The sequence below is a fragment of the Sphingobacterium sp. 18053 genome, from assembly GCF_902706145.1.
Lineage (GTDB): Bacteria > Bacteroidota > Bacteroidia > Sphingobacteriales > Sphingobacteriaceae > Sphingobacterium > Sphingobacterium paramultivorum.
This window is the reverse complement of the sequence record NZ_CACSJW010000002.1, coordinates 346,029-461,371: the sequence shown is the minus strand read 5'-3', so window position 1 is coordinate 461,371 and position 115,343 is coordinate 346,029. Positions and strand designations below refer to the sequence as shown.

Below are 115,343 nucleotides of genomic sequence, written 5' to 3'. Positions count from 1 at the left end.
ATATAAAACCCGTTATTGAAGCCTGTAGAAGCATGTCGCGTACACGGACAGGCGCTTTATTGGTTTTTTCAAAATATTTTGATGAGGAGTATTACCAGAGTAGTGGTGAGTATATCGATGCTCATATTTCGAAGCGTTTGATTGAAAGTATCTTTCATAAAAATAGCCCTTTGCATGATGGTGCAGTCGTTATTGTTGATTTTAAGATTATGACAGCATCTTGTGTGCTACCATTGTCGGATAGTGAGGATTTGCCGCTGCAATTCGGACTACGGCATCGTGCCGCTATTGGGGTGACAGAAATCTCGGATGCGATTGCTGTTATTGTATCTGAAGAGACTGGTGAAATATCTTTTGCGAAAGACGGAAACGTCAATATGAACGTTTCCCCAGAAGAACTTGAGCAATTGCTAAAAGACGAGCTATAAAAACTAAAAGACGAGCTATAAAACTAAAAGCCGAGTTATAAAAAAGGCCTTAAATGCAATGCCCCAAAAAGTGAGATACTTTCTGGGGGCATTTTTTAGCTATAAATACCTATTTCTTTGCAGCGTTGATAACTTGTGTGTTCAATTTGATGTATTCACTATTTTTATCTGCTGTGGCAACTTCAAGACCTTTCGTTGCGGTTTCTATTGCACCTTTTTTATCGCCAGCTTTTAATTGAGCTTTTGCTTTCCAATAAAGGACGTGGGCAGCTTTAGGTTGAGCTTTGGCAGCTTCGTCAAACCAGTTTAGCGCTTTATTTAGATCTAAGTTATTACTGAAGTAATATTGGGCTGCGGCAAAATAAGGTTTTTTCTCGCCCTTCATAGCCTCGTCGATCGAAGCTAATATTTTAGCCTGTTGATTGACTTTGAGATCAACTTTTACTGACGTTTTTTCCCAAGCCAAACTCAATACAGCACCTGTAGGTGTAACATTGTCAAAAGAGATGGTAAATGTCTCCACTGGAGTTGCTAAGGTCTGAGGTTTAACATTGAAGCGTAAGGCATCTTCGGTTTGTTTATAGGTATAAGCGCCCCATTGTTTTGTGTTTTTACTGATGATGATGGTCCATTCCGATTTGTTCGGTATCGTGAAAAGAGCATAGGTTCCGGCGGAAAGCTTATGTCCATTCAACTCAACATCACCTTCAAAGGTTAATGTGGTATTTGTATTTGCACCTGTGCGCCATATTTCGTTGTAAGGAACAAGATCACCAAAAATCTTACGACCGTTCATACTAGGTCTGCTGTAATTAAGGGTTACGTTTTCAATACCTAGTCCTTGTGTAACTGTCTGTGAGCTACTTGCTGCAGGTAGCTTTAGCTGAGCAAAAGATTCGTTGGCCGTAAACATCATTGTTGCGGCAATGGCAATTGCAAAAAGATTCTTTTTCATCTGTATCATTGTTTGTTTTGTTGTGTGCTTGATCCGGTGGTTCAACGTGCTATTGACAGGCATTTCATTTGACCATACTTTCTATTTTTTCTATGAAAAAGAAACCCTTGTTATAGAGGATCTGTCATATGTATGGCTTTTAAAGCATCTATCTCCTAAAAATAGGAAGAATTTTAAGAAAAAATGGCATCTATTTTTAGATGCCATTTTTTCTTAAATATAAGATGGATTTACGTTAATTCGTTTTGCCAACCTTATGGCCTACTATAGAGAAAAACATAATGTATAGATAGCCCGGAATCATTGCATATAAGAATGCGTGTTGAAAATCAATATGTAAATGATCTTTTAACAATCCGTAGATCAAAGGCCATATAGCACCACCTGCAATACCCATAATCATGATGGCTGACCCTGTTTTCGTGAACTTTCCAAGGCCTTTAATTCCTAGCGGGAAGATAGCTGGCCACATGAGGGAGTTAGCGATTCCTAACAAGGCAACGAATATAAATGAAGTTGTACCGGTCGTAAAAACAGAAATAATGGTAAATGTGATGCCAATGATTGTGCAAATGCGTAAGGCCATTTGTTGTGATACAAATCTTGGAATAGAAATGATACCAATAATATAACCGATCAACATACAAGCGAGTGTAAATGCTGTTGCATAGGTTGTAAAGAAAGGATCAACTTTCAGTTCGCGTGCATAGACGCCAATGATATCGCCTGCCATAACTTCGACGGCCACACAGAAGAAAATTGCCAAAGCCCCCAAGAACAAATGTGGATATTGAAATATCGATGTTTTCTTTGCTGCCACAGTTCCGCTTTCTGCGCTGGTTTCTTCTTCTGCATCCATATCGACCTCAGGCAAGTGTGTGAACTTTAAGAAAATTGCGAAGGCAACGAAAATAATTGCAAGAGAGATATACGGTGTGTGTACGCGTTGAAGAAGATCATCTAAGATCGCATTCTTTTGGACAAGATCCGCTGTTGCTTCTAATTTTGCTGTTACTTTTTGAGCATCTTTTAAAAAGAGTGTTCCGAAAAGGATAGGTACAATAATACCGGCCGATTTATTGAAAAAACCAGCAATTGAGATGCGTTGTGCGGCACTATCAATGGGACCAATAATACTTAAGTAAGGGTTAACGGCTGTTTGTAACAATGCCATTCCTGAACCTTGGATGAAGATTCCTGTTAAAAATAGGCCATAGCTTCTATTATCTGCTGCAGGAATAAAGATCAGAGACCCTAAACCTAATATAATAAGACTGACAACTAAACCATTTTGGAAACCAATTTTTTTAATGATGACTGAGCTTGGAAGTGCTAGGAAAAAATAAGCAATGTAGGAAGCAAAGGTTACGAAGAAAGCTTGTAAATCTGTTTCGAGGTTACAAGCAATTTTTAAGAACGGAATTAAGGTTCCGTTTGCCCAGGTAATAAAACCGAGGATAAAAAATAAACCACAGCAGATGGCCATAGGGCGAAAGGCTGTTTTACCAACGTTAGGATTAGTGGTCATGTTTTGTTTTATTATATTTAGTTAAGTTATCGTTCGAGGATTGGTAAATCAGTAGGAATAAGGAATGAACAAACGATTGCGCTTCATAATTACTGATTTTTAAAGTATCCATCCTACAAGACTACTTAAATTTCTTGAATATTGGAAATAAATAAAGGCATATTTTTGGGGGATTTTGATAATTAATTGACAAAAAAAAGAAGGATAAATTGTGAAATTTATCCTTCTTTGCTTATAAATATTGTCGAATTGTAATTGGATCGAGGTGATAAATCGAGTTAGCAGGAGTCGTATAGTTATCGTTATTTTGGAACGATAGCTACTGTGAGTCTTGAGATACAATTTAATTTGTTGAAGCGATCGTACATCTTTATTTCCCAAATATGTGTGGACCGACCAATGTGTATTGGACTACATTTTGCTGTAATTACTCCACTACTTACCGGGCGTATATGATTAGCATTTACCTCAAGTCCAACTCCGCGGTATTTTTCTGGATCAACCACGAGGTTAGATGCGATACTTCCCAAAGACTCCGCCAGAACGACAGAAGCACCACCATGTAAAATACCATGTGGTTGTTTGACTTTATCTGTCACCGGCATGGTCGCTGTGATGGAGTTGTCATCAATTTCTGTCGCTTGAATCTCGAGCAGACCCGATAGGTATTTGTTGAAAAATACGTTTATTTCCTCAATGCTGTAATGCTGAAACCAAATTTTTGACATCGTCTGAGTTTAAATAGCGTTCTTGGATAATGATGCGATGATGATTGAGGTGGCCCGCAATGACATACAAGAGCGCTTTTACACTTGTTAGCCGTTCAGATGCCATCCCTTTACGTTCTAATTCAGCCTCATTAAAACTATTGAAAAGCATCATGTTCGCTTTGCGGAGAAAAGTAAATTCTTTGCTCAGGCTTTCTAAGGTGCGATCGTTGTAACGGGAATACTGAATGAGGTAGTCTTGGTCGTATCCGGCTAGCTCTTTAAGGTCGTTACGTGAAAAACGCAATGCTCGGTAAGCCATGATACGCTCATTATCGATGACGTGGCCAACAACTTCTTTGATTGTCCACTTATCTTCGGCGTATTTAAAATTACCTCTTTCCTCTGGTATCGTGTCCAGAAATGCTGGAAAGGAGAGCGTTTGTTCTTCTAGTGCATCAAACACGTTATCGACGACAGTCTCAATATAAGGCGCGTAGACTGCTGGATATTCGTCAGATTTGAGTGGCTTCATATTTTAAATTGCTTTTTAAGATTATTCGAAATGTTGTTCCTTTACCTACTTCAGATTCTTTTACAAAAATTTGCCCTTGGTGGTACCGCACCATTCTTTTTGTCAGACTAAGGCCAAGCCCCCAACCTCTTTTCCGAGTTGTGAACCCTGGCTGGAAAACAGATTCAAAATTTGATCTCGGAATTCCTTTGCCCGTATCACTAATGTCTATAAAAATTTCTTCTTTCGCAATATTTTCTGAAATATTAACAGTTATCTTTCCTTCTGTGCCAATGGCGTTTACTCCGTTTTTCAATAAATTTTCGATAATCCAATCAAAGAGTGGAATATTAAGCTGTGCTTCAAGATGTGTGTCGCCTTTTAATTCGAAAGCAATTTTATTACTGGTTCGTACGCGAAAATAATCCATGTAATTTTTGATGACATCATACAGGTTATGGTTAGTCAGCACGGGAGTAGATCCTATTTTCGAAAAGCGATCAGCGACGATTTCAAGTCGCTTAATGTCATTTTCCATTTCATTTAGGGTATCATCTTCTTCGGCATCGAATTTTATGCGAATCAATTCTAACCAACCCATCAACGACGAAATAGGGGTGCCTAACTGATGTGCGGCTTCTTTCGTGAGCCCTACCCAAACGAGATTTTGTTCGGATTTCCGGATAGAATTGAAAACGGTATAAGCAATAATGAGAAAGAGTGCAATCAGCGATAGTTGCACATAAGGAAACACCCTTAACTGTTGTAAAAACCATGAATCTTTATAATAAACACGCCATTTTTGTCCATTTTCCAATTCCAACGTAATGGGCGGATGGCTTTTCTTCATAAATGCAAGCTGTTTTTGGAAATAGGCCGGGTCATAATCGAGATGCTTTGTAACACTGTCGTTGTGTCCGGGTTTAATATTTGTCTTTGTGGAATCGAGGTTGCGCCAGAAAATAATGTCTTCCTTGTCGTCAGTAATAATTGCGGGTAAATTTAGACTATCTCTTACGGCGTAAATAAATGTAATGAATTCATCATCAACGTCGGGCATGGTCATGATATTTTTGGTACTCATGGCCCATACCTCAGCCTTCGAACGTTCGGCATGTGCAAGATTTCGAACGAGGTAATTGGTATAAACCAGCGAGGCGACAGCAATGACTGCGGCAAAGATAAGCAAGATAAATTTCCAGCGTTGCTGGGTAATCTGAGAGGGTTTCATGATTCCGTATTCGTGTCCTTAATTTGCAAATTACTGAATAAATGTCTGTTTTCTGCACTTTTATTTCATTGAAGAAGTTATGGTGCCGCCCAAATCAAAAATTTTGTGGTAATTTTGCGACATGAGTTCAGAAAGAAAAGTAAGAGTGCGTTTTGCACCAAGCCCGACAGGTGGTCTTCACCTTGGTGGGGTACGTACAGCTTTGTTTAATTTTCTCTATGCGCGTCAGCATCAGGGAGATTTTATTTTACGTGTCGAGGATACGGACCAAACTCGTTTTGTCCCAGGTGCTGAGGAATATATCAACGAATGCTTAGCATGGTGTGGTTTGACTCCAGATGAAAGCCCATTAAAAGGAGGCGAGTACGGACCTTACCGTCAAAGTGAGCGAAAACCATCTTACCGGAAATATGCTGAACAGCTGATCGAGAATGGTTATGCTTATTATGCTTTTGACACAGCAGAGGAGCTGGATGAGCAGCGTAAGTTGCAGCCTAATTTTCGCTATAGCCACGAGAACAGACTTCAATTACGTAATTCATTGAGTTTGTCTGAGGCTGAAACTCAACAATTATTGGATGCGGGCACTCCGCACACCATCCGTATAAAGATTCCAACAGATGAAACGGTATCATTCACTGATATGATCCGTGGAAAGGTTGCTTTTGATACAAATCTTGTCGATGATAAGGTATTGCTTAAGGCAGATGGCATGCCGACTTATCACCTCGCTGTTGTTGTAGATGATAAGGCCATGGAAATATCGCATGTATTCCGTGGTGAAGAGTGGTTGCCTTCGGCACCTATCCACATCTTATTGTGGGAATACCTCGGTTGGGGAGATAGCATGCCAGGCTGGGCGCACCTTCCGTTGATTCTTAAACCAGATGGAAACGGTAAACTAAGCAAGCGTGACGGCGATCGTTTGGGTTTCCCTGTTTATGCTATGAACTGGACCGATGCTAAATCTGGCGATACAACAAAAGGATTCCGTGAGATGGGCTTCTTACCCGAGGCTTTTGTCAATATGCTCGGAGTGTTAGGTTGGAATGATGGCACTGAACAGGAGCTTTTCTCCTTAGATGAATTGATTCAAAAATTTGGTGTTGACCGTATCAGTAAAGCCGGTGCGAAATTTGATTTTGAAAAAGCAAAATGGTTCAACCATGAATGGATTAAACGCACGTCGACAGAATCCTTGTTGCCAAAGATCAAAACAGTATTGGAACATCATCAAGTAGATGCCGATGAAGCTTACGTGAGCAGGGTATTGGATGCTGTGAAAGAGCGTTTAACTTTTGTTGAGGACTTTTGGAGTCAGGCGTCTTTCTTCTTTTTGCAACCTGCGGAATATGATTTGAATGCTGTAAAGCCTAAGTGGTCGGCTGAAAAAACAGCATTTTTTGAGGGTATAAACCAATCATTCGAAGGATTTGATACGTGGAAAGCTGCTGAATTGGAACCTTTCTTCAAAGATGCGATTCAGGCATCGGGAATGAAAATGGGCGAACTGATGATGCCATTCCGGATTATGTTGGTAGGCGGTAAATTTGGACCAGATGTCTTTCAGATTGTTGAATTGCTCGGCAAAAACGAGGTAATATCACGTGTGAAAAAAGCACTTAAAGAATTTGATGCTTAAATAGATTAAGTACGAAATACCGAAAAGGGGTTGTCTGCATTGATTTGCAAACAGCCCCTTTTTTTGAAAGAACCTGTTTAGTTGATTCGTATTGTTTTTATTAAGGCATCAATGAGCTCGTGATACTCGGTTTATTAGGCAAAAGGAATCTCCGGTTCGCGTTCATTGCTGTTTGCGAAAGCATGAAAGTTGTATATAGGAGATTTAGCTGCCTCGTTTACAAGTATGGCATCCTTAGGCGCATGAAAAGTGTTTTGGCTGGGCCGAATAAAAATATTAGCCCTGTTATCAGCATTCCCAGGATTCCCAGATAAGTAAATATCTCCATGTTACTGATTAGTGACGCTTGCTGACTTAGGGTTCCCGAAATACTTTTGCTTGCAATACGGTTTGCTATCTGATCGCCATATATTCCGGTATATTTCTCGATTAATGTATTCCAATAGTTTATTGTCAGTGGGTTGCTTGTATTCAGTGTCTGTTCGAGTTGAATATAATGCTTTTGATTTAGTGTATAGCTGGCATTTTGAATAAGTGCAAATCCGACATTGGTACTCCAAAATCGAACGGTTGTGCCCATGAGGCCTGCATTGCCAATATGATGGGATTCTACACCTGTCAAAATATAAATAACCAGTGGTGTAAAAAGCCAGCCCTGTCCGATTCCTTGAATAAACAAAGGAAGACCGATTGCCCAGATTGTTGTATCAGGGTAAAATGTGGGTACAAATAGAAAACATGAAGTCGCCAATATCAAAAAGCCAAAACCAAAGATATATTTAGGCGATACATCGCGCAGGAGTAAGAAACCTGAACTGCCAACACCCAGTATTGTACCAAGCACATTGATGTACTGTACATCAACAATATAATGCCATGGCCACTTCCATACGGTAGCCATCACTGTGTATACATTATTGAGACAGCTGCGAATAATATAAAAGAGAAAAAAAAGTATAACACCAAAGATCACATTTTTGTATCTGAGGATCTCAAAATGAAAAAGCGGTCTTTTGACCATCCTCTGTTTAATGATGAAAAGTGCTCCGAAAATAAGGAAAAGTGCGAAGTTAATGGTGATCGTGGAGCATTCAAACCAATAGTATTTGCGACCATAAATTAAAACGTAGGCCCCGCAGCTCAATGATATCAATAAAAATAGACAGCTGGCCAGATCCAGTTGATAGAGTGGGAACTTTTTACCCAAACGATTATTGTTGAGTAACAGCAAGGCTATTGCAATCACTATCAAATGCCAATAGAGCACGACATGGATCATATCTTGCCATCCGTAGTCCATTATGCTTTCTTTGAGTAAGGATGTCGTCAAAGTTGATCCTGTAAGCATAAAGGTATATAGGAAAAAATAGGCGATCGTTCGGCTTTTGTTATGCTTAATCTGCATCATAAGCAGCGGAAGAAAGCATGCCCCTTCCAGTACACAGAAAATACCTTCGATCACGCGGAGAATACCAATAAGGAAAGGGTCTCTTGTAAGTGAAATACCGAGTAGAATCAGGATGGAGAGGCTACAGGTCAAGAGTATGTATGTCCTTACCCTAAAAAACGAAAATAGCCTTTGAAATATAAGTAAGGTAACGACAATGGCACCATACATCAAGGATAGATAATACTGAATATCTTCGGCTTCAATGTCCAGCACCGAAGCGGTAAATGCTGTATTGGAATGGAAAAGCGACATTAACATGAGGTGTGGAAACATCGCTACGATCATAAGCGGGAGTTTTATCCATTCGGGCACCCAGCTGTAGTATAAAGATTTGTTCGTACTCATGGGCGATTAGGATTGATGGGCAGCATGGATAACGACATTCATACCGGCACGTAATTTCTTCAGATCCTGTTTTGGATCAAATACAATTTTAATGGGAATTCGTTGCTCAATCTTTACGAAATTTCCGGTTGCATTGTCTTGTGGTATCAGGGCAAATTTGGAACCTGATGCCGGAGAAAATGAGTGAATTTTTCCTTTAAAACTGAGTTTGGGAAAAGCGTCTACCTGTATAGTAACTATAGTGCCTTCTGCAAGATTTTCGAGTTGAGTTTCCCTAAAGTTAGCGTTGATCCATTTCTCTTCACTAATGACATTGGCAAGTGTCTGACCTTCCTTTACATATTGTCCTGCTTGGATGGTTCGTTTTCCAACGAAGCCATCATAAGGTGCTGTAACTACGGTGTACGAAAGAAAAAGCTGTGCATTTGTTTTTGCAGCCTTTTTGATATTGATATTGGCTCTTGCCGGTAACTCGCTTGCTTTTTCTTTGTAGGTGTTTAGTTGAGCTGAATTATATTCTTCGGTTGTGGTGTGCAATTGTGCCAATGCTATATCATATGCTGCTTTGGCATTATCGTACTGTTGTTTGGTCGCAGCCTCTGCTTCAAATAAATTCTTGAATCGATTGTAATCCTGTTCGGTCTGCCATACACTTACTTTTGCAGCTTCTAATCTTGCCTTTTGAACGGAAATGCTATTGGCTGTGGCATTGGCTGTTTTGCTGATTACCTCAATATTGCTCTGGCTACTTTGGAGTTCGGCATTCGCCATATCAACCTTGGTTTGATACTCACTGGCATCTATAATTAATAAAGTGTCGCCCCGATGTACATATTGGTTTTCCTCAAATCGTACCTCCTTGATAAAACCAGAGACTCTACTGGCAATAGGTGTCAAGTATTGATCGATTTGTGCGTCATTTGTTGTTACATATTGATTGGTAAAAATGAGGTGTCTGACTAAGACGCCAATACCGGTCAATAATAATAGGCTGGCAAATATGACGAGCATTTTATTAAATCCTTTTGTTTTGTCTTTTTTATCTTCTTTATTCATTATTGTTTTGATTGCGCGATTTTAATAGCCTGCTTTATGTGCTTATAGTGTGTCAACACAGGCTAACTGTATAATTTTAGCATCAATTAAATTTGCAGTTGATTTTTTTTATTTAATCCTATGTTGTAGGGGACTTTTAAAAATTTAATTAAAGCCCGTTGTGCCAGTATTCAGTTTCGCTTATGATGTACTCGGAGTAGCAATTTTTCTGTTTTTGCATTTTACTTAAATTTGAATCCTTGGAATATCGATCAGCTCATCCGAATGCTTGAGAATATGGCCGTACAAAGATACTGTGGGATGGAAATGTTTTGTTTTGTATAGTCGGACGGATATTTGTTCGTTTGCGCCATATTGTAGAAAAAGTGTAATTTTAGATTATGGAAGAGGAAAAACTTGCAGCTATAGATGCTGACCGATATGACTTTTATGTAGACCACATGTATGTCGATCGTATCGATTCTCGCGAGTACAAACATAAAAAGGCGCGGCTGATCTATGCTGACGGTGGTATTATTCATGTGTTTACGACAACAAAGCACTGGTATTTGCCAGCAAGGTTTTATATGTGGATTCCGGCAAATACAACTTATCATCTGGAGAGCACAAGCTCTCGTATCCCGCTATATAGTTTTTATTTCAAGCAGCAGCAGCATATGCCGTCTGTACTTTCAACGCCGAATATATTTCTTAGTAATGATCTGGTACGTGAAATGTTTTTATTTGCTCAGGATTGGAGCGGAGGGGTTAGCAAAACGGCTGATTATTCAAAATACTGTCTCTTGCGTGCGATGATGGCGATTATTCCGGATACGAGTTCACCAATAGATGCTTTTCCGATGCAACATCCCTATCCTAAAAGTGAAAAGCTCAGGAGTGTGGCTAGATATCTGAACAGTAACATTGATCAGGCCTATACCATTGAACAGATTGCGGCGCAATTCGGTATGAGCAGCCGCTCATTGTCACGTTTGTTTAAAGAAGATATGGGGATTAGTTATATCCGGTTTTTAAGAGCCATACGAATTGCGAAAGCTCTGGAACTGATGTCCGAGAATAGCTACTCCATTCTAGAAATAGCTATGCGAGTGGGATACAACGAGCTGTCTTCTTTTAGCAATATTTTTACGCGTGTAACGGGTATCCGTCCATCGATATATATGGCGAAGATTAATGGATATAAAGAGTAATGTTTTTATTTAGGCCAAAAGTTCATGCAGATCTTCCTGAGATAGTGACTTGATAAAGCTTTCTTCTGTCGTGATCAGGCTTTGTGCAATCGATTTCTTTTTATTCTGTAAAGCTAATATCTTTTCTTCGACGGTATCTTTACTGATAAATTTATAGATAAACACGTTGCGCGTTTGACCGATGCGGTGTGAACGGTCTACAGCCTGTTGTTCCACAGCTGGGTTCCACCACGGATCCAGAATAAAAACATAGTCAGCTTCAATCAGATTGAGTCCCACCCCACCTGCTTTTATCGATATAAGGAATAACTTGGTATCGTTGTTTTTACGAAATTGGCTTACGGCTTCATCCCGATTCTTTGTGCCGCCATCCAGGTAGGCATAATTTGTACCTTTATTATCGAAATACTGACGGAAGATATTGAGCTGCTTTACGAACTGGGAGAAAATCAGTACTTTGTTGCCTCTTTGCATGACCATCTCAAGTGTTTCAATTACAGCTTCGAACTTGCCGGAATCACCCGAGAATTTCTCATCCACCATTCTGGGATGATTGGCTAATTGTCGGAGCTTTGTCAAGCCTTGCAACAGCGCAATTTGCGTAGATTTAGGCTTGCTGTCCAATTGTCCGTCAAGAATTGCATTGCGATATTCAGATTTGACTTTTTCGTACAACTCGGATTGTTTTTCCGTCATTTCACAATAAAGGACCTGTTCAGTTTTTGGCGGTAATTCTGTTGCCACCTGATCTTTTGTACGTCTTAATATAAATGGTTTGACAATCGCTTGAAGACGCTGTGCTTTTTCTTCATCTTTTTTCTTTTCTATGGGCTGTACAAATTCCTTTTGAAAATAGGTATAACTGCCTAGAAGTCCTGGATTGGTGAAGTGCATCTGTGCCCAAAGATCCGAAACGGAATTTTCTACAGGAGTTCCACTCAAAGCCAATTTGTTTTTGCTTTTTAGGCTTTTGATGGCTTTAAAAGATTTGGAAGTTGGGTTTTTGATATTCTGGCTCTCATCGAGGATAATGTAATTAAAATAAAAGCCACTCAAGGTTTCTTCATCAATACGGGCAATCCCGTAGGTGGTAATTACCAGATCATATTTGGCGAAAAGTGAGGCATTTTTAATGCGGTTGTTTCCGGTATGAAGGTGAATATTAAGCTGTGGAGCAAATTGCTGTGCTTCTTTTTGCCAGTTGTATACCAATGATGTTGGCAAAACCAAAAGTGAGGTACGGATATCCTGTTCGTCTTGGAGTTGTTCTTTTTGCTGTTGCAATAGGGCTAAAGTCTGTATGGTTTTACCCAAACCCATATCATCCGCAAGACAGCCACCAAATTTATACTGCTTCAAAAAATTAAACCAATTGTATCCTGCTTTTTGGTATGGGCGAAGATTTCCCTTGAAATGTTTTGGTTCGGGAATATCAGCAATTTCTTCAAAGTTGGCTAGCTTCTGTAATTTTCGCGTAAATACCAGCTGTGTATGCTCACTAATTTCAAAGAGTAGACCAATATGTACCTTATTTAGTTTGAGCTCATGCCGATCTGCAGAAAATTGGAAGAGATGATTGTATTTTGCAAACCATTCTTCCGGAATCATGGCAATTTCTCCATTCGGTAAGGTAAATTCCTTAATGTTATTAAGAATATGGTTGCGCAGCTGGATAAATGGAATCTCATAGGGTCCAAATTTTGCGATAGCACTTATATCAAACCAATCATTGTCTTCATCAATGGAGATATCTAAGGAGGTATGACCTATGAAGAAGCGTTTTTCTTCACTATTTTGTATAATGTGGAATCCAAGTTTCTCAAGTTGTTCTTGATGGTTGTTCATCCAGTCAAATACTGAAAGCCGTTTTCCAGTATGGGTAGTTGGCGTTAATAAACCGAGTTGGAGGTCAACATCCTGTAGGCCCAATTTTTTTAAGCTTTCATTTTGTTGTTCTTCCCATTGCAAAGAGCGTTTGACACGGTGGAATATATAATGGTCATCTTCCACATTATATTCCATACGAACAGTAACTTTATTCTCGGCTCCCGCGGTAAAGGTATGCGGTCCGTACTTGAATTGCAGTTGTAATTGCGACACTCCATCTTCGATATAAATCAAATGGAGGAGCGGAATTGCTTGGTGTTGGTGGGTTTGAATTTCAAATCCTTCGGCATAGACATGATAGCGTTCAATCAGTCCACATACAAAGGTCTCGAAATATTTTTTTTCAGTGCTTCTACCGACAGAAATGTAACGTTTATTTAGGAAAGGGCTAAGCTTCTTGCCCTCAAGAGCCTGATCGAAATAATATAGGGTATTGTTTAAAAGTAACCATGCTTGTACATTGGTCAAGACAATGGCATTTTTGAACATAAACTCCAGACGCTGATTTTCGTATTTGATTGTCGGGAAATAACGTGTTTCTTCTTCGTTTCGTCGAAAATGAAATAGAACCGATGCCGCAGAGGTTGCCAATTTAATTTCTTGATCTGCTGGATAACCATCTTTGCTCATCATGAAAAGCGGTTTGTCTCCAACAGCTTCAAAAAATTGAATCATTTTTTCATCAATTTTAGGACGAAGAAGCTCATATAGCTTTTTATCGAAAACTTTGGAAAAGAAATCGACAGGTCTAATTGCTTTTTTGTAGTATTTTTTGATGAGGTGAGTTTGTTCGATTTCATCGAGCAATCGAATTAGTTTGTAATCTAATTCATCCAATTCAGCGGCGTAAGCATCGACAGTATTGCTAAATATACGTTGATAGCGCAGTGAGTAAGTCCCATTGGGATTGAGTTTGACCATGTGTGGCTCAATAAGATAGCCAAGATAGGGGTGCTCACATATAGAATAAACGATTTTATATACTGGAAATGACTTTGACTGTTGCATTAAAAATAGCGGACCTTATAAATAAAGGTATCTAATATACAATAAAATATACCATTAATCGCAATTTGCGCGTTGAAATTTTAAAAATCGGTTACTGGTGATTGCTTAGCGTTTGGTTAAAATCTAATACCTAACTACATGAAGAGCGTTGTACTCAAATATACGTGAACACCAAGGGTAGCAGGCGATATTCCAATCTTGATTTTCTTGGATGGAAAATTTGGATTGCAATTAACCTTGATCGCTATAGGAGTAAAAATCTAATAGTTCCCTTCAAAGACAAACTGTGCCGGGCCTTTTAAGAACACCTCTGTGAAATGCTTGCCCTGCTTATGGAAGGAGATATAAAGCTGTCCTCCCAATACTCGGATAGGAATATTGATATCACCTTCTAAATTTTGCTGCAAGGCGACAGCCATGGCCGCAGCAGTTGCTCCAGTGCCGCAGGCATAGGTTTCATCTTCAACACCGCGCTCAAATGTACGGAGGAAATAACCATCTCCTTCAGCTTCAATGAAATTTACATTGATGCCTTCTTTTCCATAAGTAGCGTTATTGCGAATTGCGTAGCCATCTTGGAAGACATTCTTATGCTGCAGATTTTTTACAAACTCAACATAATGTGGAGAACCTGTTTGTAACAGATAGGCTTCTCCATCCAGGGCAAAATCTGTTACATCGATCATCTGGAGATTGACAAGGTCTGCTGATAAAGAGGCATGGTGTATGCCGTCTACTGCCAAAAAGACAGTTTTGTCAGTGATAATGCCTAAGTCGTGTGCAAAAGCGACGATACAACGGCCCCCATTACCACACATGCTGCCTTCTCTGCCGTCGGCATTATAATAAATCATCTCAAAATCGTAATTTTCTCTGGTTTGTAAGAGCATTAGACCATCGGCACCAATGCCAAACCTGCGGTTACAGAGCTTTTCTACCAATGCTTCATCTGCGCGGTCAAATGCATTGTCGCGATTGTCTACTAAAATGAAGTCATTGCCTGCTCCCTGATATTTTGAAAATCTTACTTTTGATGCCATTACGTTGATTTTTAGTAACAAAAGTACGTTTTTTTGTTACAAAAAAACGGAGAAAAGTTAAGATTTGTTAAAATGATTGCATTTGTCTAGTAATTAACATTTTTTAACGTGTCGGATTTTCCGAAGGCTTCGAAATGGTATTACATTTGAACATATCCGAATAAAATCGGTAATTTTAAGAGCAAAAATTATCAGCTTATATTAAGACATTTTAAAATAAAAATAAGTTTATGAATAAGGTCGGTTTAACGCTATTAACAGCTGTTTTCGGTGGAGCGGTAGCATTAGGAGGTTACAAGCTTATTGAGAATAAGAAGTTTGATGGTATGTCTTTCGAAGACAAACAAAAGGTTTATTTTGCAAACAATCCAACAGGGGTAATGTCCTCTACAGGTAATCCTGATTTTACCCAAGCTGCGGCGGCGGTATCACCGGGTGTCGTACATATTAAGACTACTTATAGCCGTAAGGGGTCGCAGCAATCGCAGGGTTCTCCGTTCGATATGTTTGAAGAGTTTTTTGGCATGCCACAAGGTGGTGGACGTCGTCAAATGCAGTCGCAACCCGTACAGGCATCTGGATCAGGTGTAATTATTTCCGATGATGGCTATATTGTAACGAACAATCACGTCGTGGAAGATGCAGATAAAATTGAAGTGGTACTAACAGACAAGCGTTCGTTTGAAGCTAAATTGATCGGACGTGATCCGAATACCGATTTGGCTTTGTTGAAAGTGTCAGGTAAGGGCCTTCCTGTTGTCAAATTGGGTAACTCAGACAATGTCAATGTCGGTGAATGGGTACTGGCTTTCGGATATCCGCTTGGACTTCAATCTACAGTGACCGCAGGTATCATTAGTGCTAAAGGTCGTCAGATTGGTATTTTGAATGAAGGTCAACAACAACGTGGTAATCCATTTGGTGGTGGACAGGATCAAATCCCAGTAAGTTCAGCGATCGAATCCTTTATTCAAACAGATGCGGTTATCAACAAAGGGAATAGTGGCGGAGCCTTGACTAACGCTTCTGGAGAATTGATTGGTATTAACTCCGCCATAGCCTCTCCAACAGGAACATATGCTGGTTATGGTTTTGCGATTCCGGTCAATTTGGTGAAAAAGATTGTTGATGACTTTGTCGAATACGGTAATGTAAAACGTGGTTATATTGGTGTGACTTATACTGAAATAACACCTGAATTGGCCAAGGAAAAAGGTTTTACAGATGTGGATGGCTTATATGTTCAAGATGTAGTTGGTGGCGGTGCTGCAGAGGCTGCAGGTGTCAAAAAAGGAGATATCTTGACCAAGATTAATGGAAAAGTGATTACAGGTTCACCTGTCTTAAGTGAAACTATAGGTCGTGCGCGTCCTGGAGATAAGGTCAATGTTACTTACAAACGTGATGGTAAGGAAAAACAAGTAACTATGACATTGAAAGGTGAAGAATCCTTGAAGACTGCAAGTACAGGAGGAAAAGCTTCTAAAAGTGCAACGGAGATTTACAATAAATTAGGGGCAAGCTTTATTCCTGCTTCAGCTCAGAAGAAAAAGGAACTGGGTGTAAACTCTGGAGTTGTTGTGACCCAAGTGAATCGTGGTGGCATCTTTGATTATTTCGGTGTAGAGCGTGGACTGGTCATTACAGAGGTGAATGGAAAAGCGGTCAATACAGTAGATGATGTTGAAACAGCGCTTGGTGCAACGCAACGTAATATTGTACGATTGAAAGGAGTATCTCCGCAAGGTGGTGCTGTTCAATTGAGCTTCCCTGTAGAATATTAAACATTGAATTAAGAATTGGTTGATTAATATAGTTTAGGTGGTTCTAACCGTAAGGTTAGGCCACCTTTTTTATGCTTTGTGTTATTGATCGTATTTTTTATGACGATATCATTCAGCTCGCTACGCTTGGTTTAATGAAAAGAGTTTAGTCTCATTGGCTTCATTGAACTTGGTTATTGGACAGCAAAGTTCTCCGGTCTGTTTTCATTGCTGTTGGTGGATACGGAGTCAGAAGGACTTTATGGGAAAGCTAGGACACTTGGTAAGAAGTAAGTCAATTTTAAGCCGGTTGTTTCCTTAATCATTTTAGTTTAGCTATTTTGCGGAATGAAGTGCCGAAACAGCTCCAGCACTTTTTATGCTGGGCCCTTCTGGCCTTGTGATTTATTACATATTTTGCTATTGACAAGCGCGAAAGCCTGATTATGTCGGCTAATGGCGTTCTTTGCACCGTTTAGTTGGATCATAGCGTGGTATGGCTACTCTTTGATAGCTTTTAAAAATTATAGAGATGAAGATTTTAATGGTTTGTTTGGGAAATATCTGTCGTTCTCCCCTTGCACATGGTATATTGAAACAAAAAGCAGCAGATAAGCAATTAAACTGGGTTGTTGAATCGGCGGGTACAGGCGACTGGCATATTGGTGAAGCCCCCGATCGTAGAGCTATAGCAATTGCAAAGAAATATGGTGTCGATATTTCCGGTCAGCGAGCTCGGCATTTCAAACCGCAATTTTTTTCCGAATACGATCTTATATTTGTAATGGATAGACAAAACTATGCGGATGTATGCGCTCAGGTGATTGATAAGGAAGATCTGCACAAAGTTAAATTGTTTTTGGGAGATGATGTTGTTCCTGATCCGTATTTTGATGATAATTTGTTCGATCCAGTGTTTCAGATGATTGATCAACGTTGTGCAGAGGTTATTGCCAAAGGGGGGAATCCAATAGTATAACTGTATTTATCTGTGCGTTAATTTGCTTGCAAATCATCGTAAATTTATCTTAGTTTGTTTAAAACAAAAAAATGAAGGCAGCAGAAGTAAACAAGAAGTGGAGCATCCTACAGGGTGAAATAGCTTCGCTATTCGATATGGAAAAGCCTGACATCAAGGTCTGTTTATTCCTTATTGGTGTTCAGGAATTGGGGAAAGGTGCCCAAAAATTCTCAAAACGAGAAAAAGAAGAATTGATGCACATTGCGACGTGTCGTCTTTTCAGTGCTATGGGATTTTATAATCTGAAAGGTCTGGATGAAGAAGGGTGGCCACATTGGGAATTGGTAAAACCTATTCCTAACTATACTCTTTTGGAACAGGAACTGATTATGAAGTCGTTGATCATAAATTATTTTGAGGAATTAAACGTTATCTAGAAGATAACACAATTGAAAAGACAGGAAGTTCTAAATGGGAACATATAATTATTAACAGATGAGATTTTTAAAGGCTAGTTTAATAGCAGTATTCTGCTTTTTACAGGTTTTGGCATTTGCGGCTAAACCCGAGTTTAAATATGTACAGATCGTTACTGACAAGGGGACCTGTGTGCTGCGGTTGTACAATGAGACACCAAAACATCGGGATAACTTCGTGAAATTAGCAAAAAGTAAATACTACGACGGAACCTTGTTCCATCGCGTCATCCAGAATTTTATGATTCAGGGGGGCGATCCTGACTCAAGAAATGCCGTTGGAGGAGCGCAGCTGGGTAATGGAGGGCCAGGGTATACCATTCCTGCGGAGATCGAAGATGGTCTATACCATAAAAAAGGTACTATTGGAGCAGCTAGAGATAACAATCCCGCAAAAGCTTCTTCGGGTTCTCAGTTTTATCTTGTTCAAGGAAAAGTATTCACCCCTGAAGATCTCAATCGTTTGGAGCAAACACGGATGAATGGTAAGAAATTTTCGGAAGCCCAACGCCAAGCGTACACGACTATTGGCGGTGCGCCACATTTAGACTGGAATTATACTGTATTTGGTGAGTTGGTCAAGGGAGTGGATGTTATTGATCAGATTGCAGCTGTGAAAACAGATAAGCACGATAGACCAGAAGTCGACCAAAAGATGAACATGCATGTGCTAACGAGGCGAGAAGCGTTAAATTTAGAGCGGGAATTAAAAGGTCTAAAACCTCAGACTGGTATCTTTTCTAAAATCGGTGATCTGTTCTCTTCTAAAGATTATTAATGTTTTTATGAAGTCGCAAATCAGGGATTGAAGCGCTTTTTTCCCTATTATTTAGAATCTCAATACTCAAAAAATGAAAATAGTAACCTATAATGTGAATGGTTTACGTGCAGCCTTGAAGAAAGATTGGTTAGGCTGGTTGAAAACTGTAAATGCGGATGTCATATGTCTTCAGGAAATTAAAGCTACACCGGATCAAATTCCCGAAATTGCTTTGTTGGAGCAGATGGGCTATGAGCATTACTGGTATCCAGCTCAAAAAAAGGGCTATAGCGGAGTTGCCTTGTTTACGCGGATCACACCTAAGCATATTGAGTATGGTTGCGGTCATGAAGATTATGATTTTGAAGGGCGTATTATCCGTGCTGATTTTGATCAGGTTTCAGTGATGAGTACCTACTTTCCATCAGGTACAACAGGAGATGTGAGACAGGATTTTAAATACCGTTTTCTGGAGGATTTTCAGTTATATAGCGATAAGCTTTTGATCGAAAAACCGAATTTGGTCGTTTGTGGTGATTATAATATTTGTCATCGTGCCATCGATATTCACAATCCAAAATCAAATGCAAATTCTTCGGGATTTCTTCCGGAAGAGCGCGAATGGATGGAGAATTTTATTAATTCGGGTTATATTGACTCTTTTCGCCATTTAAATCCTGATCCACACCACTATAGTTGGTGGAGCTATCGCGCAGGGGCTCGTGCAAAGAATTTGGGCTGGCGTATTGATTATAATATGGTTTCAAAACCTTTGGCGGAACAAATCAAATCTTCCAGCATAATGCCGGATGCAGTCCATTCCGACCATTGCCCGGTATTGCTGGAGCTTGCTATCTAATAATTAGATAACATTTCATAAAAAAAAGGCTTTCATACGTATGAAAGCCTTTTTTTATGGTGAAGCGCAAGAGCACATTATTAACGAACTATCTCCCCTGGCTATGGATAATGGAAAGTTGCTGGGCAACTTTCTCTGCGATCGTTAAAAATGATTTCGTTACAGGATCTTCGGTATCTATGGCAATAGGGAAACCATTATCTCCTGCATCAGAAATGCCTTTTAACAAAGGGATTTCACCTAGGAAAGGAACTTTATATTCTTCTGCAAGACGTTTTCCGCCATCTTTACCAAAAATATAATATTTATTCTCTGGCAGTTCAGCTGGTGTAAAATAGGCCATATTTTCCACGACACCCAATAATGGAATATTGATGCTATCCATTAAGAACATTCCAATTCCTTTTACAGCATCAGCCAGGGCAACGTGCTGCGGGGTTGTGACAATGACCGCTCCCGCGATAGGGAATGTCTGAGATACGGTGATATGGATGTCACCAGTACCTGGAGGCATATCAACAACCAGGTAATCCAGTTCACCCCAATGTGCATCGTTAAAAAGCTGCTTGATGGCCGAGGTTGTCATCGGGCCACGCCATGGAATAGGCTGGTTTGGATCAGTGAAAAATCCTATTGAAAGTAATTTCAGTCCAAATTTTTCAAGCGGTTCAATTTTAACCTGACCGTCTGGCATTTCAACTGAACCTGGTTTAGCGCCTTCAAGCCCAAACATAATCGGAAGCGATGGACCATAGATGTCGGCGTCTAAAAGTCCTGTTTTAGCACCTTTAGCATGGAGAGCAAGCGCAAGATTTGCGGCAACAGTAGATTTACCAACTCCACCTTTGCCTGAAGATACCAGGATGATGTTTTTAATACCTGAGACTTGCGCACCTTGTTTTCCGATCACATTGGAAGTCATATTGATATGAACTTCGAGGTTTTTGTCTATGAAATGGGCTATGGCGTTTCGACAGGCATGTTCAATATGGTCCTTAAGCGGGCAAGCTGGAGTAGTTAAAATGACATCGAAAGAAATTTTTTCACCTTCGATCTCGATATTTTGAATCATATTCAATGTTACAAGATCCTTTTTCAAATCAGGCTCTTCAACATAGGATAATGCATTTAATATTTGTTCTTTGGTAACCATCTATTATTCATTTGTAATCATGGATTACAAAACTACTCATTGCGGATCAATTTCATGTCATTTCTTTGTTTTTAATGGGATTAAGATTACTGTATCGTACTCCTAATCTTTAGGAAAGATCCGTTATCCAGTACGTTTTCGTTTTCGGGTAATCAAGGTGTTTTCTAAATAATTTTGTCGGACTGTAGAAAGGGATAAAGGCCATCCTGGTTTCAGTGAATTATAATTGTATATGCAGCCAAATTTATCTAAGTTTGACTGTTGATATGCACGAATTTGCATTAAGTAATAATTATGTCCAATCGATTTATAACATCTTTTAAGTCCCGCAAATGGCGATGGCTTTATATCGCTTTAGCTGCTATTTTGGTTTTGGCGATCGCAGTAGGCACGTATGCTTATCAGAAAAGAGATGCCATGCTCATGGGAGCAATCAACAAAGCGAAAGCGAAGTTGCTTGAAAAGTATGATATGGAATTGAAGATTCAATATTATGCTTTCCAGGGGATTAATGCCGTACAGTTTAAGAATATACAGCTATTGCCCAAAAATAGAGATCAATTAGCCCAAATCAATGATTTGACAGTATCTGTAAAATTATGGCCTTTGTTATTTGGGGATGTGAAGTTAGGGCAAGTTCTTTTAGATAATGGGAAGGTTTCTCTTGTTAAAAAGGATTCGATCAGTAACTACGATTTCCTGTTCAAAAAGCAGAAAAAGGATACTGTTGAAAATGATAACCCAAAGCAGAATCTGGCGGCCTTGGCAGATCGATTGTTGAAAAATGTATTTTTTAAGATTCCAAATGATCTCGATCTCAAAAACCTTGAACTTTCCTATCGTGACGACAGTACTTCACAACGCGTTGTTATTCCTTCTGCTGTGATAGACGGCGGAGATATGGAAACGAAGTTCTTGCTAAATGACCATGAGGCAGCTTGGAATCTGACCGGAACGATTGATTCAGATAATCAAGAGTGTGATCTTCGTCTTTTTTCCGATAAGAAGGAGGTAAATCTTCCACTATTACAGCGCAAATTTGGTCTTGCGGTAAGTTTTGATGAAATATCCTTCCGATTAGACAAGGCTCATAGAAGAAATAAGGAGTTACTGGAGTTGCATGGGCAATGGGGATTTAAAAATCTGAAAGTAAATCACTGGCGTATTTCTAGTAAAGATGTTATCTTTCCTGAGGCCAGAATGCAAGGTGCATTAAATATCGGAGCATCGTCGATTGAAGTAAGCAAAGAAAGTACCGTTCAGGTCAAAGATTTCGTGTTTTCTCCTTATATCAAATATGTGCACAAGCCGGAAAAAGAACTCTTCCTTGCTATTCATACCGATAGGATAGAGGCTCAGCACTTTTTTGATGCCATGCCAGTTGGATTATTTCCTGGCTTAGACGGTATTCAGGTGGAGGGGCATATTCAATACGATCTGAACTTTGCTCTCGAAATCAAAAAGCCCGAAAAGCTTCTTTTCTCTTCCAAAATGGATGATAGGGATTTAAAGGTAGTCAAATGGGGGGAGGCCGATATTGCGATGTTAAATACACCATTCACGTATACAGCCTATGAAGATGGTAAGCCGATGCGGGAAATTGTTGTCGGACCTCAAAATCCTAATTTTACACCTATAGATCAAATATCCCGTTATATGCAGATTAGTTTGATCAATACAGAAGATCCATTTTTCTTTAAGCACAAGGGCTTTGAGGAGAAGGCTTTTAAACTCTCTATTGCTACAAACATTAAGGAAAAAGGATTTAAGCGCGGGGCGAGTACGATATCAATGCAACTGGTGAAAAATGTTTTTCTAAATCGCAATAAGACGGTTGTACGGAAGCTGGAGGAAATTTTGCTGGTATGGCTGATGGAGCGCTCTCAGCAAGTGAGTAAAAAACGCATGTACGAGGTTTACCTGAATGTCATCGAATGGGGAAATAATGTATATGGAATTACCGAAGCCGCACGCTATTATTTTGGGAAAACACCGGCGCAATTAGGGCTTGGAGAAAGTATATTTTTGTCGAGCATTGTTCCGCGTCCTAAAAAGGGACTCAACTTTTTTGACTGGACAGGGCACCTGAAAGGGAATATGTTGCGCTATTTTAATACCTATGGTCATATTATGACCAAAACAGGGCAGATTAGTGTGGATTCAACAACTTCAAATTATGGTTTTTATGAAGTTGTTCTGCAGCCGCATCTGCGGGCAGCAAGACCAGCTGTGGTAGATTCTGTTGATGTATTTGATATGGGAGATGATCCATTATTGTTCGATCGTCTCGAAAGTAGTTCTCCTGCCGACAATCTTGAGCATGTATCTGTTCCAAAGAAGCTAAAACAAATGGATCTAACGGAAAAGAAAGATGAGGAGGCTAGTGAGCAGGAGAAACCAAAACGATCGCTATTTGATAAGATATTGGGGCGTAAAAAAGAGGAAAAAGAAAACGACACACACAAATAGTGCCTGTGACGAAAGAAGAATATTAGCATGAAAAAGATAGAAATTGACGGACTGCTTTTCGAACCTTTATTTGAAGAGGAGCAAATTCAGAAACGAGTGCGCTTGATGGGGATTGATATAAGCCTGCGTTATGAACACAAACAGCCTGTTTTTATAGGCGTCTTGAATGGATGTTTTATGTTTATGGCAGATTTGCTTAAACAAATTGATGTTCCTTGTGAGATGTCGTTTATTAAGTTGGCTTCTTATATTGGAACGGGGCAATCTGAATTAAACGAGCTTTTAGGACTTGGTATCGATCTTGAAGGCCGTGATGTGATTATTGTAGAAGATATTGTTGACTCCGGGCATTCCCTGAAGTATACCTTGGATGCCGTAAAAAAATTAAATCCAGCGAGTGTAATTGCCTGTGCACTTTTGGTGAAACCCGAGGCGCTGCAGTATCATTTCGAGGAATTGACCTATGTTGGTTTTGAAATAAGCAAGGAATTTGTAGTTGGGTATGGTATGGATTTTAATGGTCTTTGTCGGAATCTCCCTGATATTTATAAAAACGTAGCAGTCTAATGTACTAACAGGTGATCATTAGATTTTGACTATAGAATTTTGATCTATTCAGGTGTTTGATTGTTGTATAATTCTTTCAGATTTATGCGTAAAATTTCTAAATCAGATAACGGTAGTTTGGAGACAGTTTCAAATATTTCCTTTTCATCAAATTTAATGACTAAGACACCTTTGTTATCTTCTTCATAGCCCGATTTTTGTATTGTAAAGTCTATCTTTTCAAAATCAAATTCTTTTTGACCCCCTTTAAACCATTGGTAGTCGGCGGTGTAGTTGATTTTGTTTTTTTGAAATTCAATAATTTCAGCGCCATAAGTATTCCATAATGAAACACGGAGCATATAGTATGCTATTAATCCAAATAAGCCAAGCATGATAACACTCACAATTGTCAGCCCGCTATTGGATACATTGACAGTGACGCCACCAAGGGGTAGAATTATAGAAAATATGGTAAGTAAATAGATGAATAGTCTGGCAATTAGAGGCCCCCTTTTTTCTTTTAATACCAATTGGTTTTGGTTTAGGTCGATTTGATTCATATGTCGTATTTCTGTTCTTAACGGTCTGTTTTTTATGGTGTAGAGAACCTGTTTTGAGTCCTATAAATTGGTATTTGCGAAACCTATGCGCATTTTAATGGTTAGCTTATTTAAACGAACAGGTTTCGATATGGTCGTTCACCATTCCAACGGCCTGCATATAAGCATAACAGATGGTAGAACCGAAAAATTTAAATCCCCTTTTCTTCATGTCTTTTGCTATTTTATCAGAAATAGCTGTAGTTGCAGGTACCTGTTGCAAACTGGTCCAGTGGTTGACAATTGGTTTTTTTTCAGGCAAAAAAGTGTATAAATAGTCGTAGAAGCTACCATATTCTGCTTGGATTTTCTTGAAATGCTGCGCATTGGTAATGGTGGATTCAATTTTATTCCTGTGTTTGATAATTCCCGAATCGACCAAAAGTCTAGCAACATGTTCGTTGGTATAAGCAGCGACTTGATCAACATCAAAATTGGCAAAAGCTTCTTGGTATGCCTTTCTTCGCCGAAGAATAGTGATCCAGCTTAAGCCAGCTTGTGCAGACTCTAAGATCAAAAATTCAAATAAAGTTTTGTCATCGCGGACTTGTCGTCCCCATTCTTTATCGTGGTAGTCTACGTATTGTGGGTCAGATCCGCACCATTGACAACGGGTGATTTCTTTGTACATGTTCTCTGAAGATTTTTTGAATGCAATATAACTTTTTATCCTAACTTTACGACCACAATTAAAGAGTTTCGAATATAGACGGTTCATGAGCATTTCATTGCCGTTAAGAGACAATTCATTTTAATGAGCGTAACTATCTTCAAATATCATTTTCTATTTGTAGTATTCCTTCTATTTTCAATAACAGGATCGAATGCACAGCGACGGACTTTACGGGCAGTTGTTCAGGACAGCAGCATCGTTAGGACGGATAGTCTAAATGTTGTCAGGGATTCTGTCGAAACGCCTAACCAGAAAGTTTTGGCATCCTTGAATCCTGCGTTACAGAATCAATATCGGATCATAACAGTGAATGGGGAAGGTTTAAGGGTTCATAACATTTATAATTTTGATGTACAGCAGTATTTTCAGGGTGAACTGAGAAAAAGTAATTTGGATCGGCAATATGGGACGCTCAAGGCTCATCGTGAAAACTGGATTCTATTTACGGTTCTTGCATTGATCTTTGGTGTTGGGTTGATTCGGGTATTTTTCCCTTCTGATATTAAATTGGTTTTTCAGGGGTACTGGGATGATAGAGTATTATTGTCTGTAAGCAAAGAGGATACGATCCTGACGTCTTGGCCCTTTATTTTTCTATTTATATTATTTTCTGGGGCAATAGGCTTATTTGTAAGTCTATTTTATGCATATGAATTAAATAGATTCGATTTTATTACTTTTCCCAATTATATGAAGACTGCGGGAATGGTTGGTGCTTTGTTTGCGTTAAAAATCGGATTTATCCGATTCTTATCCTTTGTTTTTCAAATTAGAAAGTTGGTAAAGGAATATGTGACCGTGCTGTATCTGATTTATTTCAATACACTTTTTTTAATGCTTCCTGTACTATTAATTTTGAGTCTTGTGCCTTTGACATCAGTAGGTATTGTGCTGCATTTGGCCATCGTTGGAGCGGCCTTACTCTTTTTCTATCGATTTCTTAAGACCGCGGCTCATATTATGTCTATGTATAAATTTTCAATTTCCTATTTAATTTTGTACCTTTGTTGCCTAGAAATAGCACCAATATTAATACTGTTAAGATTATTGAGCTAAAACTGGTTAATATGCAAACTTCAGACGTAGAAAGAGCAAAGAAGGTAAAAAGTGTACTGGTGACTTTACCAAAACCTGAAAACGATAAGTCCCCTTATTATGATTTAGCAAAGAAATACGGGTTAAAATTAGACTTTCGAGGTTTTATACACGTAGAAGGAGTTCCTGCCAAAGATGTGCGTAGGGATAAGGTTAATTTAGCAGATTATTCTGCCGTAATATTTACGAGTAGAAATGCTGTAGATCATTATTTTAGAATTTGTGAAGAGATGCGATTTGAAGTGTCTGCAGAAATGAAATATTTCTGTATTTCAGAGACGATTGCCCTCTATCTTCAAAAGTATATTCAATATAGAAAAAGGAAGATTTTCTTTGGTAAACAGACCGCGAAAGACCTTGAAGAGGTATTGAAAAAACACAAAGGGGAGAATTTCTTGTTCCCTTGTTCGGATGTAGCTAATGAGGAAACAAGTAATTGGTTACAACAAAACGGCTATAAATTTACACCAGCTGTGCTTTTTAGAACTGTTGTAAGCGATTTGACTGATTTGAAAGATGTTTTCTACGATGTTATCGTGTTCTTTAGCCCTTCAAGTGTACAGTCCTTATATGATAACTTCCCTGACTTTAAGCAGAATAATACCAGGATTGCAGCATTTGGTGCTTCTACTCAACAGGCACTTTTAGATCACGGATTGATTTTAGATATCCCTGCTCCAACACCAAAAGCTCCTAGTATGACGATGGCTGTAGAAGAATATATCAAAAAGGTAAATAAGTAGTACCTTAAACTACATAAATAACAAAAAAAGGGTTCTTAAGACCCTTTTTTTGTTATTTATGTAGTTTAAGGTCCGCAAAGATCTGTAAAGACTTTTACGGGCGTTGTTGTTGAGTTTTATCATTCCGAATCGGGAATGGTACGATGACAATTTTACGAATTGGCCGGATGATCAATTTGTGAGGTATGTTCATATTGTATGAAAGATAAATGAATCGTATTTTTATCTGTAGGGGTATAGAAATGGTGGCGAGTCGAATCGATGATGTTAAAATGTAATAAAAGTGACGATGGTCATTGAGATTTTAAGTATATTTCTATTAAATTGCTTGGAATAATTTATTCCAATTAAAAATAAAGCATAGGCAGTATTTTTAAAATTTGATAGAAATATTTTTTTATGTTTGTAATTAAGCAAAATTAGTCAGTCGTGAAGTTAAAGCAAGTTGATAAAATTTCGGGCATTCAATCAGAGGACTTTTTAAAGAATTATCTGAAACCAGGTTTTCCTGTAATTATATCAGATTTTATAAGTGCAGAAAGTCCAGCGTGGAAGAAATGGAGTTATGATTACTTTAAGGAAATCGCAGGAGATATAAAGATAGATGTCTATGGAAAAGAGGAAGAATCAATGGACCGTGCTGCCAGTGCTCCTGTTGGCCATATGACATTTGCAGAATATTTGGATCTGATCACAAAAGAACCTACAGAGTTACGGTTATTTTTGTTCAATCTACTCAAAATACGTCCTGAACTGAAACACGATGTTATTTATAACGATGTCACAGGAGGTAAGGTATTGCAATGGTTGCCATTTATGTTCTTTGGTGGAGAGGGGTCAAGTACCCGTAACCATTTCGATATTGATATGTCACACGTATTTATTTCTCAATTTCAAGGATTAAAACGTATTTGGCTTTTTCCGAATGATCAATCTGATTTGATGTATAAACTGCCATACAATTTTCATAGTATTGCCAATCCAAAATATAGTAGTGAAGAGGAATATCCCGGGATTAAGTACTTAGATGGTTATGAAGCGGTTATTCATCCTGGAGAGACCTTATATATGCCGGCAGGTTGGTGGCATTATATTCAATATGAGACAGAAGGCTATTCGATTTCTGTTAGGGCTTTAGCAAATTCGATCAGCGAGAAATTGCAGGGGGCGCGTAATCTGTTTATCACAAGGCATTTTGACAATACGATGCGAAAGATCTTCAAAGACCATTGGTTCCATTATAAAATTAATACAGCAAAACGTCGAGCCAATAATGCAATTAAAAGAAATAAACGTTAATATAGAAAGGGGACAGTAAAATGTCCCCTTTTGTTTTTAAAATGTATTTTTTGTACAGCATTTCGTTTGACCTCTTCTTAAAGCCTTTGCTGTACTCATTCTTCTGCATCAACCCATTTGCTAGCTTCCCGATAGAATAATGTATAAGGGTCGCTTGGGTAAATCATTGAGTCCGGGTTATGCCGAAATGGGAGATCAGGGTTAAAGATTTCCTGAAGAATATCTCGCATAAATCTGACAAAATTTTCTTTCTGGAAAGCAAGGAATTCATCAGTCAATATTCCCTCTTTACCACTGAATAATGTCCCTTCTTCCCGCATTTTACGGGCGACATAGAGATGGGGCTCGAGTTGTTTTCTTCCTGTCTTTTGTTCAAATACATAGGCATAGAATAGCGTCTGCACCATTGCTTTATTTTCGGTATTTGGCGCAAACACCTGATCGATTCCTTTGAATATGATCGAGTCTCCACCGGTTTTGTAATCGACAATTCTACTGACGATACGGTCGTCGTGTGTTACGACTTCGTCTACACGGTCAATGATACCGTAAAGTGTGACCTGTTGTTCTTCTCCATTGATCTGAATAGGAAAGGGCAGTACATAATCGTTGTCATTCTCGAGTTCAATAATTCGAAACGCTTTGTAGTTGTTGATGTCATATTCAAGATACATCTTGACATACTCGCAGGCAATCTTCAACATGATCCGCTGCAGGCTGTTTAGATCATGTGTTGTCTTTAATTCGATCTGATATTGCAGGCCTATTTCACGAATCACCTGTGCTTCTATCTTGTCTATCTCGTGCCGTAAGACAGTTGTCGGTGTAAAGTCCTGTTGCCCCTTGAAAGGTAGGAATATTTTCTCCATGACATTATGGATGACAGTTCCCAGTTTATTCATCTCAAATTCCTGAGAGATTGAAGGCGGTTCTTTGATGCCGGCAATATGTTTTAAAAAAAACTGTAATGGGGATTGCAGGTAAGTTGTAAGTGCTGTGGCAGATATCCGTTTCTGGTTGACGATAAAGTCCTGATACATCTTTTCCCAGACTTCGCCACGTTTCTCGATGACAATCTCTTGCGCTTTATCTGCAAATTGGATGGTCTGTTGTTGAATTTTTCGGTCAAACTGAAATTTACTTTCAAACTCCAGCTGTTTGATAAAGCGACTTTCTTCGCCGGTAGAGCTTTCATCCACTAAGCCATTGTAGAAAATATGTATTCCTTCACTGTATTGAAAATGGCGATAGAATAAATAAGCTGACAGGGCATCCTGATTCTCCAATATGGGAAGGCCATAAGCACTTCTTAGACTATTGGGTATAAAGGTCGGTGAATTGGATGTCTTTGGTAGAATGCCTTCATTTGCTCCTAAAATATATACGTTGTCAAAATTTAAACAACGACTCTCCAAGAGTCCCATAATCTGAATTCCTTCTAGGGGATCTCCTTCTATCGCCGAATTTATTGGGGCGATTGCTTTTTTAATCAAGCCAATCTGGAAGCTGATGCTTAAGGGCGCAACTGTTTCAAAGCCCAGTAGCAGCTGATTTAACGTTTTCTTTGTTTCGATCAAGAGGTTGTTGTCAATTTGGCGGATGCGCTCCTGAGAAGAGATGCTATGCAATAGGTCATCGACGATCAGAATGAGCGCAGGGATCAAATGCGCAGAATTTTCGATTGGCACAAAAAATTGAGGCAGGGAGCTTTTGAGATGAAGTTCCTCCAATGCGATCTCAAAGAGCTGTTTGTCGGCAATCTCTTTTTGGATCTGAAGTTTATCTGCCAAAGAAACCATGCTGAGCGGATGGTTGATAAAGGTCTCTATGACCTGATAAGGAATCTTCCGTCTCTTGAACTGTGATATCTCCAAATGAACATCCATCCATAGGTCCAGGATGCCGAAAATGGGAGACTGCGTCAGTGGATATCCCGTTGTGATGTTGGGGTTGACATCGGGTAGACTCTGTAGCAAAGGAACCAGTAGGTTTTCATCTGCTAGAAGAATGGCAGAGGTCTGTTCCATGTTATGGTGCTGTTCGAGGATATCATAGAGCAATTTTGTTTGGCTGATTTTTCCGGTGCTGGCATATAGATTTACGGTTGAGGTTCTATTGCCTATAATGTTCGGGCTATCGCCAAGGGCATTGATCAAACCTGTTTGAAAAATATTTCGACGGATAAAAAGTCCCGCCTCCTGCATAGTGTCCTCCAGGTAATAGGCATCGGCATCAAAGTAGAATAGTGCGCTGCCTTTGTCCTGCCATTGTTTAAATAATTTTGCCTCGGCTTTATTTAAAGCATTGAAACCGACAAAAAGGATATGCTGAAAGGAAGATGCAAACTGCTGATTCGTAGCCTTGCCATCAACCAGATCACGGTAGATTGTTGGATAGTTGGTTTGTCCTTCTGTTTTGAGCTTTTCTTTGAACCGATCATATAATACGGGCAGTCTTTTCCAAAGTTGAAGAAAGCGCTCTTGTACTCCACTATGCCCCGCAATAGAAAAGGACTGCCAAAATTGACGGATAAACCCTTGCTGTTCTTGCGTGAGATGTTGAAAAGCAATGTCGATTTTGGTATTGTCATAAAGTTCTAGATAGATCTGCTCGATGGGAACGAGATCATAATCCAGTTGACCAAAGTCACTCAATATAATTTCGGCAATGGGATAGAACTCTTCCAGCGTTTCTGGTTGCTTGCCCTCAGCTACCAATAACTCATTATGAATATTAAACAGATGAAAAAATTGGGTTAAAGGACTGGCTTCGGTATCATCGGTCGAAAGTCTGAAAAATTCCTGAATCGTAAAAAACTGCGGCGACCAGATCGCCTGACCATACACTTCGGCAAGATGTTTTTTGAGGTAGGTAATCGGCCGTTTATTATTAAACACGATGGCAATTTCACTCAGATCGTTTCCAAAACGTTTTTGAATGTCTGCTGCTACTAATTTTAGAAAGGCTGTCTGCATCGTGCTATTATTTTACTTCAGTTAATTGATTTGATTTCGCATAATAGAGATAGGCTTTAACGTTGTTATAGCCAAGGTTCTCCAAATTCTTTTTATAGTTGTCGACTTGATACTTGTGCCCAATATAGTCTGTCTGTGTGAATTTAAAATCCAGAACGATTGTTTCTTCCACGGAGGTGAAAACTTTATCTGGACGAATGGTCTCACCCTTGGCGGTAATAATGCTTGCTTCATTCCAGATTTTATAGTTTCCGGTGAGCCATTTATTGATCATGGGGTGCTTCCAGATCTGATTGATCTCCTGCATGAGAAAAGGCTCTTCCTCTTTGGAAAGGATTCCTTCCTGGATCAGTTGGCGTACCAGTTTATGGATGTCTTCTTCCTTTGAAATTTGAGCCATAATATCGTGGGCCAATATACCGTACTGCGCGGCTTTCTCCAGCATCATAATATCATTGATGTTACGTGTACTCGATTTTTCTAAGGCCATTTCCAATTCTTTGGAAATGGGGTAATGGCGAAGGGAAATAATATTGTCTTTTTGAGCCTGATGTTTTTTTTGTTCGATCGTTTGATCGATGTGTATACCTTTTTCCTCCAGTGCAAACGGAGCTATCGGGCTATCCAAGACTTGATAGAGCACATCGCTGATATATTCGTCTTTAATATCATATCCTGTAATTTCACCCGTTTTTTTGTCAACAGATTCTTTAAAGGAAGGTGCCGTAATATAGAGGTGTTCAACAGCACGTGTTGTTGCTACATAAAATGTGTTGAGGGCATCCATGTAGTTGAACAGCATCTCTTCAAAATATTGCTTGAAAAATACAGATTTTCCGACTGTAGATGTATATTTTATTGGAATTTTTCCCAATTGGGAAAAAGGAGTATCCGAGGTCTCTATCCAAAAATCGCCATTGATCATGCCATCGAGATCCCAGGAACAGAATGGAATCATCACAACGTCATAGGCTAGACCTTTTGATTTGTGAATTGTTGTTACCTCGATCGCATCAATTTCTCCGTTGGAAGGGAGCACCGCCCGATTGCCATCTTCTTCCCAAAACTCCAGGAACTGTATAATGCCACGTTCGCCATTGGTGGAGAAAGCTGAGATCATATCTTTGAATGCGAGGAGGTAAGGGAGGTGGATATTGTCTGTGGTTGTGAAACCGTAGATTTCAATGAGTTTTTCAATTAAATGAACTAAAGGCTGTTTTTGTGCCATTTCCCAGGAGTCAATCAGCGCCTCAGGGAGATAATCTTTAAGTGCGCGGATGTCATTGCTCGCAAATTTTAACCATGCATTCTGATCGATTGTCTTATTTTGAATATGCTGGTAGAGATAGACCATCTTTGCTTTATGGATGGTATGTTTATCTGAATTATAGACTAAAGCCTTCAACGTCTCGATCAACAATAGTACAGCATCATTGCTCGCTAAGGATAAAGCATCACCAGATATCACTTCAAATGTAAGTTGCTGCTCTTTTTTGAAGTCCATGAGCTTTTGGATGACCAATTTAGCCTGCACATTACTCCGTACCAGGATGCCGATCTGCTGCGCCTGATATCGTCCGCTACCGATCCAGTCGCCTATTTTTTGACATAGTTGTAGTAACGATTCTTCAATAACCTGATTTCTTCTATAGCGTCCATCAGTGACAGGAATGTAGGAGATTTCGATAGATCCTAATTGGTCAAGTTTCCCTTTTTTATGTTCAGGTACTTCCTGTTGGCTGTTTTCATAAGCTTTGACCAGCATATTGTCGTTGCCAGCAGAAATCCACCATTGTTTACCTTCTTCATCAAGGCTTTCGAATACTTTTTCATTCAGTACCTGTTGCAGATGTTGGGGAATACTGCTAAAGAGGTAATTGTTTAAATGGATGATATTTGGAAGACTTCTAAAATTGGTGTCGAGGCTTCCGTTTTCGATAAAGGTGGTTTTGCTATCCTCGTCTAAGTGAAAGGTATGACCAACCTGTTGTTCTACCTGTTGCAGGAGTATACGCCAATCCCCATTCCGCCAGCGATAGATACTCTGTTTGACATCCCCAACGATCAGGTGTTCGCTGATTGTGCCTTTGGCATCTGCCAATGCATTGATCAATAGTGGACTATAGTTTTTCCACTGAATACGCGAAGTATCCTGAAATTCGTCAAACAAAAAGTAGTTAAAGCGATTGCCGATCTTCTCCCAGATAAATGTTGGATCGCTATTTTCATCAAGTCCGAGTTTGTTTAATAAAATCTGCGAGTCGGAGATTAATTGAGCACCATTGTCCCGCCGCCATTGCGTCAGTAAATCGCTCATTTCCTTGAGCAGGCGTAGGTAATAGAGATTACTTTGTACCGCTTGATAAGCAATGTAAGCCGATAGATTATCGTGTAGCTTTTGGAACGATGCCAGAATGGGCCCGAGTGCGGCGATAAGATCATGACGTATATTTTTGTCACTATCTGTAAAAGCATCTTCATTGTCGATCAACTGGATATATTTTTCCAGTACCTTGGCGATTTCGGAAGCGCTCAGCTTTTCCGTTTTTTTATTGGTTTTGCTAGCGGAGATTATTTTATTGCGCGATTTACCTTTCAGGTCACTTTCGGAGATATTAAAATTCTTAAATGTTTCACTAAAGGCTTCAATTGTCATGGAGAGCGCTTCCGTGAAGGAGTTTATCTTCTGTTCAACTTCTTGATTGAGAAGATTAAAAACTTCCTTTGGATTGGCAGAATTGATGTAACCATCAAATTCCTGAAAATTTTCAGAGAAAATAAGACTTGCCAAACCCATTAATTGTTGGCGGTAGTTCCAATTTTCATTTTTTGCTATTTTCTTTTCCGCATAAGCGATAATCCAATCCAGTAGATCGGGTCGTTCATCCAGCAATTGATTAAGCATGACTGTCAGGTCATTTTTCACTTTATTGACATTCATTTCAATCTTATAAGCAGCATCAAGATTGAGTTCATACGTAAATGCGCGAATGACTTTTTGGGAAAAACCATCAATTGTACTTATGGTAAAATGACTGTAGTCATGTAGTATACGTCGATAAACCCGAAAAGCTTTCTCTTGTACCAGATGCGGATTCCAATCTGGCTGCTGCTGGAGTAAAAGCTTTCTGAAATCTTCAATTTTAGGGGTACGATTGCCTGTTGCCAAGCCATGGAGCACCGAGAGGATGCGTTCCTTCATCTCGGCGGTTGCCTTATTGGTGAATGTCACCGCCAAAATCTCCTTATAGCTATTCTCGTTGGAGAGTAGGAGTGTGAGATAGTGTAAAGTCAAGCTAAAGGTTTTTCCCGAACCGGCTGAAGCTTTTAGTATTTTTAATGGCGCAACAGATTTCATAGAATGAAGGTAGAAAGTAAAAAGTGAATTGGCAAAAATGTCGATGACTATTTCGAAGGTACTGTACCCAAACGGTTCATCCTGTTTACATTTGGTAAAGATATCCTTTTGAATAAAGGAGCTGTTTTGTGCCTTGATTTTGAAAAGTTTGTTGTAGCTGCTGTATGGAAGCAAGAAAAGACGAAGGTCTAAGGGGTAGGTGTTACGGTTGAAAGAGCTTGTTGATAAGAGCTAACCCTGTCGTTTTCAGTGAAGTTTTATTAAATTATAATGATGATTAAAAAAAAATAACTATCTTTGCATCCCCTCTAGTATGAAGCTCGGGGGATATGTTGAATACATAAAATAAAATTAAAAAATGGCAACTAAAATCAGATTGCAAAGACACGGTAAAAAAGGACGTCCTTTTTACCACGTAGTCGTAGCGGATTCTCGCGCTCCACGTGACGGTAAATTCATCGAACGTATTGGTTCTTACAACCCAAACACAAATCCAGCAACTATCGTTTTGGATTTTGAAAAAGCTTTGGATTGGATGAATAAAGGTGCTCAACCAACTGACACTGCTCGCGCTATCCTTTCTTACAAAGGTGTTCTTTACAAAAAACACTTGCAAGGTGGTGTGAAAAAAGGTGCTTTTGATGAAGCTGCTGCTGAAGCTAAATTTACAGCTTGGACTGAAGCTAATGATGCAAGAATCACTGGTAAAAAAGATGGTTTAGCACAAACTAAAGCTGAAACTAGAAAAGCTGCTTTAGCTGCTGAAGCTAAGAAAAAAGAAGAAAAAGCTGCTGCTGTAGCTGCTAAAAATGCTCCTGTAGCGGAAGAAACTGCTGCTGAGGAGACTGAAGCTCCTGCATCAGAAGAAACTGAAGGTTAATTCTTTCATAAAGTATTCGAGAAAGCCGACTCAATCTTGAGCCGGCTTTTTTTGAAACAGCCAATAGGCTAATGGTTTGCCAAATCATGTCTCACAGCTAATCGCTAAATACGAAATATATGACTATTGATCAAAGCTTTTACATCGGTTACATCAGTAAAACAAGAGGTCTTAAAGGAGAAGTACAACTGTTTTTTGAATTCGAGGAATACGAGAGTTTGAATATCGATGTTGTCTTTGTGGAAGTGAACAAAAAGCTTGTTCCTTATTTTGTTGATACCATTAAATTTCAAAAAAATAGTACAGCGTATGTGACATTTGAGGATGTGGATCATATCGATAAGGCTCAAGTACTTGTCCGTAAAAAGCTATATCTTTCCAATGATAAGATGCCCGAGCGCGATCCAGATGATTTTAGATATACTGATTTAATCGGTTTTTTAGTGATTGATGAAAACCATGGTGAACTGGGGCAAATAACAGATGTCCAGGAATTTCCACAACAATTTGTCGCCTCGGTAAATATGGACGGTAAAGAACTGATGTTCCCGTTGTCTGATGATTTGATCTTAGGAATCGATGGCGAAGAGGAGATCATTGAAGTTGAATTGCCAGAAGGCTTGGTGGATCTTTATAAAGAATAAGCATATCCCCGAGCTTATTCAAATAAATAGCAGTATACGAACTATTGCAGTAATTTCTTATCTTGGTCTGTATATTATTACTGGCCATAATTATTGATTGATTTTGAAACCGTTATTACTGCTGCTATTCGTATTCTCGTTGTCTTCTTGTGCTTTCTTTGGGAAGAAAAAGGACTTTCCTGAAGGCAATTACCAAATGATATTGGGCTATTCAAATGAAGAGTATCATAAAGTAAAAAGAGAATCACCCCAAAATGTCGAGGCAGATACCTATGGTAATGATCCTACGATATATCGGTCCTTTCTCTCTCTCCATGATAAAGACAAGTTTGTCATGGCGATCGATGATATCTTACTCTTCGGTAAGTATAGATTCAACGGCGATCGATTAGAATTGACCGATGAGAAAAAAGGTAGCCTCGCATTAGATATTATTAAGGTAAAAAGCGATTTTGTTCAGCTGAGAGGTGATTTTTCACAGTTTAGCTCAGCACGTATACCCACTAGCGAAAGACTTTATATCAACTTTGCGTTAGATAAAACCCCTATCCGGGAGACCCCCAGCAAATTTGATAGCCAAGTGAATCTATGGCGAAATGCCCCTGTAAAATCAGAAAGTGAAAAGGAGATAAAAGCTAGGGCATTGAATTTTGTAGATTATTCTATCGCTTATTTCCAACACATATCAAGTTCTGGTACACATCACGATTATCGAATGGATGGTGTTGAATCACCCATTATTTATGCTGAGAATGGCATTGTGCTCAAGGCATGGGCAGATGTTCCCGATTCTTGGAAGGAATTATTTTACAACGAAAAAAATGCATTAGTCGCCTATCAATATTTATTTGATGGTTTTAAATTTGGATCGAAAGAGGAGTACCATGTTACAGGACTCTTATTGATCACATTTTATCTCAAAAATCTACGGAATTCCCTGGCAGCGAATCTTTAGCCAATCCTGTTGTGGCATAGTCAATCTCTTCGCTGTCGATGATCCTCGATCGTTAATTTTATCTGTTTTTTTAAGTCTTTTACTTTTGGTGGAGCGTAAATTCCTGTTGTTGACTGGGAATAAACCTGAAGCCGCATTTATTGCAGTCTTTTTGCCGCTATTTTTGCCTTTTCGAAAAAATATTTTTGTCTTTTGATTTTTTAAAACGATATTAGCAACGCTTATAGAGAAAGGCCGAGGGACTAGACCCGTTGAAGCCTTAGCAACCTGTATTGTTCAAGGTGCTAAATTCTACCCTACTCCATGTGGGAAAGATAAGTTACATGTAGATAAACGATTCCTCGACTTGTGCGTTTCGATGTAAGCCAACCAAACTAAAAACAGTTTTTTAATGAAGATTATCGATCATATCCAGAATGCCAAAGGAAAAACATTGTTTTCTTTTGAGCTATTGCCACCGGCGAAAGGGCAGGGCATCCAAAGTATTTTTAAAACCATGGATGAACTGATGGAGTTTAAACCTCCTTTTATCGACGTAACCTACCATCGGGAAGATTATATCTATAAAGAGCATGCGAGTGGATTACTGGAACGCGTTTCCTATCGTAAACGTCCTGGGACAGTGGCGATATGTGCTGCAATCATGAATAAATATAAAGTAGATGCGGTGCCCCATTTGATATGTGGTGGTTTTACAAAAGAGGAAACTGAAAATGCCCTGATCGATTTGAACTTCCTGGGGATAGATAACGTCTTGGTATTGCGGGGAGATGCACGTAAAGGCGATGCCGATTTCATACCGAGCGATGGTGGACATGCTTTTGCAACAGACCTATTGGAACAGGTAACTGATATGAATAAAGGAAAGTATCTGCATGAAGACATTATCACATCGGAAAAGACTGATTTTTGCATCGGAGTAGCGGGATATCCCGAAAAGCATTTTGAATCGCCAAATTTCAATACTGATTTTAAATATCTGAAACAAAAAGTCGATATGGGAGCAGAGTTTATTGTGACTCAGATGTTCTTTAATGTTGAGAAATACAAAGAGTTTGTAACAAAATGTAGAGACAATGGAATCCATGTGCCTATTATTCCAGGATTAAAACCATTGACAACGAAAAAGCAGTTGGTGACCTTACCAAGGATATTTCATTTAGATATTCCGGAGGAACTGAGCGATGCTGTTTCAGCATGTAAAACGAATGCCGACGTCAGACAAGTCGGTGAGGAGTGGTTGGTGCAACAATGTCAGGAGCTGATTAAATTTGGCGCTCCGGTATTACATTTCTATACGATGAGTAATCCTGGTCCAACAAAGAAAATTGTTGAAAAACTAGCCTAACTCATAAAAATAATACGAAAAGGGAGCCAATAAGCTTCCTTTTTTTATTGTAATATTGGTTGTGAAAGCCCGAAATAAGTCCATAATTTCGATAGTGTGGTTTAGGTCGGTCTCTATATTCAGGGTTGAGTAGCCTGTTTATAGTCAGATACTTGTGTTAAATAGTGTTAATTAACTTATTGGAGTCAGGATAACTTTTTAACTTAAAGTGCTAAAAAGGATTTTAACAATAGACCAAATTGACCTTATGAAGTACACTAGATTAAATTCTCTACTCGGCTTTGCTTGCGGACTAATTGCTACATGTGTATATATCGCCACCGTTGAAAAGACGGTAAGCTGGTGGGATTGTGGTGAATTTATTGCCTGTGCCTACAAGCTAGAAGTGGCACACCAACCGGGAGCACCATTATTTCTTCTTATTCAGAATATATTTTCCAACCTGGCTTTTGGTAATGCAGGTAAAATTGCCTATTGGATGAATATTGGATCCGCAATCTGCAGTGGGCTTACTGTTACATTTTTATTCTGGACGATAACAGCAATTGCCAAAAGGATACTCAACAGGCAAGAGAAAGTTCAATTATCGAATTATTTCCAAATTTTTGCTGCGGGTTTAGTTGGTGCAATGGCTTTCTGCTTCAGTGATTCATTCTGGTATTCGGCTGTTGAATCTGAGGTATATGCGATGTCTTCATTGTGTACAGCGATTGTTTTTTGGGCAATTTTAAAGTGGGAAGTGCGTGAAGATGAAGAAGGTAGCGATCGTTGGCTGGTTTTTATTGCTTTTGTTATGGGCCTTTCAATCGGAGTGCACCTATTAAATCTGTTGGCAATCCCGGCTATAGCGATGGTTGTCTATTTCAGGAGAGCAGGGCAGGTTAATGCGAAAGGTACAGTAAAAGCTTTCTTGGTAGGAGTGCTGATCTTGGGGGCCGTTTTGTGGGGAATTATTCAATGGTTGGTCGGTCTCGCAGCTAAGGTAGACCTCTTGTTTGTAAACTCGCTAGGTTTGGGCTTTGGCTCAGGCATCTTCTTCTTTTGTCTGCTGTTGGGGAGCTTCCTCATTTATGGGCTATATTATTCTTATAAAAAGCGGCAATACACACTGCATACCGGGTTGCTGGTTTTTTGTTTTATTCTATTTGGGTATAGCTCCTATACCATGGTTTTGATCCGTGGAAAAGCGAATCCCTCGTTAAACAATAATGCGCCGGACAATGTGTTTTCTTTTTTGGGTTATCTGAGCCGGGAGCAATATATCCGGGAGCCTTTACTCAAAGGACCCAACTATGATTCACAAGTCGTTGGTGTAGAGAGTAAAACCGGTTATCGCAAAGATGAATCAGGGTATATTCCTTTTAGTCAGGTCGATAAGTATACGTTTGATAAGGAAACCTTCTTTCCCCGCATATATAGTCAAGATGGAGCCCATCAGGCTTATTATAGGAGTTACCTCAATTTGAAGGAGGGGCAGCAGCCACAATTCTCGGATAATTTTAAGTTCTTTTTTAATTTTCAACTGGGCGATATGTACACCCGATATTTCTTGTGGAATTTTGTCGGTAGACAGAATGACAGGCAAGGGTATGGGACCTATAGTGACGGCAACTGGTTGTCGGGGATTAAACCATTGGATAATTGGCGTTTAGGAGGGCAAGATAAAATATCCCAATCACAGAAGCATGACCCGAGCCGGAATACCTATTTTTTCCTTCCATTGCTATTGGGAATAGCCGGAGCGATCTGGTTGTATCGAAACAATAAACCTTATACCTTGGTCTTGACCTTACTGTTTGTGTTTACGGGAATAGCGATCGTTGTTTATCTCAACCAAACTCCCATGCAACCTCGGGAACGAGATTATGCTTACGTAGGATCTTTTTATGCGTTTGCGATCTGGATCGGATTGGGAGCAATAGCATTTGTTCGGTTTCTCAATCGTTTTGTACAAACACGGTATGCGTTAGCGACAGGTATTTCTTTCGCTTTATTGGGCGGTCCCATTATTTTGGCCCATCAAAATTGGGATGATCATAATCGTTCTGAAAAATCGCTGGCAAGGGATATGGCACGTAATTATTTAGAATCCTGTGCTCCAAATGCTATTCTATTTACCTATGGAGATCATGATACATTTCCTGTTTGGTATTTGCAAGAAGTGGAAGGAGTACGTCCGGATGTTCGGGTTGTGGTATTAAGTTATCTGACTGGCGACTGGTATATGCAACAGGCCAAGCAGCCGACGTATCAAGCGGCAGGTCTTCCCGTGACGATCCCAGCTGAAAAGACAAAAAAAGGCGTTCGTGATTATATCCCTTTTGTGGATAGACAACTTGACAATGCGGTAGATATACAGCAACTATTACAGTTTGTCACATCGGATGATCCCGAGTATAAAGTTCAGTTGAATTCCGGTGATATGGAAAACTATTTCCCTTCCAAGAAGGTCCAATTGCGCATTGATAAAGAGGAGGTGGTTAAGAAAAAAGCGGTTCCGGCTTATTTTCAGAGTGCTATTGTTTCTGCAATGGAATGGGAAATTCCGAATGATCATCTGACCAGGGCGGATCTAACCTTGTTATCGGTGCTTGAAAATAACCATTGGGACAGACCAATATATTTTTCGAACATGCTGCCAAGTGACATTAAATTGGGCCTGGATAAATACCTGGTCAATGAAGGCTTTACTTCCCGATTGATGCCCGTCGCTGCTACAGATCAGTCGACAGGAAAACGAAATGAGCAGGCCGGGCTAGTTAACATGGAAGCATTATATAACAATATTATGCATACGTATCATTGGGGCAATGTTAAAAATGCACAGTATTTAGATACAGATTCGTTTCGCTTTACAAGTATGTACGCCCGTGATATATTTGGAAAAGCCGCCCGGATGCTCTTGGCCAATGGTCAGGTCAAACAAGCTGGGGAAGTAGCAAAAAAAGCATACGATCAATTACCAGATCGCGTATATGCGATGTCGGATGCCATCAATTATGCCGATATTATCGACAGTCTATATCGTTCGGGACAACCTCAGCTAGCCAACAGGATGATGGACCGAAACCTTGATTATGTGGCTGAAAATATGGAGTATCTACATCAGTTGGTGTCGGATAAGAAAAACCTGAGCTTCGAGTGGAATGATATTCAGACCGGTTTGGACTCTGTAGACCGGTATAAGGCTATTTTATTGGAAGCAAAAGATACCAAGCGATTGGCACGTGTTGAGCGCTTGAGACAGCAATATCAAAATTGGTACGGAGTAGAATAATTTTGATGACGCACTGAACCAAATTTACGCGGTCTGCCTAAACGGTAAATTGACTGCTATACTTGAGGTAAAAAAACCAGATGAGGCCTCTTCTAAAATATTGGAAGAGGCCTCGATACATATAGGATAGGGAATGAGCCAAATGATTAGAATTTCATGCCGACTCCAAAGCCGAGCAGGAAGGGATTGATGTCAACTTTTGCCGGTATGGATAAGTTAGGTGCAAGATTTGATGCATCAACATTGACATCTGTTTTTAAAAGAATATACTTCGCATCCAAATTCACGAAATATTTTTCAGATAGCTTAAAATCAATTCCCAGCTGAGTCGCAAAACCGAAAGCATTATCGTATTTTACATTTTTTACCGTTTGTCCCGCGTTGACGCTATAGAATATTGTATAATTTATTCCTGCACCTACATAAGGTTTAATGGCACCATCGGGGAAGAAATGATACTGAGCTGTCAGTGTAGGTGGAAGGAGCCATACACTGCCAAGATCGACATTGCTGGATGAACTGCCACCAATGGCAGTTAAATTTGAACCTGTTGTATTAACTTTATGTTTTGTAGTCCCAAGAATCAATTCCGCCGCAATGTTTTTTGTGAAGAAATAGGTGAAGTCCAGTTCAGGGATAAATTTTGTATTGATGTCGACGTCTCCGCCTATAGTATTAATATTGGCCGATTCGTTTGGCATGACTGTCACACCTCTGAGTCTCATTTGCCAGCGTTGATTGGGGATTGTTTGTGCCTGTAAACTTAGTGCGCCTAGGGTGAGTGTTAGTGCAATTAAAAGTAGCTTTTTCATATCATTAAGGGTATTTTGTTTGCTGTAAAACTATTGCTAAAATCACGGCAAAAGAGTGACGATAATCAGGTTGAAAAATGAATGATACGATGTTTTTCTTATTGCAGATGATGTACCTTTATAAATTACTGCTGTAAAAAAAAGAGAAGTACGGGAGGGCATAAATCGTCTCTTGTAGTTTTTCAGTTCGAAGAAAGTAAAAGAGCAGGCAGTTTTCAAGCAGTTATCTGGATTGAGAACGGGCTAATCTGATAAAAGGTGGTCATTTTCGAGCAGGAGTGGATTCTTTGCGAAGCTTTATGCTATGAGCGCTGATGTTTCAAGAGGTTGACAGAGGTGTAGTTTAGCAAGATTGATGGGGATATAAATCCGGCATGCTGGGGAATATTGGGGATAAGAATACACTATAAAAAGAAGAGGTTGGAATCACTTCCAACCTCTTCTTTTTATGGGTTACGGTTTTACGCGTTTTTCTTTACTTCCTTACCCCAAGAGTCTTTTAATGTAACCGTACGGTTAAAGACTAAATGAGCTGGAGTTGAATGTGTATCTAAGGTAAAATACCCCAATCGTATAAACTGATATCCTTTCCCCGGCGTTGCATTCGCAAGATCCGGTTCAATGTAAGCACGTTCAATAATATGTAGGCTTTCCGGATTGATCGATGCTTTAAAATCTTCTGCAGCAGCAGGATTTTCATCATTGAACAATCTGTCGTACAATCTCACTTCGGCTTCTTTTGCATGTGGAACCGAGATCCAGTGGATTGTTCCTTTTACTTTTAATCCCGAAGTGTCTTCTCCTGATTTTGAGTTTGGAACATACGTACAATGAACTTCCGTTACATTGCCGTTTTCATCTTTCACAAAATCATGACAGGTGACGATGTAAGCATGTTTCAAACGTACGGAAAGCCCAGGGCCTAAACGGAAGAATTTTTTTGGTGCATCTTCCATAAAATCATCGCGCTCTATCCAGAGCTCTTTTGAAAATGGAATGGAGCGTGAACCTTCACCACCTTCGACTTCTGGATTGTTCTCACCGACAAGATCCTCTACCTGACCATCAGGATAGTTTGTGATCACCAATTTGATTGGATCAAGAACAGCCATTCTGCGCCATGCCGTTTTGTTGAGATCCTCACGGATACAAAATTCCAAAAGACTGACATCGATCATGTTTTCACGTTTTTGAACACCGATTTTTTCACAGAAGTTGCGGATACTCGCAGGTGTGTACCCTCTTCTGCGTAATCCTGAGATCGTAGGCATACGCGGGTCGTCCCAGCTTTCAACAAACTTCTCATTGACTAACTGCAGCAATTTACGTTTACTCATGACGGTATAAGTCATATTCAAACGTGCAAATTCGTATTGTTTAGAAGGGAAAATCTCCAATTTATCAATACACCAATCATAAAGTGGACGGTGTGGAATAAATTCCAGCGTACAGATCGAATGTGTAATTTTCTCAATGGAATCTGATTGTCCATGCGCAAAATCATACATCGGGTAGATACACCATTGATTCCCTGTTCTGTGATGATGTGCATGTTTGATGCGGTATAACAAAGGATCACGCAAATGCATATTCGGGCTAGCTAAATCAATCTTTGCGCGTAGCACTTTTTCACCATCTTGGTATTTACCGGCACGCATAGCCGCGAATAAGGTTAGATTTTCCTCAATAGACCTATCGCGATAGGGAGTTGGAACACCCGGTTCTGTTGGGGTACCTTTTGCTGCTGCAATTTCTTCAGCAGTGCTGTCGTCGACATAAGCTAGACCTTTTTTAATTAGATCAACGGCATAACTATATAGTGTCTCGAAATAATCTGAAGTATATAATTCCTCTGCCCACTGGAATCCAAGCCATTGAATATCTTTCTTGATACTTTCAACATACTCAGTGTCCTCAGTGACAGGGTTAGTGTCATCAAAACGTAGATTAGTCTTGCCATTATACTGCTGTGCTAATCCAAAATTCAAGCAGATGGATTTGGCGTGACCAATGTGGAGGTAACCATTTGGCTCAGGAGGAAAACGTGTCAATACACGTCCGCCATGCTTCCCTGTACGAAGATCCTCTTCGACAATTTCCTCGATAAAATTTAATGATTTTTCTTCACTCATAATACAAAGTTAATTATTCGCCGTGAAATATTAGCTAGGAGATCGTAGATATTCGGCTTAGCATGAGTGGTTGAATATGCCAGCTGTATCTGTTGGAATGGAGAGACTTAATAACGTTGGGATATGAAATAAAAAAGGGACGAAACTTCGTCCCTTTTTACCGATTGTTATTACTACTCTATTTATAAGCGAAGACTTCACCTAGCTCATCATTATTGGTAAAGGTACAGTGTTGATCGATCAATTCTCCCGTGCCGATATTGATAATCATTCCATGTATCGCAAGATCATTACGCTCTTTCCATGCGTTTTGGATAATCGACGTCGCACAAAGGTTGAAAACCTGTTCTTGTACGTTGAGCTCGATTAAGCGATTTACTTTTTTATCATGTTCCTGGATCGCATCGATCTCTGCGCTATGTAAGCGATAGACATCCTTGATATGGCCCAACCAGTTGTCGATAATACCATACTGCTTACGGCTTAAAGAAGCCGCAACACCACCGCAGCCATAGTGACCAGCGATAATCACATGTTTTACTTTCAGCACATTCACGGCATAGTCTAATACGGAAAGCATACTCATATCCGAGTGAATAACCATGTTGGCAATATTACGGTGAACGAAAACCTCCCCCGGCTTTGTACCTGTCAATTCATTTGCGGGTACACGGCTATCTGCACAACCGATCCAAAGAATTTCCGGATTTTGACCTTTAGCAAGTTGTTGGAAGCGTCCCGTAGCGTCATTCTTTACAAATTCCATCCACTCTTTATTTCCCTTTATGATATTGTCAAATCCTATTTTTAAATCTTTATTTTCCATATTCTTCTTATTTCACTCTTGCCCAAAGGCATCGTTTCGATTTTATTATAATAATACAAATGTCTAAATTCATTGTTTACTTCAAACAACTTATTTTTTATTGAAAATCTGTTCTTGATGTTCAATAATCCTTCCTCTTATTTCAACCAAGGATTGCTGGTAGAACGATGGAAGGTAATGGCTTACGCGATACGTGGAAAACCTTTCCCTTATGAGGAGGGTTTTTTATAGACAACCTGCAAAAGCTCGATGTCTTTTCCCTTACTTCTCGCGTTCTGCTCAAAATCTTTTATGACTTCGATGACATCCTTGTCTATAAATTTACTGAATGTTCCATCGATGCGGATCTTACTGATAGATTTTGGTAAGCTGTATAATTTCTGTTGGATCGGAACCTTGTTCAAAAAGGATACTTCCTCCGCTAATGTAATGACGGCCTTATCTTCTTCATTGTCTTTTTCAACATTATATTTGAAAGCATTTTTCATATTTGCTCTCAAAATATAGAATGTCGCCACGACAATACCTATTCCTACACCCATAAGAAGATCGGTAAACACGATCGCTACTATGGTGACAAAAAATGGAATAAATTGATCTAAGCCCTTTTTGTACATCGAGGTGAATAGACTTGGTTTGGCTAATTTATATCCTGTATGGAGAAGGATAGCTGCAAGACAGGCCAAAGGAATCATATTCAGCATTGTTGGGATAGCGAGCATAGCGACCAATAGCCACATACCATGCATGATAGCAGACTGTCTCGTTTTTCCACCTGCATTGACGTTTGCTGATGAGCGTACGATAACGGATGTCAATGGTAGACCGCCTAGAAGTCCACTGGTCATGTTACCGATTCCTTGTGCAACGAGTTCACGGTTGGTTGGCGTATTTCTTTTGTAAGGGTCTATTTTATCAACCGCCTCGATGCTCAATAAGGTTTCTAGGCTTGCAATAATTGCAATCGTAAATGCAGCTATCCACACCTCTTTGTTGACAATCTGTGTGAAGTCCGGTAGGGTAAATAATCCTGTGAGTTCCGCAAAAGAACCTACAATAGGGACCAAAACAAATTGTTTGTCATGCAATTGGAACGCTGAGCCGTTGAAAAAATAAGCTAAGCTTACGCCCAGAATCACGACAACCAATGGGGCCGGAATCTTATTAAGCTTTGGAATAGATGGCCAGAAGATTAGGATTGCCAATGATAGTGCACAGATGATTAATGCCCCAAAGTTGATCGCAGAGGCGATCGTATCAAAATAGGCGCCAATACCATGTCCATTGTCCATTTCGAAGGCATGTGTTTCCACTAAGCCCAATGCCAAAGGAATCTGCTTCATGATAATTGTGATACCGATCGCAGCAAGCATACCTACAATGACCGCTGAAGGGAAATAATTGCCGATCATCCCGGCTTTTAATATGCCAAGAATGATCTGTACTACACCAGCGATCACGACGGCAAGTAGAAAGGTTTCATATGCACCTAGGCTCTGAATAGCACCTAAGACAATAACGGTAAGGCCTGCAGCTGGCCCACTTACACTGAGTGGTGATTTACTGATTGAAGCGACAACGATTCCACCAATTACACCAGTCAATAATCCTGCAAACAATGGCGCACCAGAAGCCATTGCAATTCCCAAACATAATGGAAGTGCCACCAAAAACACCACAACACTAGCAGGGAAGTCATATTTTAAGTCTCTTTTCGATAGTTTCAGAAAAGCCGACGTACGAGTTCCAAACATAAAATTTGTGTTTATCTATAAATAAAGTTTTCATCAGGCAACCTTTAGCTAGCTGTAGCTTTGTATCGTTATATCATATGACCTTCAATAGCATTGACAAAGCGTCTTGCTGAGAAAGCTCAACGATAAGATTCAACCAAGCTAAAGCAGATAAGGTTACTTCAGAAAAATCAAGGATACCGCACATGCTTTATCTTTTGCATGCGGGTCGATGGAAATACATCCCTAACTCAGGGATGCCTGTATTAACAGTTAGGAGGCGGTGTTGGAACCGTAGGATGGAAAGCTAAAATGCTTTTCTCATTTTTAAGATAATTCTTCTGTTTTCCTTGGTTCTCAACGGTAATGGTTTCAAATACAATAGGTTCTTCTGTTTTTGTATTGAAAAATTTTGAGGCGGTTTCAAGTGTATCGTTACTTGCACCGTTATTGTTTTCGATTTCCAGTTGTAAAACGACTTGTAAGATGGTGCTTCGATCTAAGCTGTTGGAAAAAATAGGCGAAATAGAAATGGCCATCTTTGTGAAAAAGATGATAGCACAAAGGAATGCTGCCACAAATCTAAATCTCTTATTTAACATTTTTTATTACCTTTAATCTTACTGTTTTACATCGTAAAAATAGTAATTCTATGTTAAATTCAAATTAATAGTGCACTAAAAATAAAATTTGGCACGAAATTGTGACGAAGAGATTATTTTTTGAAAAGTTTTCAATTTTTTTTGATTTATAAATATTAAGCCTTTCATATGGCAAATAAAGAACAATTTATTGAGAAGGTCCAGGCCTCCTATAATCCCAAAGGAGCATTTATCTATCTGGGAGCGGGAATGCTCAATGGTGAAATTTTGGCTGAAGCGAAAGTGAATTTAGCCTTGAAAATGATGAACCGTCACGGACTTATTGCCGGGGCCACCGGAACCGGTAAAACGCGTACGTTGCAATTGATCGCCGAACAGTTGTCGGATGCCGCTGTACCTGTATTTATGCTGGATGTCAAAGGCGATCTATCAGGCTTAGCAGAACCAGGTGTCACCAATCAGGCCCTTATTGATCGGGGAAACGCTGTGGGGGTGCCGTTTGAGCCGTCGTCGTTTCCCGTTGAACTGTATTCACTTTCTGGCAATAAGGGGATTCCTATGCGGATTACCGTAGAAGATTTCGGACCGGTCTTGCTGGGCCGGATCCTGGAGCTCAATGAAACACAAACAGGGGTATTGGCCGCGATGTTTAAATATGCGCAAGATCATCAAATGCCATTGATCGATTTTTCAGATACTAAAAAACTGCTAAGCTACCTTTCAGAAGGACCCGGTAGCGAAGAAATCAAAAGCGATTATGGTAAGATTAGTTCCGCCAGCTCGGGAACTATCCTGCGTAAGATCGTCGCCCTGGAGCAGCAAGGTTTGGCTCATATCTTTGGCGAGAAAGAGTTTGATATCAACGATTTGTTTCAAAAAGTAGATGGTAGGGGCGTGATTAGCCTGTTGAATATTTCCGATGTGCAGGATCAGCCCATACTGTATTCTACATTCTTATTGAGTTTGTTGGCACAATTGTTTAAAAATATGCCCGAAGTTGGCGACCTGGATAAACCGAAGCTGGTCTTTTTCTTTGATGAAGCCCATCTGCTGTTCAACGGAGCTCCTAAAGCCTTTTTGACACAGGTGGATCAGATTATTCGTCTTATCCGTTCGAAGGGGATTGGTGTTTTCTTCTGTACACAGTCTCCAACCGATGTGCCGGAGTCTGTATTGGCGCAATTGGGAAATCGGGTACAGCATGCATTGCGTGCCTTTACACCCAATGATGCTGAAAACTTAAAGAAGACAGTTAAAACGTATCCAAAATCTGATTTTTATGAAATTGATCAGGTGTTGACCGCTTTGGGGACGGGACAGGCATTGATTACCGTATTGAATGACAAAGGTATTCCTACAGAGGTTGTTGCTACGCATTTGGTACCGGCACGTGCCGTGATGGGGCCTGCAGCTGATGCAACAATCAACCAGATTATCAATCAGTCTGATTTGAAAGCTAAATACCAGGAGCGACAAGAAAATCGTTCTGCAGCTGAAATCATAGATGAAAGAATGCAGGCAGCGGAGCAGGAACAACAACGTGCGGCACAGGAAAAAGAAGCAGAGAAGGCAAGTCGGCCTTCTTCCAGAAGACAGACGCCTTTGGAGGCTGCACAACGAACTGCGACAACGACTCTAGCACGGGAAGGAGTTAAGTTTTTGGGTAAATTAGCGACGGGTTTATTAAACGCATTCTTAAAAAAGAAATAACAATAATTTTTTGATTCTTTTCGTTTCAATACTATACCTTTGAAGGTGGAGCTGAACTTAGCTAGATTTGCTTTTAAGGGCAAATTTAGCTAAGTTTGCGGACGAAAAGAAAATTCTATTAACGCAATTTAAATATGAGTAAACCAACCCTTTTGATTTTGGCAGCAGGAATGGCTAGCCGGTATGGTTCTTTAAAACAAGTAGACGGTTTTGGCCCACACGGCGAGACAATTATTGACTATTCAATTTACGATGCCATTCGCGCAGGATTTGGAAAAGTTGTATTCATTATCCGGGAAGAATTTCTGGAAAAGATGAAATCGGTATTTGATGAAAAATTGAAAGGTAAAATAGAAGTAGATTACGCTTTTCAAGATTTTGACCTAACGAAATTCGGTGTTAGCCACGTTATCGAAAGAACTAAACCTTGGGGTACTGCCCATGCGGTGATGAGCGCTAAGGATAAAGTGCATGAACCTTTTTGTGTAATCAATGCAGACGATTTCTATGGCTCGGATTCTTTTCAAAAAATGGCCCAATTCTTAACAACCGAAGTCTCTGACGAGCAAATGTCATTGATGGGCTTCCAGGTAGGAAATACCATGTCTGATTATGGTTATGTTTCACGCGGAGTATGTGAGGTTACCCCTTCTGGACACATGGAAAGTGTAACTGAACGTACAAATATATACTACAAAGGTGAAGGTGACGATCGTAAAATCGTTTATGAAGAAAATGGTGTTGAAACAGATCTAGATCCAAAAACCCGTGTTTCGATGAATTTTTGGGGTTTTACACCAAAGATTTTCGAAGTGGCGCAGGCGATGTTCCCTGCATTTGTTGAGGAAAATAAGGAGAATTTAAAAGCAGAATTTTTCATTCCTTCCGTACCGGATTATATGGTGAAACATAAGTTGGCTGATTTTAAAGTGATTCCAACTTCTTCGAAATGGTTTGGCGTAACTTATAAAGAAGATAAACCTATCGTACAAGAATCGATTTCGAAATTAGTAGCTGATGGAATATATCCTGAAAAGTTATTTTAAGAGCTAAAAGAAATAGCTTATATTGAACCTGTATTGTCAAGCAATACAGGTTTTTTTTGACCTGTGCGCTAGATTAATTGAGCGGAAATAGATCTTAGATGAAAAAAATTCTTAAGGTGTTTGGTTATATTATTTTAGGATTGTTGTCTTTTTGTGTGCTCTATATTGTTGCTGAATACAGTCTGTCAAGGATTTCGGCTCCAAAGAAGAATATAGACGAAGAGAAGACGATTCAGGTTTTTGTTCAGTCCAATGGTATTCATACGGATATTGTATTGCCTGTCGTTAACGAAGATATGGATTGGTCGCAACTATTTCCTTATGGGAATACCGTTGGGAAACATAGCGGATATCGGTATGTGGGTATCGGTTGGGGTGATAAAGGATTCTATTTGGATACACCAGAATGGAAGGATCTAAAAGCATCGACGGCTTTTGTTGCTGCCTTTGGATTGGGGGAGTCTGCCATTCATGTGACCTATTACAATTCGGTTCAGCAGGATGAATTATGTTTTGCTTATCAAATCAGTAGATCCCAATACCGAGATCTGATAAAATACATAGAAGATTCGTTGGATCGAAATCAAGCGGAAACTATTTTGGTGAAAACAGATGCACAGTATGGTGACTCAGACGCTTTTTATGAAGCAAAAGGAGCCTATAGCATGTTTTATTCCTGCAATACCTGGACAAATAATGCCTTAAAGAAGGCGGCTATGCCAGCAGGTATATGGGCGACATTGGACAAAGGAATATTAAGTCACTATAAAAATAAGAAGTAGCTAGAAATCCATAAGCAGGATTTCGCTGAATGTGAAGTGAGGTAGTGAAAATGATAGACAAAAAAAAGCTCCAGGTTGTTAATCCCGGAGCTTTTTTTATGAGGAGGAGTGATTACTTCACTTCTTCGTAATCTACGTCAGTTACATCATCACCACCTTGGTTTCCACCTTGAGCTTGACCTGCATCACCTTGAGGTTGTTGTGCACCACCTTGAGAAGCAGCATACATTTCTTCAGAGGCAGCATTCCAAGCATTTTGCAATTCTTCGGAAGCAGCGTCGATATCAGCAAAGTTTTTCGCTTCGTAAGCAGCTTTTAATTTTGTTAAGCCAGCTTCAATTGGCGCTTTTTTATCTGCTGAAATTTTATCGCCATATTCTTTCAATTGTTTTTCAGTTGAGAAGATTAAAGCGTCAGCTGCATTTACTTTGTCAGCTTCTTCTTTCATTTTTTTGTCAGCATCAGCATTTGCTTCAGCTTCTTCTTTCATGCGTTTGATTTCGTCGTCAGACAAACCTGAAGATGCTTCGATACGGATATTTTGTTCTTTTCCAGTAGCTTTATCTTTCGCAGATACTTTGATGATACCATTAGCATCAATATCAAAAGTAACTTCGATTTGAGGAACGCCACGAGGAGCTGGTGGAATGTCATTCAAATGGAAACGGCCGATTGTACGGTTTTGGGTTGCCATAGGACGCTCACCTTGTAAGATGTGAATTTCTACAGATGGCTGATTGTCTGAAGCAGTAGAGAACGTTTCCGATTTTTTAGTTGGAATTGTTGTATTTGCTTCGATCAATTTAGTCATCACACCACCCATTGTTTCAATACCTAATGAAAGTGGAGTAACATCCAATAATAAAACGTCTTTTACTTCACCTGTCAATACACCACCTTGGATAGCAGCACCTAAAGCTACAACTTCATCAGGGTTTACACCTTTAGAAGGTTCTTTTCCGAAGAATGCTTTTACAGCTTCAACGATTGCAGGGATACGAGTAGAACCACCTACTAAGATAATTTCGTCAATATCAGATTTGCTGAAACCAGCATTTTTCAATGCAGACTCACAAGGAGCAATTGTTCTCTTGATCAAGTCAGCTGCCAAAGCCTCAAATTTAGCGCGTGATAATGAACGAACTAAGTGTTTTGGACCAGTTGCATCAGCAGTGATATATGGCAAGTTGATTTCAGTAGAAGTTGCGCTTGATAATTCAATTTTCGCTTTCTCAGCAGCTTCTTTCAAACGTTGCAATGCCATTGGATCTTTTTTCAAGTCAAAGCCATTGTTTTCACTTTTGAATTCTTCGTTCAACCAGTTGATGATTACGTTATCAAAGTCATCACCACCTAAGTGTGTGTCACCGTCAGTAGATTTAACTTCAAATACACCGTCACCTAATTCCAATACGGAAACGTCATGTGTACCACCACCACAGTCAAACACAGCAATTTTCATGTCTTTGTGTGCTTTGTCCAAACCGTAAGCTAAAGCTGCTGCTGTAGGCTCGTTGATGATACGTTTTACAGATAAACCAGCGATTTCACCAGCTTCTTTTGTTGCTTGACGTTGTGCGTCGTTGAAATATGCAGGAACTGTAATAACAGCTTCAGTTACTTCTTGACCTAAGAAATCCTCAGCTGTTTTCTTCATTTTTTGAAGAATCATTGCAGAGATCTCTTGTGGTGTATATTTGCGGTCATCAATTTCTACACGAGGTGTATTGTTGTCACCTTTAACGATATTATAAGGTACGTGTTCAGCTTCTTTCACAGCTTCATCGTATGAAAGTCCCATAAAACGCTTGATGGAATAAATAGTTTTATGCGGGTTAGTAATTGCTTGACGCTTTGCTGGATCCCCAACTTTGCGCTCGCCACCTTCTACGAAAGCTACGATCGAAGGAGTTGTACGTTTACCTTCGTTGTTCGTAATTACTACAGGCTCGTTACCTTCCATTACGGCAACACATGAGTTTGTAGTACCTAAGTCAATTCCTATAATTTTAGACATATCTTGTGTTTTAATTTTTTACTTAAATAAATTCTATCAGTCTATTATCAACCCTTATGCCAATCCAAAAGTTTTGTAAAAAAAACACTATTTGTCATCAATTTGTCTTTAGGTACTGCCAAACTGACATTTTCAATATACCAGTTGCTCTAATATCCTTTTTTTTGCTGACTCGTTTTGGCGATTACGTGGCATATATCTGCCAAAGATTTCCGAGAATTCGGCAAGTTTCATTTTTTTTGATTTCTTATCCCGCCAATCAGAAGGAACAAGTTTATTGGTATAGGCGATATTTGTAGCCCAATATTGAATGTGCATTTCTGGGATGACAAGACCCAATATCATTCCCGGGAGGCCATGACTCAAGGCTGGTCCTGCTGATACTGGGATTTCTTCCGAATAGTAAGCAATCAGATAAAGTGAGTCTTTGGTGGCGCCGTTGACTCTACGGCAGTTTACACCAGCAATATTGCGGAACTCCTCCGTGAAACGCCAAGTGATGCTGTCCAATGTTTCCGAAAGAATGTATTTTTCGTCGATGTCAAGCTGGATGTCTGCTGTACCCGCTTTCAGATCCTGGTAGAGGACTTTGCCATTCTTGTTGGCACCACCTCTAAACTGCCCCCTTTGGTTTCCTCCGATTCGGGCCGCACCCTGAGATCTGCCCCCTCTGCCATTGGCCGAACTTATCGTAGGGGCAGCCATTTTTACTTCAGCACGTTGTTTTTCGGTACCCTGGCTTTCCTCGGGCATCAACACGGTAGAATTCTCATCAAAGTAGAAGTTTAATTTTTCTGTATGTGAATCCGGTACCTTGTCGAGATATTCGACCATTCCCATACCTCTGTCCATCCCTTTCGAGCTCATGTCGTTGGACATCTGCCGTATGCGTGCTTTTGTGTAGGTGACTTTGTCAAAACTAATGGTACCCCTACTTCCAAAATAGGCGTATTGCGCCTGAAGCGATAAGCCACATAAACAGCAGATGATTACGGTTAAATATATTTTTTTAATCATTTCCTTTCCCTAGATATTTGTTAAAATCCCATTTTACACCGACCAAGAAATACTGTGTCAATACCTGTTGAACGGATTCGGAGTAGTTGGTGTCACTCGCATTACGGCGTGTGTTGTTAAACGTATTGAAGAGGTCAAAGGCCTTCACACTGAGTGTCATGCTCTCATCTTTCAGTACTTTTTTCTCCAATTCGATATTGGTATAAAATTGATTGATTGATTTCTTATAAAGTTTCGTAGGTCCTGTATAGCTATAGAAGATGTTGGCCATGATATTAAACTTCTTCGGTAGAAAGTATTTGACATAGGCTGAGGTCCCACCTTGAAAACTTGTTGCATTGTATTGTGTGTTGATCGAGTTTTGCTGGATATTAAAGCCTGCGTTTGCAGAAAGGTCGAAATCGAATCCTTCTGAATCTTGCTCATTTAAGCTTGAACCTAGGCTGAAGTTGGTATTCTTTGCATTGTTCAGCAGAAACTCGCCGCCGGATTGTCCGCCTTCAAATTTGGTGTAGCTATAGCTATTGTTAAATCTAACGTTTGCACTTTTGTTAAAATTGATACGACGATTGGCCAAGGGCTGCATATGGTTGATATTCAAACCGCCATTCCAGTTGGATTTACCAGATAGATTTTCATAAGTACTGATCTGGGCAGAGTTGTCCAGTATGGTTGTTTTGTTGACAATCGGATTATTTACGAAAGATAAGTTTCCGTTGATATTGATGTTGGTTCCTTTCAATAAACTGAAAGCATTATAATTGGCCGAAATATTATTGTTCACCGCGCGTTTTAGGTCCGGATTACCAACTTGTTGAAACAAAGGGTTGGTTTGAGGTTGCAGTGGTTGTAGCTGATCGAAGGAGGGGATGATATTCGAACTTTGATAAGCTAAACGTATATTTTTGCTATTTGAAAGACGATAATTCGCATCAACGTTTAAATTGTTGTCCCAAAAATTCCGGGCGAGATCGATTGATCTGTAACTATCATTTAACTTTTGATTCTTGTAGAACGTACGGTTTGAGAAATTGATTTCCAGCTTTTCTTTACGATAAGAAAAGTTAATATTAACACCTTGATTGGTGTTATTGTCAATCTGATTTTGAGAATACAGTGAATCAAACTTTTGCGTGATATTGTCTGTCGAATTTTGTGTGTTCGTATTCTTCGAATGATTAAAGCTATAACCTAGCGCCAAATTAATGTAATCGCTGATTCGGTTATTGAAGTTAATTGACGAGTTGAAGTCATTTCCGCTATTCCGTCCGTGCCGGTCTTGGTCAATAATTGTGCTATCTCCTGTTTTGTAGAAATAGGTTCGCGAATAGACTTTGCTGTCTGAATTTGACTCTTTATGGTTATTCCCGACCATTAGGTTTACAGAACGACCCGCTTTTAATCGTTTTCTATAATTTAAACGGAAATTATTGTTGGAGCTTGAAGAATTGGATTGATTGTTCTCCCTAAAGTCGCTGATCGGATTACCTGATCCGTCGCCCGTTTTGCTGTCTGTATAGGTTAGATTAGAATTGTTGGCCCAATTGGCATTGGATTGAAGTTCCATAGTTTGCGTGGAATCCAGTCGCATGTTAAGGGTTGACCTTAAACCATTGCTTCGACTATGCCTTTCATTATCGTTTTTGCTGTTTTTTTCCTGAATGGACTCGTCTGGTAGTACATTCTTATTGTAAGTCTCCGAGTGATTCCTGTTGCTGTTGTTGTCGTAACCATAGTTGGCATTGACTTTTAGGGCTTTTTTGAAGAACTGATTTTCATAATTGGCGCCAAGGTTTGTGTTCAGTGGTGCGCCCGTAATTTGGTTGTTCATGCGTAGAGAGCCTTCACGGCCGCTTGAACTACCCATGTTGTTGTGACTCGCGGTGATGCCAATCCGCTCAGTCTTATTAAATTTGGCCGCAAAGAGATTTCCCGCATACAATTCTTTTGATCCAGCCAATGCTTCCATGTTTCCAAAGATACCCTTTCTTGCTTTCTCTTTGAGTACAACATTAACTGTCTGGATTCTTACGCCATCATCGATACCTGACAGCTCAGCCTCCTCCGATTTTTTCTCATAGAGCTGCACCTTGTCAACGGCATCTGCCCGTACATTTCGAATGGCTATTTTAGGATCATAACCAAAAAATTCTTCCCCATCAATAAAAACCTTCTGTACTGATTTCCCTTGAGCAGTGATACTTCCGTCTCCCGTAACCGTAAAACCGGGTAGACGGCGTAGTAAATCTTCTAACTTCGCATTCTTTTCTGTTGCAAAACTCGCCGCATCATATTCGATGGTGTCGCCTTTCAGTGTAATTGGAAGACGTCGGGTGACAATCACCTCCTGCAAAACATTTCTTTGGGAATTTATTTTGATATCATGCAGATCGAGATCTTTGTCTGCAATTTGGATCGTATCACTATATAGTTCAAACTTGGGGTACGTGGCCAAAATAATATAGCTCCCGGGTTTGATATTTTTGACCTGGAATTTTCCCTCTTCATTGGCTCGGTTAAAATAACGGAGGACTGAATCGCGGTTCAGTAAAATAATGGAAGCATTGGTCAGGGGCTTGTCATCCGCCTTGTCTAGAATCCTCCCCTTGATGTTTATTTGGGAGTAAGCACTGTTGATGACGATAAATAGTAAAAGTATTAATTGAACTAATCTTTTCATGTACGGGTTGTATCTTTCAAATATAATTTACTTAATCGTTAATAAATGTAAAACATCTCTTCTGAATGTAAAATCTTTGGTATATAAGGTAGAGGAAATCACATTTTTTCTTGCTGTACATGTACTTTTTGAGCATCATTTTTTTTATTGCATTCAATACAGATTGTTGGCGGAAGGTTTTTTGAGAAAGTTAGAAGTAAAATTTACCTTTGCACAAAATTGGTATTATGACGTTTGAAAATTACTTACAACAATTCGAAGATATCTTAAATCATCCTGAGAATCACCCTACCTATCAAGATGATGAATATTATCAGTACACAAAAATGAACTGGACAAGAATGGGCCGTTGGTTAAAACGCTTTGAACCAACGTCGACTTTTGAACAATTTGTGGAGTCAATTACTGAAAAGCAACAATGGATCATTATTACTGAACCTTGGTGCGGGGATGCAGCGCATTCGGTGCCTATGTTGGCGAAGATGGCCTCAAAAAATCCCAATATTACCGTGGATATCCAACTGCGTGACAGCGCTCCGTTTCTGATCGATTCTTATTTAACCAACGGAGGTAAATCTATTCCAATTCTGGTGATACGTAATGAACAGGGACAGGATTTGTCTGTCTGGGGTCCAAGACCGCAAGCCTGCCAGGAGCTGTTTTTGAATATGAAAGCGCAAGGGGCAGATTTCTCCGAAATCAAAGAGGAGATTCAAAAGTGGTACAATGCCGATAAAGGAACCGAAATCCAAAAGGAAATCCAGGCTTTGCTAGAAAAATAAGAAAAAATACATCTTTATAATAGACTGGCAATTTTAAAGTTTAACCGGATAATCATCTCAGGAGTAGACCTGGTCTTTCCTGAGCATGGTTTGAAAAAGTGAAAGAATTCGCTGTAACAGTCCGCGTTTAACTTTGGTATATGTAAGCCTATTTCAGTATAATATATTCTGCCTTTTAACGCTGCTTGTTCGGTGCTTCCTCGGTACTTGTTCGGTACTCATTCGGAGCTTCTTCGGTTACAAGCGAAGAAGCTCCGAATGAGTACCGCTTCATATCCGTCGATAATTCCTATAAAGGCCGAAGTTGTCCTATCCTTTTCATTGTCTAATTCCAGTTTATTCCGCATTTGTTTTTCTTTGTATCCGTATTGCTTTATTGCCAATAGATTTAATATCGCCTTTGCTAAAGATTAAAAGATTTTAAGTAAAACGACCCGCTGTTTTTGTTAGCTTTATATGAATTATTGCCCATTTTATGGTGGGCATTCAGATTAGCTTAAGCGATAACTAAAACTAAAAAAAATATGAACATTGAAGATCTGAGGGAATATTGTTTATCTATTGGACCAGTTATGGAAGAGACGCCATTCGGTCCGGATACACTGGTATTTAAGGTTGGCGGCAAGATTTTTTTATTGGTGGGACTAGATCAGATTGATCAGCTGCGGTTTAATGTGAAGTGTAATCCCGAATGGGCAATCGAACTGCGTGAAAGGCACGAACACACAGTGCTTCCCGGGTATCATATGAATAAAAAGCATTGGAATACCATTATTGCCAATCGGGAACTTGATGATAGAAAGCTTGAAGAGTTGATTTTGCATAGCTATCAACTTATTGTCGAAAGCCTGCCCGCGAAGATTAGACAAGAAATTAGCGGGCGCTAAGTGTGTTTTACGTGTAAAGAATTAGTTGCTTGGTGCATAAAAGGAGTTAAAAGAGCTGTTTTTGGAGCGAGGAATGGTAGCTTTGCCAAATCGATGTATCGCTCAATAACATCGATCATTAAATTTACACTAAATATTATTTTTATGAAACGAACACGAAATTACTCGTGGGTAATCTGTTTTATGCTTCTTTTCAGTTTGGGAAGTTGTATAAAGGAGGAAGCGCTTAATATGGAAGCGGATATTGTCGGTGTTCATGCCGATGAAGATGTCTTCTTGCTGAACCCGGTCATCTCAAATACGCAAGTTACACTTTATCTTCAGCCCAATATTCATGATCTTACCAAGTTGAATATGACTTTTGACCTGACTCCTGGTGCCTCGATTGAGCTTTTGAAGGATTCTTTGAAAATGCCGGTCGGAACTCAGGATATGAATAAAGTAATCGTTGATGAATTGCTAAAAAACGGCGTATATTATAAAGTTACGTCCGAAGATCATCAGTTTACAAAGAACTACCTGATTAAAATTGTGAAAACAGATGGTGGATTTGTTCCAACAGAATATGGTTTTGAAGATACGGCGATCGATAAGGATGATAAATACACCATATTTTATAATAAAATTGATGGTCAGGATTTCTATAATTGGGCTTCCGGAAATCCAAGTTTCTCCTTGACACTGAGCTTAGGGGGAGGTGCAAAGGAACCCGAATCATATCCTACTAAAACGAGTTCGGATGCACATTCAGGATCGAAAGCGGCTTTATTGGAAACGAAGTTGACCGGTGCTTTTGGGGCGATGTTCAAGAAACCTATTGCTGCCGGAAATCTTTTTATAGGAGCGTTTGATACGGGACCTGTATTGACAGATCCGCTGTCGGCAACGCAGTTTGGTCTTCCTTTCAATCAGATACCGTTGGTTTTGGAAGGTTACTATAAATATAGTCCAGGCGCGAATGTGACGGATGAAAACATGAAACCGGTCAATACCAAAGATTCCTGCGATATCTATGCGGTTTTTTATAATCGCAAGCAGCTGATGGATTCGGAACCTGATCCGAAGAAGAAAGTTTCCTATTTGACCGGACATAATATTTTGAAAGATCCAAGTATAGTGGCTATAGCCAGGCTGGAAAATGGTGGCGCAACAGCGACCGATGGTTTTGTCAAGTTTACATTGCCATTTAAGTACACGGCGAAAGTAAACGATGCTGACGTTGCCAATTTGGATTATAGCATTGCTATTGTAATGTCTTCGAGTAAATATGGTGATAATTTTATTGGTGCTGTCGGTAGTAAGTTAACGGTGGATGATCTCAAAATTGTAACGAAGAAATAATGAAAATGATAAAATATACAATCGCACTGGCTGCGATGGTTTTGATAGGATCTGTTGCAAATGCTCAGGAAAATACATCGGATGAAAGTAAATTAGGCTTCGATGTGATGGTTGGCGGTAAGATCGGCGGAGCAGCACCACTATCGTTGCCACGTGAAATCCGAAAAATTAAAAGCTATAATCCGAATGTTCCCTTTTTTGTCGGAGCAAGGGCAAACTATCATATTGATCCCAAATGGGGAGTATCTTTGGGACTCGTCTTCGAAGGAAAGGGAATGGATACAAAAGCGAGTGTTAAAGGATACAAGACGACATTCAATGCTGTGAATGATGCAAAAGAGGAGCTGAGAGGTTATTATACGGGTGATATTACAACCAAAGTGCATAATCTGTATCTGTCTGTGCCGATTCAAGCTACTTATCAGCTTTCAAATCGTTGGAATGTGCAGGCAGGTCCTTATATTTCTTTTGCGGTAAGAAAGCAATTCTATGGCGAGGCCTATAATGGCTATCTTAGACATGAAGAACCTACTGGAAATAAAATTGTTGTGGATAATGCCGATTATGATTTCTCGGAGAGTGTTAGGAGTATCGATGTTGGTATGAGTTTGGGGGCACATTATGCTATCGACAAAAGATTCTTTGCGTTGGCACAGTTGGATTATGGCTTCAATAATATTATGAAAACTGGATTTGAAAGTATTAGTTTCGGATTGCATAATATCTTTATGAATGTTGGTATAGGTTATAAATTGAAATAGTTTTCATATCCGTAAAAAAGAAATGGTCGATCCTAGGATCGACCATTTCTTTTTTATATGCTGTTTTGCTCATTTAAACCAATTTAAATGATGCGGAGTCTTACATTTTTAATCCGATTTCTCTTAATCGTTCATCCAGGTACTGACCAGCGGTATAATCTTCGTAGACCTTCGGGTGTTCCGCATCGATGCAGGAATCTAATGAAGCCAAACTCATGGAGGATTTTGGATGTAAAAAGAATGGAATAGAAAAACGGGAAGTACCCATTTTTTCACGTGGCGGGTTTACTACGCGATGCGTAGTAGATTTCAACTTATTGTTTGTTAACCGTTGTAACATATCACCTACATTGATGACGATATCTTCACCTTTGGCTTTGATAGGGAACCATTCTCCGTCTTTTGTCAATACTTCAAGTCCATCTGCACTAGCCCCAATCAATAAGGTGATGAGGTTGATATCTTCGTGAGCGCCTGCACGTACGGCATCTGGAGATAAGGCATCAGGATCGCTGATTGGGAAGTAGTGTATTGCACGTAGAATAGAATTACCATTGATAACATATTTTTCAAAGTAATTTTCTTCCAGATCGAGGTAGGTAGCAATCGCTTTTAATAAGTCCCGGCCTGTATCTTCTAATTTTTTATAGACCTCCGCTGTCACACCGTTAAAGCGGGGTATTTCGGCCACTTCGGGATTGTCCGGAAAATCAGCTTTGGAGTATTCTTCACCAACGATCGTTTGACCGCGTTGCCAAAATTCCTTTAAATCAGGAGTCTTCGCATCTTTCGCTTTTTCTCTTCCTTTTGCTGTATAGCCACGTTGGCCTGCAAGTTCTGGAAATTCATATTGTTCCTTCGTCTCGGTCGGCAAACCAAAAAATTCAGGAACTACCTGATATAACTCTTCAATCAGCTCTTTTGATAAGCCATGATTTGCAATCGTTACAAAGCCCGTTTCGTTAAAAGCCTTGCCAATATCTTGGATGAATTGATTTCGTTGTTCTTGGGTTCCTTGAGTATAATGTAGCAAGTCCAAGCGAGGTATGTTTACTAAAGCCATACGGTGTTGATGTTTGTTCAGGACAAAGTTAACGGAATTAATTTTGATTATTAAACAGGAGCTGTTAATAAAAGTTTTATGTTTTGTTTTATTTGGTTGTATTTCAGTGCTTAAAAGTTTTCCACATTTTCTATTATTGGCAAATTCAGCTAAGAAATATGAAGCGCAGTCATGCTGACGAATATATGACAAAATTTATATTTTGGATCTTGTTATTCTGATTACTAACTGGTATATTTGTTATGCAAGCATAATAAATAGCTTGTGAGTACGCTTATGAACCAAAATCAGACAATCGACTATTTTTTAAAAACAGGCTGGCAGACAATTGCCAATAAATATAATCAAATTGCTTCGCAGTACGGTTTTACCCAGGCTGCAGGTTATATTTTGATTAACATCCATAAAGAGGGTACACCTGTTTCTCAGATTGCAAATTTGACAGGAGTTAAAACAACTAGTTTGTCTCGGGTGTTAAATAATTTGGAGTCATTGGGATTTATATACCGTGAAACGAGTGAAACCGACAAAAGGTCAGTAAAAGTATACTTGACTGAATTGGGTCGGGAGAAAAGAAGAATTGCCAAGGATGTGGTGCGTAATTTCAATCAATACTTAGCGGATAATTTTTCAGAAAATGAACGTGATCAATTGATTGCTTCTTTAGCGAAACTCAATGAGCTTGCAACCAGTTACAAGGAAGAAGTAATCGTTTAGAAGTTAAACCAAATGTACAGAAGTGCATGATAAATATGTTATGATGAACAGAAATATTAGAAAAGTGGCGGTTCTCGGTTCGGGTGTTATGGGCTCGCGAATTGCTTGTCATTTTGCTAACATTGGTGTTGAAGTTTTATTGTTGGATATCGTTCCGCGTGAACTGCTGCCAGCGGAACAAGCCAAAGGTCTCACGCTGGAGAGTAAGGTCGTTCGGGACCGAATTGTCAACAGCTCCCTAGAAACGGCTTTAAAAACAAACCCTTCGCCAATTTATAGCAAGTCATTTGTCAGACGTATCAAAACAGGAAATTTTGATGATAATCTAAAAGATATTGCTCATGTGGACTGGATCATAGAGGTTGTCGTTGAGCGACTTGATGTTAAAAAGTCTGTTTTCGAGCGTGTTGAGCAATTTCGTAAACCTGGAACATTGATTACTTCCAATACTTCTGGTATTCCTATTCATTTAATGACAGCGGACAGAAGTGAAGATTTTAAAGATCATTTCTGCGGTACGCACTTCTTCAATCCACCACGCTATCTTCCTTTATTGGAAGTTATTCCCACACCGCACACCAAGCCTGAGGTAATTGATTTTATTCTTCACTTTGGCGATAAGATGCTGGGAAAATCGGTTGTATTGTGTAAGGATACACCAGCATTTATTGGTAATCGTATCGGTGTTTATTCGATGTTGGCGGTTACCCATTTAGTGGAACCCTTGGGGTTGACAGTGGAAGAGGTCGACAAATATACCGGTCCCGCAATGGGGCATCCCAAATCGGCAACTTTTCGTACGGCTGACGTTGTAGGACTTGATACCTTGGTGAATGTTGCCAATGGACTGGCACAGAATGCGCCCGAAGATGAAGCCAAGGGTGTCTTCCAACTTCCAACATTCATCAATAAGATGGTAGAGAATAAATGGTTGGGTGAGAAAACCAAGAAAGGGTTTTATGAAAAAGTAAAAGCTGCCGATGGTAATTCGGAGATTTTGTCTTTAAATCTAAAAACACTGGAATTTGGTTCACAGCAAAAAGTGAAATCAGCTACTTTGGAAGCCACCAAGCCTGTGGAGGATATCCGCAAGCGGATGAAAGTATATGAACAAGGAAGCGATAAAGCGGCGGAACTTTTCCGTGCCATGCATTATCCATTGTTTGAATATGTGTCCCGCCGTGTTCCCGAAATTACAGATGACTTCTTCCGCATTGATGATGCCATGCGTGCTGGATTTGGTTGGGAGTTAGGACCATTTGAAGTATGGGATGCGCTAGGTGTCCGAGAGACCTTAGCTAAAATTAAGGCCGAAGAAAAACGACTTCCAGGTCAGGATGGGGAGGTTGCTTCCTGGGTACACGAGATGTTGGAAGCGGGATGTGAATCATTCTATAAAATTGAAAATGGTGTACGTCACTATTATGATATTGCGACCAAATCTTATAAAGCTATTCCCGGAACGGAAGATCTGATCGTATTGGATCATATTCGGGAAAGTAAAACAATCTGGAAAAATACGGGTGTTTCTATTATTGATCTTGGCGATGGTATCATTAACTGTGAATTTCATACCAAGATGAATACCATTGGCGGAGATGTTATCCAGGGCCTGAATAAAGCTATTGATCTCGCTGAAAAGGAATATCGCGGTTTAGTGGTGTCCAATGATGGGAAGAACTTTTCTGCTGGAGCCAACATTGGAATGATTTTCATGATGGCCGTAGAACAGGATTTTGATGAATTGAATATGGCCGTTCGTGCCTTTCAAAATACATCCATGCGCTTACGCTATTCGTCAATACCTGTAGTCGTTGCGCCATTTCAAATGACCCTCGGTGGGGGCTGTGAATTCTCCATGCATGCTGATTTTGTTCAGGCTCACGCCGAAACTTATATGGGCTTGGTTGAACTTGGCGTTGGTGTTATCCCCGGTGGCGGTGGAACCAAAGAATTTACACTACGTGCCTCGGAGGAATTTAAGGAGGATCAGATTGTTCAGAACACCTTAAAAGATAAATTCCTGACCATTGGGCAGGCGAAAGTTTCGACTTCTGCTTATGAAGCCTATGAACTCGGCTATTTGCAGAAAGATAAATTTGCAATTACAATGAACCGTGCCCGCCTTTTGGCAGATGCCAAAGCAAAGGCACTGGAATTGGCTGATGAGGGTTATGTTCAGCCTGCTCCACGCAATGATATCAAGGTTTTAGGAAACCAAGGATTAGGGATCGTGTATGTGGGGGCTTCATCGATGCGTGAAGGTAATTATATCTCTGATTATGATCGAAAGATCTCAGAAAAACTAGGCTGGGTGATGTGCGGTGGAAATTTATCGTCACCGACCGAAGTGTCTGAACAGTATCTACTGGATCTTGAACGTAAAACTTTCCTCGAGCTTTGTGCCGAACGCAAAACGCTTGAAAGGATTCAATTTATGCTGACCAAGGGTAAGCCTTTACGGAACTAAAAATCACTACTCACGAAAAAAATAAAAATAATGGAAGCATATATAGTAGCAGGATTTCGTACAGCAGTAGGCAAAGCGCCGCGGGGAGTATTTCGCTTTATGCGGGCGGATGATTTAGCCACGGATGTTATTAAACATCTTGTATCCACTGTGCCAAATTTAAATAAAGAAGATATAGATGATGTCATCGTTGGGAATGCCATGCCGGAAGCGGAGCAGGGACTCAATATGGCACGTTTCATTTCACTGATGGGATTAGACACGGATAAGGTCCCGGGAGTAACCGTTAATCGATACTGCGCTTCAGGTTTGGAGACTATTGCAACAGCGGTAGCAAAGATCAAGACTGGGATGGCCGATGTTATTATTGCCGGTGGGGTAGAGGTGATGTCCGGAATGCCCTTTGGAGGTTGGAAAATTGTGCCTAATCCTGTCGTGGCAAAAGAACATCCAGATTGGTATTGGGGTATGGGATTGACTGCCGAAGCTGTGGCCAAAGATTACAATGTCTCACGTGAAGATCAGGATGCTTTTGCACTTAAGTCAAATCAAAAGGCAGTTGCAGCTATTCAAAATGGTCATTTGAAAGATGGTATCGTACCTATCACCGTAAAAGAAAATTATTTGAAGGACGGCAAGATTGCAACGCGTGAATATGTCGTTGATACGGATGAAGGTCCTCGAGCCGATACTTCCCTGGAAGCTTTAGGGAAATTAAAACCAGTTTTTGCAGCGAATGGTTCCGTGACAGCAGGGAATTCCTCACAAACTTCTGATGGGGCTGCATTTGTCTTGGTGATGTCTGAAGCAAAAGTGAAAGAGCTTGGTGTAAAACCTATAGCAAAGCTCGTTAGTTTTGCTGTAGCAGGTGTTCCGCCCCGCATTATGGGTATCGGACCTATCTATGCCATACCCAAGGCTTTGGCAAGAGCCGGTCTTAAAAAGGAAGATATTGACCTCTTTGAGCTGAATGAAGCTTTCGCCTCTCAATCGCTAGCCGTTATTCGTGAACTTGGATTAGACGAAGAGAAAGTAAATGTCAATGGCGGTGCCATCGCTTTAGGGCATCCACTTGGATGTACAGGAGCTAAATTGACGGTCCAAGTCTTAAACGAGTTAAAACGCAGAGGCAAAAAATACGGCATGGTGACGATGTGTGTCGGAACTGGTCAGGGAGCTGCTGGTATTTTTGAGTTATTGGATTAAAATTAGCCGCTAAGAATAGCAATATAAACGAAATATGGATCTCTGATCTCATAACGCATAGAAGTATTTAAAAATTGTGGACAGCATCATCACTAAGCAGTGATTTGCTGGTCCATATAAATCTAAAAAGACAATGGGTGAAAATAAAGCAATTAAAGGCGGAGAGTTCGTGATTAGAGAGACTCCCTATACAGCCGTTTTTATTCCGGAAGAATTTGATGAAGAAGCCAAAATGATTCGTCAGACCTGCTTGGATTTCTTGGATACAGAAGTATTGAACAAGCTGGACCGTATCGATGCGCAAGAAGAAGGACTTATGCCTAGTTTGATGGATAAGGCTGGTGAACTGGGGATGTTGGGTGTTTCTATTCCCGAAGAATATGGTGGTTTCGGCAAGAATTTCAACACTTCTATGCTTGTTGCCGATGCAGTAGGTGGCGGGTTTTCTTTTGCTGTCGCATTGTCTGCTCATACGGGAATCGGTACGCTGCCTATTTTGTATTATGGTAATGATGCCCAAAAGGCAAAATATGTTCCAAAGCTTGCTACTGGTGAATGGAAGGCGTCGTATTGTTTGACAGAGCCCAATGCTGGATCGGACGCAAATTCGGGTCGTACTTCCGCAAAATTAAATGCCGAAGGGACACATTATTTGATCAACGGACAAAAAATGTGGATTACAAACGGTGGTTTTGCAGATATCTTTATCGTATTTGCAAAAATCGATGATGATAAAAACCTGACGGCATTTATTGTCGAGAAAGACTTTGGTGGCATCACGATGAATCCCGAAGAACATAAATTGGGTATTAAGGGATCTTCAACACGTCAGATCTTTTTCAATGATTGCGCCGTTCCTGTAGAGAATATGCTTTCTGATCGTGAAAATGGATTTAAGATTGCTGTAAATATCCTGAATATTGGTCGTATAAAACTGGGCGCCGCCACGATCGGTTCGGCACGTATGGTGATCAATCATGCGGTGCAGTATGCCAATGAACGTGTGCAGTTTAATCTGCCGATTTCTAAATTTGGCGCCATTCGTTATAAGCTGGCTGAGATGGCAACACGTTTGTTTGCTGTGGAGTCGGCATCATATCGTGCCGGTCAAAATATTGATGATGCCTACGATGCATTGATTGCTGGCGGTATGGATGAAGCTAAAGCAAAATTGAAGTCTGTGGAGCAGTTTGCAATTGAGTGCGCTATCATCAAAGTATGGTGTTCGGAGATGTTGGATTATGTGGTTGACGAAGGGGTACAGATTTATGGTGGAATGGGTTACTCGGCAGATGCGCCAATGGAACGCGCTTATCGGGATTCACGGATCAACAGGATCTTTGAAGGTACGAATGAAGTGAATCGATTGCTTGTCGTTGACATGCTGTTAAAACGGGCCATGAAAGGTGAATTGGATCTGATGGGACCTGCCCAAGCTGTAGCCGGAGAGCTTCTCGCTATTCTGGATTTTGGTGAAGAGGACGATGCGCCTTTCGCTGTAGAAAAGAAAATTGTGGCAAACCTTAAAAAAGCAGGGTTATTGATTGCGGGAGCAGCTGTGCAAAAATTGATGATGTCCCTTTCCAAAGAAGAGGAAATCCTCATGAATATTGCTGATATTATCGGGTATGTTTATATCACCGAGTCAGTCTTGTTGCGCGCAGAAAAATTGCTGCATACAGGATCTGATAAAGCAGACTATGCAAAAGATATGGCTAAGATCTACCTGTATGGTGCTATTGATAAAATCAGCGCCGCCGGTAAAGAAGCATTATATTCTTTTGGTGAAGGTGATGAACTGAATATGATGTTGGTTGGTTTGCGCAGATTCACGAAAGCACAGCCATTTAATGTGAAAGATGCACGTCAGCGAATCGCAAAGAAATTGATAGATGAGAATAAATATTGTTTTTGATTGGTAATAGATTATTGGTTTTGGTTAATGGCCGGAGAGAAATCTTCGGCCATTTTTGTGTTACAATCCTAAAAAGTAACTGTAATTATGCTACATTTAACCTTTTAAACCCTAACCATTATATGACATCTTCAAGATCATTTACATTTACAGAGGACTGGGTAGTCGTCATTTTGGGGATTGCTACCATATTTCTCGCACTCTCAGGAATTGTTGCGCCAGTACCTAGTTTTTCGTGGAGTAATTCCGCCGAACTCGTCGCAACGGTTTTCGACCCGACAAATTTAATGAAGCTTTTTGAGCAGTTTATTTTTGTATTCGTTACCGCGATATTGGGCGCCTTTCTTTTGGGGAAATCTGTGAAACATTTATTCGTTGTATTTCCTGTTGTATTTATCCTTACCGTATTTGCATTGGTGCTGGCAGGAAATGCAACGGTTAAAGAATATAATCTCGAAGCTGTAATTTTTAGTTTGATTATCGGTTTAATCATCAGTAATTGCTTTAAACTGCCTAATTGGTTTAAAGAGGCGCTCAGTACAGAGCTGTATGTCAAGATAGGCCTAATTCTGCTCGGAACTACCGTGATCTTTGGGGATATCCTGAAAGCGGGATCCTTGGGGCTTATTCAAGCACTGGCTGTCGTATTGTCTGTTTGGTACTTTGCTTTCTGGATCTGTAAAAAGTTAAAGATTGACAAGGAGATGTCCCTAATGCTGTCGAGTGCAGTATCTATTTGTGGTGTTTCCGCAGCAATAGCAACTTCGGGAGCAATTAAAGGCGATAGCAAAAAACTCTCCTATGTAATTTCACTGGTCCTTATTACAGCGATTCCAATGATGATTTTCATGCCTTATATGGCGGAGTGGATGGGCTTGTCGCAAGAGGTTACCGGTGCTTGGCTCGGCGGGAGTATTGATACAACAGGAGCTGTCGTGGCGTCGGGCTCCCTCGTAGGTGAAGAAGCGTTGAAAATCAGTACCATTGTGAAATTCTCCCAAAACGTATTGTTGGGGCTTGCTGCTTTTGCTATCAGTATTTATTGGACTTATGCGAAATCTGTAGATGACGAAACCAAGCGGGATAAACCTACGCTAAAAATTATATGGGAACGTTTCCCAAAGTTTGTGTTGGGATTTGTATTTGCATCGTTGCTCTTTTCATTCGTGATATCTCCTGAGAAGATTGATGCGGTCAAAGGAAGTTTGAAAAACTTACAGGGCCTCTGGTTTACCTTGGCATTTACATCCATTGGCTTGGAAACGAACTTTAAGGATCTATTTGCTCAAGATAACAAGAAGCCACTATATGCTTTTCTGATTGCCCAGACTTTTAATGTTATTATTACCTTATTGATTGCATTGGTACTATTTCGCTAAAAAGGTAAGTGTTTCAATGTGAAACAGATCGTTATATTGACTGTGAGAAAGGCTGTCCGAAAAGGACGGCCTTTTTTATGCTTTTCCATCAAGGGTTTATGAGTACCGTTTTTTTTCAGATTCGTAGCACAGATCTTCGTTTTTTATAAAATTGCTTTGCTTCTTGATTTTCGCTGGATTGTTGGTGTGTAGGATGGTTGTCTTCGTGATTTTTTTCATGCTGAAAGAAATTCGAAGCGCTTTTTATTTGCTTTAAGTGTCTTAAAATTAAGGTTTAATGGTTTTAAAAAAAATATCATTAAATCTATCAAATTAGTAGTCTTTTAAAAAATATTTATATATTTGTATCGTTATCTGATTTACAGGTAAATAGGAAGGCGAGCAAAAAGGACTGACTTGATTATGAATCGAACTAGCCATGAAATTGATTTTATAAAAAAGACATGTGATTAAAGTTGTTTGAGATTGCCGCCTGATAAGTGCATAAATTGATTCGTTTATGCAGCAGGAAATAAAAGAAAATAACAAGATAAAAAGAATGAAACAAAATTACTCTCCAAAAACAAGTTTATTGGTTGCTTCGGTAGAAGGATCTGTTGTTACCCTAAAAAGTGACAAGAAACGAATGTGTTGTTAAAATTTCTCTCTTACACTCTCTTATATTAGAAAAGGGAAGCCGAGGCTTCCCTTTTACAAAGTTTTAACAATGAAGCAAGTATCGATTGGCGTTGGCACTTGTTTTAGATTCACCATTAAACTGAATAAATTTATGAAAAAAAATGCTATTTTTCGAATTAGCGTCATTTTTAGCTTGCTTTTAACAGGTTCTTACCATACCTACGCGCAAGTAGAAAATCCTAAACCTATTATAAATGCCTCGTTAACAGGTACCGTAATTGACGCCGTAACAAAAGAGCCTCTGCAAGGCGTAACGGTTCAGTTGGAGGCCGTTACACACCAGGTGAAAACCGACAGTAAAGGTGTTTTCCAGTTTGTAACTGGACAAAAATTGCCATTTTCATTGATTGTATCCATTGTTGGTTATCAAACCCGTCATATCGTTGTAGACCATTCTCCGGCAGTGATTGAACTTACACCACGATTGGAAGCATTGGATCAAGTAGTGGTCACTGCACGCCGTCGTAAGGAACAGTTACAGGATGTTCCGATTCCCATATCGATTATTCGTGGCGCTGCATTGGAGGATGCAGGGGCATTTAATGTCAATCGACTAAAAGAGCTTGTACCTACAGTTCAGTTATATGCATCGAATGCACGTAATACGACGCTTAATATCCGGGGACTGGGCTCAACTTATGGCCTCACCAATGATGGTATCGATCCTGGTGTAGGATTTTATCTTGATGGTGTATATATTGCCCGTCCTGCCGCGACTTGGCTAGACTTTATTGATATCGACCAGATAGAGGTACTGCGTGGACCCCAAGGTACACTCTTTGGAAAGAACACAACAGCAGGTGCATTCAATATAACCTCACGTTTACCACAATTCACACCAGAGGCCAATGTGGAAGTCAGTTACGGAAACCAAGGTTTTATTCAGGCGAAGACTTCAATCTCAGGGCCATTGGCCAAAAACCTGGCTGCGAGAGCTTCTTTCTCTGGCACACAACGGGATGGAAACCTGTTTAATGTACATACCAATAGGAAGATCAATGATATCAACAACCTGGGCTTTAGAGGGCAATTGCTGTTTACCCCGACCGAAAATATCAAACTGGTGCTTTCTGGGGACGTGTCATCACAAAAGCCTGATGGTTACGGTTGGGCGGTTGCCGGAGTTGTAAAAACACAGCGTGCGGACTACAGACAATTTGATGCAATTATTAAAGATCTTGGCTACGAGTTGCCCTATAAAAGTGCCTTCGAGCGTAAGATAGATTTGGATACACAGTCCAAAGCTGATAATAAATTGGGTGGTGTCGCATTGAATGCCGATATCAAGATTGGAGAAGGGACACTGACCTCAACTTCTGCGTGGCGGACATGGACATGGGTTCCGCTCAATGACCGCGATTACTTAGGACTTCCGGTATACACCGTTTCAGCAGGTAATTCCGTCCATAATCAGTGGTCACAGGAATTCAGATACTCCGGAAAAATCAGTGAAAAGGTCAGCGGAGTTGTCGGACTATTTGGTCTGTGGCAGGATCTAGGCACCGATCCCGTACATACTGAAGAAACCGGATCTTCATTCTGGCGGTTTCAAAAAAGCTCTACCAGTGCTTTGTGGCAAACACCGGGATTATTTGACAATTTTGGAATCAAGACCGTTTACGGAATTAAGAGTACAAGCTTGGCAGCCTATACACAGATTGATTGGGCTGTGACACCAAAATTACACATCCTCCCAGGGCTGCGCTACAACTACGATAAAAAGGTGGCTAACTACGATAGGCAGACCTATGGTGGTTTGCAGACGTCAGACCCGGCACTGCTAGCCTTAAAGAACGGTGTATATACCAATCAGACTTTTGATATCAATGCGGATGCCGATAATTTCTCAGGTCAGCTATCGGCAAGATATCGTTTCAATCCGAAGATAAATGCTTATGCAACGTATTCCATCAGCTATAAACCTGTCGGTATCAACGTTGGTGGATTGCCGACTGCCAATGGAGCAGTGTTGCTGGATCTCGCCGAAGTAAAACCTGAGGCTGTACGTCATAAGGAAATTGGTGTTAAGACAAATCCAACGCGCAATTCACTCCTCAATCTGACCGTCTACCAAACGGATATCAAAGACTATCAGACCCAAGTGCAGACTCCTGAACCTGGGGTGAACCGTGGTTATCTGGCCAATGCGGAAAAGGTGCGTGTAAAAGGTGTTGAATTGGATGGAAATATCAACATCGGACATTTTCTCCGATTGAATGGAGCGCTAGCCTATACAGATGCCAAGTATGTCAAATTTACCAATGCACCTGTCCCTTTAGAAGAGGTTGGCGGAGCTCAGGCTTTTAAAGATATCTCTGGCGGCGTCCTTCCTGGTGTTTCCAAATGGTCTTGGTCGCTGGGTGGTGAAGCGAATAAAAGCGGTAAGCTGATCGGGATTAATGGATCTTACTTTTTGGGCGCAGACCTATTTCACCGCTCTAAATTTTCATCCAGTTCTTCCCCCTCACAATACCTAAATATTGATGCCTATTCGGTATTGAACGCCAGGCTAGGATTCAGGGGATCGAATGGTATTTCGGTGTTTGTGTGGAGTAGAAATCTAACAAATAAAGATTACTACGAACAGTTGCTGGCGGCACCTGGAAGTTATGGGCAATACGCAGGTGTAGTTGCAGATCCAAGGACTTACGGCGTTACACTGCGATACAATTGGAAACAAGGAAATTAAATCCGTAATTCATATTATATTCTTATCGACCGTCTCCATTTCATCATGGGGACGGTTTTTCTTTTTTCGGTAATTTTCAATAGCTCCTTTTTTTATATATGGAAATTTGTATATTAAATCATCATTAAGGTGAATGATTTGCGCATGAACGAAAAAGAGCTTTTACAACACTATAAAACAAGCGGTGACTTGTCTACACTGGGGAAACTATATTCGCCCTATATGTCTTTGCTTTATGGTGTGTGCTTTAAATACTTACAGGATCCCGATCGTAGTCAGGATGCTGTGATGCAGATATTTGAAGAACTGATACCGAAGCTTCGTCAATATGAAGTCGATAATTTTAAGAGCTGGTTACACGTTTACAGTAAAAATTATTGCCTTATGCAATTACGTAAGGATAAGCGGACCACGCAGGTTGATATTGAAAACAATTTGTTTGAAAGCGAACAAAAGCTAAATGATACCAGTGAAGCTAAATGGGAAGAAAAGGATTTCGAGAAACTGGAAGGCTGTATGCAAACTTTAAACCGCGAACAAGAGGAATGTGTACGTTTGTTTTATCTCGAGCAAAAATGTTATAAAGATATTGCAGATTTGACTGGATATGATTTGAATAAGGTCAAAAGTGCTATCCAAAATGGAAAGCGCAATCTGAAAATCTGTATGGAAAGGAAAGAAAATGGAAAATAATTATCAATTATCAAGGATCCATAATTACATCCAAGGTTTGATGAGTAAGGAGGAGATGTTTCAGTTGGAACGTGAAGCGTTGGAAGATCCCTTTTTACAAGATGCCATCGATGGTTACCGATTGCAAAATGGTGTGGATGCCCGGCAATTGAGCCTCTTACAACAGCGCCTCAATCGTAGGGTGGAAGATACTGTTGCAACAAGACACGCCCAGTATTTCACATGGCAGCGTTTGGCCATAGGTGCTACCGCAGGTGTACTGTTTGTGACTTTATTGGCCCTGCTATATTTTAAACATTTTAGCGGTAAAGCTGAGCGTACAACAGATGTAGAATTAAGTGAACCTGAAAATAGGGTATCTGTTCAACCTTTGTTGGACGGGGGGGATGCAACACCCCGTGAAGGATGGAAAATTTTTGAACAGTACCTCAATCAGAGGTCGGTAGCGCCTGCAGGAGGAGGCGAAATTATTGTCAATTTTACGGTCGACAAAAATGGAGTGCCCACTAATATTAGTGCCGAAGGGCAACCCGATCAGTCACTCTTTAATGAAACGGTTCACCTTCTACAGAATGGACCAAAATGGCAGGGAACAAAAGGACGTTTAAAGATTGTTTTCCCCGTCAAAGCGGGAAATAATCCAGCACAAGCAGCTGTCATTAAACCTCCGCATTGTTTTGGAATTGAAAAAAAATAAAAGTGATCTGATAAAAAGCAGCGAGCCATTTCCTATGAAAGAAATGGCTCGCTGCTTTTTTATATGGTCTGAATTACTTAAAATGCATATCTCAGACCCAATTGTACTTGATAAGGATTACCATTTAAGTTAGATACGCCAACGCCTGAACTCATATTGTAAACATATTGTTGATTCGCTGCATCGAAGCTTTTGATGGCATATAGATTCTGTTTACCCAGATTGTGTCCTACACCCCAAGTTTTTTTCAAAAGGTTGGCTACATTGAAAATGTCTATCGAAGCTTCAATGCCATGTTTCTTGTAAACTTTTAGATTTTTGGCCAAGTGCAAGTCAAATACGCCGTAAAAACCGTTGATGCCACCGTTACGTTCAGCTATGCGGTCGAGGTTTCCATTGATGTATTTTTTGATGCTCTGCTCTGCATTTGGATCATCTAAAATAGCTTGAATGCCGGTTTTGATGTAATCGGGTGTGTTTTTGTTATTTGGATCGTATACGAAGGCAAGATCGTTGGAATTTACAAAATCGCCGTTGACATTCCCATTGACCGCTAAAGAATAGCGTGTTCCTGCAATTCCGCTGAAACGTAAACCCATAGATACACCCCATAACGATGGCATGGTACCATAAAAGACGACTTTATGGCGGAACTGATTGTCCGAATATGTCATCGTACTCAAGTCGCGTGGATCATCTTTGACCATCAGGGAAAGGGTGGCAGAGTTGGCAACATTACCGTTATAGGAGGTATTGTCTTTGGTATCGTTCCAGGTGTAAGACATCGTGATCTGACCGTCTTTATAATAACGATAAGTTCCGTCCAGTACAACGGTGTAAGAATTGTTTTTCCCTTCGCTGTTCATTTCCAGTACGCGGCCTATTTGTTTGGTTTTACGGCTATTGGTCCAGTTGGCGGCACCATTTGTCGTGTTGATGCTCGATGCTGGAACATACACCCCACGGTTACCTTCGGCAGTCAACCTAAAGTAAGGGGCCTCCACCATATTGCGATCTACATACATATAATTGTTGCGTCCCCAAGTTCCGTAAGCACTTAACCCGATACGTAACGAAGGTGTGAAAAAGTGATTGATGGAAATATTGGCTTTATATACCGTCGGCACTTTCACATCCTTGCTATTGGTATTGATGGTGACAAGTTTTTCGATCTTTGGGTTGTCCAACAATTCACGTCCCGGAGCTGTATCGGGATCCTTGCGATATCCCGCAAAATTTGGTTTGGGAATTAAGGTCGGGTCAGTAATATCTACACCGGCAATGCGTGAACCATCAAACAACATATTGTTTAACATAGAATAGGGGTTGAGGGCCGAACCGAATATACCAGCGCCAAAACGGATGATATTTTTCTTTTCTTCATTGATATCCCAGTTGAACTGCACACGGGGCTGTATCTGAAAAGTGTTGATCCCATTATCGGTCGAGAGACCCAGTTCGTCATAGACCGTTTGGTTGAATGTTGCCTTCTTTAGGTATTTCGTGTTGTCCAAACGTAGGCCGCCGACAACATCAAGACCTCTTGCGATTTTAGCTTCCATCTGTCCATAAAGACCTACAGCCAGATTGTTGACCAAGGTGTTTTCTTTGTCGGTCATATATACATCACGGGCATAGCGATAAGGAGTCAGGTTGTCGAAATTTTGTAAACCGGTAAAATAAAAACGGCCATTCATTTCGCTGCCGTAGCGGAAGTCCATGTTGGTATACATGACATCTGCACCGAAGGTATATTTGATTTTATCTGTATTATAATATAGGTTGTTGACCAATTGTAACATATTTCCATTAAACCATTCTGGCGCATAACGCTGACCACCAAGCTGTATTGAATTGGTATATTTATTTGTACCGTCTACAGATTGAACGGATTCGACGATCGCACGCGGAATACTGTGTGATTGATCAAATCCAGCAACATTATGTTGTGCTTCTGAACGTTCATAGAAATGTTGTACTTTCAAGTCGTTGGTCAGTTTGGAGTTGATAGACGTACGCAAGGAGGCCATTAGGCTATTGTTTATGTACCTTCTGTTGGTATAGGATTCAAAAGCATTGATCCCTGTATTGTCTCCTTCCTGTTGATTGTCCATATCGTAGACAAAGTTGTTACGAATTGTCAATAGGTTTTTATCGTTCAATTGCCAGTCAATGCGGGCAAAGGCAGCATCGGTCTTTTTCTTTTTGTCGAAAGAGCCAAACAGACGATCGGCGCTAGCGCCATATTTGCCCACAGCAATGCGGGTAAATTCATCTAAAGTAGTCTGCGTTACTTTGTAACGTGCAATATCTTCCGTTGTTTGAATATCAGCGATCTGAAGTGGGCGGGTATCCATCTGTCGGTCCCAGGTTACAAAGAAATGGGCTTTGTCCTTGATGATTGGCCCGCCAAGTGAGAATCCATATTGATAGGTGGAGAATTTTTGTTTACGTGCCGTTCCATTAAGGTTATACTTGCTCGAAAGCCAGCCTGCGCGTGCAAAAGTGAACGCACTTCCTGTTAAAGTATTTGTACCTGATTTGGTTACTGTGGTAATACTTCCGCCACCGCTGCGGCCGAACGTAACATCGTAGTCGTTGGTCACTACCTTGAATTCGCGAATCGCTTCCATGGAGATTGAATAGGCACCACCGCTGTTCCCGCCAGCTACTGTACTGCGTGAATTCATGCCGTCTACCGTAAAATTAGTCGAAGATGCTCGTTGTCCAGCTAGATTTGTTCCACTGCTAACAGGTGATAAATCAATTAGCGAGGAGAAATTACGTCCATTTACAGGCATTTTTTTGAGATCATTAGCCGTAATAGCTGTAGATGCACCCAATGTCTTGATATTGTTTTTTAGATCAGCTGCAGTTCCTTGAACGATCACTTCATCCAATTTATTTTCAGCTGATGATAAGGTGAAATCCACATTGAGCTCGTCACCATAGCTTAATTTATAGTCGGTCTTTTTTTGTTCTGCATAGCCAACATGGTTTACCGATATGCTGTATGGCGAGCCTAAAGGTAATTGTGGAAAGGTATAGATACCGTTTTGGTTCGTCAGTGTTGTTTGTTTAAACCCGGTAGATTCATTTTTTACTGATACGGACGTTCCTTTTACAGGGCCATTATTGTCCATGATACGGCCTGTAATGGTTGCTTCAGTACCCTGAGCCCAGCTGTTAGTTGGAATTTGAAAAAATGTAATGATGGTTAATGAGATTAACCAAATGATCTGTCTTTGCATAATAATTTCACTTTTTAGTTGATTAGTGTCTGTCACAAGTATGTTGCGAAATTATCCCTGCAAGATTGTTAAATGGTTAAGGGCTCATTATTAAATATTTAATAAAAATGGATTTAGGCTGCCTATTGCGTATAATTAATTAACCTATACACAGAGCGGGCGACTCGGAAGAATCCGAGCCGCCCGCTCTGTGTATAAAGATGAGAGGATTTACTCTTCCCAACGAATTTTATCTGCAATGGGTGTACGGATAGGTTCACGCGCTTCAGATTGGTGGTGTCCTAAGTAGAATAGACCAATACATTTTTGATTTTCTTCGAGATTTAAGAAACCACCCAAGTGATTGATTAAACCTGGAGTCGCCCAGTATCCACCGATATTTAGCGAGTGTGCAGCCAACCACATGTTTTCAACAGCAGCAGCCGTACAAGCCAATTCTTCCCATTCAGGAACTTCGCCCGTATAATTGACAACAATCGCAATGGCAACGTTTGACTGTGTTGCTTTTTTGCCCATTGTTATTTCAGTTGCTTCAGTATATTTCTCTGTAGGTGTTACTGACTTGTAGATACGTGATAATTCGGTGCCTAAACGTTCTAATCCCTCTTTGCGGAAGATCACAAAACGCCAAGGTTGTGTTCTTTTGTGTGTTGGAGCAGCATTGGCCGCTTCCAAGATACTCAAGATATCTTCTTTACTGACTTCTTCTTCAGTAAAGGAAGCTTGAAATACGGATCTTCTGTAGTGTATTGCTTTTAATACGTCGTTTTTCATTATAATTTATTTTTCCTTTATGCTTTTTCTTCCCATAAAGATACAACATGCAAAATTGTTTTGACGGCTTTTTCCATATCTTGTACAGCTACCCACTCTTGTTTTCCGTGGAAAGCATGCCCTCCAGCAAAAATATTTGGACAAGGTAAGCCCATAAACGAAAGGCGGGAGCCATCTGTTCCACCGCGGATACTTCTTCTTTCGGCCACCATTCCTGCACGGTTGATGGCTTCCATACCGATTTCCATAATTTCAGGATGCTGATCCAGCACTTCTTTCATATTACGGTATTGTTCTTTTACGACAAAAGTATAGGTGCAGTTTGGATATTGTTCCACAATCGATTTTGCGATGCCTTCCAGCTCATCTTCATGTTTCTTTAGATTGGCTGTAACGTGGTCGCGTACGATAAATTGAATTTCAGCTTTTTCCACAGATCCACTGATATGAACAGGGTGTACAAAGCCGTCTTTTTTGTTGGTGCTTTCAGGTGAAAGTCGATCTTTTGGTAGTGCGTCAATTACCGCACTGGCGATTTTGATGGCACTTTGCATTTTACCCTTAGCAAAGCCCGGATGTACGGATACACCATGAATAGTTAATGTAGCTCCATCCGCTGAAAATGTTTCATCCTCAATGGTTCCAGCTCTTTCGCCATCCATTGTATAAGCAAAATCTGCTGCTAAACGTTTCAAATCTGCTTTATCAACACCTCTGCCAATCTCTTCATCTGGTGTGAAAAGAATTTTGATATCACCATGTTTGATTTCAGGATGTTTCATTAATAAACGGGCAGCATCCATGATTTCGGCCACACCTGCTTTGTCATCTGCACCCAACAAAGTGGTGCCACTCGCTGTAATGATATCATTGCCAATTTGATTGGCTAGATCGGGATGTTCGGCGTATTTGATGATAATAGTCTTGTCGTCAGGAAGCACAAGATCCTGGCCCTGATAATTAGGATGAACCAGTGGTTTAACATCTTTTCCAGAAGAGTCCGGAGATGTATCCATATGAGAACAGAAGCAGATAACAGGAACTTGCTTTGCAGTATTGGATGGAATAGTTGCATAGATATATCCATTTTCATCCATTGCTGCGTCTGAAATACCCAATGCTAGCAACTCCGCTACAAGTAACTTTCCAAGGTTCTTTTGCTTTTCCGTAGAAGGACATGTTGGTGAATTTGCATCAGATTGTGTGTCAATCTGTACATAGCGTTGAAATCTTTCGGATACCGAAAAATCACTTATGTTGTTGATCTCAAATGTGCTCATTTTCTAATAGCCTTAATGTGATAAGGGTGGTCAAACTTAGATAAATTGCTTTTTATTTGCAATTTAATTTGGTTGCATTTACAAACAATTTGTCCCTACTCTATAGGTTTAATTCTATTTGTTAACAAACTGACAATAACTGAAACTCATAAGAGGGGGCAAGATCCTAATTCCCGCTGAAAGGAATGTATTGTTATCTATAATTTATTGCTACATACAATGTGCTGTAGCGTTTTTGAACAGTAAAGTTTTACCCATAGCTATGTGAGCAGAAATCTTGGATGATCCCACATTAAAAAAAAGACCTATCAACTAGTTGACAGGTCCTTTTTTAAGTGTATCGTTCTCTATTTCTTTTCGTCTGCGTAACCAAATACTTTCTGTAAAATATTGGTATTTCTACTGCCGCCTATGTTCTGTCTAATTTTTGACTCCTGGTCGGCAACTTTGATAAATAGACCGTCTATTGCTTTCTGCGTAACGTATGCAGTAAGATTTGTCTCCACTTTATTGCCTAATGGAAGGTTGTTATAAGCTGAGGTCAATTGTGTCCAATACTGGTCCACATTGTTTGTACCCATGGCAGATTTAATAACAGGACTAAATTTGTTCGTTAACTCTGTCGATGTATTTGTTTTAAAAAACGTTGTCGCGGCGTCTTCTTTGCTGCCTAGAAGAATATTGGTCGCATCTGTAATCGTCATCTTCGAAAGCGCATTGACAAATACGGGGGCAGCCTCTTTAACGGCTCCCTCAGCAGCTCTGTTCATGCTCTGTATAAACTGATCGCATAATTTTCCCATACCGACAGCGCGAAGCGTTTTTTCTACTTTCTGTGCTTCGGCAGGCATCAAAATCTTTACTGCCGCATCACCCAAAAAACCATCCTTTTTGGCTAAAGATTCGATACTCAGATTTAAACCATTGCTTAAAGCCTGTTTGATCCCCAATGAAGCATCTTTGTTGGATAAAGACGTCAAGGTATTGGATTTTGACGCTGTTGCTTTAGTATTTGATGCTGTGGTCGTTTTAGTACTGTCGGTTTGGCCCTGATTTGCTTTTGTCAATGTTTCACTGATTTTCTTAAAAATCTGTGCTTCGCTTGCATTGGAATAAAGTAGTCCTGAGACAAATAGTGTGCAATATAATAGTGGAAATTTCATCATGTTATTGTTTTGCTGTCAAAATTAAACATATCGACTGTTAATTTATGTGAAAGTTTAAAGCAATTACTAGGAACCATAGCTATTGTCAAGAATCGTAGCAGATGCGCTACAGCGTGCTGAATCGCTATCCCTGATGCGGTGTAAATAAAAAGCTGTCCCACAAAATAAAACAGCAGATTCTAAGCGAACCTGCTGTTTGTGTTATAGGGTTGTTGTAATTAACCTGATATTATTTCCAGGAGAGCGTCGTTGCTACTGGAAAGTGATCTGAGGGGAATTTATTCATATACGTGTCCGTCAGGATACCATATTTTTTAACCTGGAAAGGTTTGGTAATAAAAATATGATCAATGCGGCCTGTTGGTTTGATGCTTTTGCCCCAGCCATTGAAGGAAGAATTGGGTTCATATTTGAATGTTGCCAGTTCATGTACGTCAGTGACTACTTTGCTATTGGCTAATGTGAAATAAGCCTCATCTTTTTCATCCACATTGAAGTCGCCGGTTAAAATCAAAGGTAGGTCTTTGGCAAACTCTTTTGCTTTTTCTAGAATCAACTTGGCACTCTCGGTGCGTGCAGTACGGCCGATATGGTCAAAGTGCGTGTTCATGAAGATGAAGCGTTTTTTGTTGGCCTTGTCTTCAAAAATACCCCAGGTACAGATCCGCGGTAGCGCTGCATCCCAGCCTTTATTCGGGTGTTGGGTATCTGTCGCTGAAAGCCAGAAAGTTCCGCTCTTTATTGCTTTAAAGCGATTTGTATTGTAATAAATAGCTGAGTGTTCGCCCTCTTGTGCACCATCGTCGCGACCAACACCCACGTAATCAAATCCAGGAAGGAGCTTTTTGAGATCTTGAACCTGATCAAAAAAACCTTCTTGGATACCAAAGATATCAAAGCCATGGTATTTAATCAGATTGGTTAGCGGAACTTTACGGTCGTTCCACATGTTGTCAACATCGACGGTATTTCTTTGACGGATATTATAGCTGGCTGCAATAAATTCCTGTGCATAAGACAGAAAGGATAGACAGAGCGCTAAAGCGAGAATAATACTTTTTTTCATTTAGAATCTAGTTTTTAAAAAGGTACTGAAACGGTCACGCTCATCAAGTCGGCCTGATAAGTGGTCAACTGATTAGGAACCATGACTATTTCAACGGTATTGTTATTTCTTTAATACACGGAGCAACAATTCAGGTTCGTCAGTTGTAATAAAATCAATTTTCTGATTAATTAGATTGGTCATTTCCTCTTCTGTGTTTACTGTCCACGCATTCACTTTCATGCCAAGTTGATGTGCATCTTTCAGCCATGTCGCATTCTTTTTGAAAACCGAAAAGTGATAATCCAAACCATTTATTCCCGCAGCCTTCACCTCAGCAGGAGTTTTGTCACCTGTGAGGTATTGAATATTGGCCTTAGGCGCCAGTTCGTGAATCTTCTGACAAGCCTCAAAGCTAAAGGAAATATAATCAGTGACTTTCTCTGCTTTCAAGCTTTTAACCATTTCCACCGTTTTTGTTGTCGCTTCAAGTGTACGCTCTAGGCCGAGTTTATTGATTTTCAATTCAAGGATAAGACGTAAACCTTTCAATTTTTTTCCAGCGTTAAGATATTCTTCCAAGGTGGGAATAGATTCACCGTTAGGATGCTTCTTTTCTAAGAGCTCCTTGTATGTTGCTGTGGCAATATCGATACCATAGAAATCATTATCGTGGTTGACCACAAGAATATTATCTTTGGTCAAATGCACATCAAATTCGGATCCGAAGAGCCTAAGGTCGTGGGCTGCTGTTAAAGAAGCAATAGAATTTTGCGGAAGATGGCTGTTTTTCCATACGCCACGATGTGCAATGGCTTTAGTTTGTGCAAATAATGCCGAAGATGAGATCACCATGGCTAGTGTCAGACAGCTAAAAATATGTTTTTTCATGTGATAATTATGTATGAGTGTTTGTTTTCAACGGCATAATTTGCACGTTTCACTCGTTGATTTATTCCTATTCTATTTCTCTTTTTGGGCATTTATATTACCGATTAAGATGTTTATGATAAAAAATCGACCCCTAATGATAGGATCATTTCTTACAAATCTGTTTAAAAGCTGATTTTACATAAGACAAAAAAAGTGGTACTTTTTATCTCGATGTACAAGATCTAAAGTACCACTTTTATATTTAGGAATTGTTAAGTGTAATTTATTTTTTACCGTTCCATTCGGCCATGAACTCATCTAGGAAGCTGAGCATATAATCATGGCGATGCGCTGCGATTCTTTTCGCTGCTTCTGTATTCATCTTATTCTTTAACAATAGTAGCTTTTCGTAGAAGTGATTGATTGTAGGAGCTTCCGAATGCTTGTACGCTTCCTTATCCTTATATTCCTGAACGGGAACATTGGGATTATACATCTCACGGCCTTTGTTTCCGCCAAAGCTAAACGCGCGGGCAATACCTATTGCGCCAATAGCATCTAGACGGTCAGCATCTTGCACGATCTCCATCTCTTTTGAATGGAATGAAACTTCACCTAAACTTGCTTTGAAAGACATGTTGAAGATGATTTTCTTGACATGGTCGATGATCTCAGGCGAAATTTCTAGACTTGCCAAAAACTCTCCGGCAACACGAGGGCCTATTGTTTCGTCGCCATCATGGAATTTACTGTCAGCGATGTCATGTAATAGCGCCGCCAATTCGCACACCATAACATCTGCTTCTTCATCTTCTAAAATTAACTTCGTATTGTTCCATACGCGTTGAATATGCGACCAATCGTGGCCTGCTTCTGCAAATTTCAACCGGTCTTGCACAAATGCTACTGTGCGCTCAATAATGTTATTCATACAATACTTTTGTTTTTTCGCGAGTACCCTCGTATAATTCGTATTCTAATAATCTACAATCTAATTTACCATTATAAAATTCTATACGTCGGGATGCGCGCAACCCGATTTTCTTTGCCAGATCTGGATTTCCAGTAAATATATAGCCTCTATAACCTTTGCATTCCTGTTTCATGAAATCTCCCATACGCTTATAGGTAATTTCTAGCTTGCTGTGTGTGCCCAAACGTTCACCATATTCAGGATTGAATAAAATGACACCTCCTTCTTTAGGAACGTGTGTTTCGGCAAAATCGCATACTTCAAATGAAATTAATTGCTCTACACCAGCAGTTCTTGCGTTCATCTTGGAGACGTTGATAGCTTCTTCCGAGATATCACTTGCGATAATTTGCGGAGCCGCTTTTTTATTGATCTGATCTTTAAGTACGCGACGCTCCTGGAAGAAAACTGTTTCATCATAACCAATGAAATGCATAAATGAATAGTTCATGCGTAATAATCCAGGTTTTCTGTTTGTTGCAATCAGAGCTGCCTCAATAGCTAAAGTTCCGGATCCACACATGGGGTTCACAAAAGGAGAATTACCATCCCATTTGGACGCAATAATAGTCGAGGCTGCCAGGGCTTCCAACATTGGCGCTTTTCCCGGGATCTTCCGGTAGCCATGTTTCGCCAGTGTTTCACCTGAGGTATCGAGAAAAATTTCAGCACGGTCATCTTTCCAGTACAAGTGCACAACCGCTTTATTATTGTCCGGACCTGAATTAGGGCGCATACCCTTTTTTTCCTTGATACGGTCTACGATTGCATCTTTAACTTTGACGTTTGCAAATAATGGTGTGCTGATTGTCTCATTGTCTACATTGGAGCTGACAGAGAAGTATCCGTCAAATTGAATGAGTTCTTCCCATGCGATTTGACTCAATTCTTCATAGAGCTCCGTCGGATTATTGGCCGTAAACTCTTTTAACGAATACAAAATCTGAGATGCTGTGCGCAGGTTCAGATTGAGCTTGATCGTATCGTTTATACTGACCTTTAATTCTACTCCTGTAGGAAATGCCCTGACAATGTCAAAACCTAACTCTTTAACTTCCTGTTGCAAATAAGGTGATAAGCGCTTATTGCACGTTATAATAACTTTATTGGGGGTGTTGAAAACTTCCATCATATTTTGTACAAAGTTAATTAAACTCTTCCTCAAAAATTGCTTAATTTTACGCTTTAATATTTATTTTTTTGATTATGGAAATTAGAGGAAAAGTACACGAGATAGGAGCGACACAACAAGTGACAGAATCATTCAAAAAACGTGATATGATTGTAGCTTATGCCGAAAACCCACAATTTGTTGAGTATATCCGTTTTGAATCAACACAAGACAGAACGTCAATTTTTGATAACCTAGCAATTGGTGAAGAGGTAGAAGTATCTTTTAATCTTCGTGGTCGTCCTTGGACTAATAAAGATGGCGTAACAACTTATTTCAATTCATTGGTAGCATGGCGTGTAACAAAATTGGGTAATGCTGCTCCAGCACCATCTTCTCCAGGTTACGCAGATATGCCTGCTCCTGTAGATTTGGCTGGTTCATCAGATGATGATGATCTACCATTCTAATCTGAATAGGATTTTATGCACTATCGCCCTTGCGGTAGCCAATAGATTATTTGAACTGTAAACAATCCGGTTATTTACAATAGAAAGGCTTCTTGAAGAAGCCTTTTTTCTTTCATAGCATCAGCATGGGCACCTGATTTTTCTTGGCGCTGAAATTGCTTGCTATACGGTGTCGTACATCAAAAAACAATAGATATGAAATTATCCGTATTATTTCTTTGCTTAGCAGCCGTTTCGCTAAGTGCATGCAATCAAACTTCAAAAGAGAGCCAGCATGCTACAGCAGATTCTTCAGTACATGAGACTGCGGCAGTAGATACTGCCCATACATCACAAAACTCACTGGATTGGGCTGGTACCTATGAAGCTACTATTCCCTGTGCAGATTGTGAAGGTATCAAAACCAATATCACCTTAAAGAATGATAATACCTTTGCCATCGTAAGTGAATATATTAATAAAAATACCAAGGTTGAAGATACTGGCAAAGTCATGTGGCATGACAACGGATCCGTTGTTCATCTCACAGGGAAAGAGACAAATATGAAATTGAAGGTCGGCGAAAATAAGCTGATTGGACTGGATCAGGAAGGCCATGCGATCGATGGTCCCAATGCACATCTCTATGTGTACAATAAGGTCGAAGGAGAGAAGCTGTAAAACGAAGCTCCGATAACTGAATTAGCCGCTGACGTATTTACCGTAGGGAACTTTTCGGAGAAGATACGTCAGTAAGGCACTCGCCAACAGGGTGAGAACCGTTGCTGCCGGGATTTTCCACAAAGTGGATAATGGAAGCAAAGGATGAATATAATTCAGCAATAAAATATGGCATAAGTAAATGCCAAAGCTGTGAATGTCGATAAATTCCCAGAAAGCGTTGAGCTGTTCTGGGAGTTTAAGGCCTTGTACGAAGATGAATAAAAAGCCTGCACTCAATGCGATATTTGGCGAAAGATAGTTGTAAAGTGTCGGGTCAAATTCTCCACGAGAAACACTCAAATGCGATGTCCCCGAAGCCGTAATTAAACAACAGATCAGAAAAAACGTAAAACTTGATAATTTGACCATTTGGATTGGATAATTACGTAAATAATGCCCCAAGACAAGGTAACCCGCATACCCCGAGAAAAAGGTCAGGTCAAAATTAGGTAGGTAACTATTGAACCATTTATTCGTAAAAAATAACGCTGCAAACCACAATCCCAAAAAGATCTCAAGCTCCCTTTTACTGCAGTTGCCAACAATTTTGCGTATGAAAGGAACTGCGAGGTAGAGCCCAAGTATCATGTATAGATACCAAAGGTGCGCATTCGTTCCTGATTTTAAGCGAATTAACACGATGTTAATAACTTGTGGAAAACCAATATAGTCAAAATCAATGTACCGAATAAAATAATAGAGAAGATAGACGATCGTCCAAAAAAGAAAGGGCGGGACAATTTTTAACAGACGTTTCCGATAAAACTGTCCCGTACTTTCATCTTTCTGTAGCAGCAGAGCGCCTGAAATAATGACAAACAGGGGTACCGCAAAGCGCGAGAAGCTATTGAGCCAATTGGCATAACTCCAGTCGAATGACTCAAATTCATTGCTGTTTAGGTAGCCCGAAGAGGAATGAATCAATATAACGAGGAATATCGCAACAATACGTAGTACACTGATATAACTGGTTCGCGCCATTTGATTATGCTGTTTTTATTGACTTTTACTGTCGTAGGCTTTCAAATACAGCAGGGTTAGGAGTGCGCCAATGCTCGCCATGCCCACGCCTACAAGCGAAGGTGTGTTATAAGCTAAACCCAACGTTATTGGAATTCCACCTAAAAATGCACCTAAGGTATTGCCGAGGTTAAAGGCAGCCTGGCCACCTGCCGCAGCCAATGTTGCAGCTTCTTTTGAAGCGCGGATTAACATCAGTTGTGTCGGCGAACCAATGGTAAAAGATACCAGTCCAGTAATAAATGCCAAAGGATAAGCTGTCCAGCCCAATGGCGATATAAAGTAAACCATCACAAGGCATAGCGCCATGGCGGAAAAACTAGCGATCGCAGCTTTGGTTGGGGAGATTGTATCGGCCAATTTTCCGCCAATAAGATTCCCGAAAAACATACCGACACCGATCAGGACCATAATCAGTGGTACACGATCTGCAGCGATGCCCGACACATTGGTCACTAAAGGAGCGATGTAACTGATCCAGGCAAAAAGTCCACCGGTACCGATGGCGATAATAGCCATTAATAGCCAAGCAATTTTTTTGTTGAAGAAGTTGAGCTGGCTAAAGATGTTATTCCCTTTGGAAGCTTCAATTTTTGGCATCCAAGCATAAATTGCTGCAAAAGTGATTAACCCCAATACACTGATGATACCATACGTCAAACGCCAAGAATAATGATGGCCGAGGTAGGTTCCTAGCGGTACTCCAGCCAAATTGGCAATGGTCATTCCTGTAAACATAATGGATATAGCCTGGGCTTCTTTTCCCTTTGGTGCCAACCGAGCAGCAACAACAGATCCAACACCAAAAAATGCACCATGCGGAAGCCCTGCCATAAAACGGGAGAGACTGATCAAAAATTGACCTGGAGCAATACTAAATAGACCGTTGAAAATAAAGAAGAGCAACATTAAAAAAAGTAATACCTTCTTTGGCGGATATTTTCCCGTAAATAGGACTAATGTTGGGGCACCTACAACAACACCCAGTGCGTATAGTGCAATCAGGTGCGCGGCAGTAGGGATCTCGATATGAAGATCTTTGGCAATATCAGGCAGGATACCCATCATCGTGAATTCGGTCATTCCGATGGCAAGTCCGCCAAATGCCAAAGCGATAATTCCTTTGTTCATTGTATTTTAAGGTTGAGGTTGTACGATAATGGTACGAAGATAATAAATAGATTGTACTAAAAATTACTGATACCTTTTTTGAGGGACACAAGTAATATTTTTAGTCTTTCTTAAGATGATCTGACGTTGATCTAATCTGCTTTCCAGTACCACCGAATCCGCAGCATGATAAACGACTTTAAAGCGGGGGATATACTGTCCGGAAAGATAGCAGCCTGAAATTTTCTGCTTGCCATTCTCTTTGGTATAAATACCATCGACAATGATGGAGTCTCCACGCAAAACATAAATACCTTTTGCATGTTCTGTCCAGGATCCATTTTTGTAACAGCTATCCGGGATTGTTTGTACCTTATTGTTGACGTGCATGGTCGCGTAAACAGAATCACAGGTAAACTTGAAATCGGTCAAGGTATACTGCATCATCTGCTGTTGTCCTGGAATACTGTCTTGGACCCATTCTCCCTGTAAAAAGGGAGCGCCTTCGTTCTGCATATCCGAATTGAATTTGCAGGCAGTAAAAAAGAAAAACATACCTATGGCAAGTGCCAATAGGTATGTCTGTGTTCGTATATTTTTTATTGAAATAAAAGTCACAGCTTATTTTAAACTTCCAACCATATCTTCTGGTTTTACCCAAGCATCGAAATCTTCAGGAGTCACATAACCTAAGCGTACCGCTTCTTCTTTAAGCGTAGTGCCGTTTTTATGTGCTGTTTGCGCGATTTCTGCTGATTTGTAGTAACCAATTTTTGTGTTTAGTGCCGTTACTAACATCAATGAGTTGTCTACCAATTCTTTGATGCGTTTGTAGTTCGGTTCAATACCAGCTGCACAGTGCTCTTCAAATGAAACACAAGCATCACCCAATAGGCGAGCAGATTGTAAGAAGTTTGCGGCCATCAATGGTTTGAACACGTTTAGTTCATAGTGACCTTGCGTTCCACCAATCGTAATAGCCACATCATTACCCATCACTTGCGCCGCAACCATTGTCAATGCTTCACATTGCGTTGGATTAACTTTACCTGGCATAATCGATGACCCTGGTTCGTTTTCAGGGATCAAGATTTCACCGATACCTGAACGTGGGCCAGAAGCCAACATACGGATATCGTTTGCAATTTTATTTAATGAAACAGCCAATTGCTTCAATGCACCGTGTGTTTCAACGATTGCGTCGTGAGCAGCCAATGCTTCAAATTTATTTTCAGCGGTTACGAAAGGTAGGCCTGTAAATTCAGCGATATATTTAGCAACGACAACGTCATAGCCGTTTGGTGTATTTAATCCTGTACCTACAGCAGTACCTCCCAATGCAAGTTCTGACAAATGCGAAAGTGTATTTCTTAAAGCTTTCAGACCATGGTTCAATTGAGCGACATAACCTGAAATCTCTTGACCTAGAGTCAACGGAGTAGCATCCATTAAGTGTGTACGGCCAATTTTAACCACGCTTTTAAACTCCTCAGCTTTTTTTGCCAATGTGTCACGCAATTTTTCTACACCTGGAATGGTAACTTCAGCAACAGCTTTGTAAGCCGCAATATGCATTCCTGTAGGGAAAGTATCGTTAGATGATTGTGATTTGTTTACATCATCATTTGCTTTTAACACAGGTTCACCTTCACCGATTTTATGTCCAGCCAATACTTGTGCACGGTTTGCTACAACCTCATTCACATTCATATTGGATTGCGTACCCGAGCCCGTTTGCCAAATAACCAATGGAAATTGATCATCCAATTTGCCCGCCAAGATCTCATCACATACTGTAGCGATCGCATCACGTTTCTCTACAGGTAATACCCCCAACTCGTGGTTAGCATAAGCAGCTGCTTTTTTCAAATAAGCAAAGCCTGCGACGATTTCGTGTGGCATTGAAGCTGCCGGTCCGATTTTAAAGTTGTTGCGTGAACGCTCTGTTTGTGCACCCCAGTATTTGTCTGCAGGTACTTGAACTTCACCCATTGTGTCTTTTTCAATTCTGAATGACATAGTATGTAAGTATAAGTAAAACGTAAAAATTAAAAGCATATGTGCAAAGCACATCATACATCACTCACAAAGTTACAGGATAATACAGTAAAGAACAAGGATTAAAGCATAAAGACACAATAAGCAGGTTTTAAAAACCAAGACGTTTTGTCAAGGAATCATTCACATGGTGGAAAACCTGTTTCGGTTTTAACGTCCGCCAGGGAATCACGTTCAATGTACCACCGAAATTAATGTAATAATCTATATTTTGCTGCTGGAATTCTTCGATAACATGCTCACGGAAACCAATGCCCGCAATCCATCCGTCCTCGATATCCTGAAACCATTCCTCATAGTAAGAGTCGTCTGAAGCATGAAAATTCAGTACATTCTCTCCAATTAGAATAAAATACTTGATCCCTTGACTGATCAATACATCGATAATCTCTCGCTTGAGCAACATGATGTCATTGTAGATAGCATCATTCCATTCACCAATCAGTTCGATAATACAGTACTGTTTCTCATAGTCTACAAACAGTATTTTCAGATATAAGGTAAGCGAACCGAATTCATCCCATTGTGGGTGCAAAAGAAAATTATAGATCTGTTTGTCAAAATCGAATTCGCTGTAGACTGTACCATAAAATGGGGATTGTTCATCTTCAGCGGCAATGTAATAGTCCCGCCAATTGTAATAAGGTTCGATTTCGTGCATAAAGTGGAATCTTTTTCAATTCAAACTAAGATAAATTTACGCGAATTTGCAAGTTAAATTATAGGGATCATTGTCATGTATTGAAATTAAATGTTTGGCACTCCTACGAACTGTTTGGTTATGATTTTTGATAAAGACTTTTAATCATGGACAGCTTTGTTTCCTGACCAAAACAATGACGTGAACTTTTTGTTTTTAATGTAAAAATATGGGTTCAAAAACTCGTTTAACCGAATAAACTTGCTATTTTTGATAAAGTAATTAATTGTTGAATAGTTTGTCTCATCTTCGGTAATTCATGAAGATTTCCCATGCAGAAAAGTATTAAACGAAATATTTTTGTAGCCGCTACATATGCTGCAGTATTGCTTCTCGGCTTGCTGTTGGGACAAAATTATGCCGAGGAACAGGGAAGTAACCAGAAAACAACCTTTTCAAGTTTGCGCTCCAATGGCAATTCTGATAAATTACAATATCTCATTCAATTAATTTCCGAGAATTACGTCGACAATGTCAGTATAGACACCGTGCAGGATGAAGCCATTGAGCATGTTGTTTCCCGCCTGGATCCTTTTTCCACCTTTTTGAAACCCAATCAAGTGCTAGCAAAGCAGGAAACGCTTGAGGGAACATTTGATGGTATCGGAGTAGAGTACTTTCGCCTGAAAGATACGCTACTTGTTGTTGGGATGGTTGCAGCTGGTCCCGCTGAGAAAGCAGGTATGCGTATCGGCGACCGCATTTTAAAGATCGGTAATAAGGATCTTGTCGGAAGAAAGGTTGCCGAATCCGAAATTGAAAAACTGATCCGCGGAAAGAAAGGAACAGCTGTATTGATCTCCATTCAACGCAATGGAGTAGTATTGGGCAATCCAATAAAAGTCATTCGTGATCAGGTAAATGTTTCGAGTTTAGATGCATCGTATATGATCGCTCCGAAAACGGCTTATGTGAAAATTCGAAGATTTGGACATAAGACAGCAGACGAATTCAGGCAGTCACTCATTGACTTACGAAAAAGCGGAGCTCAAGATCTTATTTTGGACCTACGTAATAATGGTGGCGGATTTGTACATACGGCAATTGATCTGGCTGGTCAATTTTTCAAAGAAAAGAGACTGTTGATGTATACCGAGGGTGCAAATGAACTGCGCCAGGATTTCTATTCTGAGAAGGCGGGCGATTTTGGTGATGGCCGGGTCATTGTGCTGATCAATGAAAGCACAGCATCAGCGAGCGAAATACTGAGCGGTGCTCTTCAGGATTTGGATCGGGCAACTATTGTCGGCCGCAGATCCTATGGCAAAGGTTTGGTGCAAGAGCAATTTGATTTTTCAGACGGTTCTGCAATCAATCTGACTGTGGCTCGCTACTATACACCGCTTGGAAGATGTATTCAGCGAAAATATGCACGGGCGAATTTTGATGCGGCAAAATACATGACAGGCTTCGATCTATGGACAATGGATACCGAATTCAGCCAAAAGGAAATGTTTACAACCAGCAAAGGAAAGCTTGTCTTCGGTGGTGGCGGTATTCTTCCGGACGTGACTATCCCGATTGACACCAATGAAACCAGTGCCAAGTACCGCGAGATATTTCATTCCAATGCAATCGAAGAGTTTGTTTATGATCGTTTCACGAAACATCTGCCGGCATATTCTATCGAGAATTTTATTAGTGGCTATCACTTGCCAGCAACAGAATTTGATCTATTCATTTCATATCTTAATAGCCAAAAGCGGATCGCGGTCACAGCCAAAGAAGCAAAAAACTTACATGATTTAATTCAATCCGATATCGAGGCCTTGGTAGGTCGATATTATTTTGGTCGTGAAGCATATTACAAAATCAAAAACCGAAGAGATAAATTTATTGAAATAGGTCTTAAAACGTTGGGGTATCAAATGCCTAAGGTTTAAGTTTAAGATCAGACCATACAGGATAATGATCCGACAATTTCTGTTTGACAATCTGATAGTTCATCACCTGAAATTTCTGGCTGGCAAAAATATAATCGATCTGGAATATCGGAAGCAGGGCATGATGGGTTACTCCCCAGCCATTACCTTTCTCCTTAAATGCATTGTACAGCCCGTCTCCAATTAGATTGACCGAGTAACTCATTGGAGTATCATTGAAATCACCTACCGCAATATAAGGATATTGACATTCATTCATATGTTTCTTTAACGAATGCGCCTGTTCGCTACGAAGCTCGAAGGCATTCTTAAGTTTGCGGCTCAATTTACGTGTCCTCGAATTATCCGATTCATTATTATTGGACAGATTTTGGATAAATTCCTTGTCTTCATTTTGAAGCGCAAAAGAACGGAGATGTATATTATAGATGCGAATCAGTGTATCCTGTTTTTTGATATCTACATAACTAATCCGGTTGATTCCGTAATCGTTGTCTCTGATGGTACCTGAATCATAGATTGGGAAGCGGGACAGGACAGCCATTCCATAAGCCTCGTAATCGTTTTTAGAACTAGGCTCAAAGAAAAAATAATCATAGCCCAGTTTATCCTTGAATTCTTCGGAGAACACATGTTTTCCTTTGATCTTGCTAATATATTCCTGAAAGCAGATCACATCGGGAGATATGCTGTCAATAATTCGGACAACGTCGGCTTTAAAGTTTTTTTTCTCATCGTTTACTTTTTTGAACAAATGAGCATTGAAGGTCATGATGCGCAGGGTACGTGTCTCGGAGGATACAGGGGCATTCTCTTTGCGAATGTTCCAATGTTTAGTTAAAAAAGGCCATCCAATGAGGATTGTTACGAGTGAATAAAGAGCAATTTTCCGTTTGCGGAGTAGCCAATAAAAGATAAATCCAATATTGATAAGAAGAATTGGAAGGTAGCCCAGGCCCATAAATGCAATGGGCCAAAAAGATTTAGGATTAATGAAGGTCGCCGAATAGCTCATAAGCAATGCAACGATCGCAAGCATATTTGCCAGGAACATTGTTTTACTTATAAAGCCCAGTTTTCTTCTTAAAAATGTCCTTTTATCCATCAACCTTGTCACCACTATTGCTTGCCCTAAAGAGCGTTTCTTTTTCATGGTTCGTTAGACTGTCGTAGCCAGAAACAGAAATTTTATCTAAGATAGCATCGATTTCGTCCTGATTGGGTAAGTCATAACGATGTTTCCGATTTGTCGGAATATTGTTACCTACAACGACTTTCATTTTTGCAGGCTTCTTTTGTTTTTTCTGAAAAATTGTGGACCAGTCCATCCCCGATTTTAGCGCATAAGTAAATCCCATTCCGAAGAGTACAACAGCAAAGTATGAAATGGCAGCAGGTCGATTGGTCATGGTAAGGGCAAGGAATTCCAATCCAAAATAAATAATAGCCACTAATTTTAGCTTAACAGTACCAATAAGCAGGAAGCGTAATTCGTACTTGGGGACCAAAGTGACAATTGCCGCCAATATCGCTGCCAGGGGAAGAGAGCCACCCATGAGCTGAACGCTGTCAGAAACGGGAATAAGTGACCCAAAGCCCATATAAAGAATGCTGCCGAGCAACCAAGAAGAAATATAAACAAATAGAAATTGCCGCTTGTTTAAGAAGGTAAAAAAGATCTGACCGACCCAATAGAGCCAAAGACTATCAAAAAGTATGGTCAGAAGCTTGACGTAAACAAAATTCGATGTGATTAATGACCAAGGCTGTGCAATAAATGCTGAGAAATTACTCGGTAAACTCAACCGGCGTACAATAGGCTCCAAAAAGCTTTGTGGTACAATTTTTAATTCGAAGAGTAGATCTAAAAAATAAATGAGGACAAATAAACAGACCTGAATACTGATCACCAAAGGTACGGGCGAGCCAGTTTTATAGGTTTGTCTCCAAAAATCTTTTAAACCGATGTTATTCATTGCGCACGATATTAATAAATTCCTTTTCTAATCTTCCACAGTTTAAGCAGTAGATAGCCAAATAGTGCACCACCGACATGCGCCAGGTGAGCCACAGAATCTCCTGGTCTAGACAAGCTCATATAAATTTCGATGAGGATGAATCCACCGATCATATACTTTGCTTTGACTGGTACAGGAATAAACAAAAATTGAAGTGGTATGTTTGGAAAAAGGTAGGCAAATGCTAATAGAACACCATAAATGGCTCCTGAGGCCCCTAACATCGGAATGAGGTAAGTTAGTGCTTCATTATTTCCGGTATTGGCCATGGCAATAAGTTCGTTTCCGCTTATGCCGTGAAGTGGAGCGAAAGAACCTGTCGCATTATAGAGTTGTATACCATTTACAGCTGTATAAAGAAACCAGGCACCGATTCCCGAAACCAAGTAAAAATTTAAAAAACGTTTTGACCCAAGTACCTGCTCAATCATAGGACCGAACATAACCAGGGAAAACATATTGAAGAAAATATGGGTAATATTGTTCTTGTCATGCATAAACATATGCGTAATCACCTGCCAGATTTTAAAATAAGGGGAGTCCGGATAATAGACCGCAAGATAATCATATGCTGCAGGTACAAGTTGTGATCCAATATAAAATATGATATTGATGATCAATAAATTCTTGATAACAGGTGTCAGTTGTGGAAACATATATTTTATCTTCTAATTTTTACCAAATTTTTCCGCTAATTCTTGCAATGTAAATGTTACAATTACAGGGTTGCCATAAATGGAGATATTGGGTGAGTGACAAGCAAAAAGTCTATCCACAAGCTCCGCCATCGCTGTATTGTCCAATACGGTACCGGGCTTAATGGCCGCATTACGGGCAAGACTCTTGGCAAGATTTTCTCGCTTAGCGAGCTTATACTCAGATTGATTGTTTTTGTAATCCTCCAATATTTTCTCAATCATCTTTATTTCGTCGAATCCTGTTCCTAAGTCTGCAGGAATTCCGTCAATAATATAGGAATTTTTTCCAAATTCACGAATTTGAAAGCCTAAGCCATTGATGTCCTCCAGGAGGTCTTTCATTAATTCATTATCTGCAGCATTCAGGTCCAAAGTCTGTGGAAACAAACTTTGTTGACTCAGACCTTTATGTTGGTCCAGTTGCGCAAGAAATTGTTCAAAGAGAATACGTTCATGTGCAGCCTGTTGATCGATTAGAATAAATCCAGAGTGAATCTGAGAAACAATATATTTATTATGGAGCTGAAAAAAGAGCTTTGAGGATGACTTATCTTCAGCCTGAATGGTCTGTGAGTTATCCGTCTGCAATTCTGGCTCCGCATGCAATGGCAGCTGAACAGATTCCTCCTTTTCGACAATCTGGTACAAGGAATCCCAATTGCTGGGTATGCCACCTGTTTTCTTACTGAGTCCTTCAGCGTAGCTTTCCGAGCGCGTGTAGCTCGAACCAGATTTTGATTTGTCTGTATCAAATGGATTGAAGTTTGGATTAAAAGTTACCGTTGGAACGATAATTTCATCCAATGCCTTTTTTGTGATGAGATTGGTGAAGCTCGTTTCCTGTTCAAAATCCAAAGATGGCATGATATTGTACCGTCCCAATGATCTTTTTACGGCTGAACGGATAATGGCGTAAATAGCCTTATCGTCTTCATACTTAATTTCGGTCTTGGTAGGGTGTACGTTGATATCGATGCGTGCTGGATCTATGTCGATAAATAAGACATAGAAAGGAAATGTTTCGGCCTGTAAGATATCTTCATAAGCATTCATGACCGCATGGTGCAGGTAGGGATCACGTACAAAGCGTTTGTTGACAAAGAAAAACTGTTCACCACGTGTTTTTTTTGCAAATTCAGGTTTTCCCACAAAACCTTCTACCTTAATGATGGATGTATCTTCTTCCACAGGGACAAGTCGCTGATTGTAATTGTTTCCGAAAATATGGACAATACGTTGTTTCAGCGTCTCAGCTGGCAAATGGTAGATCTCATTTCCGTCACTATGTAAGGACAGGAAAATCTGTGGATTTGATAAGGCAATACGTTGAAATTCATCAATAATATGACGCATTTCTACGGAGTTACTCTTTAGAAAGTTCCTTCGCGCAGGAATATTGTAAAAAAGATTTTTAACTAAAATATTTGTTCCGGCAGCAACAGCTTCCGGGTATTGGTTGACAACTTTTGATCCCTCTATCTCAACAACTGTACCCAGTTCATCTTCGATGCGGCGTGTTTTGAGCTCTACCTGTGCAATCGCAGCAATGGAGGCCATTGCTTCACCACGGAAACCCATTGTGCGGATAGCGAATAAGTCTTCAGCCTTACGAATTTTCGATGTTGCGTGACGTTCAAAACAAAGACGAGCATCAGTTACGCTCATGCCACAGCCATTGTCAATGACCTGGATCAATGACTTGCCTGCATCTTTAACAATAAGTTTTATTTTGTCAGCTCCAGCATCAATAGCATTCTCAATCAATTCTTTAATGGCAGACGCTGGTCGCTGCACCACTTCTCCCGCCGCAATCTGATTAGCAACATTATCTGGAAGTAATTGAATAATATCCGACATATAATACAAAGTTAAGAAATATCCATATTTACAGCGTATAAACACTGATGAAAATCAACCGGACATTCTGTATGTTCTTTAAAAGCAAAAACCTTTAATGTGTTCATTTATACAAATGAAAATGGATGGCATTGATAAATAGTTGCGCCCTATTCCTCGGCCGTCAAAGTCAGTGTGCGATATCTATTGCCCCTGTAAGACAAAGCCCAAGGAGTTGGAAAACATTCCTGCGCAATAACCGAGCCATCCCGGGCAAACAGCAGCCGTGAAACATAATACTTCGCGGCTGCTGTCTCAAAGGTATTACATTTCTAATTTTAAGAAACGTGCTGTTTCGCTTTTATTATTTTTAATTAAGTTTTCAGGTGTTCCTTCAAATAGAACCTGCCCACCGTCTTTGCCACCTTCGGGACCGATATCAATGACCCAATCAGCCGATTTAACGACATCAAGGTTGTGCTCGATGATCAAAATGGTATTCCCGCGCCCGACCAGGCGATTGATAACGCCCATAAGAACATTAACATCTTCAAAGTGAAGACCTGTTGTCGGTTCATCAAGGATATAGAATGTATTTCCAGTGTCTTTTTTAGAAAGTTCAGTAGCCAATTTTACCCGTTGTGCCTCACCTCCCGATAAGGTTGTCGAGGACTGTCCTAAGGTGATATAACCCAAACCTACATCCTGCAGTGTTTTGATCTTTCGGTAAATACTCGGTACATTTTCGAAGAAATCCACAGCGTCGTTGATGCTCATATCAAGTACATCGGAAATGGATTTTCCTTTATAGCGTACCTCTAAAGTTTCTCGGTTGTAGCGTTTTCCGTGACATGTTTCACAAGGAACCTGTACATCGGGAAGGAAATTCATTTCGATGACTTTCAGCCCGGCTCCCTGGCAGGTTTCACAACGACCACCTTTGACGTTAAAGGAAAATCTTCCTGGTTTATAGCCTCTGATCTTAGCTTCTGGAAGCTGAACAAACAAGGTTCTGATGTCTGAAAATACACCGGTATAGGTTGAAGGGTTGGACCGTGGTGTACGGCCGATAGGACTTTGGTCGATCTCGATGACTTTGTCAATATGTTCTAACCCTTCAATTTTTTTGAAAGGAAGTGGAATTGCTTTGGCTCTGAAAAAATGTTTATTCAAAATCGGGTATAAAGTACCTGTGATTAGGCTTGATTTACCCGAACCTGAAACACCCGATACAACAATGAGTTTTCCTAATGGAAAAGAGACAGACAGATTTTTTAAGTTATGTCCGGTTGCTCCATGTAATGACAATGTTTTTCCATTGCCCTCACGGCGTTTCTCAGGAATCTTAACCTCTTTTGTTCCGTTGAGGTAAGCTGCTGTTAAAGAGTTTGATTTTAGGATTTCTGTTGGTGTACCTTCGGCAACCACAGTGCCACCATGAACGCCTGCAGCAGGTCCCATGTCGATAACATGGTCGGCATGTAGGATCATGTCTTTATCATGTTCCACAACAAGGACCGAATTGCCAATATCGCGTAGGTTTTTAAGCGCATTGATCAAACGTTCGTTATCCCGCTGATGGAGCCCAATACTGGGCTCATCCAGAATATAAAGTACATTCACCAGTTGGGAACCAATCTGTGTGGCCAGACGGATCCGCTGTGCTTCACCACCTGAAAGTGTTTTAGCTGTACGGTCTAAAGTCAAGTAATTTAGGCCGACATCCAGCAGGAAGCCTAAACGTGCGCGGATTTCCTTTAATATCTCTGTTGCAATAATGAGCTGGCGTTCATCAAGTTTGCTTTCTACCTGATCAAACCATTCTTTGATGGATGTAATGTCCATCGTTGAGAGCTCATGGATGTTTTTATCCGCAATTTTAAAATGTAAAGACTCTTTTTTCAGACGCGCTCCCGCACAGGTTGGACAGGTCACTTTCGTTCTGAAGTCATCTAAAGAAGGCGCCTCATCCGATGATTTTCCCGAAAACTCTTCCAGCATCTTAAAGATTCCTTCAAATTCAACACGATATTCACGTGTGCCATAACTTCCATAAGATACCGTGACAACGATAGGCTCTTCCTTATTGCCAAATAAAAGCTGGTCAATCTGTTCTTCAGTTAGTTTTTCAAGCGGTGTTGTAATGGTAAAATCTAATTTTTTTGCGACAGCTTTCAATACTTCCGAAGTCCAATTTTCCCGGGTAGGTCCCAGAGGGGCCAAACCACCCTTTTGAATACTTAGTTTTTTATCCGGGATAACGGCATTCTTATCAATTTCAAAAATATAGCCCAAACCATCACATGTAGGACACGCACCGTATGGGGAATTGAATGAGAAGGTATTTGGCTGTGGCTCATCATAAGAGATCCCCGATTCGGCATCCATGAGATAGCGGCTATAGAATTGCTCCTGATTATCTTTCGTGGAGACCTTGATGATGCCTTTCGCTGTTTTCATCGCCTGCATCACTGAAGTCTGTAAGCGCTTTTTATCTTCACGCTCTACTTTCAGACGATCTACGACGATTTCAATATCGTGTATTTTGTAGCGGTCGACCTGCATTTTTGGAACAAGGTCCAATATTTCTCCATCCACACGTACCTTCACATAACCTTGCTTACGGATTTGTTCAAACAACTCACGGTAGTGGCCTTTACGTCCCTTAACCACTGGTGCCAGGATGTTGAGGGCCTGTCCTTCAAACTCAGTCAAAATCCGTTCGATAACCTGATCGTCCGACATACGCTCCATTTTCTTCCCGGTCACATAGGAGAAAGCTTCTCCTGCTCGGGCAAATAGTAGACGCATAAAATCATAAACCTCAGTAATGGTTCCAACAGTGGACCTCGGGTTTTTGCTGGTGGTTTTCTGTTCAATGGAGATCACTGGACTTAAGCCCGATATCTTGTCCACATCCGGACGTTCCATGCCTCCCAAAAACTGACGGCTGTAGGCACTGAATGTCTCCATATACCGACGTTGTCCTTCGGCATAAATGGTGTCAAAAGCCAAGGAAGACTTTCCGCTGCCACTTAAACCTGTAATAACAACCAATTCATTTCTCGGAAAAGAAACATCTATATTTTTAAGATTATGCGCACGCGCTCCAAATACTTGAACTTCACTTTGTTCGCCCAAATCTGGGCTTCTTTTTACTGCCATGAAAACTCCTTAAGGTCCCCGTGTGAGGGATTAAATGCAAAACATGCAAAATTACAGATTTTAAAGGAATTATGCGAGCCTATCTGACTTTTGGAACAAAATGTGATATACAAGTGATTTAAAAAAATAATGTACCTTGCACAGTAAATCTAAATTTATGCGAAAATACGACGTCAGCAAACAAGAGAAACAATCGATCGACGATATTGTCCAATTTTGGAAGAAAGAGAACTTATTGGATGAACAAAAAGCGAACGAGCTGATGGATAGTTTAGACGTGAAAAGTTTTGATTGGGGACAACTGGCTAGATACGCTTTTTGGATTGCCTTGGCATCTCTGGTCTTTGCTGTTTTTTCGTTGTTTACAGATGCATCATTCTTGGCCTTTGTGGATACACTCTACGAAGCACCTAATATCCTATTTTGCTTCTTTTTCGCTGCCGTGGCTGTATTATTCTATACGCTGGGTTTTCGGTATAAGAAACGCTATCCTTATAAAAATCTATCCACGGAAACCATGATGCTGATTGGGGTTTTCGGAACTGCGGCCTGTATCGGGTTCATGGGTAAAGTATTGGATAAAGACACGATGCACTATTCCTTGTTATTTTTACTCTCCGTGGCGATTTATGGCTTTCTTGCCGTTAAGCTCGAGAGTAAGCTGATTTGGACGTTTATGCTTTTGGCCTTGGGCGTATGGTTTGCGACCGAGACCGCCTACCACAGCAATTGGGGATTTAAGTTTTGGGGAATGAACTACCCGCTGCGTTTTACCATTTTTGGGGCACTGATAACCGCGTTGGCTGTTTGGATTCAACCCAGGTTTGAAAGGCTACAAGTCTTTCAGCCCATCAGTTATATTGTGGGATTGATTTATCTGATGGTATCCTTGTGGACCCTTTCTATTTTTGGAAATTATGCTGATTTCTATGAATGGACGACTGTACGTCAATACCATATGTTCTACTGGGGTATTTTATCCACTGCCGTGTCGGTATTCCTGGTTGTCTACGGCTTAAAAGCGAAAGATAACGTCAGCAGAGAAGTAGGCTTTGTATTTTTAGTGCTCAATATCTATACCCGCTATGTCGAGTATCTCTGGGATAATATCAATAGAGCAGTGTTCTTTTTGATTTTGGCCGTGTCCTTTTGGTTTGTCGGCCGTTGGGCAGAGAAATTATGGAACAAACGGAAGGAAGAGATTGCTGGATAACCCTTAAAATTGAATCGTAAATCCGACACCTCTATTCGAACTGATGCTTAGATTGGGATCCAGGCTTAAGTATTTGCGGATCCGGGTAATAAAGACATCCATGCTCCTTCCTGTAAAGAAATCTGCATTTCCCCATACCTTTTCAAGAATTTCTTCACGCGTGACAAGCTGACCATTGTGTTGCCATAGAAAGAGGAGAAGTTGGGCTTCACGTTCAGTGAGCTTAAATTGTTCCAAAGTATGGCTTAATAATAATTGTTCGGGATGGAATAGATACTTCCCGATGGCGATCGATTTTGGACTACTATTTTTCTGATTCCGCTTTAATATATTCTGTATGCGAAGCAATAGTTCCTCGGGATCACAAGGTTTAGTGACATAGTCATCGGCACCGATTTTTAGTCCCGTGAGCTTATCTATTTTTTGCTCCTTGGCTGTTAAGAAGATAAAGGGTAAAGCAGGGTATAATGCATTGATTTCTTTAGCCAGGCTAAAACCACTGATTTGAGGAAGCATAACATCCAGTATAACCAGATCGTAATCGGCTAGCTGCTGGAAATTTTCCGTAAGATCATTGGGCTGCGCTATCCAGTCTATGGCAAATGTGGATAACTCAAGGTATTGCTTGAGCATAAAACCAAAATCTGGATCATCTTCAACGAGTAATATTTTATTCATTTTTGTCTTCAGTAGTTAAGTTAATACAAATGCTTTAGTCTATGGCCGCCTATTTCCTTTCCACAGTTTATCCTTGTTGGTTATATTTCCGATGATAGGACAAGTGCATGCGGCAGCTGGATTTTAAACGTAGTCCCTACATTGGGTTTGCTGGTTACAGTAAGCTGTCCGTGATAACGATCGACGATTTTTTTTACAAGGAAAAGACCGATTCCCAGGCCTTTGGTGTCGTGAACATTGTCTTTTTGGATGCGGTAAAACTTGTCGAAAATATAAGGTAACTCGGACTCCTCCATGCCATAACCATTATCCTGTATACAAACCGAGAGTTTACCTTTCTGATCCTCAAAAAAGATATTAATCCAAGTTGCACCATATTTTACGGCATTGTTCATCAGGTTCTGAAATAGTGTTGTCGCATCATTTGGACTCAGACATAATTTGCCGTCAGGCAAGGGACTTAATTGGAATGCGATAGCGGAGTTGGTCAATTGAAAATCGTCGAAAATAGCTTGAAGTTCTGTACTGGTGACAGGAGGCTGATCAATAGTTTGAAGATTTTCGTTAAGTGGATCAAGGGTTTGTTCCAAGCGATTTACTTGTCGTTCAATGACCGTTATAATGCTTTCGTCTGTTGATTTTCGAAGTGTTTTAGCGGCAATTTTCAGGGTTGCAATAGGTGTTTTGAGTTCATGTGAAATATTGTCGACGACATCGTGCAGTACGGTGATCTGTTTCTGCTGTTTTCTGAGATTCTGAATGGTTCTATAAAAAAGCCAAAGAAAAGCGGCTAGAATAAATAAGGTGCTCAATAGGAGCGAAGTAAGTTCTTTGAACAATATCCAGTTGAGATTCGTTACCTCAAAGGAAGTTTTCCGGTGTACAAAAAAGGTATACAAGATCTCTCGGCTTTGGATACTGTCTTTGATTTTCTGTGTTTCCGTTTTTTCAGTTATCCATTCGCTTGAAGAAAGCTCTACGGGTTGACGAAACGTTCCATTTGTTATGTAGACAGTGATAGGCCCCGCTGCGATTTGTTTTTCTAGGTTCTTGAAGTAAATACCCAAAATTTCCTTTTTCAGGATAACATCCATTCCCAAGGGTTGAAATAGGCTGTCGACATATCGCGTGAGCTTCTGGGAAGTTTTATGGGCATTTGCGCGGTATAGCTCTTTTAGTTTTTCGGCTGTTATCTCATTTTTAACCAATTTGATGTAGTAGTCTCTAGCAATATCCTTGCTCATTAAATCATCATCAAAAAGCTTGTCGTTGTCATGAAGCTTGCCCAGCTTACTTTTCACAGTGGCAAAAATATCACGCTGTTTGAGCTGATAGGTATTGTACAATTGATACCCCTGTATGCCAATAAGTACGGCAAAAAATAACGTAAAGAGGACGATATAACTTTTGGGCTTCAATTCCATACACAAATATAACTGCTGACGGCTAAGATAATATACCTTAACCCAGTATTAACCCTTCATTAACCATTATTTGTCGCAACTATAGACACTTTTGAACCATTAAATACCGAAGTATGAAATTGATCCTATTTTTTCTGGCTTTCCCCTTGTTGCTTTCAGCACAGACCAAACAAATCGGGGGACAAGTACAGGATGCAAACAAAATTGTGCTGGCGGGAGCGACCGTTATGCTATTGGATAGCAACTATCAAGAGATCCGTGAAGTAAAGACTGACCATTTTGGAAAGTTTATACTTACGCTGGATCATCCTAGTGGATACTATCTACGGACAACCTATCTGAACTTCAAGTCTCAGGAACTTTTTTTTCGCAGCGATACCATTTCTCGCCCTTTGTTACTTGAACTTCTTCCTGAAGCAAAGGTACTCGAAGAAGCGCAGGTCGTGGGTCGAGCTCCCCGATTGATCCGTAAGTTGGACCGCTTGGAATTTAACGTTCAAAATTCCAATCTTTCAGCACTGAATAGCTGGGATATTTTGAAGCGTACACCATTGGTGATGGTGAATGGTGCGGATTTAATGGTCCGTGGAAACAAAAATATTGTTGTCCTCATTAATGACCGCAAAGTGATGCTCACGGGGGACGAACTGAAAACCTATCTGGAGAATACAGCAGGTAGCGACGTGCAATCGATAGAGGTTATTACCAATCCACCTGCAAAATATGAAGCTGAGGGAAGCACGATTATCAATATTAAACTTTCCAAATCCAACCTATATGGCTTTAGAGGCACGGTGGTTGCATTGGCCGAAAAAAGCAGTACCTGGAAGCAACTGTTTGGACTGACCCAGTATTATAAAGATGAAAAATTCAATCTTCGTGGTACTTATAATTTCGGACGAGGGACCTACGCACGCTATGAAACGAATTATGTATATTATCCGAATGAGCAAACCTCATGGGAAGGTGTCATGGATCGATTTGATACCAATAACAGTCAGAACAGCTATGTATTTTCGATAGACTATACACCCGATACAACCTGGACGGTTAATGCTGGGCTAAATGGTTATTACGGACCGAAAACCTATGGTATTTATGAAGTGCCCACCATTATATACGATAAAAATCATGTACAGGAGTCTAGTTATTTTACCACCAATGATCATCAACGGTCGACAAAAACGAATAACCTCTACCTTCAGGTAACAAAGAAGCTTAATTCCAGGTGGAGCATAAATTGGTCATCCTACTTCACTGACAATCATTCGACAAATGATCAGGATGTACTGACGGCGCTGCGATTTAAGGGGGAGGAGCCGACAGATACCCGATTTATCAGTAATAATGGAAATAAAAATCGGCTTTTTTCTTCACAGATAGATTTCACCGGAAAAATAAAGAAGCTGGGGATGGAGTTTGGTGGAAAATTTAGCGATGTGAAAACGACGAGCACCCTAGCTTTCTTTGATGATGAATCAGGGAAGCTTGAGCAAAGGCCTGATAAGAGTAGTGTGTTTGATTACAAAGAACGTAATGTGGCTTTGTATGGCTCATTGGACTATGCCTGGAAAAAATGGAGCTGGAAAGCTGGTTTAAGAGGAGAATATACCGATTTGGAAGGTATTGTATCCGAACCGGCTGATATCAATAAGCGTGATTATTTTGTGCTCTTCCCGACATTTTACATGCAATATGCCTTGACTGACGATCAGCAGTTTGGTTTTTCCTATGGAAAGCGTATCAGTCGACCATCGTATTCTTGGCTTAATCCTGCAAAATCCTATTACAATCGTTTTTCTTATTTTCAGGGAGATCCACGTTTAAGGGCGACGATCGTTCATAACCTGAATCTGACCTGGACAAAAAACAACTGGAATATCGATCTCTTCTACCGATTTGAAAAGTGGCCCAATATGGAAATTTCCCGCCAAGATAACAACAATCACCAACTGATTTTCCAATATACCAATATCAAGAAAGGACAAGGGGCTGGGATAGACTTAGGAAAGAGTTTTCAGCTGACCGGACGCTGGGGATTGAATCTGCAGCTAGAGGGGATGTATAACGAGAATTATTTTATGGGTACTGATGACGTATTGCACAAAAATGATGTGTATATCGGCAACGGAAACGTAAGCACCAACTATGTGCTGAATAAGGATGCCGGTTGGAACCTTGAACTGGGTAATACGTTTACATCGCCCACGATACAGGGGCCATTTAAAATTACAGGGTATTCAAGTACCTATGTGACGACAAATCGAAAATTCTTTAAAAAGAAATTTGAAGTAAATCTATCATTTATGGATATTTTCAAAACAGAGAAAATGACGATATCATCCAAGTACGGCGATCAAAATAATTTTTATAGGGACTATCGGGATACCAGAAAAGTAAATCTGACGCTGCGGTATCATTTTGGAAATCAGAAAGTCAAGAGCAGTAATCAGCCCACAAGAACAGAAGAGCAGAACCGTTTGTAAATCAGTTAATCTTGGTAAAGTTAAATCCTTTCGATTCTCTGTACCTATTTTATTCATAATACATTGGTAAAGGGAATGAATATAACAGCATGGATTAAAAACAATAATCCTCCACATCGCATGTGGAGGATTATCAGATGCTAAGAAAGTATTTTCTTAGTTTATTTTCAAAGAATACGTGATATTAATACCGCCAGCGGCAAGCATATCGTGTACCGAACAATATTTTTTAACGGCTAATTCAGCCGCTTTGGCTGCTTTTACCTCATCAATTTCACCTTTTAGGAAAAAATTAATGTGAATATCTGTAAATACTTGAGGGATTTCTTCGCGGCGTTTACCTTCCACCTCAACCTGGATATCGTCAATTTGCTGGCGTTGTTTTACCAGAATACTATGGAGGTCAAAGACGCTGCAAGAACCCAGTGCCATTAAAACCAACTCCATTGGACGAACACCTTTTCCTTCACCGCCGATAGCTTCCGAGCCATCAATGTTGACTTTGACAGGGGATAATTCACTGCTGGCTTCGAAATGCACAGCTTGGTTGACACGGTTTAATTTGATTTTCATCTTATTTTATTTTATTCTTTTTTGCTCGTTTAGGCTGTGAGGAGATGGGGTAATACTTCATCTTCTTTTTCAATCCATACGAGTTTTTTCTGTTCAATCTATACTAAACAAATATACAAAAAAGGCAGACGATTATTCGTCTGCCTTTTGTCAGTATATTGATCGCTGTTTATTTTGAAACAGTATCAGGTAATTTAACACCGCGATATTTTGCTACGTCAACTTGCGGGATCTTCGATCCATATTTTGAATTGATCGCACTGATAAAGATATTGGCCATTAGGGCATTTCCAATTGGCGTTAGGTGGATACCATCCAAAGAGAAAGCATTTCCAGTGATATATTTTGCACTAACCGCTAGTCCGTTGATACGGACGCCTCCTTTTACATTATTCAAGAACTCATGTACATCTGCTAAAGCTAGGCCTTTTGAGTCTGCAGCAGCTTTGATGGCCGCATTATACTCGTTGATACGTTGTACGACTGTTGCCGTTTCGCTTACATCAAGCACGTATTTGTCTTCCACGGGATTCAGTGGGTGTAAGCCGTACGGAATTTGTGCGGCATTTGGTTTTCCCAATAATCCTGTTGAGGAGAATGGTAGAACAAAATAATCTTGATCAGTAGCAGCACGAGGACCTGACTTTGTTGCAATGTAGATATTTGTTACTGGTGTCGGCGGATTTGTTGCATTCACGGCTGCCAATAAAGCAGCACGGGTTACCGTCGTAAAATAAGGTGTTGCTGTTACATCAGGAATTGTTGCCAGTACCCCTTTTCTGTCCCCTTGAGTCAGTGCCTGTACATAGCCATTGAGAATCGCAGTAAACTGAGCTGTTTCTGTCAACACAGTTGTCGGATCCGGTTGTTTTGTTGTTGGGTTAATGTTCACTACACCACCATTTGTTGCCCAGCCGAGCGCGTCGTTATTTCCAAGCGCAAAACTAAAGAAGGTATGGTTTTGCGTGGTGGAATAGTTGAAATATGTTTTCATCGCATCTGCATCAGGTAGTAAGCGCTCGAAATACATGTTTCCAGCGGGAGACCCCATACCTGCTACCATAGAAAGGTCCATACGCATACCTGGTACACCAAGGTTGTTGATCGGATCTGTATATTTGGTCAATAATTTTGGTGAAGCTGAGCGGTAGGCTAATTTATCCGTTACCTGTGCCGTCACCGGCTGGCCATTGACAAGTGCTGTAAGCGTAATATAGCCAGAACCATTGGCTTGATCTTCACTGAAAAATGGCGATTTGAACTCACCACCACCCACTTGTTTTAATTGCTCCGCAATTAAATTGGGGTAAGCCACCTTTTGGCCCTCCAAGTAGAGTCCTCCATCGGCATAACCTGCTGTCAATGAGTTTCCGATGGCAACATATTTTGAAAAATTAAGCGATCCAGCCGAAGGCTTATATTCGTCCAAGGACGGTTTGCATGAGGCGATCGCAAAAAGTGCTAACGCCGCAGCTATATAAAGTTTGTTTTTTTTCATCTTAGTCAAATTTGGCTGTTAATTACCATTTATAGCTTACACCGATACCAGGAGCAAAAATATTTGTCGCATAAGTACCCGAAAGATGACTCTCAACGTTGGTTGACTGGCGAGCCACAATGCGTTGGTATGCAAAAGAACCTGTGACGTCAATTTTCGGTGACGGTTTTACGGTAAAACCCCCAGATATCAAGTACCTGGTGTTATCTGGTGTCTCCGGATAGACATAGGCACTCTGTTGCACCGGTGTTGCGATCACACCGCCACCTATACGTAATTGTAGGCAGTCGGAAGCAATATACTCCAATCCTGCTTTGACAGATCCTGCTTTATCATATTTTTTTGGTGAATGCGTATCCTGTAATACAGGCGTATTTTCCTTGTAATCGAAGTCCAGGGACTTATAAATGTCGTAGTTGATGAGTGTGGCATCAATAGCCATCTTCAATTTCTCCGAAATAGGGAAGGCCATTCCCACTGCAAATGTGGATGGCAGCGGTAATTCAGCACTGAATTTGTTGCCCGCAGGGAAGTTGCTTGCGACGGATTCAGGTACGTCAAAATTTGCATCCCCATTTTTAAGTTTGGTGACGACTTTAGAGCGGTAACTTACCGATATTGCAAATTCGTCTTCTAAGTTATAATGGATACCGACGTTATACCCAGTGCCAGTCCCGGTTCCTTTTAATGTTGCCAATCCGGCGTGACCATCCGGATAGAATACGGGAACAGAATTTTCGAGGTCTACGGTACCAATGTTGTATACAAAACCACCCCCAACACTAAAATTTTCAGTCAGTTTGAAACTTAATGTGGGCTGAATATAGATTGCACGTAGCGAAAGGCTGACCAAACTGAATTTACCAACCCAATCTTTCCCCCAATCGACGGCTCCACCATAAGGTGTGTAGACTCCAATACCGGCTTTCCACCAGGAGTTTTTAGGACCGAATGCGGCAAATAATGAGAAAGGAGTTGAAATCTGATTTCTAGTATGATAAACAACTGTACTTCCAACCTCTTGAAATGCAGACTTGTACATCACGGCATTACCGGCAACGGAAATAGCATTATGGTCCATTTTTGCTAAGGCACCCGGGCTATAGAAAATGGAAGATTCATCTAAAAAGTAAGCAGAGCCTGCTCCTCCCATTCCCACTGCCTTGGGACTTTGTAGATTCACTTGTGATCCTTGTGCAAACAAGAGTGACGGACTTGCACAAAGTATTGAGAATAGTAGTTTCTTCATACTAGTGTTTATTGTTTGGTTAACATTCCTCTATCAAATACAATGCTAACATAATAAATGTTTGACTAAAATTAATAAATGTTGTGTAATATTTTTTTTGCTCGTACCTTTAAATGCAAGGATACTAAAAATTAAACGATCATATTATATGGCTACAATCACTTTTAAAGGCAATCCAGTAAACACGAAAGGCAGTTTACCACAGGTTGGCGAGCAAGCTCCTGATTTTAAATTAACTGCAGGCGATCTTTCCGATAAGTCTCTAGTAGACTTCAAGGGAAAAAAAATTGTATTAAATATTTTTCCTAGTGTAGATACCGGAACTTGTGCCGCTTCCGTACGTGCATTTAATAAAGAAGCATCGCAGTTAGATAATACTGTTGTGTTATGTATATCGAAAGATCTACCTTTTGCACAAGGTCGTTTTTGTGCAGCAGAAGGTCTAAATAATGTAGTGACATTATCAGAGTATAAAGATTCAAACTTTTCAGATGCTTATCAATTGGCTATTGCGGACGGACCTTTGGCGGGTTTGTTGAGCCGTGTTGTCATTACATTGGATGAAACTGGAAAAGTGTTGTATGAAGAGCAAGTTGCAGAAATTGCTGACGAGCCAAACTATGCCGCAGCGATCGCATCGTTGAATTAAGAAGGATGTGAGCGAATAAAAAAGCCTTTGTTTTATGCAAAGGCTTTTTTATTTAATATGTCTTCTTGTTGTTATTTTGTTTTCTCCAGAGCCTGCAAGATGTCGTTGATGATATCTTGTTGATCTTCCAAACCCACCGACAGACGGATGCTGCCTGGTCTGATACCTAAGTTCAGGCGTTCATCTTCCGATAACTTTGAGTGTGTGGTGGAGGCTGGATGCGTTGCGATTGATCTTGAATCTCCTAAGTTAGAGGTATATAAAATCATTTCCAAATGATCCACAAAGGCTTTTGCTCGCTCAAAACCACCTTTGACAACAAAGGTTACAATACCGCCACCAGCTTTCATTTGTTTCTTGGCCAGCTCATATTGTGGATGGCTTGGTAAAAATGGATATTTTACATCCTCAATTTCCGCATGATTTTCCAATGCCTCGGCCAAAGCCAATGCGTTAGAACAATGGCGGTCCATACGGATGCCCAACGTGTCTAAACTTTTTGATATGATCCAGGCATTGAATGGGGATAGCGCCGGGCCTGTATGACGGATAAAGAACATCAATTTATCGATAAGTTCTTGTTTTCCGACAACAATTCCACCCAAAACACGGCCCTGTCCATCCATATATTTGGTCGCCGAATGGATGACCAGGTCAAATCCATATTGAATCGGTTTCTGAAGATAAGGTGTGGCAAAGCAGTTGTCGATCGACAGAATGATATGAGGATATTTCTCCTTGAATTTACCCAACCATTCCAAATCAACCAATTCCAGACCAGGGTTGGATGGTGATTCTAAAAAGATGATTTTCGTATTCGGCTGGATTGCTTTTTCCCATTCTTCCGGATTAGCTGCGTCTACGTAAGTTGTGGTAACACCCCAACGTGGGAAGAGTTCCGTAAATAACTGATGTGTAGAGCCGAATATTGCACGTGAAGAAACGATATGGTCTCCACTTTCGATAATTCCTGCAAAGGAGGCAAATACTGCTGCCATACCTGATGCAAAAGACAATCCTGCTTCTGCACCTTCAAGAATACAAACTTTGTTGATGAATTCTGAAGTATTTGGATTGGCATAGCGGGAATAAATCATTGCATCCTCTTCGCCAGCAAAGACCGCCCGACCTTGTTCAGCGCTGTCGAAGATAAAACTTGATGTAAGGTATAAAGGAGTCGAATGTTCGCGAAGTGCTGAACGATCGACCTGTTCACGTATGATTTTAGATTGATCTTGTTTCATGATGTGTAAAGGTACGAGATGAAAATTTTATATTTGTATAATTAGCAATGAAATAACCCATTTTATGAAAAAAATATGGCTTTTGCCTTGTACTATATTCCTAGTGCTTTGCTTTTCCTGTTCAAAGGAAGGAGAAATGGACTTAGGGCAAAGGCCAAAGGAAATTCCGATCCTTTATTTGCAGTCATCTACCGCTGAATCATTTATGTCTAATGTGAACGAAATGAAACTGAGTTATCGCGGAAAACAATTGGATCGCATTATAGGGGGATTTTTAGAGATACCTACCGCGAACGGATTTGTCCCCTTTTTTACGGATAAGGTGTACTGGGACGTTCGCGTAAACGGAAATCGGATGATACTTGAAAAAAAGAGTTTTAATAAGGAACTTATATTTTCAGACAGGCAGGAGCTATTATTTGAGGGAGGGAAAATTGTCGAACGTAAAATTTTTGAAGAAGATACCCCTACCCGAGTATATTCTTATCAATACATAGGTGATTGGCTAAAAGGGGAGTACTGCTACGTCGATGAGCAACTCAGGTCCCAAAAAACATTCTATTTTAATTCGGCGAAGAACCTAGATAGCCTCGTTGTAAGTTATCCTAATTCAGCTTTTAAATCTGTTCAGATATTTCGTGACTATGATACTAAGCCTAATAAGATTAAAGGATTTATGGTGCTGGAAGAGTTTCTTCCCCGCGCCTTGTCGACAAACAATTATCGAAGAAAAACTACAATATCTGTTTCTGTAATTGGCGAGCGTAGTTTTTTTGACGAAAAGAGCTGGGATGCGAAGCTTTTCAATTAGTGTTCCATCATCGTATAAAATTTTTAAACTTTCGTAAAACAAAAAACTGTAAATCCTAAGAGGATAGAAGATAATAGTTTCTTAAAGAAGAGAGGCCGGTACATGTACCGGCCTCTCTTTTATCATAAGATTAACTTATTTTTTGACGAATTGCATCACGACGATATCTCCAGAAATAAATGTCAATTCATTATCTCGTACATCAAAGTTTGTCGTTGACTTTAGACCATTCATAAATTCGTTGTAAGCTGCGTTCTCACAGTGCATCATGGTTGAAATCAATTTATCTCCGATTTTGATCGAATTGCCTTTTTCGCTTTCGTAGGTTCCACCAATACCATTACAACCGTTGTTACCATCTACTTTGTGGTCTTTTGTGTTGAAAGTCAATGTTGGAATTTTGTCCTTAAATAAATCTTTAAGTTGTTTTCCTGCAGTTTCTGGTGTGGTCAGGGATTTAAGTTCCCAGGTGCCTTCCAAAGACGCATTGTCCACTGTGCTTGGTTTTTGAACCGTAGTCGCAGTGTCGCCGCTACCTGTTGCCTCAGCTTTTTTTCCCGTTGTGTTACATGCGATTGTTGAAAACGCCAATGCAACCGCTAAAATCATTAAATTTCCTCTCATAACCATTTTTAATAATATAAAACTTTCATTATTTCTTCAGCATCAAAAACCATGAAAACAACCTGAAGGTTCTTTTTCGTCAATAAAGACAGACACTTTCAGAAAAAACATTCCTTTTTCTGCCCTATACTTATAATTATCATGCCAATCTCAAGTATAGCCCAATGGAGCATCTAGTCGAATGCTGTTAACTACTTTATCCTCTATTAATAACGGATGGATGATTTTTGTTTGAACGACAAGCGAAAGAATCAGATTTTTGGGGAAATTAGGGTGAAAAAAGAACAGTTTTGTGTTGATATAGCATATCAATCGAGGTACAGCATGTTTTTCTTTGGTGTTGAAGATAAAAAATCGCTTATGCCGGTATACGAAAAGTTAAATAATTGGCTGTAAATAGTACCATTGATAAATTGGAATTCTTGTTTTAATCAATCGATTGATTTGAACAAAGAATACGATTTGACCTAGGGATAAATCCTATTGGAGCTGAGCATCGGTCGGTTTTGTACGCAAATGTTACATACAGCATTTTGCAAAACTTCTTATCTTAGAGCTTTACAACCTAATTTTCTAGAACATAAATATAGACTATGTTGACAATCTTGTTATCCTCCATTTTACTTTCCAGCGGGCCTGTAGCCAAATCAGATACTTTAAAAGCTTACGGGGCTCTGCCAACCGAGCGTCAATTAAAGTGGCAAGAGATGGAAACGTATTGTTTGATTCATTATACGCCGACAACTTTCCAAAATAAGGAGTGGGGTTATGGTGATGCACAGCCCTCGTTGTTTAATCCTTCGGCTTTTGATGCAAATCAAATTGCTAAGGCAGCTGCAGCAGGAGGTTTCAGGGGCCTAATTAGTGTAGCGAAGCACCATGACGGATTTTGTTTGTGGCCAACCAAGACAACATCCTATAGTATCGCTTCTTCACCATGGGAAAATGGAAAAGGTGATATGGTTAAAGATTTTATGCAAGCGACCCATCGAAATGGGATGAAATTTGGTGTATATCTTTCTGCTTGGGATCGTCACGATGAACGTTATGGTACTCCGGCCTATGCTGAAGCCTACAGACAGCAGCTGACTGAATTGATGAGCAATTATGGCCCTTTGTTTACATCCTGGCATGACGGAGCAAATGGAGGTGATGGCTTTTATGGTGGCCATGAAGGGAAGCGTATTATTGATCGAACAACTTACTATGAGTGGCATGAAAAAACCTGGCCTATCGTGCGTAAATTACAGCCTGAAGCCGTTATTTTCTCAGATATCGGTCCCGATATGCGTTGGGTGGGTAATGAAAAAGGATTTGCTGCCGAAACATCATGGGCAACATTTACGCCGATTGGCTTAAATGGAAAAGTCGCTGTACCTGGAGCAACAGAATCACATAATGCCGAAACAGGCGACCGTAATGGTAAATATTGGATACCTGCTGAATGTGACGTGCCGCAACGTCCGGGATGGTTTTATCATGAAGAACAAGATAGTCGTGTAAAAACACCAAATCAGCTTTTTGAGATCTATTTAAAATCCGTTGGAAGAGGAGCATGCATGAATCTTGGCTTAGCACCGATGCCTTCTGGTACATTACATGAGAATGATGTGACGTCGCTGCAGGCTTTTGGAAAAAAAGTGAAGGAAACTTTCCGTACAAATCTGGCTAAGGGAGCAACCATCACGGCATCCAATGTCCGTAATGGTGATTCAAAATCCTATGGGACTTCATTTATTACCGATAATGATCGCTATAGCTATTGGGCAACAGACGATTCCAAAACATCGGCAACATTGGAAATAAAATTAAAATCCCCAGCGAAGTTCGATCTTATTCAGTTGAGAGAGAATATTAAGTTGGGACAACGTATCGATAGTGTTTCGATTGAACGTTGGGAAAATAACAGCTGGAAGCCTTTGGCCAAAGCAACAAGTATCGGCGCAAACCGACTCATCAAACTCGAGCAACCTCAAACTGCAAGTAAATTACGTCTTCATGTTTATGCTCCTGTAGCGATTACGCTCAGTGATTTTGGATTGTTCAAGGAGTATAACGAGCCCTTTGCATTTAATACCAAAGAGGTGAAAAAGCTGACCGGATTTAAGATTTCGACAGGTAGATCTAATAATAATGCTTATATATCTGACGGAAAACCAAGTACTTTTGCGACTGTTGCCGATCAAGGTGTAATCGTTGTCGCTACAGAAAAACCTGTTTCTGGTATCGGCTTCCTTCCTCGTCAGGATGGAAAGAACATAGGGACACCAACACATTATAAAATCTCAACCAGTACCGACGGGAAAACA

General features: G+C 40.2%; 89 protein-coding genes and 1 riboswitch (2 of these 90 cut by a window edge). Of the genes, 41 read left to right on the top strand and 48 right to left on the bottom strand.

Annotation, left to right across the window (positions count from 1 at the left end; genetic code table 11):
- A protein-coding gene (gene cdaA / locus GVK91_RS05840) for a diadenylate cyclase CdaA (protein ID WP_182330648.1) crosses the window boundary here: on the top strand, positions 1-428 show its 3' portion. Its footprint begins 367 nt before the window's first position; the window shows 428 of its 795 coding nt (coding positions 368-795); its start codon lies off the left edge, out of view; the stop codon is at positions 426-428.
- 109 nt (positions 429-537) lie between these two features.
- Here cdaA and GVK91_RS05835 read toward each other — a convergent pair whose 3' ends face one another.
- The 5 genes from GVK91_RS05835 to GVK91_RS05815 all read right to left on the bottom strand — a co-directional run bounded on the left by GVK91_RS05835 (position 538) and on the right by GVK91_RS05815 (position 5,363).
- The gene (locus GVK91_RS05835) at positions 538-1,383 is read right to left on the bottom strand and encodes a DUF2911 domain-containing protein (RefSeq protein WP_159727440.1); all 846 of its coding nucleotides are present in this window, start codon (positions 1,381-1,383) and stop codon (positions 538-540) included.
- A gap of 235 nt (positions 1,384-1,618) precedes the next feature.
- Complete coding sequence (gluP, locus tag GVK91_RS05830) at positions 1,619-2,911, bottom strand: glucose/galactose MFS transporter (RefSeq protein WP_153844361.1); 1,293 nt, start codon at positions 2,909-2,911, stop codon at positions 1,619-1,621.
- A gap of 302 nt (positions 2,912-3,213) precedes the next feature.
- Positions 3,214-3,639 carry a hotdog fold thioesterase gene (locus tag GVK91_RS05825; RefSeq protein ID WP_046673622.1) on the bottom strand — a complete coding sequence of 142 codons (426 nt, stop codon included), beginning with the start codon at positions 3,637-3,639 and terminating at the stop codon, positions 3,214-3,216.
- Positions 3,605-4,153 (bottom strand): DinB family protein, encoded by a 549-nt coding sequence (locus GVK91_RS05820; RefSeq protein WP_153844360.1) that lies wholly within the window; start codon positions 4,151-4,153, stop codon positions 3,605-3,607. Before GVK91_RS05820 ends, GVK91_RS05825 begins: the two co-directional genes overlap by 35 nt.
- Complete coding sequence (locus GVK91_RS05815) at positions 4,134-5,363, bottom strand: HAMP domain-containing sensor histidine kinase (RefSeq protein ID WP_153844359.1); 1,230 nt, start codon at positions 5,361-5,363, stop codon at positions 4,134-4,136. Before GVK91_RS05815 ends, GVK91_RS05820 begins: the two co-directional genes overlap by 20 nt.
- 121 nt (positions 5,364-5,484) lie before the next feature.
- Here GVK91_RS05815 and gltX point away from each other — a divergent pair, with 121 nt between their 5' ends.
- Complete coding sequence (gltX, locus tag GVK91_RS05810; RefSeq protein WP_153844358.1) at positions 5,485-7,005, top strand: glutamate--tRNA ligase; 1,521 nt, start codon at positions 5,485-5,487, stop codon at positions 7,003-7,005.
- Positions 7,006-7,222: 217 nt separating this feature from the next.
- Here the strand turns inward: gltX and GVK91_RS05805 are convergent, their stop codons facing one another.
- Positions 7,223-8,800, bottom strand: coding sequence for an MFS transporter (locus GVK91_RS05805; protein ID WP_159727438.1), 1,578 nt, complete (start codon positions 8,798-8,800; stop codon positions 7,223-7,225).
- A 6-nt stretch (positions 8,801-8,806) separates the two neighbouring features.
- Positions 8,807-9,856 (bottom strand): HlyD family secretion protein, encoded by a 1,050-nt coding sequence (locus GVK91_RS05800; protein ID WP_159727436.1) that lies wholly within the window; start codon positions 9,854-9,856, stop codon positions 8,807-8,809.
- Positions 9,857-10,236: 380 nt separating this feature from the next.
- On the opposite strand from GVK91_RS05800, the gene GVK91_RS05795 reads away from it, so the two are divergent.
- A complete protein-coding gene (locus GVK91_RS05795; RefSeq protein WP_159727434.1) occupies positions 10,237-11,046 on the top strand; it encodes an AraC family transcriptional regulator in 810 nt (269 codons plus the stop codon).
- 9 nt (positions 11,047-11,055) lie between these two features.
- Here the strand turns inward: GVK91_RS05795 and GVK91_RS05790 are convergent, their stop codons facing one another.
- The gene (locus GVK91_RS05790; protein WP_159727432.1) at positions 11,056-13,941 is read right to left on the bottom strand and encodes a DEAD/DEAH box helicase; all 2,886 of its coding nucleotides are present in this window, start codon (positions 13,939-13,941) and stop codon (positions 11,056-11,058) included.
- A gap of 260 nt (positions 13,942-14,201) precedes the next feature.
- On the bottom strand, positions 14,202-14,981 hold the full coding sequence (dapF, locus tag GVK91_RS05785) for a diaminopimelate epimerase (protein ID WP_153844353.1): 780 nt from the start codon (positions 14,979-14,981) through the stop codon (positions 14,202-14,204).
- A gap of 230 nt (positions 14,982-15,211) precedes the next feature.
- Here dapF and GVK91_RS05780 point away from each other — a divergent pair, with 230 nt between their 5' ends.
- The 5 genes from GVK91_RS05780 to GVK91_RS05760 all read left to right on the top strand — a co-directional run bounded on the left by GVK91_RS05780 (position 15,212) and on the right by GVK91_RS05760 (position 19,800).
- On the top strand, positions 15,212-16,765 hold the full coding sequence (locus GVK91_RS05780) for a Do family serine endopeptidase (RefSeq protein WP_153844352.1): 1,554 nt from the start codon (positions 15,212-15,214) through the stop codon (positions 16,763-16,765).
- A 511-nt stretch (positions 16,766-17,276) separates the two neighbouring features.
- On the top strand, positions 17,277-17,723 hold the full coding sequence (locus tag GVK91_RS05775; protein WP_153844351.1) for a low molecular weight protein-tyrosine-phosphatase: 447 nt from the start codon (positions 17,277-17,279) through the stop codon (positions 17,721-17,723).
- Positions 17,724-17,794: 71 nt separating this feature from the next.
- The gene (locus tag GVK91_RS05770) at positions 17,795-18,142 is read left to right on the top strand and encodes a hypothetical protein (protein WP_153844350.1); all 348 of its coding nucleotides are present in this window, start codon (positions 17,795-17,797) and stop codon (positions 18,140-18,142) included.
- A 58-nt stretch (positions 18,143-18,200) separates the two neighbouring features.
- Complete coding sequence (locus GVK91_RS05765; protein ID WP_153844349.1) at positions 18,201-18,959, top strand: peptidylprolyl isomerase; 759 nt, start codon at positions 18,201-18,203, stop codon at positions 18,957-18,959.
- 73 nt (positions 18,960-19,032) lie between these two features.
- A complete protein-coding gene (locus GVK91_RS05760) occupies positions 19,033-19,800 on the top strand; it encodes an exodeoxyribonuclease III (protein WP_120335089.1) in 768 nt (255 codons plus the stop codon).
- Between the two features lie 88 nt (positions 19,801-19,888).
- On the opposite strand, the gene GVK91_RS05755 is transcribed toward GVK91_RS05760, so the two are convergent.
- On the bottom strand, positions 19,889-20,953 hold the full coding sequence (locus GVK91_RS05755) for an Mrp/NBP35 family ATP-binding protein (protein WP_159727430.1): 1,065 nt from the start codon (positions 20,951-20,953) through the stop codon (positions 19,889-19,891).
- Positions 20,954-21,247: 294 nt separating this feature from the next.
- Between GVK91_RS05755 and GVK91_RS05750 the strand changes: the two genes are divergently transcribed.
- Together GVK91_RS05750 and hpt are read left to right on the top strand one after the other, a co-directional pair.
- Positions 21,248-23,422, top strand: coding sequence for a transglycosylase domain-containing protein (locus GVK91_RS05750; RefSeq protein WP_159727428.1), 2,175 nt, complete (start codon positions 21,248-21,250; stop codon positions 23,420-23,422).
- Between the two features lie 27 nt (positions 23,423-23,449).
- A complete protein-coding gene (hpt, locus tag GVK91_RS05745; RefSeq protein ID WP_075994457.1) occupies positions 23,450-23,989 on the top strand; it encodes a hypoxanthine phosphoribosyltransferase in 540 nt (179 codons plus the stop codon).
- Positions 23,990-24,033: 44 nt separating this feature from the next.
- On the opposite strand, the gene GVK91_RS05740 is transcribed toward hpt, so the two are convergent.
- Positions 24,034-24,531, bottom strand: a complete 498-nt coding sequence (locus GVK91_RS05740) for a hypothetical protein (RefSeq protein ID WP_153844345.1) — start codon at positions 24,529-24,531, stop codon at positions 24,034-24,036.
- A gap of 106 nt (positions 24,532-24,637) precedes the next feature.
- A complete protein-coding gene (locus GVK91_RS05735; RefSeq protein ID WP_120335085.1) occupies positions 24,638-25,201 on the bottom strand; it encodes a DNA-3-methyladenine glycosylase I in 564 nt (187 codons plus the stop codon).
- Positions 25,202-25,324: 123 nt separating this feature from the next.
- On the opposite strand from GVK91_RS05735, the gene GVK91_RS05730 reads away from it, so the two are divergent.
- From GVK91_RS05730 to GVK91_RS05720, 3 genes are all read left to right on the top strand, one after another.
- A complete protein-coding gene (locus GVK91_RS05730) occupies positions 25,325-26,299 on the top strand; it encodes a DUF4271 domain-containing protein (protein WP_159727426.1) in 975 nt (324 codons plus the stop codon).
- Positions 26,300-26,310: 11 nt separating this feature from the next.
- On the top strand, positions 26,311-27,081 hold the full coding sequence (locus GVK91_RS05725; protein ID WP_075994453.1) for a uroporphyrinogen-III synthase: 771 nt from the start codon (positions 26,311-26,313) through the stop codon (positions 27,079-27,081).
- 429 nt (positions 27,082-27,510) lie between these two features.
- The gene (locus tag GVK91_RS05720; RefSeq protein WP_088163188.1) at positions 27,511-28,380 is read left to right on the top strand and encodes a cupin-like domain-containing protein; all 870 of its coding nucleotides are present in this window, start codon (positions 27,511-27,513) and stop codon (positions 28,378-28,380) included.
- Positions 28,381-28,475: 95 nt separating this feature from the next.
- On the opposite strand, the gene GVK91_RS05715 is transcribed toward GVK91_RS05720, so the two are convergent.
- Both GVK91_RS05715 and GVK91_RS05710 read right to left on the bottom strand, forming a co-directional pair.
- On the bottom strand, positions 28,476-31,355 hold the full coding sequence (locus GVK91_RS05715) for a PD-(D/E)XK nuclease family protein (protein WP_159727424.1): 2,880 nt from the start codon (positions 31,353-31,355) through the stop codon (positions 28,476-28,478).
- 7 nt (positions 31,356-31,362) lie between these two features.
- The gene (locus GVK91_RS05710) at positions 31,363-34,713 is read right to left on the bottom strand and encodes an exodeoxyribonuclease V subunit beta (RefSeq protein ID WP_159727422.1); all 3,351 of its coding nucleotides are present in this window, start codon (positions 34,711-34,713) and stop codon (positions 31,363-31,365) included.
- A 358-nt stretch (positions 34,714-35,071) separates the two neighbouring features.
- Between GVK91_RS05710 and GVK91_RS05705 the strand changes: the two genes are divergently transcribed.
- From GVK91_RS05705 to GVK91_RS05685, 5 genes are all read left to right on the top strand, one after another.
- Positions 35,072-35,593 (top strand): 30S ribosomal protein S16, encoded by a 522-nt coding sequence (locus GVK91_RS05705; protein ID WP_153844340.1) that lies wholly within the window; start codon positions 35,072-35,074, stop codon positions 35,591-35,593.
- 119 nt (positions 35,594-35,712) lie between these two features.
- Complete coding sequence (gene rimM / locus GVK91_RS05700) at positions 35,713-36,237, top strand: ribosome maturation factor RimM (protein ID WP_075994448.1); 525 nt, start codon at positions 35,713-35,715, stop codon at positions 36,235-36,237.
- Positions 36,238-36,340: 103 nt separating this feature from the next.
- Positions 36,341-37,192, top strand: a complete 852-nt coding sequence (locus GVK91_RS05695; RefSeq protein WP_159727420.1) for a hypothetical protein — start codon at positions 36,341-36,343, stop codon at positions 37,190-37,192.
- A 218-nt stretch (positions 37,193-37,410) separates the two neighbouring features.
- Positions 37,411-37,513, top strand: a riboswitch (SAM riboswitch).
- Positions 37,514-37,583: 70 nt separating this feature from the next.
- Positions 37,584-38,540 (top strand): methylenetetrahydrofolate reductase, encoded by a 957-nt coding sequence (locus tag GVK91_RS05690; RefSeq protein WP_153844338.1) that lies wholly within the window; start codon positions 37,584-37,586, stop codon positions 38,538-38,540.
- Positions 38,541-38,787: 247 nt separating this feature from the next.
- The gene (locus GVK91_RS05685) at positions 38,788-41,817 is read left to right on the top strand and encodes a DUF2723 domain-containing protein (protein WP_159727418.1); all 3,030 of its coding nucleotides are present in this window, start codon (positions 38,788-38,790) and stop codon (positions 41,815-41,817) included.
- Positions 41,818-41,963: 146 nt separating this feature from the next.
- Here the strand turns inward: GVK91_RS05685 and GVK91_RS05680 are convergent, their stop codons facing one another.
- The 5 genes from GVK91_RS05680 to GVK91_RS05660 all read right to left on the bottom strand — a co-directional run bounded on the left by GVK91_RS05680 (position 41,964) and on the right by GVK91_RS05660 (position 47,922).
- A complete protein-coding gene (locus GVK91_RS05680) occupies positions 41,964-42,629 on the bottom strand; it encodes an OmpW family protein (RefSeq protein WP_088163182.1) in 666 nt (221 codons plus the stop codon).
- Between the two features lie 461 nt (positions 42,630-43,090).
- Positions 43,091-44,761, bottom strand: coding sequence for a glutamine--tRNA ligase/YqeY domain fusion protein (locus tag GVK91_RS05675; protein WP_182330657.1), 1,671 nt, complete (start codon positions 44,759-44,761; stop codon positions 43,091-43,093).
- Positions 44,762-44,939: 178 nt separating this feature from the next.
- On the bottom strand, positions 44,940-45,587 hold the full coding sequence (locus GVK91_RS05670) for a carbonic anhydrase (RefSeq protein ID WP_153844335.1): 648 nt from the start codon (positions 45,585-45,587) through the stop codon (positions 44,940-44,942).
- A gap of 209 nt (positions 45,588-45,796) precedes the next feature.
- Entirely contained in the window at positions 45,797-47,341 is a 1,545-nt protein-coding gene (locus GVK91_RS05665) for a SulP family inorganic anion transporter (protein ID WP_153844334.1), read from the bottom strand.
- Between the two features lie 245 nt (positions 47,342-47,586).
- The gene (locus GVK91_RS05660) at positions 47,587-47,922 is read right to left on the bottom strand and encodes a hypothetical protein (protein ID WP_227550064.1); all 336 of its coding nucleotides are present in this window, start codon (positions 47,920-47,922) and stop codon (positions 47,587-47,589) included.
- Positions 47,923-48,090: 168 nt separating this feature from the next.
- Here GVK91_RS05660 and GVK91_RS05655 point away from each other — a divergent pair, with 168 nt between their 5' ends.
- The 3 genes from GVK91_RS05655 (at position 48,091) to GVK91_RS05645 (ending at position 51,460) form a co-directional block, all read left to right on the top strand.
- Entirely contained in the window at positions 48,091-49,632 is a 1,542-nt protein-coding gene (locus GVK91_RS05655) for a helicase HerA-like domain-containing protein (protein WP_153844333.1), read from the top strand.
- A gap of 134 nt (positions 49,633-49,766) precedes the next feature.
- Complete coding sequence (locus GVK91_RS05650; RefSeq protein WP_153844332.1) at positions 49,767-50,678, top strand: sugar phosphate nucleotidyltransferase; 912 nt, start codon at positions 49,767-49,769, stop codon at positions 50,676-50,678.
- Positions 50,679-50,776: 98 nt separating this feature from the next.
- Positions 50,777-51,460 (top strand): TIGR02117 family protein, encoded by a 684-nt coding sequence (locus GVK91_RS05645; RefSeq protein WP_153844331.1) that lies wholly within the window; start codon positions 50,777-50,779, stop codon positions 51,458-51,460.
- Positions 51,461-51,572: 112 nt separating this feature from the next.
- Here GVK91_RS05645 and dnaK read toward each other — a convergent pair whose 3' ends face one another.
- From dnaK to GVK91_RS05630, 3 genes are all read right to left on the bottom strand, one after another.
- On the bottom strand, positions 51,573-53,477 hold the full coding sequence (gene dnaK / locus GVK91_RS05640; protein ID WP_153844330.1) for a molecular chaperone DnaK: 1,905 nt from the start codon (positions 53,475-53,477) through the stop codon (positions 51,573-51,575).
- A 132-nt stretch (positions 53,478-53,609) separates the two neighbouring features.
- On the bottom strand, positions 53,610-54,494 hold the full coding sequence (locus tag GVK91_RS05635; RefSeq protein ID WP_153844329.1) for a GLPGLI family protein: 885 nt from the start codon (positions 54,492-54,494) through the stop codon (positions 53,610-53,612).
- The gene (locus tag GVK91_RS05630) at positions 54,487-57,174 is read right to left on the bottom strand and encodes a TonB-dependent receptor (protein ID WP_159727416.1); all 2,688 of its coding nucleotides are present in this window, start codon (positions 57,172-57,174) and stop codon (positions 54,487-54,489) included. The genes GVK91_RS05635 and GVK91_RS05630 overlap by 8 nt, the downstream gene beginning before the upstream one ends.
- Before the next feature lie 227 nt (positions 57,175-57,401).
- Between GVK91_RS05630 and GVK91_RS05625 the strand changes: the two genes are divergently transcribed.
- From GVK91_RS05625 to GVK91_RS05610, 4 genes are all read left to right on the top strand, one after another.
- Positions 57,402-57,956: a thioredoxin family protein gene (locus GVK91_RS05625; RefSeq protein ID WP_159727414.1), complete on the top strand. Its 555-nt coding sequence runs from the start codon at positions 57,402-57,404 to the stop codon at positions 57,954-57,956.
- Positions 57,957-58,528: 572 nt separating this feature from the next.
- Positions 58,529-58,843 (top strand): MmcQ/YjbR family DNA-binding protein, encoded by a 315-nt coding sequence (locus GVK91_RS05620; protein ID WP_317164619.1) that lies wholly within the window; start codon positions 58,529-58,531, stop codon positions 58,841-58,843.
- 144 nt (positions 58,844-58,987) lie between these two features.
- Positions 58,988-60,184, top strand: coding sequence for a PCMD domain-containing protein (locus GVK91_RS05615; protein WP_235032767.1), 1,197 nt, complete (start codon positions 58,988-58,990; stop codon positions 60,182-60,184).
- Between the two features lie 5 nt (positions 60,185-60,189).
- Complete coding sequence (locus tag GVK91_RS05610; RefSeq protein ID WP_227550062.1) at positions 60,190-60,945, top strand: porin family protein; 756 nt, start codon at positions 60,190-60,192, stop codon at positions 60,943-60,945.
- A gap of 100 nt (positions 60,946-61,045) precedes the next feature.
- On the opposite strand, the gene GVK91_RS05605 is transcribed toward GVK91_RS05610, so the two are convergent.
- Positions 61,046-62,008, bottom strand: a complete 963-nt coding sequence (locus GVK91_RS05605) for an isopenicillin N synthase family oxygenase (RefSeq protein WP_153844324.1) — start codon at positions 62,006-62,008, stop codon at positions 61,046-61,048.
- A gap of 276 nt (positions 62,009-62,284) precedes the next feature.
- Here GVK91_RS05605 and GVK91_RS05600 point away from each other — a divergent pair, with 276 nt between their 5' ends.
- From GVK91_RS05600 to GVK91_RS05565, 8 genes are all read left to right on the top strand, one after another.
- Entirely contained in the window at positions 62,285-62,725 is a 441-nt protein-coding gene (locus GVK91_RS05600; RefSeq protein ID WP_075995002.1) for a MarR family winged helix-turn-helix transcriptional regulator, read from the top strand.
- A gap of 40 nt (positions 62,726-62,765) precedes the next feature.
- Positions 62,766-65,195, top strand: coding sequence for a 3-hydroxyacyl-CoA dehydrogenase/enoyl-CoA hydratase family protein (locus tag GVK91_RS05595; protein WP_159727410.1), 2,430 nt, complete (start codon positions 62,766-62,768; stop codon positions 65,193-65,195).
- A gap of 30 nt (positions 65,196-65,225) precedes the next feature.
- Complete coding sequence (locus GVK91_RS05590; protein WP_088163166.1) at positions 65,226-66,401, top strand: acetyl-CoA C-acyltransferase; 1,176 nt, start codon at positions 65,226-65,228, stop codon at positions 66,399-66,401.
- Between the two features lie 133 nt (positions 66,402-66,534).
- Entirely contained in the window at positions 66,535-68,316 is a 1,782-nt protein-coding gene (locus GVK91_RS05585) for an acyl-CoA dehydrogenase family protein (protein ID WP_159727408.1), read from the top strand.
- Positions 68,317-68,438: 122 nt separating this feature from the next.
- Positions 68,439-69,695: a YeiH family protein gene (locus tag GVK91_RS05580; protein WP_153844321.1), complete on the top strand. Its 1,257-nt coding sequence runs from the start codon at positions 68,439-68,441 to the stop codon at positions 69,693-69,695.
- 769 nt (positions 69,696-70,464) lie between these two features.
- Positions 70,465-73,062: a TonB-dependent receptor gene (locus GVK91_RS05575; RefSeq protein WP_159727406.1), complete on the top strand. Its 2,598-nt coding sequence runs from the start codon at positions 70,465-70,467 to the stop codon at positions 73,060-73,062.
- Between the two features lie 144 nt (positions 73,063-73,206).
- Entirely contained in the window at positions 73,207-73,755 is a 549-nt protein-coding gene (locus GVK91_RS05570; RefSeq protein WP_075994424.1) for an RNA polymerase sigma factor, read from the top strand.
- Positions 73,745-74,452 carry a hypothetical protein gene (locus GVK91_RS05565; RefSeq protein WP_194932819.1) on the top strand — a complete coding sequence of 236 codons (708 nt, stop codon included), beginning with the start codon at positions 73,745-73,747 and terminating at the stop codon, positions 74,450-74,452. Before GVK91_RS05570 ends, GVK91_RS05565 begins: the two co-directional genes overlap by 11 nt.
- Before the next feature lie 77 nt (positions 74,453-74,529).
- Here the strand turns inward: GVK91_RS05565 and GVK91_RS05560 are convergent, their stop codons facing one another.
- The 8 genes from GVK91_RS05560 to GVK91_RS05525 all read right to left on the bottom strand — a co-directional run bounded on the left by GVK91_RS05560 (position 74,530) and on the right by GVK91_RS05525 (position 84,943).
- Positions 74,530-77,703: a TonB-dependent receptor gene (locus tag GVK91_RS05560; RefSeq protein WP_159727404.1), complete on the bottom strand. Its 3,174-nt coding sequence runs from the start codon at positions 77,701-77,703 to the stop codon at positions 74,530-74,532.
- Between the two features lie 210 nt (positions 77,704-77,913).
- Positions 77,914-78,477, bottom strand: a complete 564-nt coding sequence (locus GVK91_RS05555) for a nitroreductase (protein ID WP_227550060.1) — start codon at positions 78,475-78,477, stop codon at positions 77,914-77,916.
- 17 nt (positions 78,478-78,494) lie between these two features.
- The gene (gene pepT / locus GVK91_RS05550; RefSeq protein ID WP_159727402.1) at positions 78,495-79,757 is read right to left on the bottom strand and encodes a peptidase T; all 1,263 of its coding nucleotides are present in this window, start codon (positions 79,755-79,757) and stop codon (positions 78,495-78,497) included.
- A gap of 347 nt (positions 79,758-80,104) precedes the next feature.
- Entirely contained in the window at positions 80,105-80,923 is an 819-nt protein-coding gene (locus tag GVK91_RS05545; RefSeq protein ID WP_235032766.1) for a DUF4197 domain-containing protein, read from the bottom strand.
- A gap of 229 nt (positions 80,924-81,152) precedes the next feature.
- Positions 81,153-81,989 (bottom strand): endonuclease/exonuclease/phosphatase family protein, encoded by an 837-nt coding sequence (locus tag GVK91_RS05540; protein WP_159727401.1) that lies wholly within the window; start codon positions 81,987-81,989, stop codon positions 81,153-81,155.
- 102 nt (positions 81,990-82,091) lie between these two features.
- Complete coding sequence (locus GVK91_RS05535; protein ID WP_153844318.1) at positions 82,092-82,859, bottom strand: glycerophosphodiester phosphodiesterase family protein; 768 nt, start codon at positions 82,857-82,859, stop codon at positions 82,092-82,094.
- A 265-nt stretch (positions 82,860-83,124) separates the two neighbouring features.
- Positions 83,125-83,772: an HD domain-containing protein gene (locus GVK91_RS05530; protein ID WP_088163158.1), complete on the bottom strand. Its 648-nt coding sequence runs from the start codon at positions 83,770-83,772 to the stop codon at positions 83,125-83,127.
- Positions 83,765-84,943, bottom strand: coding sequence for a class I SAM-dependent RNA methyltransferase (locus GVK91_RS05525; RefSeq protein ID WP_153844545.1), 1,179 nt, complete (start codon positions 84,941-84,943; stop codon positions 83,765-83,767). Before GVK91_RS05525 ends, GVK91_RS05530 begins: the two co-directional genes overlap by 8 nt.
- Positions 84,944-85,020: 77 nt before the next feature.
- On the opposite strand from GVK91_RS05525, the gene GVK91_RS05520 reads away from it, so the two are divergent.
- A complete protein-coding gene (locus GVK91_RS05520) occupies positions 85,021-85,395 on the top strand; it encodes a DUF3127 domain-containing protein (RefSeq protein WP_075994416.1) in 375 nt (124 codons plus the stop codon).
- Positions 85,396-85,590: 195 nt separating this feature from the next.
- Positions 85,591-86,055, top strand: a complete 465-nt coding sequence (locus GVK91_RS05515) for a copper resistance protein NlpE (protein WP_153844317.1) — start codon at positions 85,591-85,593, stop codon at positions 86,053-86,055.
- A 21-nt stretch (positions 86,056-86,076) separates the two neighbouring features.
- Here the strand turns inward: GVK91_RS05515 and GVK91_RS05510 are convergent, their stop codons facing one another.
- The 5 genes from GVK91_RS05510 to GVK91_RS05490 form a co-directional block, all read right to left on the bottom strand.
- The gene (locus GVK91_RS05510; RefSeq protein ID WP_159727399.1) at positions 86,077-87,078 is read right to left on the bottom strand and encodes an acyltransferase; all 1,002 of its coding nucleotides are present in this window, start codon (positions 87,076-87,078) and stop codon (positions 86,077-86,079) included.
- A gap of 15 nt (positions 87,079-87,093) precedes the next feature.
- A complete protein-coding gene (locus GVK91_RS05505; protein ID WP_075994414.1) occupies positions 87,094-88,248 on the bottom strand; it encodes an MFS transporter in 1,155 nt (384 codons plus the stop codon).
- A gap of 63 nt (positions 88,249-88,311) precedes the next feature.
- Positions 88,312-88,743 (bottom strand): fumarate hydratase, encoded by a 432-nt coding sequence (locus GVK91_RS05500; protein ID WP_227550058.1) that lies wholly within the window; start codon positions 88,741-88,743, stop codon positions 88,312-88,314.
- Positions 88,744-88,848: 105 nt separating this feature from the next.
- Positions 88,849-90,246 (bottom strand): class II fumarate hydratase, encoded by a 1,398-nt coding sequence (fumC, locus tag GVK91_RS05495; protein ID WP_088163154.1) that lies wholly within the window; start codon positions 90,244-90,246, stop codon positions 88,849-88,851.
- A gap of 130 nt (positions 90,247-90,376) precedes the next feature.
- Entirely contained in the window at positions 90,377-90,946 is a 570-nt protein-coding gene (locus tag GVK91_RS05490) for a hypothetical protein (RefSeq protein WP_075994411.1), read from the bottom strand.
- 311 nt (positions 90,947-91,257) lie between these two features.
- On the opposite strand from GVK91_RS05490, the gene GVK91_RS05485 reads away from it, so the two are divergent.
- The gene (locus GVK91_RS05485) at positions 91,258-92,868 is read left to right on the top strand and encodes a S41 family peptidase (RefSeq protein WP_075994410.1); all 1,611 of its coding nucleotides are present in this window, start codon (positions 91,258-91,260) and stop codon (positions 92,866-92,868) included.
- Here GVK91_RS05485 and GVK91_RS05480 read toward each other — a convergent pair.
- The 5 genes from GVK91_RS05480 to uvrA form a co-directional block, all read right to left on the bottom strand.
- Positions 92,858-94,021: an endonuclease/exonuclease/phosphatase family protein gene (locus tag GVK91_RS05480; protein ID WP_227550057.1), complete on the bottom strand. Its 1,164-nt coding sequence runs from the start codon at positions 94,019-94,021 to the stop codon at positions 92,858-92,860. The two genes, GVK91_RS05485 and GVK91_RS05480, sit on opposite strands and share 11 nt — an antisense overlap.
- On the bottom strand, positions 93,966-94,844 hold the full coding sequence (locus GVK91_RS05475; protein WP_153844314.1) for a rhomboid family intramembrane serine protease: 879 nt from the start codon (positions 94,842-94,844) through the stop codon (positions 93,966-93,968). The genes GVK91_RS05480 and GVK91_RS05475 overlap by 56 nt, the downstream gene beginning before the upstream one ends.
- A gap of 11 nt (positions 94,845-94,855) precedes the next feature.
- Positions 94,856-95,542: a rhomboid family intramembrane serine protease gene (locus GVK91_RS05470; protein WP_153844313.1), complete on the bottom strand. Its 687-nt coding sequence runs from the start codon at positions 95,540-95,542 to the stop codon at positions 94,856-94,858.
- 12 nt (positions 95,543-95,554) lie between these two features.
- Positions 95,555-97,441, bottom strand: a complete 1,887-nt coding sequence (gene mutL / locus GVK91_RS05465) for a DNA mismatch repair endonuclease MutL (protein ID WP_159727397.1) — start codon at positions 97,439-97,441, stop codon at positions 95,555-95,557.
- Positions 97,442-97,744: 303 nt separating this feature from the next.
- The gene (uvrA, locus tag GVK91_RS05460; protein ID WP_159727395.1) at positions 97,745-100,585 is read right to left on the bottom strand and encodes an excinuclease ABC subunit UvrA; all 2,841 of its coding nucleotides are present in this window, start codon (positions 100,583-100,585) and stop codon (positions 97,745-97,747) included.
- Positions 100,586-100,742: 157 nt separating this feature from the next.
- On the opposite strand from uvrA, the gene GVK91_RS05455 reads away from it, so the two are divergent.
- The gene (locus tag GVK91_RS05455) at positions 100,743-101,798 is read left to right on the top strand and encodes a DUF2157 domain-containing protein (RefSeq protein WP_153844310.1); all 1,056 of its coding nucleotides are present in this window, start codon (positions 100,743-100,745) and stop codon (positions 101,796-101,798) included.
- 3 nt (positions 101,799-101,801) lie between these two features.
- Here GVK91_RS05455 and GVK91_RS05450 read toward each other — a convergent pair whose 3' ends face one another.
- Entirely contained in the window at positions 101,802-102,476 is a 675-nt protein-coding gene (locus GVK91_RS05450) for a response regulator transcription factor (protein WP_153844309.1), read from the bottom strand.
- An 80-nt stretch (positions 102,477-102,556) separates the two neighbouring features.
- Positions 102,557-103,900 (bottom strand): sensor histidine kinase KdpD, encoded by a 1,344-nt coding sequence (locus GVK91_RS05445; protein ID WP_153844308.1) that lies wholly within the window; start codon positions 103,898-103,900, stop codon positions 102,557-102,559.
- 113 nt (positions 103,901-104,013) lie between these two features.
- Between GVK91_RS05445 and GVK91_RS05440 the strand changes: the two genes are divergently transcribed.
- Positions 104,014-106,386: an outer membrane beta-barrel family protein gene (locus GVK91_RS05440; RefSeq protein ID WP_159727393.1), complete on the top strand. Its 2,373-nt coding sequence runs from the start codon at positions 104,014-104,016 to the stop codon at positions 106,384-106,386.
- A gap of 156 nt (positions 106,387-106,542) precedes the next feature.
- Here GVK91_RS05440 and GVK91_RS05435 read toward each other — a convergent pair whose 3' ends face one another.
- The 3 genes from GVK91_RS05435 to GVK91_RS05425 form a co-directional block, all read right to left on the bottom strand.
- Entirely contained in the window at positions 106,543-106,959 is a 417-nt protein-coding gene (locus tag GVK91_RS05435) for an OsmC family protein (protein WP_070570243.1), read from the bottom strand.
- A 169-nt stretch (positions 106,960-107,128) separates the two neighbouring features.
- Positions 107,129-108,457 (bottom strand): SGNH/GDSL hydrolase family protein, encoded by a 1,329-nt coding sequence (locus GVK91_RS05430; protein WP_159727391.1) that lies wholly within the window; start codon positions 108,455-108,457, stop codon positions 107,129-107,131.
- A 22-nt stretch (positions 108,458-108,479) separates the two neighbouring features.
- Entirely contained in the window at positions 108,480-109,706 is a 1,227-nt protein-coding gene (locus GVK91_RS05425; RefSeq protein ID WP_153844305.1) for an OmpP1/FadL family transporter, read from the bottom strand.
- A gap of 148 nt (positions 109,707-109,854) precedes the next feature.
- Here GVK91_RS05425 and tpx point away from each other — a divergent pair, with 148 nt between their 5' ends.
- Entirely contained in the window at positions 109,855-110,355 is a 501-nt protein-coding gene (gene tpx / locus GVK91_RS05420) for a thiol peroxidase (RefSeq protein ID WP_120335038.1), read from the top strand.
- Positions 110,356-110,426: 71 nt separating this feature from the next.
- On the opposite strand, the gene GVK91_RS05415 is transcribed toward tpx, so the two are convergent.
- The gene (locus GVK91_RS05415) at positions 110,427-111,599 is read right to left on the bottom strand and encodes a PLP-dependent aspartate aminotransferase family protein (RefSeq protein ID WP_153844304.1); all 1,173 of its coding nucleotides are present in this window, start codon (positions 111,597-111,599) and stop codon (positions 110,427-110,429) included.
- Between the two features lie 64 nt (positions 111,600-111,663).
- On the opposite strand from GVK91_RS05415, the gene GVK91_RS05410 reads away from it, so the two are divergent.
- Positions 111,664-112,410, top strand: coding sequence for a hypothetical protein (locus GVK91_RS05410; protein ID WP_159727389.1), 747 nt, complete (start codon positions 111,664-111,666; stop codon positions 112,408-112,410).
- 135 nt (positions 112,411-112,545) lie between these two features.
- Here the strand turns inward: GVK91_RS05410 and GVK91_RS05405 are convergent, their stop codons facing one another.
- Positions 112,546-113,034, bottom strand: coding sequence for an META domain-containing protein (locus tag GVK91_RS05405; protein ID WP_159727387.1), 489 nt, complete (start codon positions 113,032-113,034; stop codon positions 112,546-112,548).
- 593 nt (positions 113,035-113,627) lie between these two features.
- Between GVK91_RS05405 and GVK91_RS05400 the strand changes: the two genes are divergently transcribed.
- On the top strand, positions 113,628-115,343 hold the 5' portion of the coding sequence (locus GVK91_RS05400; protein WP_159727385.1) for an alpha-L-fucosidase. Its footprint extends 168 nt past the window's final position; the window shows 1,716 of its 1,884 coding nt (coding positions 1-1,716); it begins with the start codon at positions 113,628-113,630; the stop codon falls past the right edge of the window.

Excerpts from the sequence above, each read along its gene's own strand:
- GVK91_RS05835 (WP_159727440.1), bottom strand. The coding sequence starts at position 1,383 with ATGAAAAAGAATCTTTTTGCAATTGCCATTGCCGCAACAATGATGTTT.
- gluP (WP_153844361.1), bottom strand. The coding sequence starts at position 2,911 with ATGACCACTAATCCTAACGTTGGTAAAACAGCCTTTCGCCCTATGGCC.
- GVK91_RS05825 (WP_046673622.1), bottom strand. The coding sequence starts at position 3,639 with ATGTCAAAAATTTGGTTTCAGCATTACAGCATTGAGGAAATAAACGTA.
- GVK91_RS05820 (WP_153844360.1), bottom strand. The coding sequence starts at position 4,153 with ATGAAGCCACTCAAATCTGACGAATATCCAGCAGTCTACGCGCCTTAT.
- GVK91_RS05815 (WP_153844359.1), bottom strand. The coding sequence starts at position 5,363 with ATGAAACCCTCTCAGATTACCCAGCAACGCTGGAAATTTATCTTGCTT.
- gltX (WP_153844358.1), top strand. The coding sequence starts at position 5,485 with ATGAGTTCAGAAAGAAAAGTAAGAGTGCGTTTTGCACCAAGCCCGACA.
- GVK91_RS05805 (WP_159727438.1), bottom strand. The coding sequence starts at position 8,800 with ATGAGTACGAACAAATCTTTATACTACAGCTGGGTGCCCGAATGGATA.
- GVK91_RS05800 (WP_159727436.1), bottom strand. The coding sequence starts at position 9,856 with ATGAATAAAGAAGATAAAAAAGACAAAACAAAAGGATTTAATAAAATG.
- GVK91_RS05795 (WP_159727434.1), top strand. The coding sequence starts at position 10,237 with ATGGAAGAGGAAAAACTTGCAGCTATAGATGCTGACCGATATGACTTT.
- GVK91_RS05790 (WP_159727432.1), bottom strand. The coding sequence starts at position 13,941 with ATGCAACAGTCAAAGTCATTTCCAGTATATAAAATCGTTTATTCTATA.
- dapF (WP_153844353.1), bottom strand. The coding sequence starts at position 14,981 with ATGGCATCAAAAGTAAGATTTTCAAAATATCAGGGAGCAGGCAATGAC.
- GVK91_RS05780 (WP_153844352.1), top strand. The coding sequence starts at position 15,212 with ATGAATAAGGTCGGTTTAACGCTATTAACAGCTGTTTTCGGTGGAGCG.
- GVK91_RS05775 (WP_153844351.1), top strand. The coding sequence starts at position 17,277 with ATGAAGATTTTAATGGTTTGTTTGGGAAATATCTGTCGTTCTCCCCTT.
- GVK91_RS05770 (WP_153844350.1), top strand. The coding sequence starts at position 17,795 with ATGAAGGCAGCAGAAGTAAACAAGAAGTGGAGCATCCTACAGGGTGAA.
- GVK91_RS05765 (WP_153844349.1), top strand. The coding sequence starts at position 18,201 with ATGAGATTTTTAAAGGCTAGTTTAATAGCAGTATTCTGCTTTTTACAG.
- GVK91_RS05760 (WP_120335089.1), top strand. The coding sequence starts at position 19,033 with ATGAAAATAGTAACCTATAATGTGAATGGTTTACGTGCAGCCTTGAAG.
- GVK91_RS05755 (WP_159727430.1), bottom strand. The coding sequence starts at position 20,953 with ATGGTTACCAAAGAACAAATATTAAATGCATTATCCTATGTTGAAGAG.
- GVK91_RS05750 (WP_159727428.1), top strand. The coding sequence starts at position 21,248 with ATGTCCAATCGATTTATAACATCTTTTAAGTCCCGCAAATGGCGATGG.
- hpt (WP_075994457.1), top strand. The coding sequence starts at position 23,450 with ATGAAAAAGATAGAAATTGACGGACTGCTTTTCGAACCTTTATTTGAA.
- GVK91_RS05740 (WP_153844345.1), bottom strand. The coding sequence starts at position 24,531 with ATGAATCAAATCGACCTAAACCAAAACCAATTGGTATTAAAAGAAAAA.
- GVK91_RS05735 (WP_120335085.1), bottom strand. The coding sequence starts at position 25,201 with ATGTACAAAGAAATCACCCGTTGTCAATGGTGCGGATCTGACCCACAA.
- GVK91_RS05730 (WP_159727426.1), top strand. The coding sequence starts at position 25,325 with ATGAGCGTAACTATCTTCAAATATCATTTTCTATTTGTAGTATTCCTT.
- GVK91_RS05725 (WP_075994453.1), top strand. The coding sequence starts at position 26,311 with ATGCAAACTTCAGACGTAGAAAGAGCAAAGAAGGTAAAAAGTGTACTG.
- GVK91_RS05715 (WP_159727424.1), bottom strand. The coding sequence starts at position 31,355 with ATGCAGACAGCCTTTCTAAAATTAGTAGCAGCAGACATTCAAAAACGT.
- GVK91_RS05710 (WP_159727422.1), bottom strand. The coding sequence starts at position 34,713 with ATGAAATCTGTTGCGCCATTAAAAATACTAAAAGCTTCAGCCGGTTCG.
- GVK91_RS05705 (WP_153844340.1), top strand. The coding sequence starts at position 35,072 with ATGGCAACTAAAATCAGATTGCAAAGACACGGTAAAAAAGGACGTCCT.
- rimM (WP_075994448.1), top strand. The coding sequence starts at position 35,713 with ATGACTATTGATCAAAGCTTTTACATCGGTTACATCAGTAAAACAAGA.
- GVK91_RS05690 (WP_153844338.1), top strand. The coding sequence starts at position 37,584 with ATGAAGATTATCGATCATATCCAGAATGCCAAAGGAAAAACATTGTTT.
- GVK91_RS05685 (WP_159727418.1), top strand. The coding sequence starts at position 38,788 with ATGAAGTACACTAGATTAAATTCTCTACTCGGCTTTGCTTGCGGACTA.
- GVK91_RS05680 (WP_088163182.1), bottom strand. The coding sequence starts at position 42,629 with ATGAAAAAGCTACTTTTAATTGCACTAACACTCACCCTAGGCGCACTA.
- GVK91_RS05675 (WP_182330657.1), bottom strand. The coding sequence starts at position 44,761 with ATGAGTGAAGAAAAATCATTAAATTTTATCGAGGAAATTGTCGAAGAG.
- GVK91_RS05670 (WP_153844335.1), bottom strand. The coding sequence starts at position 45,587 with ATGGAAAATAAAGATTTAAAAATAGGATTTGACAATATCATAAAGGGA.
- GVK91_RS05665 (WP_153844334.1), bottom strand. The coding sequence starts at position 47,341 with ATGTTTGGAACTCGTACGTCGGCTTTTCTGAAACTATCGAAAAGAGAC.
- GVK91_RS05660 (WP_227550064.1), bottom strand. The coding sequence starts at position 47,922 with ATGTTAAATAAGAGATTTAGATTTGTGGCAGCATTCCTTTGTGCTATC.
- GVK91_RS05655 (WP_153844333.1), top strand. The coding sequence starts at position 48,091 with ATGGCAAATAAAGAACAATTTATTGAGAAGGTCCAGGCCTCCTATAAT.
- GVK91_RS05650 (WP_153844332.1), top strand. The coding sequence starts at position 49,767 with ATGAGTAAACCAACCCTTTTGATTTTGGCAGCAGGAATGGCTAGCCGG.
- GVK91_RS05645 (WP_153844331.1), top strand. The coding sequence starts at position 50,777 with ATGAAAAAAATTCTTAAGGTGTTTGGTTATATTATTTTAGGATTGTTG.
- dnaK (WP_153844330.1), bottom strand. The coding sequence starts at position 53,477 with ATGTCTAAAATTATAGGAATTGACTTAGGTACTACAAACTCATGTGTT.
- GVK91_RS05635 (WP_153844329.1), bottom strand. The coding sequence starts at position 54,494 with ATGATTAAAAAAATATATTTAACCGTAATCATCTGCTGTTTATGTGGC.
- GVK91_RS05630 (WP_159727416.1), bottom strand. The coding sequence starts at position 57,174 with ATGAAAAGATTAGTTCAATTAATACTTTTACTATTTATCGTCATCAAC.
- GVK91_RS05625 (WP_159727414.1), top strand. The coding sequence starts at position 57,402 with ATGACGTTTGAAAATTACTTACAACAATTCGAAGATATCTTAAATCAT.
- GVK91_RS05620 (WP_317164619.1), top strand. The coding sequence starts at position 58,529 with ATGGAAGAGACGCCATTCGGTCCGGATACACTGGTATTTAAGGTTGGC.
- GVK91_RS05615 (WP_235032767.1), top strand. The coding sequence starts at position 58,988 with ATGAAACGAACACGAAATTACTCGTGGGTAATCTGTTTTATGCTTCTT.
- GVK91_RS05610 (WP_227550062.1), top strand. The coding sequence starts at position 60,190 with ATGATAAAATATACAATCGCACTGGCTGCGATGGTTTTGATAGGATCT.
- GVK91_RS05605 (WP_153844324.1), bottom strand. The coding sequence starts at position 62,008 with ATGGCTTTAGTAAACATACCTCGCTTGGACTTGCTACATTATACTCAA.
- GVK91_RS05600 (WP_075995002.1), top strand. The coding sequence starts at position 62,285 with ATGAACCAAAATCAGACAATCGACTATTTTTTAAAAACAGGCTGGCAG.
- GVK91_RS05595 (WP_159727410.1), top strand. The coding sequence starts at position 62,766 with ATGATGAACAGAAATATTAGAAAAGTGGCGGTTCTCGGTTCGGGTGTT.
- GVK91_RS05590 (WP_088163166.1), top strand. The coding sequence starts at position 65,226 with ATGGAAGCATATATAGTAGCAGGATTTCGTACAGCAGTAGGCAAAGCG.
- GVK91_RS05585 (WP_159727408.1), top strand. The coding sequence starts at position 66,535 with ATGGGTGAAAATAAAGCAATTAAAGGCGGAGAGTTCGTGATTAGAGAG.
- GVK91_RS05580 (WP_153844321.1), top strand. The coding sequence starts at position 68,439 with ATGACATCTTCAAGATCATTTACATTTACAGAGGACTGGGTAGTCGTC.
- GVK91_RS05575 (WP_159727406.1), top strand. The coding sequence starts at position 70,465 with ATGAAAAAAAATGCTATTTTTCGAATTAGCGTCATTTTTAGCTTGCTT.
- GVK91_RS05570 (WP_075994424.1), top strand. The coding sequence starts at position 73,207 with ATGAACGAAAAAGAGCTTTTACAACACTATAAAACAAGCGGTGACTTG.
- GVK91_RS05565 (WP_194932819.1), top strand. The coding sequence starts at position 73,745 with ATGGAAAATAATTATCAATTATCAAGGATCCATAATTACATCCAAGGT.
- GVK91_RS05560 (WP_159727404.1), bottom strand. The coding sequence starts at position 77,703 with ATGCAAAGACAGATCATTTGGTTAATCTCATTAACCATCATTACATTT.
- GVK91_RS05555 (WP_227550060.1), bottom strand. The coding sequence starts at position 78,477 with ATGAAAAACGACGTATTAAAAGCAATACACTACAGAAGATCCGTATTT.
- pepT (WP_159727402.1), bottom strand. The coding sequence starts at position 79,757 with ATGAGCACATTTGAGATCAACAACATAAGTGATTTTTCGGTATCCGAA.
- GVK91_RS05545 (WP_235032766.1), bottom strand. The coding sequence starts at position 80,923 with ATGATGAAATTTCCACTATTATATTGCACACTATTTGTCTCAGGACTA.
- GVK91_RS05540 (WP_159727401.1), bottom strand. The coding sequence starts at position 81,989 with ATGAAAAAAAGTATTATTCTCGCTTTAGCGCTCTGTCTATCCTTTCTG.
- GVK91_RS05535 (WP_153844318.1), bottom strand. The coding sequence starts at position 82,859 with ATGAAAAAACATATTTTTAGCTGTCTGACACTAGCCATGGTGATCTCA.
- GVK91_RS05530 (WP_088163158.1), bottom strand. The coding sequence starts at position 83,772 with ATGAATAACATTATTGAGCGCACAGTAGCATTTGTGCAAGACCGGTTG.
- GVK91_RS05525 (WP_153844545.1), bottom strand. The coding sequence starts at position 84,943 with ATGGAAGTTTTCAACACCCCCAATAAAGTTATTATAACGTGCAATAAG.
- GVK91_RS05520 (WP_075994416.1), top strand. The coding sequence starts at position 85,021 with ATGGAAATTAGAGGAAAAGTACACGAGATAGGAGCGACACAACAAGTG.
- GVK91_RS05515 (WP_153844317.1), top strand. The coding sequence starts at position 85,591 with ATGAAATTATCCGTATTATTTCTTTGCTTAGCAGCCGTTTCGCTAAGT.
- GVK91_RS05510 (WP_159727399.1), bottom strand. The coding sequence starts at position 87,078 with ATGGCGCGAACCAGTTATATCAGTGTACTACGTATTGTTGCGATATTC.
- GVK91_RS05505 (WP_075994414.1), bottom strand. The coding sequence starts at position 88,248 with ATGAACAAAGGAATTATCGCTTTGGCATTTGGCGGACTTGCCATCGGA.
- GVK91_RS05500 (WP_227550058.1), bottom strand. The coding sequence starts at position 88,743 with ATGCAGAACGAAGGCGCTCCCTTTTTACAGGGAGAATGGGTCCAAGAC.
- fumC (WP_088163154.1), bottom strand. The coding sequence starts at position 90,246 with ATGTCATTCAGAATTGAAAAAGACACAATGGGTGAAGTTCAAGTACCT.
- GVK91_RS05490 (WP_075994411.1), bottom strand. The coding sequence starts at position 90,946 with ATGCACGAAATCGAACCTTATTACAATTGGCGGGACTATTACATTGCC.
- GVK91_RS05485 (WP_075994410.1), top strand. The coding sequence starts at position 91,258 with ATGCAGAAAAGTATTAAACGAAATATTTTTGTAGCCGCTACATATGCT.
- GVK91_RS05480 (WP_227550057.1), bottom strand. The coding sequence starts at position 94,021 with ATGAAAAAGAAACGCTCTTTAGGGCAAGCAATAGTGGTGACAAGGTTG.
- GVK91_RS05475 (WP_153844314.1), bottom strand. The coding sequence starts at position 94,844 with ATGAATAACATCGGTTTAAAAGATTTTTGGAGACAAACCTATAAAACT.
- GVK91_RS05470 (WP_153844313.1), bottom strand. The coding sequence starts at position 95,542 with ATGTTTCCACAACTGACACCTGTTATCAAGAATTTATTGATCATCAAT.
- mutL (WP_159727397.1), bottom strand. The coding sequence starts at position 97,441 with ATGTCGGATATTATTCAATTACTTCCAGATAATGTTGCTAATCAGATT.
- uvrA (WP_159727395.1), bottom strand. The coding sequence starts at position 100,585 with ATGGCAGTAAAAAGAAGCCCAGATTTGGGCGAACAAAGTGAAGTTCAA.
- GVK91_RS05455 (WP_153844310.1), top strand. The coding sequence starts at position 100,743 with ATGCGAAAATACGACGTCAGCAAACAAGAGAAACAATCGATCGACGAT.
- GVK91_RS05450 (WP_153844309.1), bottom strand. The coding sequence starts at position 102,476 with ATGAATAAAATATTACTCGTTGAAGATGATCCAGATTTTGGTTTTATG.
- GVK91_RS05445 (WP_153844308.1), bottom strand. The coding sequence starts at position 103,900 with ATGGAATTGAAGCCCAAAAGTTATATCGTCCTCTTTACGTTATTTTTT.
- GVK91_RS05440 (WP_159727393.1), top strand. The coding sequence starts at position 104,014 with ATGAAATTGATCCTATTTTTTCTGGCTTTCCCCTTGTTGCTTTCAGCA.
- GVK91_RS05435 (WP_070570243.1), bottom strand. The coding sequence starts at position 106,959 with ATGAAAATCAAATTAAACCGTGTCAACCAAGCTGTGCATTTCGAAGCC.
- GVK91_RS05430 (WP_159727391.1), bottom strand. The coding sequence starts at position 108,457 with ATGAAAAAAAACAAACTTTATATAGCTGCGGCGTTAGCACTTTTTGCG.
- GVK91_RS05425 (WP_153844305.1), bottom strand. The coding sequence starts at position 109,706 with ATGAAGAAACTACTATTCTCAATACTTTGTGCAAGTCCGTCACTCTTG.
- tpx (WP_120335038.1), top strand. The coding sequence starts at position 109,855 with ATGGCTACAATCACTTTTAAAGGCAATCCAGTAAACACGAAAGGCAGT.
- GVK91_RS05415 (WP_153844304.1), bottom strand. The coding sequence starts at position 111,599 with ATGAAACAAGATCAATCTAAAATCATACGTGAACAGGTCGATCGTTCA.
- GVK91_RS05410 (WP_159727389.1), top strand. The coding sequence starts at position 111,664 with ATGAAAAAAATATGGCTTTTGCCTTGTACTATATTCCTAGTGCTTTGC.
- GVK91_RS05405 (WP_159727387.1), bottom strand. The coding sequence starts at position 113,034 with ATGAGAGGAAATTTAATGATTTTAGCGGTTGCATTGGCGTTTTCAACA.